The sequence below is a fragment of the Bernardetia aquimarina genome, from assembly GCF_042180575.1.
Taxonomy (GTDB): domain Bacteria; phylum Bacteroidota; class Bacteroidia; order Cytophagales; family Bernardetiaceae; genus Bernardetia.
In genome coordinates this window covers 4,526,529-4,641,871 of sequence record NZ_CP170094.1, presented here as the reverse complement: position 1 = coordinate 4,641,871, position 115,343 = coordinate 4,526,529, and the positions used below count along the sequence as shown (strand labels likewise).

86 protein-coding genes, 2 tRNA genes and 1 other RNA gene (2 of these 89 cut by a window edge) are annotated in these 115,343 nt (G+C 31.8%); 43 read left to right on the top strand and 46 right to left on the bottom strand.

What is annotated here, in order from left to right; genetic code table 11:
* On the top strand, nucleotides 1–2,640 hold the 3' portion of the coding sequence (locus ACE193_RS19810; protein WP_375559943.1) for a SpoIIE family protein phosphatase. Its footprint begins 1,248 nt before the window's first position; 2,640 of the gene's 3,888 nt are visible here — the last part of the coding sequence; its start codon lies off the left edge, out of view; the stop codon is at nucleotides 2,638–2,640.
* 130 nt (nucleotides 2,641–2,770) lie between these two features.
* On the opposite strand, the gene ACE193_RS19805 is transcribed toward ACE193_RS19810, so the two are convergent.
* Nucleotides 2,771–3,307, bottom strand: coding sequence for a YqiA/YcfP family alpha/beta fold hydrolase (locus ACE193_RS19805; RefSeq protein ID WP_375559942.1), 537 nt, complete (start codon nucleotides 3,305–3,307; stop codon nucleotides 2,771–2,773).
* A 208-nt stretch (nucleotides 3,308–3,515) separates the two neighbouring features.
* Between ACE193_RS19805 and ACE193_RS19800 the strand changes: the two genes are divergently transcribed.
* Both ACE193_RS19800 and ACE193_RS19795 read left to right on the top strand, forming a co-directional pair.
* Entirely contained in the window at nucleotides 3,516–4,850 is a 1,335-nt protein-coding gene (locus ACE193_RS19800; RefSeq protein ID WP_375559941.1) for a DUF4350 domain-containing protein, read from the top strand.
* Nucleotides 4,851–4,924: 74 nt separating this feature from the next.
* Nucleotides 4,925–6,010 carry an AAA family ATPase gene (locus ACE193_RS19795; protein WP_375559940.1) on the top strand — a complete coding sequence of 362 codons (1,086 nt, stop codon included), beginning with the start codon at nucleotides 4,925–4,927 and terminating at the stop codon, nucleotides 6,008–6,010.
* Nucleotides 6,011–6,075: 65 nt separating this feature from the next.
* Here ACE193_RS19795 and ACE193_RS19790 read toward each other — a convergent pair whose 3' ends face one another.
* The 7 genes from ACE193_RS19790 to cysS all read right to left on the bottom strand — a co-directional run bounded on the left by ACE193_RS19790 (nucleotide 6,076) and on the right by cysS (nucleotide 11,098).
* Entirely contained in the window at nucleotides 6,076–6,291 is a 216-nt protein-coding gene (locus ACE193_RS19790; RefSeq protein ID WP_375559939.1) for an integrase core domain-containing protein, read from the bottom strand.
* Between the two features lie 48 nt (nucleotides 6,292–6,339).
* Nucleotides 6,340–6,924, bottom strand: coding sequence for an IS630 family transposase (locus ACE193_RS19785; RefSeq protein WP_375558686.1), 585 nt, complete (start codon nucleotides 6,922–6,924; stop codon nucleotides 6,340–6,342).
* A 20-nt stretch (nucleotides 6,925–6,944) separates the two neighbouring features.
* Nucleotides 6,945–7,379 (bottom strand): hypothetical protein, encoded by a 435-nt coding sequence (locus ACE193_RS19780; RefSeq protein WP_375558687.1) that lies wholly within the window; start codon nucleotides 7,377–7,379, stop codon nucleotides 6,945–6,947.
* Nucleotides 7,380–7,420: 41 nt separating this feature from the next.
* Entirely contained in the window at nucleotides 7,421–8,143 is a 723-nt protein-coding gene (locus ACE193_RS19775; protein ID WP_375563372.1) for an IS3 family transposase, read from the bottom strand.
* Entirely contained in the window at nucleotides 8,143–8,526 is a 384-nt protein-coding gene (locus tag ACE193_RS19770) for a helix-turn-helix domain-containing protein (RefSeq protein WP_375559769.1), read from the bottom strand. The genes ACE193_RS19775 and ACE193_RS19770 overlap by 1 nt, the downstream gene beginning before the upstream one ends.
* A 111-nt stretch (nucleotides 8,527–8,637) precedes the next feature.
* Complete coding sequence (locus ACE193_RS19765) at nucleotides 8,638–9,081, bottom strand: helix-turn-helix domain-containing protein (protein ID WP_375558679.1); 444 nt, start codon at nucleotides 9,079–9,081, stop codon at nucleotides 8,638–8,640.
* 505 nt (nucleotides 9,082–9,586) lie between these two features.
* The gene (gene cysS, locus ACE193_RS19760; protein WP_375559938.1) at nucleotides 9,587–11,098 is read right to left on the bottom strand and encodes a cysteine--tRNA ligase; all 1,512 of its coding nucleotides are present in this window, start codon (nucleotides 11,096–11,098) and stop codon (nucleotides 9,587–9,589) included.
* A gap of 284 nt (nucleotides 11,099–11,382) precedes the next feature.
* On the opposite strand from cysS, the gene ACE193_RS19755 reads away from it, so the two are divergent.
* The 3 genes from ACE193_RS19755 to ACE193_RS19745 are packed head-to-tail and all read left to right on the top strand — an operon-like array spanning nucleotide 11,383 to nucleotide 14,116.
* Nucleotides 11,383–12,294, top strand: coding sequence for a carboxypeptidase-like regulatory domain-containing protein (locus tag ACE193_RS19755; protein WP_375559937.1), 912 nt, complete (start codon nucleotides 11,383–11,385; stop codon nucleotides 12,292–12,294).
* Nucleotides 12,295–12,304: 10 nt separating this feature from the next.
* Complete coding sequence (locus ACE193_RS19750) at nucleotides 12,305–13,207, top strand: carboxypeptidase-like regulatory domain-containing protein (protein ID WP_375559936.1); 903 nt, start codon at nucleotides 12,305–12,307, stop codon at nucleotides 13,205–13,207.
* Nucleotides 13,208–13,225: 18 nt separating this feature from the next.
* Nucleotides 13,226–14,116 (top strand): carboxypeptidase-like regulatory domain-containing protein, encoded by an 891-nt coding sequence (locus ACE193_RS19745; RefSeq protein WP_375559935.1) that lies wholly within the window; start codon nucleotides 13,226–13,228, stop codon nucleotides 14,114–14,116.
* Between the two features lie 121 nt (nucleotides 14,117–14,237).
* Here the strand turns inward: ACE193_RS19745 and ACE193_RS19740 are convergent, their stop codons facing one another.
* The 5 genes from ACE193_RS19740 to ACE193_RS19720 all read right to left on the bottom strand — a co-directional run bounded on the left by ACE193_RS19740 (nucleotide 14,238) and on the right by ACE193_RS19720 (nucleotide 26,545).
* Nucleotides 14,238–21,350 carry a BspA family leucine-rich repeat surface protein gene (locus ACE193_RS19740; RefSeq protein WP_375559934.1) on the bottom strand — a complete coding sequence of 2,371 codons (7,113 nt, stop codon included), beginning with the start codon at nucleotides 21,348–21,350 and terminating at the stop codon, nucleotides 14,238–14,240.
* 696 nt (nucleotides 21,351–22,046) lie between these two features.
* Nucleotides 22,047–22,781, bottom strand: a complete 735-nt coding sequence (locus ACE193_RS19735; protein ID WP_375559933.1) for a YebC/PmpR family DNA-binding transcriptional regulator — start codon at nucleotides 22,779–22,781, stop codon at nucleotides 22,047–22,049.
* A 119-nt stretch (nucleotides 22,782–22,900) separates the two neighbouring features.
* Nucleotides 22,901–25,186, bottom strand: coding sequence for an ATP-dependent helicase (locus ACE193_RS19730; RefSeq protein ID WP_375559932.1), 2,286 nt, complete (start codon nucleotides 25,184–25,186; stop codon nucleotides 22,901–22,903).
* 131 nt (nucleotides 25,187–25,317) lie between these two features.
* Nucleotides 25,318–26,268 carry a hypothetical protein gene (locus ACE193_RS19725; RefSeq protein WP_375559931.1) on the bottom strand — a complete coding sequence of 317 codons (951 nt, stop codon included), beginning with the start codon at nucleotides 26,266–26,268 and terminating at the stop codon, nucleotides 25,318–25,320.
* Between the two features lie 97 nt (nucleotides 26,269–26,365).
* Complete coding sequence (locus ACE193_RS19720; protein WP_375559930.1) at nucleotides 26,366–26,545, bottom strand: hypothetical protein; 180 nt, start codon at nucleotides 26,543–26,545, stop codon at nucleotides 26,366–26,368.
* 662 nt (nucleotides 26,546–27,207) lie between these two features.
* On the opposite strand from ACE193_RS19720, the gene ftsZ reads away from it, so the two are divergent.
* The 5 genes from ftsZ (at nucleotide 27,208) to ACE193_RS19695 (ending at nucleotide 31,926) form a co-directional block, all read left to right on the top strand.
* On the top strand, nucleotides 27,208–28,839 hold the full coding sequence (gene ftsZ, locus ACE193_RS19715) for a cell division protein FtsZ (protein WP_375559929.1): 1,632 nt from the start codon (nucleotides 27,208–27,210) through the stop codon (nucleotides 28,837–28,839).
* A gap of 87 nt (nucleotides 28,840–28,926) precedes the next feature.
* Nucleotides 28,927–29,151 (top strand): hypothetical protein, encoded by a 225-nt coding sequence (locus tag ACE193_RS19710; protein WP_375559928.1) that lies wholly within the window; start codon nucleotides 28,927–28,929, stop codon nucleotides 29,149–29,151.
* A 146-nt stretch (nucleotides 29,152–29,297) separates the two neighbouring features.
* Complete coding sequence (locus tag ACE193_RS19705; RefSeq protein ID WP_375559927.1) at nucleotides 29,298–30,344, top strand: threonine aldolase family protein; 1,047 nt, start codon at nucleotides 29,298–29,300, stop codon at nucleotides 30,342–30,344.
* A 61-nt stretch (nucleotides 30,345–30,405) separates the two neighbouring features.
* Nucleotides 30,406–30,825, top strand: coding sequence for a phosphoribosyltransferase family protein (locus ACE193_RS19700; RefSeq protein WP_375559926.1), 420 nt, complete (start codon nucleotides 30,406–30,408; stop codon nucleotides 30,823–30,825).
* Between the two features lie 255 nt (nucleotides 30,826–31,080).
* Entirely contained in the window at nucleotides 31,081–31,926 is an 846-nt protein-coding gene (locus ACE193_RS19695) for a M28 family metallopeptidase (RefSeq protein ID WP_375559925.1), read from the top strand.
* Nucleotides 31,927–32,214: 288 nt separating this feature from the next.
* Here the strand turns inward: ACE193_RS19695 and ACE193_RS19690 are convergent, their stop codons facing one another.
* From ACE193_RS19690 to ACE193_RS19675, 4 genes are all read right to left on the bottom strand, one after another.
* Nucleotides 32,215–32,466: a hypothetical protein gene (locus ACE193_RS19690; RefSeq protein ID WP_375559924.1), complete on the bottom strand. Its 252-nt coding sequence runs from the start codon at nucleotides 32,464–32,466 to the stop codon at nucleotides 32,215–32,217.
* A gap of 57 nt (nucleotides 32,467–32,523) precedes the next feature.
* Entirely contained in the window at nucleotides 32,524–33,123 is a 600-nt protein-coding gene (locus tag ACE193_RS19685) for a Uma2 family endonuclease (protein ID WP_375559923.1), read from the bottom strand.
* Nucleotides 33,124–33,204: 81 nt separating this feature from the next.
* A complete protein-coding gene (locus ACE193_RS19680; protein ID WP_375559922.1) occupies nucleotides 33,205–33,357 on the bottom strand; it encodes a hypothetical protein in 153 nt (50 codons plus the stop codon).
* A 91-nt stretch (nucleotides 33,358–33,448) separates the two neighbouring features.
* The gene (locus tag ACE193_RS19675; protein WP_375559921.1) at nucleotides 33,449–36,808 is read right to left on the bottom strand and encodes a tetratricopeptide repeat protein; all 3,360 of its coding nucleotides are present in this window, start codon (nucleotides 36,806–36,808) and stop codon (nucleotides 33,449–33,451) included.
* A gap of 878 nt (nucleotides 36,809–37,686) precedes the next feature.
* On the opposite strand from ACE193_RS19675, the gene ACE193_RS19670 reads away from it, so the two are divergent.
* The 3 genes from ACE193_RS19670 (at nucleotide 37,687) to ACE193_RS19660 (ending at nucleotide 40,540) form a co-directional block, all read left to right on the top strand.
* On the top strand, nucleotides 37,687–38,532 hold the full coding sequence (locus ACE193_RS19670) for a hypothetical protein (RefSeq protein WP_375559920.1): 846 nt from the start codon (nucleotides 37,687–37,689) through the stop codon (nucleotides 38,530–38,532).
* Nucleotides 38,533–38,612: 80 nt separating this feature from the next.
* Nucleotides 38,613–39,152: a DUF559 domain-containing protein gene (locus ACE193_RS19665; protein ID WP_375559919.1), complete on the top strand. Its 540-nt coding sequence runs from the start codon at nucleotides 38,613–38,615 to the stop codon at nucleotides 39,150–39,152.
* A 305-nt stretch (nucleotides 39,153–39,457) separates the two neighbouring features.
* Nucleotides 39,458–40,540 carry a transposase gene (locus ACE193_RS19660; RefSeq protein ID WP_375558860.1) on the top strand — a complete coding sequence of 361 codons (1,083 nt, stop codon included), beginning with the start codon at nucleotides 39,458–39,460 and terminating at the stop codon, nucleotides 40,538–40,540.
* Here ACE193_RS19660 and ACE193_RS19655 read toward each other — a convergent pair.
* Nucleotides 40,535–41,959: a DUF4435 domain-containing protein gene (locus ACE193_RS19655; protein WP_375559918.1), complete on the bottom strand. Its 1,425-nt coding sequence runs from the start codon at nucleotides 41,957–41,959 to the stop codon at nucleotides 40,535–40,537. The genes ACE193_RS19660 and ACE193_RS19655 overlap by 6 nt on opposite strands.
* A gap of 258 nt (nucleotides 41,960–42,217) precedes the next feature.
* Here ACE193_RS19655 and ACE193_RS19650 point away from each other — a divergent pair, with 258 nt between their 5' ends.
* Both ACE193_RS19650 and ACE193_RS19645 read left to right on the top strand, forming a co-directional pair.
* The gene (locus tag ACE193_RS19650; RefSeq protein ID WP_375559917.1) at nucleotides 42,218–42,391 is read left to right on the top strand and encodes a hypothetical protein; all 174 of its coding nucleotides are present in this window, start codon (nucleotides 42,218–42,220) and stop codon (nucleotides 42,389–42,391) included.
* A gap of 11 nt (nucleotides 42,392–42,402) precedes the next feature.
* Nucleotides 42,403–42,540 carry a hypothetical protein gene (locus tag ACE193_RS19645; RefSeq protein WP_375559916.1) on the top strand — a complete coding sequence of 46 codons (138 nt, stop codon included), beginning with the start codon at nucleotides 42,403–42,405 and terminating at the stop codon, nucleotides 42,538–42,540.
* Between the two features lie 88 nt (nucleotides 42,541–42,628).
* On the opposite strand, the gene ACE193_RS19640 is transcribed toward ACE193_RS19645, so the two are convergent.
* From ACE193_RS19640 to ACE193_RS19625, 4 genes are all read right to left on the bottom strand, one after another.
* The gene (locus ACE193_RS19640) at nucleotides 42,629–43,267 is read right to left on the bottom strand and encodes a transposase (protein ID WP_375559915.1); all 639 of its coding nucleotides are present in this window, start codon (nucleotides 43,265–43,267) and stop codon (nucleotides 42,629–42,631) included.
* A gap of 512 nt (nucleotides 43,268–43,779) precedes the next feature.
* Nucleotides 43,780–51,357: a lamin tail domain-containing protein gene (locus tag ACE193_RS19635; protein WP_375559914.1), complete on the bottom strand. Its 7,578-nt coding sequence runs from the start codon at nucleotides 51,355–51,357 to the stop codon at nucleotides 43,780–43,782.
* Between the two features lie 234 nt (nucleotides 51,358–51,591).
* Entirely contained in the window at nucleotides 51,592–53,382 is a 1,791-nt protein-coding gene (locus ACE193_RS19630; RefSeq protein ID WP_375559913.1) for an ATP-binding protein, read from the bottom strand.
* A gap of 325 nt (nucleotides 53,383–53,707) precedes the next feature.
* Nucleotides 53,708–54,892: an arginase family protein gene (locus ACE193_RS19625; protein WP_375559912.1), complete on the bottom strand. Its 1,185-nt coding sequence runs from the start codon at nucleotides 54,890–54,892 to the stop codon at nucleotides 53,708–53,710.
* Nucleotides 54,893–55,276: 384 nt separating this feature from the next.
* Here ACE193_RS19625 and ACE193_RS19620 point away from each other — a divergent pair.
* The 4 genes from ACE193_RS19620 to ACE193_RS19605 all read left to right on the top strand — a co-directional run bounded on the left by ACE193_RS19620 (nucleotide 55,277) and on the right by ACE193_RS19605 (nucleotide 56,616).
* Nucleotides 55,277–55,348, top strand: a tRNA-Gln gene (locus tag ACE193_RS19620).
* A gap of 108 nt (nucleotides 55,349–55,456) precedes the next feature.
* A tRNA-Gln gene (locus ACE193_RS19615) sits at nucleotides 55,457–55,528 on the top strand.
* 356 nt (nucleotides 55,529–55,884) lie between these two features.
* Complete coding sequence (locus ACE193_RS19610) at nucleotides 55,885–56,172, top strand: hypothetical protein (protein WP_375559911.1); 288 nt, start codon at nucleotides 55,885–55,887, stop codon at nucleotides 56,170–56,172.
* A gap of 156 nt (nucleotides 56,173–56,328) precedes the next feature.
* Nucleotides 56,329–56,616, top strand: coding sequence for a hypothetical protein (locus tag ACE193_RS19605; RefSeq protein ID WP_375559910.1), 288 nt, complete (start codon nucleotides 56,329–56,331; stop codon nucleotides 56,614–56,616).
* 120 nt (nucleotides 56,617–56,736) lie between these two features.
* Here the strand turns inward: ACE193_RS19605 and ACE193_RS19600 are convergent, their stop codons facing one another.
* Together ACE193_RS19600 and ACE193_RS19595 are read right to left on the bottom strand one after the other, a co-directional pair.
* A complete protein-coding gene (locus ACE193_RS19600; RefSeq protein WP_375559909.1) occupies nucleotides 56,737–58,146 on the bottom strand; it encodes an alkaline phosphatase D family protein in 1,410 nt (469 codons plus the stop codon).
* 101 nt (nucleotides 58,147–58,247) lie between these two features.
* On the bottom strand, nucleotides 58,248–59,693 hold the full coding sequence (locus tag ACE193_RS19595) for a PAS domain-containing protein (RefSeq protein WP_375559908.1): 1,446 nt from the start codon (nucleotides 59,691–59,693) through the stop codon (nucleotides 58,248–58,250).
* A 576-nt stretch (nucleotides 59,694–60,269) separates the two neighbouring features.
* Here ACE193_RS19595 and secA point away from each other — a divergent pair.
* Both secA and ACE193_RS19585 read left to right on the top strand, forming a co-directional pair.
* Nucleotides 60,270–63,686 carry a preprotein translocase subunit SecA gene (secA, locus tag ACE193_RS19590; protein ID WP_375559907.1) on the top strand — a complete coding sequence of 1,139 codons (3,417 nt, stop codon included), beginning with the start codon at nucleotides 60,270–60,272 and terminating at the stop codon, nucleotides 63,684–63,686.
* A 211-nt stretch (nucleotides 63,687–63,897) separates the two neighbouring features.
* Entirely contained in the window at nucleotides 63,898–64,410 is a 513-nt protein-coding gene (locus ACE193_RS19585) for a hypothetical protein (protein WP_375559906.1), read from the top strand.
* A 38-nt stretch (nucleotides 64,411–64,448) separates the two neighbouring features.
* Here ACE193_RS19585 and ACE193_RS19580 read toward each other — a convergent pair whose 3' ends face one another.
* The gene (locus tag ACE193_RS19580) at nucleotides 64,449–64,988 is read right to left on the bottom strand and encodes an acyl-CoA thioesterase (protein WP_375559905.1); all 540 of its coding nucleotides are present in this window, start codon (nucleotides 64,986–64,988) and stop codon (nucleotides 64,449–64,451) included.
* A 314-nt stretch (nucleotides 64,989–65,302) separates the two neighbouring features.
* Between ACE193_RS19580 and ACE193_RS19575 the strand changes: the two genes are divergently transcribed.
* From ACE193_RS19575 to ACE193_RS19560, 4 genes are all read left to right on the top strand, one after another.
* On the top strand, nucleotides 65,303–67,147 hold the full coding sequence (locus ACE193_RS19575) for a tetratricopeptide repeat protein (protein WP_375559904.1): 1,845 nt from the start codon (nucleotides 65,303–65,305) through the stop codon (nucleotides 67,145–67,147).
* 12 nt (nucleotides 67,148–67,159) lie between these two features.
* Entirely contained in the window at nucleotides 67,160–67,726 is a 567-nt protein-coding gene (locus tag ACE193_RS19570; protein WP_375559903.1) for a Crp/Fnr family transcriptional regulator, read from the top strand.
* An 81-nt stretch (nucleotides 67,727–67,807) separates the two neighbouring features.
* Nucleotides 67,808–68,260 carry a hypothetical protein gene (locus ACE193_RS19565; protein ID WP_375559902.1) on the top strand — a complete coding sequence of 151 codons (453 nt, stop codon included), beginning with the start codon at nucleotides 67,808–67,810 and terminating at the stop codon, nucleotides 68,258–68,260.
* A gap of 339 nt (nucleotides 68,261–68,599) precedes the next feature.
* Nucleotides 68,600–69,181, top strand: coding sequence for a tRNA-(ms[2]io[6]A)-hydroxylase (locus tag ACE193_RS19560; RefSeq protein WP_375559901.1), 582 nt, complete (start codon nucleotides 68,600–68,602; stop codon nucleotides 69,179–69,181).
* Nucleotides 69,182–69,284: 103 nt separating this feature from the next.
* On the opposite strand, the gene ACE193_RS19555 is transcribed toward ACE193_RS19560, so the two are convergent.
* Entirely contained in the window at nucleotides 69,285–69,737 is a 453-nt protein-coding gene (locus tag ACE193_RS19555) for a DUF2061 domain-containing protein (RefSeq protein WP_375559900.1), read from the bottom strand.
* A gap of 372 nt (nucleotides 69,738–70,109) precedes the next feature.
* Here ACE193_RS19555 and ACE193_RS19550 point away from each other — a divergent pair, with 372 nt between their 5' ends.
* From ACE193_RS19550 to ACE193_RS19535, 4 genes are all read left to right on the top strand, one after another.
* Nucleotides 70,110–70,745, top strand: a complete 636-nt coding sequence (locus ACE193_RS19550) for a rhomboid family intramembrane serine protease (RefSeq protein ID WP_375559899.1) — start codon at nucleotides 70,110–70,112, stop codon at nucleotides 70,743–70,745.
* A gap of 142 nt (nucleotides 70,746–70,887) precedes the next feature.
* Nucleotides 70,888–72,012 (top strand): AI-2E family transporter, encoded by a 1,125-nt coding sequence (locus tag ACE193_RS19545; RefSeq protein WP_375559898.1) that lies wholly within the window; start codon nucleotides 70,888–70,890, stop codon nucleotides 72,010–72,012.
* 848 nt (nucleotides 72,013–72,860) lie between these two features.
* Nucleotides 72,861–74,669: a DEAD/DEAH box helicase gene (locus tag ACE193_RS19540; protein WP_375559897.1), complete on the top strand. Its 1,809-nt coding sequence runs from the start codon at nucleotides 72,861–72,863 to the stop codon at nucleotides 74,667–74,669.
* A 418-nt stretch (nucleotides 74,670–75,087) separates the two neighbouring features.
* Nucleotides 75,088–76,170: a transposase gene (locus ACE193_RS19535; protein WP_375558860.1), complete on the top strand. Its 1,083-nt coding sequence runs from the start codon at nucleotides 75,088–75,090 to the stop codon at nucleotides 76,168–76,170.
* 134 nt (nucleotides 76,171–76,304) lie between these two features.
* On the opposite strand, the gene ACE193_RS19530 is transcribed toward ACE193_RS19535, so the two are convergent.
* The 5 genes from ACE193_RS19530 to rplU form a co-directional block, all read right to left on the bottom strand.
* Nucleotides 76,305–76,775, bottom strand: a complete 471-nt coding sequence (locus ACE193_RS19530) for a hypothetical protein (protein ID WP_375559896.1) — start codon at nucleotides 76,773–76,775, stop codon at nucleotides 76,305–76,307.
* Nucleotides 76,776–76,864: 89 nt separating this feature from the next.
* Entirely contained in the window at nucleotides 76,865–77,716 is an 852-nt protein-coding gene (locus ACE193_RS19525) for a hypothetical protein (RefSeq protein WP_375559895.1), read from the bottom strand.
* Nucleotides 77,717–77,758: 42 nt separating this feature from the next.
* Complete coding sequence (locus ACE193_RS19520; protein WP_375559894.1) at nucleotides 77,759–78,559, bottom strand: M15 family metallopeptidase; 801 nt, start codon at nucleotides 78,557–78,559, stop codon at nucleotides 77,759–77,761.
* Nucleotides 78,560–78,752: 193 nt separating this feature from the next.
* On the bottom strand, nucleotides 78,753–79,025 hold the full coding sequence (gene rpmA, locus ACE193_RS19515; RefSeq protein WP_375559893.1) for a 50S ribosomal protein L27: 273 nt from the start codon (nucleotides 79,023–79,025) through the stop codon (nucleotides 78,753–78,755).
* Between the two features lie 103 nt (nucleotides 79,026–79,128).
* The gene (gene rplU, locus ACE193_RS19510; RefSeq protein WP_375559892.1) at nucleotides 79,129–79,440 is read right to left on the bottom strand and encodes a 50S ribosomal protein L21; all 312 of its coding nucleotides are present in this window, start codon (nucleotides 79,438–79,440) and stop codon (nucleotides 79,129–79,131) included.
* A 426-nt stretch (nucleotides 79,441–79,866) separates the two neighbouring features.
* Here rplU and ACE193_RS19505 point away from each other — a divergent pair, with 426 nt between their 5' ends.
* The gene (locus tag ACE193_RS19505) at nucleotides 79,867–81,198 is read left to right on the top strand and encodes a citrate synthase (protein WP_375559891.1); all 1,332 of its coding nucleotides are present in this window, start codon (nucleotides 79,867–79,869) and stop codon (nucleotides 81,196–81,198) included.
* Nucleotides 81,199–81,554: 356 nt separating this feature from the next.
* Here ACE193_RS19505 and ACE193_RS19500 read toward each other — a convergent pair whose 3' ends face one another.
* Nucleotides 81,555–90,458: a gliding motility-associated C-terminal domain-containing protein gene (locus ACE193_RS19500; protein ID WP_375559890.1), complete on the bottom strand. Its 8,904-nt coding sequence runs from the start codon at nucleotides 90,456–90,458 to the stop codon at nucleotides 81,555–81,557.
* A 21-nt stretch (nucleotides 90,459–90,479) separates the two neighbouring features.
* A complete protein-coding gene (locus tag ACE193_RS19495; protein WP_375559889.1) occupies nucleotides 90,480–90,887 on the bottom strand; it encodes a hypothetical protein in 408 nt (135 codons plus the stop codon).
* A gap of 469 nt (nucleotides 90,888–91,356) precedes the next feature.
* Between ACE193_RS19495 and queG the strand changes: the two genes are divergently transcribed.
* Nucleotides 91,357–92,310: a tRNA epoxyqueuosine(34) reductase QueG gene (queG, locus tag ACE193_RS19490; RefSeq protein ID WP_375559888.1), complete on the top strand. Its 954-nt coding sequence runs from the start codon at nucleotides 91,357–91,359 to the stop codon at nucleotides 92,308–92,310.
* A gap of 156 nt (nucleotides 92,311–92,466) precedes the next feature.
* Here the strand turns inward: queG and ACE193_RS19485 are convergent, their stop codons facing one another.
* Nucleotides 92,467–92,664 carry a hypothetical protein gene (locus ACE193_RS19485; RefSeq protein ID WP_375559887.1) on the bottom strand — a complete coding sequence of 66 codons (198 nt, stop codon included), beginning with the start codon at nucleotides 92,662–92,664 and terminating at the stop codon, nucleotides 92,467–92,469.
* A gap of 437 nt (nucleotides 92,665–93,101) precedes the next feature.
* Between ACE193_RS19485 and ACE193_RS19480 the strand changes: the two genes are divergently transcribed.
* The gene (locus ACE193_RS19480; RefSeq protein ID WP_375559886.1) at nucleotides 93,102–94,580 is read left to right on the top strand and encodes a BatD family protein; all 1,479 of its coding nucleotides are present in this window, start codon (nucleotides 93,102–93,104) and stop codon (nucleotides 94,578–94,580) included.
* A gap of 8 nt (nucleotides 94,581–94,588) precedes the next feature.
* Here the strand turns inward: ACE193_RS19480 and ACE193_RS19475 are convergent, their stop codons facing one another.
* The 4 genes from ACE193_RS19475 to ACE193_RS19460 form a co-directional block, all read right to left on the bottom strand.
* On the bottom strand, nucleotides 94,589–95,002 hold the full coding sequence (locus ACE193_RS19475; RefSeq protein WP_375559885.1) for a hypothetical protein: 414 nt from the start codon (nucleotides 95,000–95,002) through the stop codon (nucleotides 94,589–94,591).
* A 28-nt stretch (nucleotides 95,003–95,030) separates the two neighbouring features.
* Entirely contained in the window at nucleotides 95,031–95,549 is a 519-nt protein-coding gene (gene xrtX, locus ACE193_RS19470; RefSeq protein ID WP_375559884.1) for an exosortase X, read from the bottom strand.
* A gap of 132 nt (nucleotides 95,550–95,681) precedes the next feature.
* Nucleotides 95,682–95,891, bottom strand: coding sequence for a PID-CTERM protein-sorting domain-containing protein (locus ACE193_RS19465; protein WP_375559883.1), 210 nt, complete (start codon nucleotides 95,889–95,891; stop codon nucleotides 95,682–95,684).
* Between the two features lie 106 nt (nucleotides 95,892–95,997).
* Nucleotides 95,998–101,556 (bottom strand): choice-of-anchor D domain-containing protein, encoded by a 5,559-nt coding sequence (locus ACE193_RS19460; protein ID WP_375559882.1) that lies wholly within the window; start codon nucleotides 101,554–101,556, stop codon nucleotides 95,998–96,000.
* A 353-nt stretch (nucleotides 101,557–101,909) separates the two neighbouring features.
* On the opposite strand from ACE193_RS19460, the gene ACE193_RS19455 reads away from it, so the two are divergent.
* Together ACE193_RS19455 and ACE193_RS19450 are read left to right on the top strand one after the other, a co-directional pair.
* Entirely contained in the window at nucleotides 101,910–102,365 is a 456-nt protein-coding gene (locus tag ACE193_RS19455) for a GNAT family N-acetyltransferase (protein WP_375559881.1), read from the top strand.
* 179 nt (nucleotides 102,366–102,544) lie between these two features.
* Complete coding sequence (locus ACE193_RS19450) at nucleotides 102,545–103,720, top strand: amidohydrolase (protein ID WP_375559880.1); 1,176 nt, start codon at nucleotides 102,545–102,547, stop codon at nucleotides 103,718–103,720.
* Nucleotides 103,721–103,753: 33 nt separating this feature from the next.
* On the opposite strand, the gene gatC is transcribed toward ACE193_RS19450, so the two are convergent.
* The 5 genes from gatC to rnpB all read right to left on the bottom strand — a co-directional run bounded on the left by gatC (nucleotide 103,754) and on the right by rnpB (nucleotide 106,616).
* Complete coding sequence (gatC, locus tag ACE193_RS19445) at nucleotides 103,754–104,047, bottom strand: Asp-tRNA(Asn)/Glu-tRNA(Gln) amidotransferase subunit GatC (RefSeq protein WP_375559879.1); 294 nt, start codon at nucleotides 104,045–104,047, stop codon at nucleotides 103,754–103,756.
* Between the two features lie 89 nt (nucleotides 104,048–104,136).
* Nucleotides 104,137–104,679, bottom strand: coding sequence for a hypothetical protein (locus ACE193_RS19440; protein ID WP_375559878.1), 543 nt, complete (start codon nucleotides 104,677–104,679; stop codon nucleotides 104,137–104,139).
* Nucleotides 104,680–104,696: 17 nt separating this feature from the next.
* Complete coding sequence (locus ACE193_RS19435) at nucleotides 104,697–104,861, bottom strand: hypothetical protein (protein ID WP_375559877.1); 165 nt, start codon at nucleotides 104,859–104,861, stop codon at nucleotides 104,697–104,699.
* 117 nt (nucleotides 104,862–104,978) lie between these two features.
* Nucleotides 104,979–105,989, bottom strand: coding sequence for a hypothetical protein (locus ACE193_RS19430; RefSeq protein ID WP_375559876.1), 1,011 nt, complete (start codon nucleotides 105,987–105,989; stop codon nucleotides 104,979–104,981).
* A gap of 134 nt (nucleotides 105,990–106,123) precedes the next feature.
* An RNA gene (gene rnpB, locus ACE193_RS19425) (RNase P RNA component class A) lies at nucleotides 106,124–106,616 on the bottom strand.
* Between the two features lie 318 nt (nucleotides 106,617–106,934).
* On the opposite strand from rnpB, the gene ACE193_RS19420 reads away from it, so the two are divergent.
* Nucleotides 106,935–107,489 carry an STAS/SEC14 domain-containing protein gene (locus tag ACE193_RS19420; RefSeq protein ID WP_375559875.1) on the top strand — a complete coding sequence of 185 codons (555 nt, stop codon included), beginning with the start codon at nucleotides 106,935–106,937 and terminating at the stop codon, nucleotides 107,487–107,489.
* A gap of 83 nt (nucleotides 107,490–107,572) precedes the next feature.
* Here ACE193_RS19420 and ACE193_RS19415 read toward each other — a convergent pair whose 3' ends face one another.
* Nucleotides 107,573–107,770 carry a hypothetical protein gene (locus tag ACE193_RS19415; protein WP_375559874.1) on the bottom strand — a complete coding sequence of 66 codons (198 nt, stop codon included), beginning with the start codon at nucleotides 107,768–107,770 and terminating at the stop codon, nucleotides 107,573–107,575.
* 272 nt (nucleotides 107,771–108,042) lie between these two features.
* Here ACE193_RS19415 and ACE193_RS19410 point away from each other — a divergent pair, with 272 nt between their 5' ends.
* On the top strand, nucleotides 108,043–108,957 hold the full coding sequence (locus tag ACE193_RS19410; protein ID WP_375559873.1) for a hypothetical protein: 915 nt from the start codon (nucleotides 108,043–108,045) through the stop codon (nucleotides 108,955–108,957).
* Nucleotides 108,958–109,181: 224 nt separating this feature from the next.
* Nucleotides 109,182–111,197 carry a DNA topoisomerase (ATP-hydrolyzing) subunit B gene (gene gyrB / locus ACE193_RS19405; protein ID WP_375559872.1) on the top strand — a complete coding sequence of 672 codons (2,016 nt, stop codon included), beginning with the start codon at nucleotides 109,182–109,184 and terminating at the stop codon, nucleotides 111,195–111,197.
* Between the two features lie 168 nt (nucleotides 111,198–111,365).
* Here the strand turns inward: gyrB and ACE193_RS19400 are convergent, their stop codons facing one another.
* Nucleotides 111,366–111,776, bottom strand: coding sequence for a type II toxin-antitoxin system VapC family toxin (locus ACE193_RS19400; protein ID WP_375559871.1), 411 nt, complete (start codon nucleotides 111,774–111,776; stop codon nucleotides 111,366–111,368).
* A gap of 10 nt (nucleotides 111,777–111,786) precedes the next feature.
* Complete coding sequence (locus ACE193_RS19395; protein WP_375559870.1) at nucleotides 111,787–111,996, bottom strand: hypothetical protein; 210 nt, start codon at nucleotides 111,994–111,996, stop codon at nucleotides 111,787–111,789.
* A 172-nt stretch (nucleotides 111,997–112,168) separates the two neighbouring features.
* Here ACE193_RS19395 and ACE193_RS19390 point away from each other — a divergent pair, with 172 nt between their 5' ends.
* From ACE193_RS19390 to ACE193_RS19370, 5 genes are all read left to right on the top strand, one after another.
* Entirely contained in the window at nucleotides 112,169–113,485 is a 1,317-nt protein-coding gene (locus ACE193_RS19390; RefSeq protein ID WP_375559869.1) for a DUF3825 domain-containing protein, read from the top strand.
* Between the two features lie 505 nt (nucleotides 113,486–113,990).
* A complete protein-coding gene (locus ACE193_RS19385; protein ID WP_375559868.1) occupies nucleotides 113,991–114,143 on the top strand; it encodes a hypothetical protein in 153 nt (50 codons plus the stop codon).
* A 150-nt stretch (nucleotides 114,144–114,293) separates the two neighbouring features.
* Nucleotides 114,294–114,479 carry a CsbD family protein gene (locus ACE193_RS19380; RefSeq protein WP_375559867.1) on the top strand — a complete coding sequence of 62 codons (186 nt, stop codon included), beginning with the start codon at nucleotides 114,294–114,296 and terminating at the stop codon, nucleotides 114,477–114,479.
* 136 nt (nucleotides 114,480–114,615) lie between these two features.
* Nucleotides 114,616–114,774, top strand: a complete 159-nt coding sequence (locus ACE193_RS19375) for a lmo0937 family membrane protein (protein ID WP_375559866.1) — start codon at nucleotides 114,616–114,618, stop codon at nucleotides 114,772–114,774.
* A 106-nt stretch (nucleotides 114,775–114,880) separates the two neighbouring features.
* Nucleotides 114,881–115,343, top strand: the 5' end (the start) of a protein-coding gene (locus tag ACE193_RS19370; protein WP_375559865.1) for an HTTM domain-containing protein. The gene runs 947 nt beyond the window's last position; the window shows 463 of its 1,410 coding nt (coding positions 1–463); it begins with the start codon at nucleotides 114,881–114,883; its stop codon lies off the right edge, out of view.

Genomic DNA, 115,343 nt, shown 5'->3' with positions numbered 1-115,343 from the left:
CTTTATAAAATTGAAGATTCAGTAGCCATTTTTTTATCTGAATCTAACTCAGCAAATGTTATTCATCAATTCCATGAAAATAAAATTATTTTAGCAGGCAAAGGAGCAATTTCTGTATTGGAATTGAAGCCTAATAATAAAGCAGGTTTTATAACTACTTTTCCTATAAAAGGATTAGAAATCAGAACTATTATAAAAAATAAAGATAAGTTTTGGTTTGGCAGTATTCAAGATGGTATCTATTACATTCCTTTTTCAAAAGACTCCCTAATCTTTTCTAAATTGACTAAAATAGACACCATCAGGGGATTGCCTGAAATGAATGAAAATCAAGTTTTTTATTACAATAACAAACAAGAATTTATAATAACTACTAGAGATGGAGTGTATAAATGGAATGACCAAAAAGGTAAAGCAGAACCCTATTCTATATTTAGAAATGATAACGAAAAAAAATCTCAAATTTTTCGATTCTTTTCTGTAAAGCCAAATCAAGCTTATGTTTTAGAAATCAATTCTGCACAAATGGCTAGTAGAATAGATCTAGAAAATGGAAAGTTTACCAAAACTACCCAACCTTTTTTAAGACTACCTTCTATGTCTCCACAAGCCTTATTTGTAGATGAGCAAAATACAGTTTGGATGGGAGGAAGTGAAGGTTTGTATCGTTTTTATCCTCAAAAAGCAAAAAACTATGATTATAATCAAATTCCAAAACCAATTATAAGAAAGGTGTTTTTTGGAGAAGATTCGTTATTTTTTGGAGGAAATTATACTGATAAAGAAGATTTATCATTAGACAAACAACCTAAAAATGCTATTCCTATTTTTATTTATGAAAATAATTCTTTGACCTTTCATTTTGCTGCTACTATTTTTCAAGAGGGGGTTCAGTACAGTTATAAATTAGAAGGTTATGATAAAGAATTTTCGAATTGGACAAGTGAAAGCAAAAAACCTTATACCAATTTGTATGAAGGAGATTATAAATTTAAAGTAAAAACAAAAAATATTTATGAAACAGAAAGCGAAATAACAACTTATTCTTTCAAAATTCTTCCTCCTTGGTACAGAACGTGGTGGGCATATTTAATTTATGTTATTTTAGCAGCTTTATTTGTTTGGGGATTAGTTTGGATAAATACACAACGACTCAAAAAGGCAAATCAAAAGTTAGAAGATACAGTAAAAGAGCGTACAGCCGAATTAATGGAAAGCAATGAAGAGATTGTTCAACAAAACTTTCAACTCAACCAACAAAAAGAAGAAATAGAGGCACAAAATGAAAATCAAACACAACTAAATACAAGTCTAAGTATTCAAAAAGCAGAAGTCGAAAAAGCTTACAAAAATGTTCAATTATTATCTGAAATTGGACAAGAAATAACAGCTATTCTAAATTTTGAAGATCTCATACAATCAGTTTATCAAAATGTCAATGCACTTATGCCTGCTGATGGTTTTGGTATCGGAATTTTTGATGAGTCTAAGCATCGCATTGACTTTCAAGGCTTTATAGAAAAAGGAGAAAAGTTACCTTATCATTTTAATTCTTTAAAAGAAAATACCTTTTCTGTTCGCTGTCTTACTAATTTGGAAGAGATTATCATTAATGATTTAGAAATAGAAGAAGCAAATTATGAATATCAAACAGCAGAAGTACAAGAAGGTAATATTCCTTTATCATTTATTTATTTACCTCTTCAGTTAGAAAACAAATCGTTGGGTGTAATTACGGTACAATCATTCAAGAAAAATTCGTACTCAGAGCGTGAACTAACTTTCTTACGTTCTTTGGCTTCTTATGTTTCGATTGCCTTGGACAACTCTTCAGCCTATCAACTTATCAACGAAAAAAATCAAAAAATTACGGATTCCATTCGTTATGCTCAAACCATTCAACAAGCAATTTTGCCAAGTGAGAAAAAAATAGAAAAGCCATTCCGTCTTTCAAATGAGGATTATCAAATTATTTTCAGACCAAAAGATATTGTAAGTGGCGATTTTTATTGGACAAGTCAAACTACAGATTATTTCTTTATTGCTGCTGTCGATTGTACAGGACATGGCGTACCAGGGGCGTTTATGTCTATGATAGGAAGTTCATTATTGACAGAAATTGTAGAAATACAAAAAATCTATGAACCTTCACTTATTTTGGATAAATTCAATGAGCAATTTATAGAAGCATTGCGTCAAGACGAAAATGCAAATAGTGATGGAATGGATGTTTGTTTGTGTAGAATAAATTTTGATAATCAAAAAACAGAAGTAGTTTTTGCTGGAGCAAAACGCCCTTTATTTTACGTAGATTATAATGAAAATCAAGAAAATAAAATAGAACGTTTGCAAGGAACACGGAAATCAGTAGGAGGAAAACAACGCAATCAAAACAATTTTGAACAACACATTTTATCACTCAATAAAAAATCAAGAATTTACCTAAGTACAGATGGGTTACCTGACCAAAACAATCCACAAGGAGATAAATTTGGAACTACACAAGTAGCTGAATTTATTCAAAGAACACTATCTCTTACAATTAAAGAACAAATAACAACATTGGAAAATGAGCTAATTAATCATCAACAAAATGCTGAACAACGAGATGATATTACTTTTATTGGAATAGAAGTATAATAAATTTAGAAGTTAGATTTCAGAAGTTAGAAGTAATACAAGTTTATCAGAAACTAAGTCTGTGTTGAATGATATGTCCAAAATTATTCTATTTTCTAATCTTTAATATCCAATTACTAATTCCCAATATCTAATCCTTCTTTCCTACCTTCTCAAAAAAGTAATTCAATTCTTCATCAAAAATAGAAAACGGAATTTGGTGTGCTAAATCATTTCGAAGGTGAATAGATAAGGGTTCATTTTCATTCATATCGCTCATCAAAATTGGCAATGTATCAAAAGGATTAATAGTATCATCATGCCTTCCCAAAATAACACGCAAATATTCTCTACGTAGATTTTTTTCATTATTTATGGTAATAGGCAAAGCAGGTAACTCTTGAATCGTACTTCTATAAGGCAGTGCAGGATTGAACGCCAAACACGGAATTTGCCAAAACCACGATAAATAATAAGCCGTTAGACCTCCCATACTACTACCAATGACAAGCTCTATTTTTTCATTTTCGTATTCACTTTTATAACGCTCTAATAAAGTCTGAATCGTATAAGGGTCTTTGCGATAATCTATTGATGGAGCTACAAGATTGTTTGTATATTTTTCTAAAATAACTCGTTTTTCATCTGTCAAAAAACTATCTAAACCGTGTAAATAAAGCGTTTTCATTTTATTTGAATAAATTTAAAGAGGTGTACTAAATGATTAGTAGGAAGAAGAATTGATAAAGATTTTTCACAAAGGTAAGTCAATATCGAATTAATTACGTTATTTTTAGTAAATTTAGCTTTGAAATTATAATTAGAGAGATAAAAATAAGATTTTAAATTAGAATATAAACATAGCCTTTCTGTTTAGAAATCAACAAATTAGACTCATGGAAAAAAGAACCTTCACAAATATTATTATCACTTTAGGTGTTTTGGCATTGATTCCTATTGGGTTTTTCTTGTATGCCTACTTACAAAACCAATACATAAACTGGGATGAAGATTATGAGACACAAAGTAAAGAACCCTACAATAATTATATGGTCATTAATTTATTGAAGGGGTATAAAACAGATAAAGAATTTGTGTTTGTAGAAAATTTATTAACTGAAAAACTTGCAGAAGATGAAATAAAAGATAAAAAATCTCCAATGTCTTATGTTTTTTTTGGAAACCAACCTAATTTGTTAGATGATGAAGTAAATTCTTTAATGGAGTTTGTAGAGAAAGGAAATACAGCTTTTTTTATGGCAAAACGTGTTCCTGATACTTTATTTACATTATTGGATTTGGAATATCAAGGTTATGATTATGTGTATGATTCGATTATCTCTACTAATTTTATAAACTCTAATCTTCAAAACCAATCTAATTTTAAATTTAATTATAGAAGAAGAAATGAATCCGTAGGTACTTCGTGGAATTATTTTAATGAGAATGATTTGGTGGAAACAAATAAGTATGAAATACTGGGTTTTTTGAAGAAAGAATCTATTATAGAAGAATACAACAACTATGAAGGTTATACTGACGAAGAAAGTTATGAAGAAGAAAATCAAAATCAGACTAATTTCATTCGTGTAAAACATGGAAAAGGATATTTTTATTTTCATAAAAACCCTGTTCTTTTTACTAATTATTATCTTATTCAAGAAGATGGAAAAAAATATGTAGAAAGAGCTTTATCTTACCTTCCAGAAGGAGATATTTTGTGGGACGAACGCTCTCATGGCTACAAACGAGGCAAGCCAAGAGAATATACAGGGCGAGATATTTCTCCTAGTCCGTTGAGTTATATTCTTGCACAAGAATCCTTTGCATGGGGGTATTATACATTGCTCGTAACTGCCTTTTTGTTTGTCATTTTTAGAGGAAAAAGAATGCAACGTATTATTCCAATTTTGCGAAAAGAAGAAAATACTTCTTTAGAATTTACAAAAACAGTGGGACAACTTTATTATCTACAAAAAGACCATAAACGCCTTTCACAACTCAAAATTCGTCTTTTCTTTGATTATATACGTACTCATTATCACATGAATACACAACATATAGACGAAGACTTTAGAAAAAAACTTTCTGAACGCTCAAGTATTAATAGAGAACTTATAGATTTACTTTTGAGTGATATTCAAAAAGTAAACGGGCAACATGAGGTTTCAGAATGGCTTTTACGAAAAATACATACACAAATTCAAGAATTTTATACTAATTGTAAATAAAATATTCAATTAAAAATTACGAAGTTATTTTCACTTTATTTCTAACTTCTAAAATCTAACTTCTAACTTTATTTATGCAAGATTATTCAGAAAACTCATCCGAAAATCAGTTTGGAAATACAGATTTCCAATCAGCAGAAACAACTCAACAAACAAATGATAACTTTAACCCAGAATCTGGGCAAGAATCTAGTTTTACATCTTCTTCCAACCAACAGTTAGATTTTATTTATCAATCTGTTTCAAAAGTAAAATCTGAAATTCATAAAGTAATTATTGGTCAAGATGAAATGATTGATTTGCTTTTGGTAAGTTTGTTTGCTGATGGACACGTACTTTTAGAAGGTGTTCCAGGAGTTGCCAAAACGATTACAGCCAAATTATTAGCTCGTACTTTGTCGATTGATTTTTCAAGAATTCAGTTTACACCTGATATGATGCCGACTGATATTTTGGGTACAACTATTTATAGTCTTCAAGAAGCCGAATTTAATTTTACACCAGGTCCTATTTTTTCTCAAATCGTTTTAATTGATGAAATAAACCGTGCGCCAGCCAAAACACAGGCAGCACTTTTTGAGGTAATGGAAGAACGCCAAGTAACCATTGATGGAACGACACACAAAATGAAACTTCCATTCTTTGTCATTGCTACTCAAAACCCTATTGAACAAGAAGGAACATACCGTTTGCCTGAGGCGCAGTTAGACCGTTTTTTGTTCCGTATTAGCTTGGATTATCCAACACTAAGTGAAGAAAAACAGATTCTATATAGATTTAAAAATCAACTTCAAAATGATATTTCAGTTGTAAATCCTGTTTTGAAAGGTGAAGATATTTTGGCGTGTCGTAAGATTGTAGAAGAGGTTCATATCAAAGACGAACTCTTAGATTATATTGCCGAAATTACATACCAAACTAGAAATCATGGCTCACTTTATTTAGGAGCTTCTCCTCGTGCATCACTTGCTATTATGCGTGCTTCGAAGGCAATGGCTGTTTTACGTGGTCGTATGTTTGTAACACCTGAGGATATTCAAGAAGTAGCTTATCCAGTTTTAGGGCATCGTATTATGATAACACCAGAGCGAGAAATGGAAGGACTTACAGGCGAAGATTTGGTAAAAGAAATGATACAGAAATTAGATGTGCCTAGGTAAATTTCAAAATTCATATGTCTAGTCCTGAAATAGTGTTACAGGTTTTTAGATAAATTAAATATAGATCAGGCAGTCTTTAGATTGTCTGATTTTTCTTTTTTATACGTTCTTATTCGAATGTTTTCCTCTTGATGTGTTTGTTGTGGTGTTTGCATGTAGAGCGACCAATGAGGTCTTTCTGTATTATAAATTTCCACACTTTGTTTTACCACTTTTTGTAAAAACTTCAAATAAGTTATTTGTGAGTCCAATAAAAACTCTTGTTTTAAGTAGTTGCTCATAACAATTTTGTTATTTTTGATTTTCTCTTATTAATAATGCTATTTTAATTAAGAGGGTGCAAAATTTATAGTATATTCTTTTTCTTTTCCAAACTGAGCTAATATATCTAAAACAGCCTTTTGGAGCGTTTTCACATTTGTCCAAGCTGCTATATCTAACCAATAATGCTTAATATGTTTCCACAACATTTCAATATAATTTAAGTCTGAACAATAAGAAGGAAGGAATTGAATAAATACATTTTTTTCTTTCCACTTTTTTATTGCTTTATCTACTTTATGATTGCTGTGAGAGGTCGCTCTATCTAAAATCAAGAGTATTTTCTGCCCTTTTGCTCGTTTTTCAATAAAATTATTTACACAAGCAATAAACGTATCTGCATCCATAGATTGATAGAATTCATAAAATTCGCTTTCATTATTAGTTCGCATAAATCCTAAGATATTTGCTCCTCTAGCACGGTTGGCAGGTAAAAATACTTTTTTAAGCGTCTCCAAAGTCTTTTCTTGCCAACCATACATACTATTAGGATTTAGATGAAAACTACTCTCATCACTAAACCACACTTCTACCTCTCCCTTTTCTTCTTCTTTTAACCACCAGTCAAGCTCTTTCTTAAAAAAGTCGTGCATCCACTCATCTCGTTGAGATTTTAGCGATTTTTGTATTCGTCTCCAACTCCACTTTTTTTTTTAAGAAAACGTTTTAGAATAGAAGGATTAGTTTCAATTTGATGTTCTTTTTTCAATAAAACAACGGTTCTTTTTAAATTTTGAGGTGTTTGTTTTACAGCTTCTAAAATAATTTCTGCATTTTCAGTAGCTAAACTACTTTGAGAATGAGCCATGTTTTTATCTAAAAGCCCCAAACAGCCCATTGATTCGTACCTATCAAACCAACTTTTTATACTATTTTCACTCACATCAAATTGTGCTGAAAGCTCCTTAATAGTAAACTTATGTTTGGAACTCAAACAAATTGAACTAAATCGTTTACGTTCTCTTGGTAAGAGTTTTACATCACTACTAGATAAATAACGACGAAGTTCCTGTTCTTGAAAAATACTTAGGGGAGCTATAAAACGCATCAGAAATATAAAATTGTGTTTTTTGAAATAAAAAATCAAATCTAACAAAATTGTAGCATATAACTACTTAAAATTCCATTCACACGTTCTGCAACAGCATTTTCGTATGGGTCATAGCATTCTGTCATACTACAACGAACACGGTTTTTAATTAAAATAGTTTGATATTCATCACTACAATATTGAACCCCTCTATCTGAATGATGAATTAGTTCTCGTAAAGGATAGTTTCTGTTTTTCAATGCCATTTTCAAAGCATTTGAACAACCAACTGTTTCTAAACTATTAGAAACATCATAACCCACTATTTTTTTTGAATACGCATCTGTAACCAATGCTAAATACATCGGATTCTCCCTTGTTCCAACATAAGTAATATCACTTACCCAAACTTGCTCTGCTCGTTCAATTTTCAAATTTGCTATCAAATTTCTATGCTTTTTGAAACGATGAAGTGAGTTTGTAGTAACATGATACCTCCGTTTAGGTAAAATAAGAAGATGGTTAGCTTTTAAAATAAAAAATAGTTTATCTCGTCCCACTTTCAAGGCTTTCAAAGGAGCTTCTAAAATATGATAGAGTTTACGAGTACCAACTCTTGGCATTTGCGCTCTAACCTTTTTTACTAAATCAACTACTTTTTGAGCCAACTCTTTACATTTTTTCGTTCGCAATAAAGAGTAATAATACACCCGTCTAGTTATCCCAAGCAATTTACAGGTTTTACTTATACTTGTTGCATGCTGTTCACTAAATGAACTAATTACTTGGGTTTGGAGTTTTTTCGTATCTGAATTTTATATTCCTTTTCTGCTAAATCAATCATCATATCAAACAAAATAGCCTTTTTATCTAAAGTAGATAGCTCTTCTTGTAAAGTAGCATTTTGCTTTTTTAGATGACGAATTTCCTGTTCTTGTTCTATTAAACGTTGTTCTGCTGTTTTCATAGGACGAATTACTTTATAAGAATGATCAAAATTACCATATTTATCAAGCCAATTCACAACTGTTTTTCGGCTCTGAATACCATAATTCCGTTGGGCTTGAGTGACTGTAAAAAGACCTTGTTCAATTTCCTTAACTACTTGAAGTTTGAATTGCATGGTGTAGTCTTTCTGTGTACGTTTAACATATTTACGTTCCATAATAAAATTAGTTGTGTAACACTATATTAGGACGACACACCTGCTAAAAATAAAAGAATGAGAAATTCTAAACTACGTTTTTTTTCTTCATATACAACAGGGTCAGGTTTCTTAACAGTTACTTTTCTGAAGCGTTTCCAACACCATTTTTTTTTTAAGCAACCTTTTTAAAGTCTTGACTGACATAGATTTACCCAATTCCTCTTCCAATTGAGAAACAACTACTTTCAAACTTTGAGGACTGGCTTCAACTAGAGATTCTACTTTATTCATTTCTTCTTCATTATCTATACGAAGAATAGGGCGACGACCTTGTCCTTTACTCGTCTCTAATCCTGCTATGCCCTCTTTTTCATACCGATTAAACCAACGAATAACTAATTGGCGAGTAACTTGATAAAAATCCATTATCTCACTAACCTTTTTTCCTTGATGGCTTAAAAGAATGTAATGACAACGAGTACGGAAAGTTGATGATTTACCTTCTTTCCAACCTTGCTCTAAGGAAGATACTTCCTCTATACTCAAACTAATAAAACGTTTTTTTCCTCTCATAAAACAAAGATAAAAAAAATATTTAATAATTTTGTCTAACTACTTATATAAATAAATTTAATAAAAATATATTTTACTAAAAAACAAAACTTGTTTAATTTTCTAAAAATAGGATTAAAACTCTGTTCAATCAATATAAAATCATCAAAAGCAAATAAAATTCCCATAAAATTTTATTTTTACGAAAATCCTATATTTATAGGTCATCACAATCTGTCTGCCTCCTCAAAAGGTATCTTAGAAATGATTACGACCTGCTAAAGCAGCGAAGCTAATTAAAGATTAAAAATATAATACACTGAATGCCAATGACTTACTACTTCTAAATGAGTACTTTATTTAATTTCTATTCCTTAACAGTTTAAACTTACTCTTTCTATTTTTTTAGATATGTTTTATTTTGATCATTGTTATTTCATAAAAAATGCCTTCAAAATATAAATATTTTAAAGGCATTTTTTAATTAACTATGCTGCTTTTGCAGGTCATAATTTTTAATTGATTTTTACTCCTCATAAGCCCAATCAATCCTGTCTTTCATATCTTTAAAGACAATACCGATTTCTTTTGCTTTGCTTCTCAAATAATCTACTTTTTCGTAGTTTCTAGCTTCTTTTGCTTCTTTATACATTTCTACTAAAGTAGCTATCATTTCTTTGAGCAGTTGCTCGCCTTGTGGCAACTCTTCTTTTATTCCCAAAACCTGTTCTGTAAAATCAATCAATGTACTTTTCAGTTTATCAAAAGATTCCTTAGAGATTTGAGAAAAATCAAGTTGTCCAGCGTGAAGCATATTTATTTTCTTGACAAGATTAAACAAAGCTGCAATAGATTTGGCTGTATTAAAATCATCATTGATTCCTCTAAAAACAGAAGTTATAGATTTTTGAATATCGCTTTCTTGTTTTTCATCAATATTTAATTCAATTTCACTAGGATAGTCTAGACTTTTTGCATTTTTAATTCCATTCATTAGCTTAAAATAGCCTTTTTTGGCTGCCTTCAAAGCATCGTCGGTAATATCCATCGTACTACGGTAATGCGTTTGAAACATAAAAAAGCGAAAAACCATTGGTGAATAGGCTTCTGTCAAAAGCTCTGAATTTCCTGTAAAAAGCTCTTCTGGCATAATTACATTTCCCAAAGATTTTGACATTTTTGTACCGTTCATAGTGAGCATATTCGAATGCAACCAATATTTTACTGGCTCTTTTCCTGTTGTGGCAACAGCTTGTGCAATTTCACATTCATGATGAGGAAACTGCAAATCCATTCCCCCACCGTGAATATCAAACTCATCACCCAAATATTTTGTACTCATTACAGAACATTCCAAATGCCACCCTGGAAATCCTTTTCCCCATTGTGTATCCCATTGCATCAAATGTGAAGGGTCTGCATTTTTCCAAATGGCAAAATCTACATTATTTTTCTTTTCTTCTTGTCCGTCTAATTTTCGTGTTCCTTGTCCTTCTAGTTGCTCTTCGATATTTCTGCCAGAGAGTTTTCCATAATTGTGGGATTCGTTATACTTTACGACATCAAAATAAACAGAACCATTCGACTCATACGCAAATCCATTTTCAAGGATTTGTTTTACCATCTCAATCTGTTCTATCAAATGCCCTGTTGCAGTAGGTTCAATGCTTGGTGGAATATTTCCCAACTCCAACATCACATCATGAAAGCCATTAGTATAACGCTGAACAACTTCCATCGGCTCAACCTGTTCCAAACGAGCTTGTTTAGAGATTTTATCATCGCCTTCATCACTATCACCAGTCAGATGACCTACATCGGTAATATTACGAACATACCTCACTTTGTATCCCAAATAACTCAAATATCTATAAACGACATCGAAAAACGTAAATGTACGACAGTTTCCCAAATGCACATCATTATAAACCGTAGGACCACAAACGTACATGCCGACAAATGGCGCACTAATAGGTTCGAATTTTTCTCGTTTGCGAGTAAGTGTATTATAGAGTAGAAGGTCTTTTTCAGGATTCATTGACAAGATATTAATATAATTAACCGTCGTTGAGGCGTTGCCGTCAACGAGGATTTGAGTTTATTACCTCAACGACGGCTTTATGCCTCGTTGACGGTTCAAAAATAATTTACAATAACAAAGTTACCAAAAAACACCAAGTAGTAACAAAAAAATTCCAGTTGCAGAAATATTTTTGCAGCGTTTTGAGGTTAAAGTTGCGTAATCTAGGAAAACTATTAATAAATCTTAACTTTCAAACCTATAAGGTTTCTGAAAACCTTATAGGTTTAGTACACTAAACTATGAAAAAATCTATACTTTTTATGCTCTTACTTTTCTCAATTTGTTATTCTGTTTTTGGGCAGATTAGTGTAAAGGGTAAAATAGTTGATGCACTAGGAAGACCTATTTTACGTCCAGTAGCTATCAAAAATTCTGATTCTACCTATTCAACTACTACTAATACTGGAAGTTTTGAGATAGAAGTAAAGAGCAAAAATGATTCTCTTATATTTTCTTCTGCTGGTCGTGATTCTCAAAAATTTATTGCAAATAAAATTATAAATGACTCAACAATTACATTAAAATCAAGAAATGTCTGTACATATAGAGGCGTGGGAGTTGTGAGAGTTGTCTATGTCTCACCTTTAAAAATAAACTCTTGGAATGGAATTTTTTATAATCCTTATGGAATTATAATAAGTAAAGGTTTCTACTTGAATAAGGAACAAGAGAATAGAACATATTTTTTATTCCGAGCAGGATATAGTACTAATTTTAAAAATAATGTAGATTTTTATGGTAGTGCAGGAACAGACCTATTAGGACAACATATTTATTATACTTTTCAACAAACAACTATCAATAAAGCAGAAACAGAAAGTAGCATTACTACACACCTGCTAGAAAGTAGTAGTGGAGTTAAATATTTTGGCATTATGTACGGAATAGGTTATCAACAATTTCAAAGAAAAGGTATAGAAAATAACTTGAAAAAAAACTGGGGGGCAAATATAGGAATTGCAAAATCTATAAAATATGTAGGTACTCTTTACTTTAAATCTCTCTATTGGCAAGACTACTGGGCGTGGGATATTCGTCTGAATAAGAAATTTCGTTATAAAAGACGATTAAGATTTAACACGGATATAAACTATCGCCAAACCACACAAAATTTTAAAGAAGTCAATCTAACTTTAGGATATATTTTTTAACCAAAAACTTATGAAAAAATCTATACTTTTTATGCTCTTTCTTTTGTCAATTTCTTATTCTGTTTTTGGGCAGATTACTGTGAGTGGGAGAGTAATTGATAATTATGGAGAACCTGTGATAGGAATAATAATTAAAGTAAAAGATACTTTACAAGGAACAGTAACAGATATTGATGGAAAATTTATAATTGAAGTTAAAGACGAAAATACTATTTTAATTTTTGAACGTCATAATATGACCCCATTAGAGTTGAAGGCTTCTGTAATACTTGCAATAAAGGGCGAAGTTTTTTTATTTTCTGACATGGATTGCATACTTACAACAAAAACCATTGCTGTTTATGAAGGATCTTTAGATATAAATTATTGGAGTGGAATTTTTTATAATCCTTATGGAATTATGATAAGCAAAGGTTTCTACTCAAAGAAAGAACAGGAGAATAGAAAATACTTTTTATTAGGAGCTGGATATAGTACCAACTTTAAAAGTAATTCCGATTTTTATGGAGGATTTGGAACAGATGCAATAGGGCGATATATGTATTATATTTTTCAACAAACTACTTTCAATAAATCAGAAACAGAAAATAGAATAACTACTCACTTTATAGGAAGTAGTAGTAATTTGAAATTTATAAAAACTTCTCTTTCTTATGGAATAGGTCATCAAATATTTTCTAAAACAGGAATAGAAAACAACAAAACAGATAACTATGGGATTCGCTTAGGTTTATCAAAAAGAATAAAATACATAGGGGCAATTTCTGCAAAATCATTCTACTGGCAAGACTACTGGGCGTGGGAAGCAAATATAACTAAAGACTTCAAAAGAAAAATTCATACTTCCATTTCCTATCGCCAAACCACACAAGATTTTAAAGAAATTAATCTGACTTTAGGTTATATATTTTAACCAAAACCTCAAAAATTTATGAAAAAATCTATATTTTTTATACTCTTACTTTTCTCAATTTCTTATTCTGTTTTTGGGCAGATTAGTGTGAAAGGAAAAGTTGTTGATGAAAATGGAGAATCTCTGCCTAATGCTACTATTCAAATAAAAGGAACAGAAAGAAGCACACAAACTGATATTAGTGGAAATTTTGAAATAGAAGTAAAAAGCCACAATGATATTTTGATTTTTAGCTTTGTGGGTTTTACACCAAAAGAAATAAAAGTTTTTGAAGTACCCTCAGAAATTATATTAGAAACAGGAGAACTTCAAATTGTATATTGTGGTAATGTAAATATGCACCATACACCTTTAAAAATCAATTATTGGAGTGGTCTTTTTTATAATCCGTATGGAATTACAATTAGTAAAGGGTGGCATTATTTACCTATTCTAAACTCTACTTATTTGAGTGCAGGATATAGTACAAACTTTCAACACAATCAAGATTTTTATGGACGAGTAGGAACAGAAATATTTAAAAGAAATATTTACTATAAATTTCAGCAAACTACTTTTGAAGAATCAGGGAGTAAACACAATATAACAACCCACCTTATAGAAAGTAGCAGTAATATAAAAATTGCAAGACTAGTATATGGATTAGGCTATCAAAAATTTACCAAAGTTGGGCTAGAAAACGGTAAAAAAGAAAACTACGGAGTTCAATTAGGACTTTCAAAATATCTCCGTTTTGCAAAAACAAGTATCTCAGCAAAATCCTTCTACTGGCAAGACTACTGGGCGTGGGAAGCAAATCTGAATAAGTCAATTTATTACAGAAAACTAAGACTAAATACAGCTATTTCCTATCGCCAAACCACACACCATTTTAAAGAAATTAATCTGACTTTAGGATATATATTTTAACTGAACCAAGCTTATTTCAGTTAAGTTTGCAAATTAAAAGTCCTACCTGTTTTAATTAAAAAAATCTCTACCAAAAAAATGAATTTCTGATAGAGATTTTCTTTAAATTATTGCAGAATTATTATTCAATAATAACTTGTCTTGAATAAACTTTATTGTTATGATTGAAGTGAATCAAATACATTCCTTTTGATAGGTTGTGGCTATTTTTTACATCAATTACAAATTCTTGATTTCCTTTTTCAAAAACTTGTGTATGTATTTTTCTACCAATTCCATCAAAAATAGTTACTTCTGTATTTTCTAGTAAAACAGTTTCGAACTGTACTTTGAAAATTCCATTATTTGGATTTGGATAGATTTTGAAAGAAGCTGTTTTTGTCTCTTCTTCTCCTGTAACCAAATTAAGAGGGAAATAAACAATATCAGTTTGATAGCTACAACCATTTTGATTAGTAACAATAGCATAATAATTACCTTCTTGTGCTGGACTAATTTGAGTTTCTGAACCTAGATTTGTAGCTAGTTCTCCTTCAAAATACCACTCTATATTTGTGATTTGATTTTGACCTATTTGAGTTTCTAAATAAAGACTTCTTTGTTCTTCATTTAATCTCAAATCAGTAGGAATGATTTCGAAGGTATTGATTTGAAAGGTTTCAGAAACAGTTGTACACGAGTTTTCTATATCAGAAATTGCTTCAACAGTATAAATACCTGCTGCATCTGCTGTAATAGAACTTCCTGTTTCATTTATTTCATTTCCGTTTCTTAACCATTTATAAATAACTCCATTTTCTCTATTTTGGACAGAAAAAGTTACTTCTGCATCTGCACAAACAGAATCTTGATTAGCTGTCAAAACAGGTATTTGTGGTCTTGTCGCAACTGCTACATTTATTGATGTACTTACTTGACAATCACCTTTAGCCACCAAAAGTGTATAAATTCCTGATTGAGAAACAGCTACATTTTGTTCTTCTCCTACGAGATTTCCATTCAAAGACCATTTGTAAGTGGCATCTTGTCCTGCAGAAACAGCATTCAAAGTTCCATTCTCACAGAAAGTAATTGAATTTTGAGTAGTAGTATTTTCTTCTATCTGTGCTGTTATTACTTGATTGAGCAAAACTTGTACAGGTTCAGAAATCGATTCACAAACTATTTTATTGATATGTACCTCATAGCTTCCTTCACTGGTAGCTGTAAATGTTTGTCCTCTTCCTACTTCGTTTCCATCTAAAAACCAAGTATAAGAGTTTGCATTTGCTATGTACTCAGCTTGTAAAACTAAAGAATTGGTACAGCTATATTGCATACTTCCTCTTAAAATAACTGCATCAAAAGTAGGTTGAACACGTACAGTTATTTTTCTGCGTTCGCCTTCTTTTCCACTTTCTGCACCTATTGCACTAATATAAAAATCAGTTTGAGTATTTACAGAAGGTAGGTTGAATGTTGTATTATTGCTTGCAGCAACTGGACTTCCTCCGTTTTCTTCTGAATATACTCTGTATGTACTTCCTGTTCCATTTTCTGCTGATGAAAGTGTTACAGAAGCTATTCCTTCTCCACAAACATCAGTTACTAAAGCAACACTAGGAGGATTTGGAGCAGTCCAAAATTCAAATACAGAAGGTTCTGAACCTACGCCATTAATGATAGCAACAAGTTCGTATCTATACAATGTATTTGCAGCAAGGTTTGCATCAGAATAATTAATAATTGAATTTGAAAATGTGCGAATAAGAACGCCATTTCTGTACAAACAGAATGTAGAAATAGTGTTATAAGTAGTCCAAGATAAATCTACACGATTAACATTATATGTATTTGGAGTTCCTGTAAAAGCTAAATCTGGATTTGGATCTACAGATCCTCCACCTGTGCTTCCTCCTGTACCTGTTCCTCCTCCTGATGGTGGTGGTGGCGTTGTACTTACTTTTGTTGCTTGAATAGCAAAATCATAACTAGCTTCATCACAATCATTATTATTTACTGTAATATTTGCAGAAGATAATCCTAAAGATGCCGATGAAAACGTAACATCAAATGTAGAAGTAGAACCTGCCAAAACAGTTGTAGGAATAGTAGAAACAACAAAATCTGTATTATCACTTGTGATTGAAGAAATAAGCAAAGGCTGTGTTCCTGTGTTTTCAATGGTATAAGTTACTGTTCTGTCAGTTGTTACATCTCCAAAATCGGTATTATTATTTGTGCTAGGAGCTGTGCTTCCATCTGTAATAGAAACTGAATTTCCTGTTACATTTATTTCTACTGGAGCAGTAATCGTAACTGTTTGAATAGCTGTGACAGTATTTCCATTTCCATCGTCTGCTGTCCAAGTTACATTTGTCAGACCAACAGGGAAAACAGTTGGAGCATCGTTTGTAAATGTTGGTATTCCACAATTATCTGTTCCTGTTGCAGTTCCTAGTGTTAGATTTGAAGCTGTACAAACTCCTATATCTGTATTTGCTGTAATGTTTGTAGGTGCTATAATTGTTGGAGCTTCTGTATCTATGATGATTACATTTTGATTGACAGTGGCAATATTTCCATTTCCATCATCAAATGTCCAAGTTACAACTGTTGTTCCTTGTGTTATAATTGGAAATACTTGTCCCGTTGTTCCTGTAAGTGTTCCTGCACAATTATCAGTTGTGGTTGGAGGTGTTAGAGAAACAATTTCGCATTGTGCTGTTTCATCGGTTAGTATTGGAATAACAGGATTTATATTATCTACTGTTCCTGTTCCTTGAATAGCAAATATATAAGGGTTTTCATCAGCATCATCGTTAGATATTTCAATAGTAGCTGCTCTAGTTCCAGTTGCAGAAGGGTTGAAAGTAACTATAAATGTTTCACTACCACTTGTAGCAACTGTTGTAGGAATTGAACTAACTACAAAATCTGCTGCATTTGTTCCTGTAACAGTAATATCAGTAATACTCAATAATCCTGCACCACTATTTTGAACTGTAAATATTTTGGTAATTTCATTTGTTCCACATTCTGTTACACTTCCAAAATCTGTATCAGCAGTTGTGCTTGTAGAAGTTGTTCCACTTGTAATATCTACCCCATTTCCTTGTACATTTATTTCTGGACATGTTCCTCCTTGCGTATCTCCAGATATTGTCCAATTATAAGTATTTATAAGTATATCACGAGCATCTGCACCTGCACAATAGGTAAGGTCATATGCTCCTAAATCAACTCCCAAATTTACGTTTTGAGTTGCCCAACCTATGAGAGTTGCATCGTAATTTGCTATAGTTAAATTTCCATTTAAAAACATCCAACTCATATTGGTTACATTTTCTATATTCCAGTTTCCAATATCTTGATTGAAAGCATAAGCATGAAAAAACATATAACTCATGTTAGTTACATTTTGCGTATTCCAGTTTCCAATATCTTGATTGAAAGCATAATTTTCAAAAAACATACCACTCATATCTGTCACATTTTCTGTATTCCAATTTCCAATATCTTGATTAAAATTACTAGGATAGAAGGGTAAAAATTCAAACATATAACTCATGTTAGTTACGTTTTGTGTATTCCAGTTTCCTATAGGTTGATTGAAAGCAGGGGTATATTGAAACATTTGACTCATATTCGTGACATTTTCTGTGTTCCAATTTCCAATAGGTTGATTAAATCTAACGGCATTACGAAACATACTACTCATATCTGTCACATTTTCTGTATTCCAATTTCCAATAGGTTGATTAAAATTACCTGCAGACTCAAATATATTATTCATCAACATAACTGTTTGAGTATTCCAATTGCCAATATTACCGTTAAAAACATTACAATTAGCAAACATAAATGACATATCTGTTACTGCACTAAGATTTGGAACATCAGTAGCATTATAATTAAGACTAGAACAACCATAAAAAGCACTATTCATACTCGCCCAAACTTGTGTTCCCCATTCTTCAATAGTTTTGAGTTTATCTATATTTGGAAAATTATTATTCATATAAAAATGAGGGAAATCTCCACTAATAGCAATTTCATACGTACTATTATTTTCTAACCCTGTAATGGTATAATTTCCTGTTTGTGCTGTTGCAGAACCATCTCCTACTCCTGCATTGGTAAGATTTGTCCAAGTAACTGTATAATTATAACCTGTTCCATTGGTAGGAATAGTGATTGTTCCATCAGTGGTTATCCATGTGGTACGGAAAGCTTGTTCAACACCTGTACCTTGCACTACAAATGTATAAGGGGAATTAGTTACATCGCTATTTTCAATAGAAATAGTTGCTGTTTGTATTCCTACTGTATTTGCTGTATAAGTAACAGTAAAAGTAGCACTACTAAGTGGAGCTATTGAGGTAACTGTAAAATTACTGACTGCAAAGTCAGCAGAACCACTAATAGAAATAATTGGTGTTCCTGTTAAACCCAAAACTCCACAACCATTATTTTTGATTGTAAAAGATTTTGTAATTAAACTATTAATAGATATAATTCCAAAATCTGTATTGTTTGCCGTTTGAACAGTTGTAGAACCGTTTTGTATTTCTGTGTTGTTTGATGTGATACTTATACTACTTCCTGTTATGGCTTCTTTCATATAAACAGCACCAGAAGCGATTCCGTTTGTTCCATTACTTGTTGCACCTACAATATAATCTGTATCAAGAGCAACAGAATAACCAAAATGAATAGGGGAAAGAGGGTTTGTATTTTCTGCTTCTAATCTATTATCTAATTGCCAAGTTGAGCCATTAAAACTATAATCATATACAATTCCAAAATTACCCACACTTGTAGGTTGATGATTTGCACCTACTAAAATACGATTATTTGACATTGTTACTGCAAAACCATAATGCCCTCCTCCATCAGGTGAGGTAAGTTTTTGTTCTTCTTGCCAAGTAGAGGTTGCATCATCACGTTTGATAACATATACTGAATTTGAAATTGATGCAGCACTTACTCCAACAACAGCTCTATCGTTAGAAATAGATATATCTTTACCAAATCCAGATACATTAGGTGCATCAGAAGAAATTACTTTTGATTCTCTTATCCAATTCGTACCATTCCTTTTAAAGAAATAAACAGCACCAGTCGGAGTTTCAAACATATCAGTAATAGCAAGATAATCTCCATCAATATCTAAATGAATACCAAAACTATTACTTGTTGTGGTATTATCTCCCATCAAAGTTGCATTATTATTCCAAAGTATTCCATCGTATTCTAAAACATAAGAAACTCCAACATTTGTAGAAGTATTTCCACCAATAAGAAGCATGTTACTTGAAATAGCTGCTGTTTTGAAATCTCCTGAAAAACCAAAATCGGCTGCCATAAATCGGTTTAGGAAAGTCCAAACTGTTCCACTTCTCTGATAAATATAAATAGCAGATTCGGAAGGCGAACTCACTACTGCAAAATTATCTGTTATATCTACTTTTGTTCCGAAGTTGTTCCAAGTGGTTGGATTAAGAGTAGTAAAGACAGCATTTTGTATCCAACTACCATTTACTTTTTGATAAATATAAGCCTCTCCTGCTTGTGCAGAGGGAGTAACGATTCCGTAAGGAACAGGCTTTCCAATAATAGCATATTCTCCAAAAATGGCTACATCTTGTCCAAAATGGTCATCTAAGTTTACATTCGAACCTATAAAAGCTGTTTGTTGGGTAGGCTGTATTAATTCTCCTCTTACCATAAAAGTATAAATAGAATTAGTTACATCACTACTTTCAATAGAAATTATAGCATTTTGAGTTCCTATTTGATTTGGTGTATAAGTAACTGTAAATGTTTCACTACTAAAAGGAGCGATAGAAGTAACTGTAAAATTACCAACTGCAAAATCTGAAGAGCCACTGATAGTAATGAGTGGACTCCCAGTCAAATCTAAATTTGCACTCCCATTATTTGTAATAGTAAATGATTTAGTAATTAGAATTGGACTACAAGCATCTGCACTTCCAAAGTCTGTATTGTTTGCTACGTTCGTAGTCGTAGTTCCATTTGCTATGTCTGTACTATTTCCTTGTAGGTTTATTTGTGGAGTACATAATAAATTATCTCCTGTAATAATCCAGTTATTAGGTGCTGATGTAAGTGTATTTCGTGCTGTTTCAGCGTTACAGTAATTTAGTCCAGCAGCTCCTAATTTTATTTCTGTATTCACGTTTTGAGCTGCCCAGCTTGTAAGAGTTGCGTCGTAGTTTGCTGTACTTAGAGCCGTTTGATTCAGCATAGCACCCATTCCGTCAAGAAAATCTACCTGCGTAACTCCTGTTATATCCCAACTAGCAAGGCTTTGATTAAATGCAAGAGCCATTTCAAAAGTACTAAACATACTAGTTACATTTGAGGTATTCCAATTATCAAGTGATTGATTAAAAGCTCTTGCACCACTAAACATCCATCTCATATCAATTACACTTGAGGTATTCCAATTATTAAGAGGTTGGTTAAATACAAAAGCATGATCAAACATAGATGAAGTAAATATAACATTTGCAGTATTCCAGTTTCCAATAGGTTGATTGAAAGCATAAGCAGCACTAAACATGGAACTCATATCTGTTACACTTTCTGTATTCCAATTTCCGATAGGTTGATTGAATACAAAAGCGTGGTCAAACATACGATGCATAATTTGCACATTTGAAGTATTCCAGTTATTCATTGTTTGATTACCGTCAAACGCATTGCAACTAGCAAACATAGCTGACATATTTGTAACGACTGATAAATTAGGAACATCGGTCGCATTATAAGTAAGCTCAGAACAGCCTACAAATGCTGCTTCCATTGAAGTCCAAGCAATATCTCCCCATTGCTCAATAGTTTTGAGTTTTATCCTTTCTGTTATTACACTATTACCCATATAAAAATGAGGAAAATCTCCACTAATAGCCACTTCATACGTGCTATTATTCTCTAAGCCTGTAATGGTATAGTTTCCTGTTTGACTTGATGCAGAACCATCTCCAACTCCTGTATTAGTTAAATTTGTCCAAGTAACTGTATAATTATAACCTGTTCCATTGGTAGGGATAGTGATTGTTCCGTCTGTGGTTATCCATGTAGTACGGAAAGGATTAATTGGAAAAGGTGGTTGGCTATAAGTCATATTGATACCCAAGCCAATGAAAAGAAAGGTAAGAATAAGAAAAGAAGTTAAACTTCTTGTAACTTTTTCATTACTTAAAAATAAATATCGTAAGTTATTCATAAAATATATGAGAATGATAAGAACAATAAAATGAAAAAAAGAAATATTTTCCATGAGATAAAAGCTGACATCCTATTAACAACTGAAAATAAACTTTTATTTAAGAATACAAAGGTATGACTTTCAAATTTATAACACAAAATACTTACATGTACAAATTAAGTTTAGTCTAAAAAGTATACCATTATTCAATATATACAACATTCATAAAAATATATTATTAATATAATTAATTTTTGTTGTTTATTGGTGTACATAGTATTTTAGTATGAAAACTATTTTCAAAGTTTCTTTCGAAAATTTGTTTAGTATTCTACATAATACAATTATCAAGTAATACAAGAAACTTGATTAATTAAAAGAATAAGAAATGACAAATATATAGTGAGCCATTCAATAACTTGAAATAATCAACATCACGAAGATAAGTGTATGTAGCCATACTTAAAAGTTGCTTTTAGTATTTGTATAACTATTCACAAAAACCGTTATTGATAAAAAAGTATTTGTCTTATTTACTTATAACTGTTGTTCTCTACCCTAGAGTAAATACACCTATATCAATATTTATTTCTTTGCTCTTATCAGATTTATTATTGTAAACTGATTAAAAAAACCTCTCTAAAATGTTATATTTCAAAGAGGTTGTATTATATTTATTTTTTGTATAGTCTTTTTCTGTGATTTACGTCCTATTTATTCCAAATTATGATATACTTCTTGAACGTCATCTTCTTCTTCTAATCTGTCGATGAGCTTCATTACTTCTTCCTCTTGCTCGTCATCTAGCTTTTGTGTTGTTTTTGGAATGCGCTGAATATTTGATTTTTTTGGTTCAATTCCTTTTTCATCTAAGAATTTTTGCATCTGCCCAAAATCTTCAAATTTTGTATGAATGACAATGATTTCTTGTTCTACCCCTTCTTCTACTTCGATAGTTTCTGTTGAGATGTCTTCTGCACCAGCATCGATAAAATCAAGTTCTAGCTCGTCCATATCTACTTTGTCAGCTTCTAGTTCGAAAACTCCTGTTCTGTCAAACATAAATTCTAATGAACCTGTTTTTCCTAAAGCTCCTCCACAACGATTGAAGTGCATTCTTACCATAGCAACTGTTCTGTTTGAGTTGTTGGTAGCACATTCTACCACTACAGGAATTCCGTGCATAGCATATCCTTCATATACAATTTCTTCAAAATCGCCATCTTCTTTTGAAGAAGCTCTTTTAATAGCAGCTTCTACTCTATCTTTTGGCATATTGAAGCCTTTTGCATTTTGCATTGCCGTTCTGAGGCGTGGATTCGTGTCTGGGTCTGCTCCTCCCTCTTTTACTGCAATGGCAATTTCTCTTCCTACTTTTGTAAAGTTACGAGCCATTGCGCCCCAACGTGCAAATTTGGCTTTCTTACGATATTCAAATGCTCTTCCCATTTCTATATTGATTTATAAAATTCTGTTTTGTTCTAAATTGACTAATATTCCACAAAATTAAAAAAAATAGTTGAAGGCTGCTTATTTCTTAGAAATCTTTGTTGTAGAAAAAATATAAATTATTCCTCAACCACCCTCAACTTAGCAAAACTCAAAATAAGTGTTTTATCGCCTTCTGTATCAAAACCAATAATGGCACGTTTTCCACTTGTCGAAGAGTCAATTTTTTTGACTGTTCCAAAACCAAATTTTGGATGTTCTACTCGGATTCCTTCTACAATATCTTCTGATTTGCTAGAGACAAAAGGAGAATTATTATTTACAGACTTTAAAGGTTTGAGTTTACTTCCCGTTTTGGTAGTTTCTGTGTCTTTATTATTGTCTTGAACTGCACGATGACGCATAAAATTGGTCATGTGATTCGGATTATTTTTTTGGATAGAACGAGAACGAGCATTGAATAATTCTTGGTCAATCTCAAATAGAAAACGAGAAGGTTCGCACGAGTTGAAACTCCCATAACGATAACGCTGCAAGGCATACGAAAGCGTCAGACGTTCTTTTGCACGAGTAACGGCAACATAAAACAAACGGCGTTCCTCCTCCAAATCTTGCTGCGATGCAATCATTCTTGATGAAGGAAAAAGTTCTTCCTCCATTCCAACCAAATAAACATATTCAAACTCTAGTCCTTTGGCTGCGTGAATGGTCATCATCGTAACGGCATCTTCGTCTTCACTAGCTTGGTCGACAGAAGATAAAAGTGCAACTTCTTGTAAAAATAATGAAAGCGAAGTATCTGGTTCTTCTGTTGTGGCTTCACTTATTTTATTCTGTACAAATTCTTGTGTTGCATTCAAAAGTTCTTGAATATTCTCATATCTTGCTCTTCCTTCTAGGCTTTCATCATCAAAAAGTGCTTTTACAATTCCTGAATGTTGAGCTATATATTTTGCTGCTGTAAAAGCATCATTTTCGGAAGCAATTAATTGAAAGGCTTTTGCTAATTCTCCAAACTTTTCTACACTTGTTCCTGCTCTTCCTTTTAGATAGGCTGATGCGTGGCGAGTTACTTTCGAAATTGGAACATTATTTTCTCTTGAAGCCAAAAATACTTTCAAAACGGTTGTATTTCCGATTCCTCTTTTTGGGTTATTGATTGACCTTCTCAATGCTTCTTCGTCCTCTGGATTGACTGCCAAACGGAAATAAGCTAATAAATCTTTAATTTCTTTTCGTTGATAAAATGAAAGTCCACCAATGATTCTGTATTTTATATTTAGCCTTCGAAGAGCTTCCTCCATTGACCTAGATTGTGCATTGGTACGATATAAAATGGCAAAATCGTTTAATCTAGCATTTTTTTGCGCTCTTGTTTCAAAAACATTTCCTGCTATTATTCGTCCTTCTTCTTGGTCTGATGTAGCTCTAATTAATTCTATTTTTTCTCCTGCAATATTTTCTGTCCAAACGTTTTTAGGAATCTGATTTTTATTGTTTTTAATAATTTTGTTGGCAGCTTCGACAATCGTTTGGGTAGAACGATAATTTTGTTCTAATTTAATAATTTCTAAATCGGGATAATCTCTTTCAAAATTCAGAATATTACGAATATCTGCACCACGAAAGGCATAAATACTTTGTGCATCATCTCCCACGACACAAATATTGAGATTTACGGCAGCTAATTTTTTGATAATTTTGTATTGAGCAATATTTGTATCTTGAAACTCATCAATCAAAATATACTTAAAACGATGCTGATATTTGTGTAGAATATCTTTATGGTCACGAAAAAGCACAAACGTTTGATACAATAAATCATCAAAATCCATTGCATTGGCTTGAAAACAACGAGCTGCGTAGGTTTGATAAATCTTTCCAAAATGTGGACGTTTTGCCATGGCATCTTCCGACAAAAATTCTGCATTCTGATTGTATTCTTGTGGAGAAATAAGCGAGTTTTTCAAACTACTAATTCGATTATAAATTCCTGCTGCTGCATAAATTTTGTCATCTACTCCCATTTCTTTGACGATATTTTTTATCAAAGATTTCGAATCATCGGTATCGTAAATACTAAAACCTGAACGGTAGCCCAATCTATCGCCATCAAAACGCAAAATACGAGCAAACATAGAGTGAAAAGTTCCCATCCATAAATCTCTGCCTGTACTTCCTGCCAAATCTTCAATACGACCACGCATTTCTTTGGCTGCTTTGTTGGTAAAAGTAAGAGCCAAGATTTGCCAAGGAGAAGTTCCATTTTCTAATAAATTAGCTATTCTATACGTCAAGACACGAGTTTTTCCCGAACCTGCTCCTGCAATCAATAGACAAGCCCCTTCCGTTTTGAGTACGCCTAATTGCTGTTTTTCGTTTAAGTCTTTTATGAAATCTATCATTTTCTATATGTTTTTTTTAACCGTCGTTGAGGCTTCGCCGTCAAACGAGGTTTTATTTTTTCGTTTCTATTCTACTAAGCAAAGTTACTGAAAAATTAGCAAGGGAAATAATTATGAAAGAGAACTGGTTTTTAGTTTATCCAAACATTTGCAGATGAACCAATATCACTTTCTAAACTATTTTTGATTGAATGGTTATCTTGTGTTACAATGAAGTTTATTACTGTCGTAGGAGAATTTGAATGGATTGTTTTTATAGCTTTTTTCAAAATATCTACCTCATCACTATCATATTTCTCTTTTTTCAACTTGATAGAATTTCCATTTTTTGTAGTTATAGTTATATCATCTAAGTCATCTGAATAACGAGATAAGTAACGAAAACTAATTTTACTAATATTTTTATAATCTGTAAAATAATTTACCTTTTCACTATCAAAATAAATAGATAGAGATGATTTGTCAAAAAACAAAAATGGTTGTTCTTTTAGTTGATTACCTATTTTATTTTGTTTAGGTTTTAATAATGGATAAATAACTGAAAGTAAAAAACGTATAAATAATACCACAAGTACAACTAAAAAAATGACTCCCTCTTCATTTTTACTAAAGCTTCCTATTGTTATTAGTGCAAAGAAAATCAAAAGTACAAGTAAAGTAACTGTGGTAAGCAAAATAGAGTTCTTTTCTAAATTTAAAACTTTTCTTGTTTTAGTGATAAAACCAATACTTTCAGGCAGACGAATAAACGTTGATTCTCCTTGCCATAAATTATCTAAATTTCTTTGAAGAAACTTTTTCTTTTTTGAAGCAGAACCTGCTAATATAAAATACAAGTTGTTTCTATTGGCTCTATACTTTAAAGCAAAATCTTTGTTTCTAGGAAATTTAGAAAGTGTTTTGTCAGATTCACAATGCTGTTTTCCAATATATTCCCAACTAGACTTAAAAAAAGCGGATTTACATTCTGCACAAAAAACCACTTCATTTCCTTCAACAATCAAATCTCCTGTAATTGGGTCTTTGCGTTCTTCTTTTAGAAAATGAATGTGTTTTTGATTGGATATTTTGTGAATGTGCATGCTTTACCTAACTATTTTCTTTAGATTGTTTTTCACTTTCAAGAGGTTTTTCAAATTCTATTCTATCATAAATTCTACGAAGTGGAATAGAAAGCGTTTAAGTTTCAGAAATTTCTAACTCAAGTGCATTTTCCAAACTAGACAAAAAACGAATATCCCAAAGTGAAGTCGGACTTTTCCTAGAATAAATATCAATTTGTATTTTGTTTTGTTCTATCAAAACATAATGACGAAGAGAAGGGGTTTGTGTGTTAAGAACGAAATTGCATTTCCACACAATAAAATTGGCTCTTCCAACTTTTTAGCAATTTTAATTTGATATGCACTAGAGGTCTGAGCAAGTTAAAATAAACATTCGCAGTTCGGAAAGGCTTATGTTTGTTTAAGTCAGACCTTCAGTACAGACTTAAACAAAATACAAAATATTCTTTTTTGTGTGTAAAATGTCGGAAGAACCATAAAATTTTGAGTTATTTTAATTTTGCAAAAATTCTAATAATTCAAAGTTGTACGCATTATATCCCTGTAAAAAGACTGAAATATGATACAATATTAAAATTAAATACCTTAAATCTTAGATTTTTTAATTATTTTTTGCATATTTGAAATAATTTAGCTTAACTTATCGTAGCTTAATCAAACTATTTTTGTTTCTTTGTACTTGAATAACATATCATTAGACAAAGTAAAGCCAAAAAGTTAAATAAGCCATAAAAAATACCAGATATAAAAGCAAAAACAACAAACTAAAATAGATTTTTGGTAGTTGAAAAAAATAATTAACTTAAAGACTATAAATCTGCTAAAATTACATTATATTGTAAGCTACATTCAGTACTACACATTTTTAGAGTAAAATAATTTTAGTATAATTAAAAATATAAATTATAAAAATAAGAGTAAAATCTTGAAACGAGCATTCAAAATAATCATTCAATGATGTCAGACGTTACAAATTATAATTTCGGAACAGAGCCTTCAATCATCAAAGTAATTGGTGTTGGTGGTGGTGGTGGCAACGCTGTTGCACACATGTATTTGCATGGAATAAAAGGAGTAGATTTTTATATCTGTAATACAGATATACAAGCTCTTGACTTGAGTCCTGTTCCCAATAAAGTACAAATAGGAAAAACACTTACACAAGGATTAGGTGCAGGAGCAAACCCTGAACGTGGTAGAAGTGCTGCCATTGAAAGTAAAGAAGAAATAAAGAAAATATTAGGCGAAAATACCAAAATGCTTTTTATTACTGCTGGAATGGGTGGTGGTACAGGTACAGGTGCAGCCCCAGTAATTGCAGAAATTGCTCAAGAATTAGGAGTTTTGACTGTCGGAATCGTAACTGCTCCATTTAGTTTTGAAGGAAGACCTAAAAGAGTACGAGCGCAAGAAGGTGTAAATGCACTTCGTGAGCATTGTGATACAGTTTTGGTAATCTTAAACGACCGTTTGAGAGATGTCTATGGAAAGGCTTCTATGCGTGAGGCTTTTCGTCAAGCAGATAATGTCCTTTTAAAAGGAGCAAAATCTATTGCTGAAATTATTACTGTTTCTGGTACAATCAACGTCGATTTTGAAGATGTTCGTACAGTTATGCAAGGTGCAGGAGCAGCCGTTATGGGTTCATCTACTGCTGAAGGCGAAAACAGAGCAAGACGTGCAGCCGAAGGAGCAATTTCTTCTCCTCTTCTTAATAATACCAATATTTTTGGAGCAAAATATATCTTGCTTTCTATTGTTATTGGAAATGAAGAAGAATTCCAAATGGATGAGCTTGAAGAAGTTACAGATTATGTACAAGAGCAAGCTGGAGATGATGCAGAGATTATCTTTGGTCAAGCTACCGACGAAACACTTGGAGATAGTATTAGTGTTACTATTATTGCAACTGGTTTTGAGCATTCAGAAGATTTGCCACCAGAAAGACCAGAACGCAAAGTATATGACCTTACAAGTAATAAAAGAATCAAAAATAGAATCGAAGTAAAAGACTACGAGAAAAAAGATTTTTTTGAAGAAAAACAAGAAACAACTCAACACAACAGAGTAGAACCACAAGTTGAAAAGCAACAACCTGTGGAAGAAACAAAACCTGTTTATACAGAACCTAAAAAGAATGAAAAAATAATCTTTAGTTTAGAAGATGATTATTTTAATGAAGACGATTCAAAAAAAAAAATAACTAACCAAGCACCACAAAATACGCCTGCTGTAAGTAGTTATGGCTTTATGAATCAGAATTCTCAAAACACTCACAATCAACAAAATACAAGTTCTGTGGAGAGCAATGGAAATTATTCTTCTCAAAATCAAAATACAGTTACTCAAAATCAAGTCGCAGAAAAAAGAGTCGAACAGCAAAAACCAATTTCTGTTCCTACAAAAAGTCTTTCAGATTTGAGTGATGAAGAATTACAAGAACGTAGAGATGTTCCTGCTTATCTTCGTAGAAATATAAAATTAAAAGAAATGCCTCATTCGTCAGAGTCTTCAAGTTCTCGTTATAAAGTAGATGAAGATAATGAGCTTTTGGGAGGAAATCGTTTTTTACATGATAATGTAGATTAACTCTTAATTTTGAATCTAAAATGTAAAACGCCTTTTTTAAATGAGGCGTTTTTTTATGAACAAAACTAAGTACAATAATAAAAACTCTTGTATGAAATATTTAGTATTGAAAAAAATATCGCAATTATAGAAAAAGAAGAAAAAATAACCTACCCATCTATTATTATTCATAGTACAGATATAAAAGGTTTGGTTCTTTTCCACGAAGAACATGAAAACCTTTTGACAATAAAAGATGCCACAAAAGCTGTTTCAAAAAGCAAAACTCAAAACATCTTAGAACTATCTTTATTTTCAGATGAATATAATTAAATTAGCCAAACCATTAAATGAATTCACAAAGAAAGATTATATAAAAATTTTGGAATATATAGTAAGTTTGAAAAGTGAAATTAAGTTGTATGTAGAAAAAAAGCTGTTTTTTACTACAAAAATCAATTAAATAGTCAAAAAGAAACATGAATAACAAAAATATAGACCTTCGCAGCGATACTTTTACACTTCCTTCTCAAGCTATGAAAGAAGCTATAATGAATGCAAAAGTAGGCGATGATGTTTGGGACGAAGACCCAACCGTGAAAGAATTAGAAGCAAAAACAGCCGATTTATTTGGACATGAAGCTGCTCTTTTTTGTCCTTCAGGAACAATGACAAATCAGATAGCTTTAAAAATACTAACACAACCACAAGATGATATTATTTGTGATATTCGTTCGCATATTTATCAGTATGAAGGAGGGGGAATTGCTTATAATTCGTTTTGTTCAGTTAGGCTTTTACAAGGCGAAAAAGGAATTCTGACTCCCAAAATGATTGAAGAGGTTATTTTGCCTGATGATATTCATTTTCCTCGTTCAAGAGTTGTTGCATTAGAAAATACCGTCAATAAAGCAGGAGGAAGTTCATACCAAATGGACGAAATAAAAGCTATTTCAGAGCTTTGTAAGAAAAATGGTTTGAAACTCCACTTAGATGGAGCAAGAGTTTTTAATGCTTTGGTATATCGTAATCAATCAGCCAAAGAATTAGGACAGTATTTTGATACTATTTCGGTTTGTCTTTCGAAGGGATTGGGTGCTCCTGTGGGTTCTGTTTTGGTGGCAAATAAAAAACTTATTCATCAAGCAAAACGAGTACGAAAAGTTTTGGGAGGAGGAATGCGTCAGTCTGGTTTTTTGGCAGCAGCAGGAGTTTATGCCCTTGACAACAACATAGAAAAATTAAAAGAAGACAATCAGAATGCTGGAAAAATTACTGAACCTTTAAAGCAAAATAAGCTAGTAGAAGAAGTTATTTTTGAAGGAACAAATATTGTGTTGTTTCGAATTGAATCAAATTATTCGTCCGAAAAATTCAAAAATGAATTAGCTAAAAAAGGTGTTCTAGTTTCTAATTTTGGAAAAGAATGGCTAAGAATTGTTACACACTTGGATATTTCTAAAGAAATGATTGAAAGGGTTTGTAATGAAATTTTGGAGATTAAAAGAGAAGGAGTTTCAGTTTAGTTGAGATTTTCGATAGCATATAAATCAACTTATTTTTCTAACTACAAAAACCTAAACAAAAATGCCAAACTTTCAAGACAGAACAGATGCAAGTCAAAAATTAGCTCACAAACTCATCGACTATCAAAAAAATAGTGACACTATTATTATTGGTGTTGTAAGAGGAGGTTTAGTAGTAGCTAGTGAGGTAGCCAAATTTTTAGAGTTGCCATTAGATTTTATTGTTGTTAGAAAAATTGGTTGTCCAAATAATAGAGAATTGGGCGCAGGAGCAATAACACAAATGGGAGAAATAGTATTTAAGGAAGCAATTTTGAAAAAACAAGGATTAGTTGCAGATGATTTTAAAGAAATTATAGAGGAAGAGTTGGCTGAACTGCAAAGACGAAAAGATACCTTTAGAGAATATCAAAAAGAGCAAAGTATCAAAGGAAAAACGTATACTACTAGACATTTTCAAATAAATAGGTCAGCCTCGTAGGGCAGACCGTCTATATAAAACTAAAAATAAGTAAAATTGACTACTGGGTAGGAAAAGACGTGTCTTTTCCCTACAATTCTCAAAATATCAAATGATAGACGAAAACGAGTAGGTGCAAAAATTGTCAAAGAACCTATTATTTTAAAGAAATGCAATTAATAGGCATATAGAGATGAGTTAGAATTAATAATTTAAACCTTCTGTCAGAGTATTCTATAGATTCTGCTGTGGACAATAATCAAAATCAAATAAAAAATGAACCTCCTAAAAATTGTTCAAAACCTAGAAAATAAAACTGATGAAGAACGTTTTGATTTTATCATCCATTTTTTGGAAAAACACCAAATAAAGTATCAAATTCATCACTATAAAACAGGCAAAAATATAATTATCAGAATAACCCACAATACAGAAACAAATAAACCTTTTATCGGAATAAGCTCGCATTTTGATGTTGTTCCTAATTCTGGTGGTGCAAATGATAATGCTACTTCAATAGCTGTTTGTTTGGATATTTTGATTAGAATAAAGGAAGAAGTAAAACTAAACCCTTCTTTTTTAGAGAACCTAGCTTCTGATATAACTGTTTTTATTTTTGATGAAGAAGAGAAAAATCTTCTAGGTTCAAGAGCTTACATAATGGAATTTGGAAGACAAGAAATACGAAAAGAAAAACTAATCGGACTTATAAATCTTGAAATGTTGGGACAGGGAGATAAACTTGCACTTTGGAATTTGGAAGAGAATTTTGAGGCTGGGAAACTGCTACAAACACTAGAAAAAACAGCAAAAGAAAAAGGTGTTTTTACAAAGCGTTTTGATAAAATTGTTACAAATTCGGCTGACCATGTGAGTTTCAGACATGCAAAACTTCAAGATGCGTTTACAATTACGTGTATTTCCCAAAAAGATATAGAGATTTCTTATCAGTATTACGAAGCACAAGAAAATGGAGAGAGTTTTTTTAGGTTATCAGAAATTATAAATCAAGCTCCTATTTTTCAGCATTATCACAAACCAAGTGATTTGAGTAAACATTTGAATGAAGAAAGTATGAAAAGAGTGTCCAATTTGATTTGGGAAACATTACTCAAAATATAGCTTCTTTTTTTGAATTAGAGAGCTTTGAAAAACGAGAAATTAATTTAGGATAATTCAAAAGAAGTAAAATTTACATGAATAATTATCAAAGAATGAAAAAACTTAGGGCAAACGCACGAAATTTTATTTTTTAAGAATTGGTTCAAGCGAGGACGCTTAAATCAGTTTTTGTCTAATTCAAGCGTCCTCGCTTGAATTTTAAAACTAAAAAAATAGGTCAAAAAGAGTATAAAATTACACATTTTATTTTCGTGCGTTTGCCCTGAAAAAAACTAGATAAATCTAATTTTAATAATAAATGATTTTACGATACGTTTCTGATGTTATTTTATAATTTTCATCTGTTTTTACATTATTTTTGTCAATAGTACTAGAATGAGTTTTTTCTTGAGTATGAGGATTTATGTCATATGAAGTAGAAGTTAAGAGTTGCACTTTTCCTTTTAAATTAAAATCTGCCAAAGTATAACGAGGCAGTAAAGGATTTTTGAATGATGAAATCAAAAAAATAAGCAGAATTAATAAAAGACACTTTTTCATACAAATATGTTTTTGATTAGATATTTTATGGATGTGCATTATTTTTTTTGCAATGATTTATTTATCATATTCTATTCTATCATAAATTCTGCTAAGTGGAATAGTAAGCGTTTCGGTTTTAGAAAGTTCTAACTCAAGTATATTTTCTAAGCTAGATAAAAAACGAATATCCCAAAGTGATGTATGACTTTTCCTAGAATAAATATCGATTTGTATTTTGTCTTGTTCTATCAAAACATAATGACGAAGAGAAGGGATTTGTGTATAAGCACGAAATTTATCACCTCTGTCATAGCCTTCTGTAGATTTTGATAAAACTTCTATAATGACAACAGGGTTTTTAAAAGCATCTTTTAGGTTTTCAGATTCTTCTGGCTTTCCACAAAAAACCATTGCATCAGGATAAACATAAGTATTCTTGTTTTCTAGCCATAATTTTGTGTCATTATTTTTTATTTGGCAAGACTTATCTAGTAATGCTAAATGAATTCTAGCCGAAATATTCATTGTAATTGTATTATGATTATCTGTTCCTCCTGCCATAGCATAGACATAGCCATCGTGATATTCATATTTTTGATGGTTTTCTTGTTCTAATTTTAGATATTCTTCTAATGTTAGTTTTTCATTTAATGGATAATTTACTTGTGGTTGCATGATTTTTTGATTTACGTTTTTGTTGTTTTTACAAGTTAATCAATTCTACTAAAATTAAAGAATAGAGATAAATAAAACTGTTTATACATTTCCAAACTTCAAAAAAGCAGATTTACAAGTTTTACAAAAAACTACTTCATCTCCTTCTACAATCAAATCTCCAGTAATTGGGTCTTTACGTTCTTCTTTTAGAAAATGAATGTGTTTTTGATTGGATATTTTGTGGGTGTGCATGTTTTAAATTTTAATGTATATACCAAATAAAATCCATCTTTTCACAAAAGTAAAAAGATGGATTTTAAGTAAATCAATTATGAAAGGCTGATTATTTTACTTCCATTAATTGGTCGCCTCTATATATTTCTGTACGGATAAGTTTTCCATCTTTATCATAGATTTTGGCTTCCCCATGTTTCTCATCATTAACATACGTATATTCTTCAGCTAATTTACCATTTGGATGGTATCGTTTCAGAGAACCTTCTAATCTTCCAAACTTATATTGTTTTTCTTCCATTGTGTTTCCGTCTGGATAATATTGTTTCCATTCGCCTGAATTGATTCCATTTTCGAATTCTACTTCCCAAAAAGCTTGTCCATTTTGGTAATAATGTGTACGTTTTCCATTAAGAACACCTGATTTATAGGTTTCTCTGACAGAAGGCTTTCCATTTTTAAAGTTAGCTTCCAATTCTATATTTTCGCCACTTTTTACTTTTACAGATGTAAGAGGAGTTCCTTCTGATTCAAAAGAAATAATCTCATCATGTTTGTTGTAATTGCGTTCATAAAGTAGCTCTCCTGCATAATTGTACCAACGTAATTTGTAGGCTTCATTGTCTTGGTAATCAGAATAGGCTTTATAGTATTGTTCTGTTTCTTTTTTGCCATTAGGAAAATAATTTATGAACAATCCATCTTTTTTCCCTCTGACGTATGTACCAACAAAACTAAGTTTTCCATTTGGGAAATACCATTTCCATTCTCCGTGCTGTTCTCCATATTCATAAGTTCCCTCTACACGAAGTTTTCCATCAGGATAATATCCAATTGCTTTTCCATCTCTTTCCCCTCCTTTAAATGGAATTATGATTTCTTCTTGTCCATTTCCATAGAAAAATGTTTGTTTGCCAACAGATTCTCCACATTCGTTGAATGTTTGTAATCTAATTTGTTGGTTAGGATATTTCAATAAAAATGTATCTTTTTTACTCACATTTAAAGGTTTGTGAAATATTTGTTTTCCTTCATTATCATAAGAAGTAACAAATTTATTAACACCTCCATAAGTATAAGTAAGGTAGTCTAATTCTCCATCTGGGGCATAATTATTTTTATATCCAAAAGGTGTTCCTCCAAAATAGAAAATACTAGATTCTTTTTTTCCTGTTGGTGAATAATCAACCCATTCTCCTTCAAGCTCTCCATTTATGTACCAGCCTGTTTGAGAAACTTGTCCATTTTTATAAAACTCATTATAAAGTCCGTCTATTTCATCGTCTTTATAAGAATACTCTTTTATCTTTTGACCCAACAAGTTATAGACTGTTTTTGTGCCTACATCCATTCCATTTTTGTAAGAATACTCTACACTTTTTGCTCCTGTATGATGATATTCTACCCAGTCTCCATTTACTTTACCTTCTTTGAAAGCTCCTTCTCTAAATAAATTACCATCTATATAATAGTACTTCACTTTTTGTTCTTTTTTCGAATCTAAGTCTTTGTAAGTAGCTATGCTATTTCCTTTTTCATCAAAAAACTCTAAACTTAGTGCTGTATCATAGCTTTCACTTCCTTTGCTTTTTGTAAGAATAAAAATAGCTTGAGGCTTGCCGTCTTCATAATTAGTTTGTTTGAAAAGTTGATTTTTTCCTTCTGTGATGTACTCAGTCTTTTCAGTTTGTACTCCTTGACGGTCGTAGCTTTGCCAAATACCTGTAGGCTCTCCGTCCTTAAAAGTACGTGTTTGTTTTACTTGTCCATTAATAAAATAGCTAGTCGAATTGCCTTCTGGCTTGCCTTCTTTGAAATTACTCTCTTCTTCTAGCTTTCCATTATCAAAATAGCTCAAAAACTTTCCATCTCTTTCTCCTGCTTTAAAGTTTGTGATATAACTTTTAGCTCCAGTAAGAAAATAAGAAATTGTTTCTCCTTCTAGGTCGCCATTTTCGAAGTTTTCAGTTTGTTTTAATTCTCCTGAAGGATAATAACTTTTAGCTACTCCTTCTTTTTTTTCATCCTTAAAACTGACTTCGTAACTAAGTTGTCCACAAGCATAATAACTTTTGAGCAAGCCATTTAAGACATCTTTCTTATACATTCTTTCTTCTGATGGCTGCTCTCCATCTTGATAATAAAAAACTACTTTTCCATCGACCACTCCATCTTTAAAATACTGAATGCTGGCTAGTTTTCCATTTTTACGATAAAACTTCCAATTTCCTTCACGTTTATTGTTTTTATCAAACATACCAATAGACCTAACTTGTCCATTCTCATAATAATAACGCCACATTCCATAAGGAAAATCTGAATTACCATTTTTTGCATTTCCTACTACCACGACAACACCACCGTCATACCAAACAGTATATTCTTTTCCTTTGTCTTCTGAATATTCAGATTCTGGAAAAGATATTTGGTCTAGGCGTTCGGATACCAAAAGTGTTGCTGCATTGGTTATAAACTCATCTCTCTTCTTTTTCTTTTTAGTTATATATTTTACTGCTTTAGGCACGTTTGCAGTAGCTGCACCAAAGTAAGATAGAATAACTAATTGGTCAGCAGCTATAAATTTTTGGAATAACTTTCCATAATAATTCATATAAAAATCATCCGTATTAGGTTGATAATTAAATTTTTCAAAAATTACTTGCCATTGTTTTAAGATAGCTCCATTTATTTTGACTTTTGCTTTATACTTTCTATCTAATGCAATTTTTGATTCTATGATGGCATCCAATTCAGAAAATAATGTGTTATCTAATACAGGTTGAAGTTCTTCTCCTTCATTTACCACAGAAGTTCCATTAGAGATACTTTCCAATACAGCTAAATATCCTTGTGCTTTTTCACTACCAATCTGACTGACCAAAAGAGCCGTAGTATATGCCATAATTGCACGAGTTTCATAGCCTTGCATAATGGCTAGATTACCCAAAAGACCGTGAGCAGAGGCATAAGTAGGCGACAAACGAACAGCTTTTTCACATGCATCAATCGCTTCATTTGTTTTTCCTTTCTTTGAATAGGTAACAGCTATATTATAGAAAGTACTTGTTGAAAAAGGATTTCGCTCTATGATTCCTTGGTAGAGTTCGATTGCTTTGTCGTACTGGTCTAGTTCATCATAACAACTTGCAAGTATATTTTCTAAATAATTTTGATTATCTCCATCATCTAAAAGCATGGCTTGTTCAACAGCTTCAATCGCTTCCTCATACTTCTTGTCGTACATCAGTGAGAGAGCTTTCTCTGAGAGAACGGTTACATAATTGGTATCACTTGGATTTATAGATTCGTATATTTCAACAGCTTTTGTATAATCTCCTTTATCATGAGCTATAATAGCTTTTGCCATTACTTTTTTTGAATCTTTAGGGGCTTTTGCATTCTGAGCAAAGCAGTAGGAAGGAATAAGTAATGTAAGTAATACTAATCCTTTGATAAAATTGAAATTCATTTTTCTTAATTAATAGATGTATATGGAACAATAAGTTTCTTTATAGAATACTATATTACTATTAAGGTAACTTAATAAATCACAAAATTAAGATAATATTTCGTAGTAGAACAATAAGATAATAAAATACCCAAATTAAATGCACTATTATAGGAGTATTTTTTCAAAAAGTTGCTCTGCATAGCTTGTCTTGGGTGCATAACAAATTGTCGCATAAACAGGGTTTTAACCCTGTTTATGCGACAATTTGTTATGCACCCCTTGTCTTCCACGTATTTACTTTTATTAAAGTTACTAAACCTACCCAAATTAGCTAGATTTTCTATCCATTTACAGTTGAAACTTACCTTTACTTTGTATTCTACCATTTGATTAGCACCTGCCGACCAATTTTGTGAATATCTCATCAGCCTTTTCTACTCAAACCCAGTTCACTAGTAACAGCACTAAATACTCATTTTACTATTCTGACAAACTTTTTCATCTACATTAATTTGTTGATAAATATAAGTACTTGGACAAAATTAAGTATAAGTAATGACTGATTAGCGAGTGATCTTTATGATTACTATGATAATTACAAGATAATGCAAAATTATATAATAGAATAACAAATTAAATTTGAAATTGCATTTATCTTCATTTTATCTTAAAAATCATATAAATCATTTACCAATAAGTTACGGTATTTTTAGTTATATTTAATTCTACTCATTTACTTAAACCTTATAATGCAAGCTAAAACTAATCCATAAAACGGCTATATAAAAAAAGCACATACACTTAAAAGTTAAGAGTGAGAGGTAAGAACGAAAATCAACTCTTTTTTATTAATTTTATAGTATGTTTAGGGTTTATTTAGAGATTATGATTAAATTATGAAATCAACTACTTTTAGAAATTTAGTTTTGGGGTTTTATGCCTCTGTGGGGTGTTTGTTATTTTATATTGTTCACTTTACAGTAAAGCAACAAATCAAGAATTTAGATATGTATTTTATAGATGCAAATTTTTCTCAACACGAAATACTATCATTTTTTATTCTACTTCCTTTTTTTATGATGATTTTGATAGGTCTTTTTTATAGAAAGATAATGATAATAAATGCTGTTTATTTTACAGGTATATTTTCTCTCTGTTTGATTTTCAAAGACAATTTACTTAGTGGAGATTCTATTGTGAGCCTTACTCTTTTTTTTACTATCTCTGTTTTTCTTCTTTCTTTTAGTCAGCATTCTAGCTTTTCTGAACCGAATTTATTGACACAAAATAATGAGACGATTTTAGATAAATTTGAAGAAAATAATCAAAATCAAATAGAACAGAAACCTTATTTTTTACGCATTCATAGAATTTTTTCATTTGCTTTTATAAGCATAGGAATAGGAGTTATTTCTCTTTCTACACAAACAGGAGGGCATATTTCAGTTAGTGAAGGTCTAGGGCTTACTTTTTTAGGTTTTGTACTGCTTGGAGTTGCTGGTCTTTTATGGAAATTTCCTAAAGTAATGAGTTGGATTGTAGCTTTAGTTTGTTTGTGTTGTTTTATTTTTGGTGAAATACTTTTTTTTGAGGTAAATGTAAGTACAAATGCAGATACTGATAATGACTTAAATTGGGTGAAAATAACTTTTATAGTATTATTCGGATTCAGTTTTCTATTTCTAGCTCTGATAGCCGTTTCAAAAACAGCACGAGAAGAATGGAAAATGAAATCCGAATAATCAACACTATTTAGAAGAAACACAACTGAACCTAAAAGAAAAAATGTTATTTTGAAGTTGATATATCAAACTTAATAAACATGCATAAAAATTTAGAAAATAATGTTTTAGTAGCCTTAATGAACAACAAAAAAGATTTTCTGATTGCTCAAGAAAAGGGTTGGTATAGGATTCCTGTTAAATCTGCGCCCAAAAATATACGTGATACTACGATTGTAAAGTATTTGGCTTTTTACCAAACCAAAGTATTTGGAGCAGAAAAATATACTATAAAGTGGTATGCCGAAATAAAAAATATAAAAAGAGTTTTGAGAAAAGAACTTTTTGAAGACGAACCACAAAATAGTAAATCAAACAAAGAATATTATAAAATAGAATTTGATGGCGACCAGTATCACACAAAAGTAAATGATGTCAAATACGACAAAATCCGAAATAATGAAATTAGTAGCTTAGGCTGGAATATTCTACGTTTTACTACATACCAAATAGAATCAGAATTGGAACAATCCATTTCTCTAGTAAAAGATACTATCAATAAACTAGGAGGAGTTGTTTATACAGAAAATCCCCAAAGAACTAAGCATTTTCCTAAAGATGATGGTGGGCTTTTTGGGTAGAAAGCGTAATTTTTCACTAAAAAACTTTGTAAGTAGTTTTCGGTAATCCGAAATAACTCTGACAATAGTTGAGAAATATAAGTTATGGAAGTTTTGGTAAGTATTTTTCTAAAGCATTAGTTATTTCTTGCTTTTTATTCCCTTGCAAAAGCCTTATAATTAAATTGGTATAATCATTTTTCAACGAAAAAAACTTATCTATTTCTTTTGATATTCCTTTGTTATTATAAAATTGGTTCTTTATGATTTTAGTTGCAAATGTTTAAATTAGCATTTATTTTCTCTTTATTACAAATATCATTTTTATGGATAGTGTAATTGTTTTTGATGAATTATTACATATTGTCGCTCCTTTTCATATTCGTCAAATTGATAAAGATGAATTAGCCAAAAAGGTTCATGTTTATGTTGAAGTTTGTTCTACTTACCGTCCTTCTGCTTTTGAAGACTGGCGTATTCATAGCTATAAAGATAGAGAGTGGGAGCATTTAAATATTTTTGAATATCGCTGTTTTATTCATTGTAAACTACCTATTTATCAAAACAAAATTACTAAAGAAACTTCTCAACTTAAAGTAGATTTTTCTAGAGAGTTTTCTCGTTTTACTCTACTTTATGAGCAAAAAGTAATGGATTTACTAAAAATATATCATTGTTTTCAAAAAGTAGCTAAACAACTAGGTATTTATACACAGCGAGTGGAACACATTTATCACTATTATACGCAAGACTTAAATGAAAATCCACCTCTAGGAGCAGTTAGAAAAATAGGAGCAGATGAAACTTCTACTAAAAAAGGACATGATTATATCACTTCTTTTATAGATATGGAAACTTCAAAAATAATTGCAATAGAAGATGGGAAATCAGGGGCTACTTTTGAGCAATTAGCTCTACACCATCCTAATCCTAATACAGTAAAGGAGATTTCTATTGATATGTCTCCTGCTTTCATTAGTGCAGCCAATGAATATTTTCCAAATGCAGCTCTTACTTTTGATAAATGGCATGTAATTAAGTTATTATACAAACACTTAGAAAAGTTAAAGAAAACACCAATTTATGATAGTCTAGTACTTAGTATGGAAAAACTTGAAAGTTTTTACGAGAACAAATCAATAGAAGAAGCCAAAGCACAATTACTGTTTATGGCTGATTTTGCAGAAGAAATAAAACCCAAAAATCCATTCACAAAGACAATATATCGTCATTTTGAAGGTATTATAAATTACTTTTCTTCTAAACTAACAAATGGTATTTTAGAGGGAATTAATTCAACTATACAGGTAATTAAAAGAGTAGCTAGAGGATTTAGATACACTCATAATTTCAAGAAAATGATACGATTTATTTTTAGTGATAAAGTGTATTTGCAACCGAATTCATAAAGAACCATAAAATTTTAATGCTTTTGTATAATCCCTGTTTTCTATAATATTACTATATAATGTTTGGTTTTTTTTATAGATTTCATCTAATTCATTTGAAAGGTTTCTTGTAACTTTATCAAATTCATTCTTCATATTTTCCTTACCTTGAATTTTTTGGTTTGACAAGGTATTTAAACGATAACCAATTTCTGATGCAGTACGCTTTGATACTTGTTCTTCTAAGTTACCTTCTAACTTTTTAATTACGAAATCTGTAATTTGTTCTAAGACTTCATTTTTATCTTTTCCTTGATTATCTGCAATTATTTCAATTAGTTCGATGATACAAAAAAGATTTTCTATTTCTGCTAAATCAAGAGTATATATTCCATTGTTTTTTAAGCTTTCCACTTCATCGTCAGAACGATAATCTCTATCTACTATTCCAAATACTTTGTTAAAATGTAGTGATGGGTTGTCCTTAAAAGTTTTTGTTGCTTCTATTACTTTATCACAACCATCTCTAGCAATGACAGTATAATCTGTGTATATAGCTTCATAAATTTTAAGATCTAAACTTTTATTTTTAACTCCTTCTACGAATAAAATAGGCTTACGATTTCCTAATAATTTTAGAGTTAATTCCTCTGGGATATTATCAGTTTGATTTAAAAACTCCCAATCCCATATTTGAATATTATTTGTTGAATTCTTATTGTAACTTTTGACCCATATTTTTTGAGAGTTATTTCTAGAAAGAGCGAAATCTAAATCATGAGTTATATATATAAATAAACAATTAGGTTTTTTAGCTTCTATTTGATTCCATAAATAAGCAAGTATGGATTTATTTATGTGAATTTCTGGCTCATCAATTATTAAAATAGAATTATCAGGAACAAGTAAACATTGACCAATCAAATAGAGCATTACTTTTTCTCCATCACTCATTTCATTTATGTTATATGCTATACCTGTGTTAGTTTCAACTTTGACTTTTAAATCCTTTAACGATATTTTTCTATTTGGTATTAGTTGTTTCCAAATGTCTTCTAACATATCTATATTAGACTCTGTAATTTCTACTTTATTGTTACTACTCCGACTAGCATCAACATACAATTGATTGTGACTAGATTGTTCTGCAAATAATAATTGGATAACCATTTCAGAAGCATTTTGCATAGAAGAAACCCCTCCTTGTTGCAGTCTTTGTTTTAAAACTTTCTCACCTCCATCAAATGAACTTAATATGCTACTTGAAGGAACATCTAAATGTTTTCTAGCTGCTATCCTATAAACATTTTTGTTTATTTGTTCAATACAATTACCAAAGCGACTTTTTCCAGAGCCATTTGCCCCAATTATTACAATATCTGAATTAATAGAATATATTTCGTTTTTAGACGATCCATTTTTTGGCAAAGAAATATCCATATTTATGTTTATTTTGAATGTTATGAAAATATTTAAAACCTACTAGCCACCACAACTCTCATCTTCAAATACTGCACATCACCATTGAGATTGTGTTTTTCTAAAAGCAGCGTATTTTCATTAAATTCATAATTTTTCATTAAATTAGCTACAAATATATTCCAAACCAAATAATACTAATATGTTGATAGAACAGTGAAAAAGTAGAATTACAGCTTTATTGGATAAGATAAAATATTAGCTTATTTTGAAGATTTATTGAATAAAATCGTAAAAGAAAGTGTCATTTTACGTTATGCAAAACCTTTAAAAGATAAGATAAATCTTTCTTCACTTATTCAATCTCAAAATTACAAAACTGAAAATGTTTTGGCTTTGCATGGCGTTTTAGATGACGATGAGCCTTTTGAAGAATTATTGAAAGAACTTTAAAATCAAAAAATATGAAAAAAGAAGGTTCAAAAATCGTTTTTAGAAAACGATTAGAACAGTACAAAAATATAAATATGTTCCCTGAAAAATTAGCAAAAGTAAAAGAAATAATCGCTAAACACGGACTTCCTAAAATTGAAAAAGAATAATCAATTTAATGTATGTCAGACTTCCTAGTCTGACGAATAGGAATTTCATTAGTTCAACAGACTAGGAAGTCTGTTATACAGAATAATATCACATAAATTCATTGTAGTCTTCCTTTATGTAACTCCACTTCCAATCTTTTCTGTCTTCTACTAATCCTGCTTTTACAGGATTGTCTAGTATATAATCAACTATTCTATTCCAAGAATTTTTATGTCTAACCCAATGGTCGTAGCTTTCTGCTTGCCATAACGTACCTGTTCGTTTTAGTTTATAATTGATTTCACTACCACTAAAGCTTTTTATAGAGTGCATTATTTTTGACAAAGTGATAGGTTTATCTAATTTATCTTTTTCAAATAATCTAAACATCACATGAACGTGATTTGACATAATGCAGTAGCTAATAAGTTCTAATCTACTATCATCAAAATAATGTAGTGAATTTTTTACAATTTCTGCTATTTCAGGTTTTTTCAAATACTGCTCTCCATATCCTTTATTCAAACATTCATCATATTTTGCAAATTGCTTTTTATGCAAATCACTAAGCATAGAAGGGGTAAAATTTGGCTCTTTTTTTAATTGATTTACTTGCATTATAAATTCTTCAGCCATTTTTTCTAACATAGCTTGTGGAATTGCATCAGCCAAACAGTAGGTAACAAAAAAAGTTGCTCTTAGTGGTGTCCAATGAGGCAAATTGCGTCTATAAAATTCTTTTATCATGAATGTAATTTAGTATGTCAGACTTCCCAGTCTGACGTATAGTTTTTTAATTCAATAGACTAGGAAGCCTGTTATACAATTTAGTATGTTAGACTTCCCAGTCTGACGTATAGTTTTTTTAATTCAATAGACTAGGAAGTCTATTATACAATTTGGTATGTTAGACTTCCTAGTCTGATGTATAGTTTTTTTAATTCAACAGACTAGGAAGTCTGTTATACAATTTAGTATGTTAGACTTCCCAGTCTGACGTATAGTTTTTTTAATTCAATAGACTAGGAAGTCTGTTATACAATTTAGTATGTCAGACTTCCCAGTCTGACGTATAGTTTTTTTAATTCAATAGACTAGGAAGCCTGTTATACAATTTAGTATGTTAGACTTCCCAGTCTGACGTATAGTTTTTTTAATTCAATAGACTAGGAAGTCTGTTATACAATTTGGTATGTTAGACTTCCTAGTCTGATGTATAGGTATTTTCTAATTCAACAGACTAGGAAGCCTGTTATACTTTAAAACCTACTAGCCACCACCACACGCATCTTCAAATACTGCACATCGCCATTGAGATTATACTTTTCTACTAACAAAATATAATGTCCGATACGTACTTTTCTACCGTCGTCGGCTGTTCCGTCCCAACGAATAAAGGTGTTTTCTAAGGCTACCGACTGGTTTTGAACCAAATCACGAACTTTCCTTCCTTGCGTATCATAAATTTTGATAGTGATAAGGTCGCCTATGTCGGCACAGTCTAAATAGATTTGTGTGAAATCTTCAAAACCGTCGTTGTCTGGCGAAAAAACTTGTGGTTCTGCTCTCAAACATTCATCAGAACTTGGTGTAGAGTTCGATTTGCTTTGTGAGTTTTTGTAGGCAGGTGTTCCAAAACCTACACTTTGCGCTGCCGAATGCCAATTATTTGCGTCTTGTGTTGGTGCGTCTGTGCTGATTCGTTCCAAAGAAACGCCTTCATCATCTTTCAAAAGTCCTAAATGAAAATCTTCATCGTAAGCAAAACGGTCTAGCTCGGTATTCTGATTATCAAATAAAATTACTGTTCCTTCTGTATCGGAATAAGTTGGTAATTTTGCCTCAAAAAATCCTTCTTCGTTTCCATTTGGATATTGAATCAAAAGCTGTTCGTTTGAAGTAGAAATAGCAATGTATTCAAACGGTTTTAAAATCAAAACTTCTTCTGAAATGGTTTCTTGCGTTCGGATTGTTCCGTCAGTATTTAGATTGGCTAAACTGAAATTTTGTAGGTTGATGTACTTATCCGAATTATTGAAAAGTTCGACAAAATCCGTTCCGTCAGTAGGTGGATTAAACAAAATTTCATTCAAAATAATATCTCCAATTTCGGCAGCTTCAGGCAAAATAACTTGTGCTGTTGTGTTTTGAGCAATTAAATTTCCTGCACAGTCTGTAATCGCTTCTACTTCTAAGGTATAAACCGTTTTGAGTTCTAAAGGACTTGAAAGCGTAAGTGTCAAGATTTTACGAGTTGCATCTAGGTTTTTATCTGTGATGGTAATGTTGCTATTTTGAATCAAAATTCTTGACTGAACGGCTTGTAAACTATCCAATTTTTCATCAAAAACAATGCGTATCGTTGTTTCATTTACGGCTTCTGCTCTGATTATTTTTGGCGCAACATTATCGCCACTTGTTCCATTTACAGAATTAACTTGCGCTGGCGTTCCTCCCAAATTCGAAGTTGAAGAAGTCCAATTTTCACGTTCCAAACAAAAACTAGACATATCAATCATTTCTAACGAATAACCTCCGTCTTTTTTGTCATTATCCGAATGCCACGCATCATCGTAAGTAATTTCAAAAAGTAATTTTCCTTCATTATTTCTCAAAATCAAAGGTTCGCCACCATTATCTAGCGTTCTAAAACTGCTCATTCCAATCGTTTTTCCAAATCTTGCAAAAGCTGTTACCGAACTTGTCGGACACAAAATAATTCTTTCATTTGGCAATAATTGAAAAATAGGAAGCGCAGAAGTTCCTGTTGCATCAGTCAAAGTAACGCCATTTATACTCAAAATTTGGTCTGTATTATTGGTCAGTTCTAAAAACTCACTTTCTGGAAGACCAACAACTGGCGCAGGGTCAGCCATTATTTCAGTAATCAAAAGTTCTCCAAATTGTGGATTTGTGCCTTGTCCAAACGGTAAACGAAGATTTGAAACTGCATTTCCAGAACAATCCGTAATTCCATTTACCAAAATTTCATACAAAGTAGCCGTTTGAAGTGCATTTTGTAGATTGATTTGAATGGATTTTGAAGTGATAAATTCTATACTTTCAATCTGAATAGAAGGCGAAATAACATAATTTGAAACCGTAACAGCCGAAAGTGAATCTACTTTTTCATCAAAAACTAAAATCAAAGTCTGACTATTCACAACCTGTAAATTGGTAACTTGTGGACTTTGCGTATCTGGATTTACTCCAAAAACAGAATTTTGTGCGCTTGGTGTTCCTCCTCGTGGGTCATCCGAAGAAGTCCAATTATTTGCTTCTGCACACGGATTATTTGTATCAACCATTTCTAAGGAATACCCACCATCTGCTTTTTGATTATCCTCGTGCCAATTATTTTCATAATTTATTTCAAAAACTAACTGCCCATTTGTGTTTTTCAAAATCAACGGCTCGCCTTCATTTCCTAAACTTGGAAAGCTCGTTACACCCAAAACAGAAATTCCTTGATTTCTAAATTCTGTTGCTGCTGTTGTACTCGTTAAAGTCAAATATTCATTGGGTTGTAATATTTTTGAAGGCAAAGAAATTGTATTTGTAGCATCTGTCAAAGTCATTTTTGATAAATCCAAACGCTTATCCGAATTATTAAAAACCTCAATGTATTCACGATTTGGAAGTCCAACGGCTGGGTCTGGGTCTGACATTATTTCTGTTATCAAAACTTCAAAACGCAAAGGCATTGCACCAATTCCTAACTCAAAAACTTGACTTTCTGAAAGCGTATTTCCTGCACAATCTTCTATATTGCTTATCGATAAAATTATGACTTGATTTGGTTCTAAATTTGGTAAAAATTCAATTTCTAGTTGGTTATTTTCTTGCCAAATTATGTTTTCAATACTTGCATTTTGTAGCGTATAATTTGAAGGGTTTACAATAGATGCGCTATCCATTTTTTCAGAATAAAGAACTGAAATTCTATTTATTCCGATTAAAGAAACATTCGTAATTGTAGGGTTTTCGTTATCTGGATTTGGTGCAGCAACAGAGTTTTCTTGGCTTGGCGTTCCTCCTCTTGGGTCGTCACTACCTTTCCAATTTTGGGCTTCTCCACACAAATTATCAGTATCAATCATTTCAAGCGAATAACCTCCATTTGATTTATTAGAATCTCTGTACCAAGAAGTTGAATAATTTACTTCGTGTAAAAGTATTCCGTCTGTATTTCGAAGTTGTAAAAGTTCTCCTCCATTATTCAAACTTACCATTGAAGGAACGCCCAAAACTTCTATATTTTGAACTAAAAAAGAATCTACTTTTGAAGTCGTCGTTAAAGTCAAATAACTATTTGGAGCAATCGCAACTTCTGGCAAACGAACGCTATTTGTAGCATCAAAAAGCCTAACTGTTCCCAAATTCAGAAAGTCATTTGTCTTGTTATAAATTTCTAAATATTCAGCATCTGGCAAACCTACTTGAGGGTCTTCATCTGCCATTATTTCAGTAATTAAAAGTTCTCCATAAATAGGCATTCTTCCAATTCCGATAGTTTTTGTAGTTGAAATAATTATGTTTCCTGCACAATCTTTTACATTCTGAACAGTCAAAGAATAACTATTTGCAGGATTAAGAGGAGTAGAAGTAAATAATCTAACTTCTTTATTTGTAGATAAACTATCTGAATGCGAAATGGTAGCAATTCCAATTCCTGTGACTGAGTAATTTGAAGCGTTACGAGCAGAAGCAGCATCTAATTTTTCCGAAAAAGTAAGTAAAAGTTCTGTCGAAGTTGCCGTATTATTTATTATTCTGACACTCAACAAAATAGGTTTTTCAGTATCAGGATTAGATGCAAAAACAGAATTTTGAGTTGCTGGAGTTCCTCCTCGTGGGTCGTTTGAAGCTATCCAGTTGCTTTCTTCTCCACAAAAATTAGTTGGGTCAATCATTTCTAAAGAATAACCTCCGTTTGCTTTTGCAGCGTCCCCATACCAAGAAGTTTTAAAATCTACGCTATGAATTTCTGCATTTGTAGAATCTCTCAAAACTAATTTTTCGCCTGTATTATTCAGCGATGGAAAAGAAGTAACTCCCAAAACATTCTGAATACCACCCGAAACAGTCGTCAAACTATCTACTTTTGAAGTAGCTGTCAAAACTAAATATTTATTTGGTGCAAGAAGATAAGAAGGTAAATCAATCGTGTTTGTCGCATCAGACAGTTTTACAGTTCCTAAGTTTAAAGGTGAACTTGTGGTATTAAAAATCTCAATATATTCGGCCTTTGGTAGTCCAACTTGTGGATCTTCATCAGCCATTATTTCGGTTATCAAAAGCTCAAAACGATTCGGCATCCTTCCAATTCCAAAAGTGGCTGTATTTCTTCCAGTAGTGATATTATTTCCTGCACAGTCTTCCAAACCTTGAACTGTCAAAGTATAAATTGCCGTTGATTGAATGGCAGAAGAGAAAAACAGAATTACTTTTGTATCATTTTGATAAACAATTCTTAAAATAGAAAGCCCATTATCAACAGAATAAAAAGACGTATTTACTAAGTCTAAACTATCTAAAGATTCAGAAAAATTGACTTCTAAACTATCTGTATTTCCGTTTCTTCCTAATAAAATTGTTGTAATACTTGGTGGAATGGTGTCATTTACTGTTCCGATAACTGAATTTTCGGCTGCTGGGCTTCCTCCTCGTGGGGCATTTGAAGCCTTCCAATTTGCAGGACTTTCACAATCCGAATTTATATCAACTCTTTCTAATGTATAACCTCCGTCGTCTTTTTGTGGGTCTTGATACCACGAAGACGAATAAGTAAGTTTTGTAATTTCTACATCATCAGCACCTACTAAACGCAGCGTTTCGCCAGTATTTGAAAGCGAAGGAAAAGACGTAACGGCAAGCGTATTTCCAAACTGTGAAAGACTATCAAAAGCCGAATTTCCACACAAAATCAAATATTCTCCTGCTGGTAAACTATAACTTCCAAGTGTTGCAAAATTGGAAAAACCTGTTCCGTCGTATAGTTTTGTTCCCTGTAATTGCTGTGTAGTATTCGAAGAGTTATAAATTTCAATAAACTCATAAGCAGGAAGTCCGACTTGTGGGTCTTCATCAATCATCAATTCTGTAATTACTAATGAATTTGGAGCAGGAGGAGTAGGTAAAGAAAATGAAACCGTTTGAGAAGTAAGTGTATTTCCCAACAAATCTTGAATAGAGTTTACAGTTAAAGAATAAGTTGTAGAAGGCTGAAAATCAGAATTAAATTCTAGTTCAACTTTTGTAGGAGAAGTTAGGTTTGCATCAATCGGCTGTCCAAAGCCTGTAAGGTTGTAATGATTTAATGCTTCTGCTGTCAGTTCTGTAATTGCTTCTGAGAAAGTCAATTCAATTTCATTATTATCCAAAACGACAACACTCAAAACGCTTGGTGGCTGTGTATCTCTACGAAAAATGTGTTCAGAAACTGGCGCAATTTCTTCATTTTGTAGATTAAAAAATCCTGCTGTAAGTGTATAATCAGTATTTGGAACGAAAACAGAAGAAAAAGATAAACGCACTTTTGTAGGTTCTCCACTTACACCTTGAGCTGAAACAGGATTGCCAATCGAATTATTGACAGAATATTTTGCTACATTTTGAGCATCGGCAGCCGTTGGTTCGTAATCAAAAGTAACTTCTACAACGGTAGGCGAAAGAACTAAAACAGTTGTAATTCTTGGACGATACGTAAAATTTTGAGTTGCTGAAACGATTGCATTTGTAGCCAAATCTTGAACATTTTGGACAGAAAGTGTGTAGTTCGTATTTTCATTTAGATTGTTTCCAAAAGTCAAAGTAACAGTATTTCCACCACTCAAAACGGCACTTGTTGGATTTCCAATTGCATTGTTTACGGTATAATTTGCTGTATTTTGTGCTGTTGCTGTTTGTATATTTTCTGAAAAAATGACTTGAATTTCTGTTTTTGAAAGAACATTTATTTTAGAAATAGAAGGAGCTAGAGTATTAAAATTAAAGGTTTGGAGAGCCGAAGTATTTCCTTGTAAATCTCTAACATTTTGAACAGATAAAGTAAGGTTTGAAATATCATTTAAAGAACTTCCAAAAGTTAATCTTACTCGCTTTGTATCAAAAGGTAATAAAATGGCAGAAGTAGGATTTCCAATTCCATTATTGAGAGAATAATTTGCTGTATTTTGGCTTGATGAACTCTCTACCATTTCTGAAAAAGTAAGTTCAATTTGATTATTAGGCAATAAAAGGGCAGAAACAACCGAAGGCGCAAGAGGGTCAAAAGAAAAATCTCTTGTACGGGTTGTCATTCCATTATTTTGTAAATCTTTTACATTTCGGATGCGAAGTTCATAGATTTGTTGAGGAATAAACGAAGCAGCAAAATTAATTAAAACTGTACTTGAAGTTTCTAAAACTATACTTGTAGGATTTCCAATCGTTCCCAAAACTTCATAATTCCCTAAAATTCCAGCCGAAATTGGGTCTATTGGTTCATCAAAAATTACTCGTAATTGATTTGCAGAAAGAGCTTGTACACAACCTAAGAAACAAACATCTGGACGGTCGGTGTCGTAATTGAAAGTTAGCGTTTGAGTAACTGGCATTACGTTTCCTGCTAGGTCTGCAATATTCGAAATGTCTAAAGAAGAAATCGTATTATCATCAAATTCATCTAAAAAAGTAAGATAAACACGCTTTAAATCTGTATTATCACGCACAGCAGACAAAACCGTATTTCCTGCAAGAGCATAATTTGCACTATTTTGAACTGTTGCTATGGTTACTTCTTCTGTAAAATCTAATTGTAAAGTCGTCGGACTAAGTACGGTCAGTGTTTGTCCTAAAGGAGCAGCATTATCAGCAAAAACAAAAGGTGTAGAAGAAGGAACGATTACATTTGAAAAACGGTCTTCGACAGTTTGAACATTCAAGGAGTAAGAAGTTCCGACAACAAAATTATTTACAAAAGTAAGTCTAAAGTTTTGTGCTTGGTTGGGTTCGGTTGTTATTTGTGTTGGATTGCCAAAACCTGCAACCGTAAAATCTGTATTTTGAAGTGAAGTTGTATTCAAAGGTTCATCAAAAGTAACTTGGATTTGATTTGGCGCAGCACCAAAAACGCCTGTTACAGTCGGAGGTGTATTATCTATATAAGGAGCGATAGTTACGTTATCAAAAATGAAATTATCTCTTCTTGTATTGGCAGAATAATTATACAAAACACCAAAGTGATTTGCTGCAAAAGTAGCCGTTTCGGTGGCTTCTCCCTGCAAAATGCCATTTACAAAAACTAACCAAGAACCTCCAGAACCTGTGTCAGTAATATAAATCACACGAACGGAAACATTGACTGGGCTAGAAATAGGTGTCGTTGTTCCATTTTGAAGTGGAATAATCGTTTCGGTAGTTCCTGTTTTTCTTTGCAGCGTAACCACATCTTGAATTTCGATAAAATATCCATTCAAAGAATTTGATAAATCGTTTTGGTCAGAAAGTAAAAATACCTTTGCTTTGTTGGTGTTATTTGGTGGATCTGGACTTGTGAAAGTGAGTTGTACATCAAAATTCCATTCGTAATTTGTAGTCGTTAAATCTAATGTAATGGGAGTCGATAAATAGGCAAAACGAGTTCCCGAACCTCCACTAGGCAAATCAGTCTGAAGGCGATTGCTTCCATTTACGACAAAACCAGTAGCAGTATTGACAGAATTTGCACCAGTCCAAGTAGGGTTGTTGGTAAAGTCTCCATCTGAAAAATCATCAGTCAGTTGAGAAAAAGCAGGAAGTAAAAAAGTAAAATAAAGAGAAAAACTGAATAAAAGGGAAAGTAGAAACTGTTTCATTTTCTTATAAAATTGAGAGTGTTTTTTGTTTTCTCTAAATTACAAGATTTTTTTAGATTTTGTGTTGCTTTCGGAAGTAATTTGTTTTATGACTTTTAGTAAACTGACAACTACGGATTTTCTTCTTTGATTTGCTTCATAAATTCATCAATTTGGTGTTGGTTGATATTTTCTTTGGTTGATTTAACAATTTTTACACCTAGTTAATTTTTGTATGCCAAAATTCTGCATTTTTTAGTTTACATAAGGTAAATCAAATATAAAGCTTGTTCCTTTTCCTTCTTCACTTTCCACTCTTATTTTACCTCCATTTGCCTCTACAAAATCTCTACACATAATAAGCCCTAACCCTGTTCCTGCTTCATTATTTGTTCCTTGTGTGGTAAAATGTTCATCTTTTTTGAAGAGTTTATTTAGGTTTTCTTTGTTCATTCCGATTCCTGTATCAGTTACAGAAACAATAACAGAATCATTTTTTGTCTCTGATGAAATAGTAACTTTTCCTTCATTTTGTGTAAACTTTAAGGCATTACCTACTAAGTTTCTCAAAATTACATCTATTTGATTAGGGTCAGCAAAAACTTTTGTTTTTTCATTGATATTGTTTGCAATTTCTATTTCTTTGCTTTCTGCTAAAGATTTAAAGAATTTTTGTTGGTCTTGGGCAATTTTAGTCAAACTAACTTTTTCTGGTACAGGTCTGATTCCTTGCATTTGCGCCTTTGACCATTCCAAAACATTATTGAGTGTTTCTAAATGATGGTCGACTGAAATCTTGACTTCTGTTGCAAGCGTACCTACTTCTTCTAAACTCAATGCGCCATACTTAATAAGAGTCAAATAACCATTGACAGAAGTAAAGGGCGTTCTGAGGTCGTGTGAAATAATAGAAAATAATTTATCCTTCACTCCATTACTTGCCTTCAATTTATCTCTTTGTTTTTCTAAAATTGACTTTTGAGTTTCTAATTGCTCCTGTTGTTCTTCTAATAAAACAGCCTGTTCTTGTAATTGATTGCGCTGTGCTGCCAAACTTTTGTTTTTTTCTCGTGTTCGGATGTAAAAATAAAATAAAAGTCCACTAACTATCAAAATAAAAAATGCAACTAAAATAGCTGTTCTTGTAATTGCTTTTTGTTCTTGAATTCTACTTTCATTTTCTATACGTTCTACATTTGCTTTTTCTTTGAGAAGTTGAATAGCAAGTTCTTGCTTTGTATGTTTTTCTGTCAAATCACCTAAGCTATCTTTTTGACTTTCAACAATTTCTATTTTTTTTTGTAACTCTAAACCTTGATTCATCAACTCTAAATCTAATTTTTGTTTTTGAAGAGCTAATACTTCTGCCTTTAGTTTTTCTTTATCAAGGTCTGTTTCTACTTTTTCTATTTTTCGTTTTTGTAGAAGCTCATTAAAACTTTTATAGAGATTAAAATAATATGTTTTTTGTTCGTCATTTCCTGATTTTTGATAGGTTTCGGCAAGCATTCCATAACAACTTCTCATCTGTGCTATATCATTCATTTCTTGTGCTATTTCTAAAGCCTCTTTCAAAAACTTAGCAGATTCATCGTATCTTTTTAGATTATTTAGAACCACAGAAATATTGATAAGAGAGGAAATAATAGTTACATTTTCGGACTTTTTACGTCTTCCTGCTAGTGTTTTTTGAAAGAAATAAAGTGAAGAATCATATTTTGCCAAATCAGCATAAATCATAGCCAAATTGCTGTAAATACCATACATTCCACTTTGATTATCTACTTTTTCATTGAATTTCAAAGATTGATGAAAATAATTAATGGCAGGACGTAAATCCTTTGCTTCCCATGTTACAAGTGCAGCTTTATTCAAATAATCACTTGCTCCCCTATAATCACCTTCATTTTCCTTTTCTTTAGACATAGAAAGGTATTTTTCAACACTTATTTTTTTTCCATCAGTTGTATATTCATCTTGTGCAAAGGAATAATTAGAAAAAAAAAGGAAAGAAAAAAAAACTAGAAAGTGTAAATAATTTCTCATTAAGTAGATGTAAAAGGGAGTACTAAAGCAGGATTAAAGAATAAATTTTTGTATCGGATTTATTGGTAAAATTATGCTATTTTTCCATATTCTTTAATACACAAAACACAATTTTTCTATTCTCAAACAACTTCAAAATCAAATAGCTAATTATCAAGAAACTAACCATCTACTAAAGATAAGAGTTTACTTACAAAAACACAAAATTGCTTAGTTTTACTTCAGACTAAAGGCACTATTACAGGAATGTTTTTCAAAAATTTGCTCTGCATAGCTTGTATGCCAAGTAGTTATTTATAAATTGTATCCCCCAATAAATTATGGTTTAAAACAAACGATTGTACATTTTTATCCAACGTTCTGGCATTTCTCCTCTATTAGCTTGTTGATAATCATTATAACTACACGGAATAATAGAAGGACGTTGATATGGATTTTCATCTAATTCATTATCAGAATGAGTATCAAAATGAGGCGCAGGGACTTCTAACCACCATTTATCAGTCAGTTTACTTTTATAGAAAACCATCATAAAGTCAGTTCTTCCACCCATTGCAACAAGATATTTAATATAAAAAGGACTTCCAAAATCATATTCAGCTTGGCGATTATAAAATCCTTCTACAAAATACCAAATCATTGTCGAAATAATGCTTGCCGTATGTCCATATATGTCCAAATCGGGATTATATTCATAAAAACCAATCGAAGTCATTTGTACATTATTCCCTGCATACCAACAAATGCGTGTTGCTTCTTCTGCCGAAAGTCCAAAAGGTTGGGCAAGTTTATTTGCTGCTGCATCGGCTGCACGAATGGCACTCAAATCAAAACTAAGTAAATCTGATGTTCTTACAAGTGGTTCTATTTCTTTAGGTTTATCTCTAATTTTGCCCACTCCAACAATATCAAAATTGAGCTTTTGATATAATTTTATAAAATCTAATGGAATCAAATATTCTTGACTTGCCAAATGTGTAATAGTAAATAAATAATTAGGCTGTAATTTCAAGATTTTATCCATAAAACTATCTGCCAACGATTTACTATTTGTATCCAAATCAATCTTAGCATCGACACACAAAAGCGAAAGCATTTTATCTAAAGGTTTGTAGGCTTCATATTGTGCCAAAGTCAAATCATGACTTCCTCCAATAATAATAGGCAACACATTTTTTTGCAAAAGTCTATAACAAACCTCACTCAAACGTTCTTTAGTATCATTTTCTGTATCACCTAAACGCAAATTCCCCAAATCTACTATATTGTATTTATGCGCTCTACCTTTTTGCAAACGATATAATTTTTGACGAACAGCATCAGCAGCATTGAGCATAGATTTATTTTCTGAGCCGTTTTTATCATCGACTCCAATAATTGCAATTTCGGCATTTTGCCACGAAAAATCTGCCGAAAAATCACCAGTCAAAATTTCAAACCATGTATTTTTATGGTTTTGTCCATCAAAATTGGATAAGGATGGTTTATCAAAAAATAGTTCTAAGTTCATAGATTAAGGCATAAAATAATGGAGTTTTTAAATTTTAAAGTCGATTGAATAGCTTAATGACATCTAATTTGAGTATTTTTCTAAGTTTTAGTAGTATTAAAGCATTGTCGATTCAGATTAAATAACAATATAGAAAAAAGTTTGGTTTATTTGTATAGGTTAGTTTTCCCAAAATACCAATAATGATATTATTTAATTTGAGTTTGGATAAGCAAATGGAGTAATTTAGAACAAAATATTCGTCTTGACTAAACTTTTTTTTCAAAAAAAATAGTTTTATGTTTGGATTTTAAAATAAAAATAGTACTTTTGTAACCGATTTGAAACAGAAAGGTGTTAAGAAATTACTTTTAGACACTTTATCAAATCATTTGAATTATTGCTTGCCCTGTAGTTTAATTGGCAGAACACCGGTTTTTGGTACCGATAGTTGAGGTTCGAGTCCTTGCGGGGCAACTTTTATTTTTTTCTATTTTTTTAAAAAAATAGTTGTTTTAGAATTTAGTTTATGATACTTTTGTATTCGCTTAATTTATAAGCTAATTTGTGCTTTAGTTATTTGCTTGCCCTGTAGTTTAATTGGCAGAACACCGGTTTTTGGTACCGATAGTTGAGGTTCGAGTCCTTGCGGGGCAACTTTTATATTCTTCATATAAGAAGAAAGAAAAACATAAACCTTTATTTCATTTACTTGAAATGAAGGTTTTTTTATGTAAATTTATTTTTAGTTTGATTATTATACTAAAAAGTAGCAATTTATGATTATCTGTATTTTATCATACAATCATAAAGAGTAATTATTAATTTTAGTAAGAATAAACCATTCTATCAACTTGAATAAAATTCTAAAAAAAGGAATTATTTTTGAATTATTTTGAAATAAAATAAGTTGAGTAGTTGAATTTGAAAGAGTTATCTAATGAAAAACAATTTTTAAAAAACACTACTCTTAAACAAAACCTTCAAAAATTGATTTATATAAAAAGACCGTTATGACGAATCACACTACATATAAGACAAATAATTACCTAAATGGTAGATTTAGCTTTAGTTTTACAGGCTTTATTTCTCTTGGTGTAGTCGCTTTTTTGTTGTTACAATCTTTATTCACTACTCTGTTTTCAATAAAAACGCTTCAAATTCAATTTTATAATCTTCAAGGGAAAGGCATACAAAACCAAAATCAACTACATACTCAGCAGGATGCTGTTTTATTTGTAGAAGATTCTACTCGTTTTGATAATGTTCTGTTTCCGAGAGATTTTAAAACTTATATATGATATTTTGTAGCCTTGAGAGCAAACTTTATAGAGTTAGCTGTTGAGGTTTTTTATTTGCCAATTTTTTGAAAATTTAATTGTATAGAATTTTTATCAAAAAAGGCAGTATCAGTAGTTAAATTATTATTTTCAAAACCCATTTATCCCACATTTATTATGAGCAAACTAAATAAACTTCCAGTATTCAAAGAAACGGTATATTTAATATTAGACGGAGAAACTTCGCATAAAGAAGAAGCAGAATTTATGAAATTTATAGCCACTTCGACATGGCACCGAGAATACTTTGAAAACGAAAAACAACTGCATACGCTCATCAAAAAAAGCATCGAAAGACAACCTGCACCATTCAACCTACAAGAACTCATACAAGGCAAACTCCACGAAGAAATGGCAGCCAACAAAGGCACAGAAAGCGAAAAAGAAAAAATTCGAAATAAATAGAATTATAAAAAATACAACAGACAAATTAAAAACATCAAAAAACTCTTGATTCAAAATTATATAAAATTAGAATCAAGAGTTTTTTTATTTGTAAAAATAGAATTAAAATCCTGTTTGTAGTTATTTCTCTACTCTTTTCAACTCATCTTCTTTAATTGTAAGTGAATACAAATCTTTTCCGTCTTTATCTTTATAGGTAATTGTCAGAACTCGTTCTTTGCGTTTTCCTTCAATTTCAATAACTGCGTAATTGTGTTTTCCTACAATAAAAGAATCTTTTATAGCTGTTGGATTTTCATCGGTTTTTGGTGTAGATGAACCTGCTGTAAGTGAAGAGGACGTAAAGTCATACAAAGGATAATCATTTTCACGTTCCATTTTAGTAATTACGCTATGATGACGGTCGCCTGTAAGAAAGATTACCCCCGAAATATTTTGTTTTTTAATGGCATCTAGTACTTTTTGACGCTCTTCTTTATAGGTTGCATAATTTTCAAAAATAGCACTTTCATTCAAAATTTGTCCACCAGCTACTACAAACTTAAAAGGAGCTTTACTAGATACTAAGGATTCGATAAGCCATTGAACCTGTGCTTCTCCAAAATAATTTTTATTCTCAGCTTCATAATCTTGTGCTTGTCTGAAAGTACGATTGTCTAACATAAAAAATTGAGCATCTCCCCATACAAAAGTACTCACAACATTATTTGCTCCTTCTATAATGCTTGTATTCAGACTGTGCCAAAAAAGCTGAAAAACCTCAGCAGTAATATCTTTATTCCAAAATGTATAATCAGAATCATTTGGACCAAAATCGTGGTCATCCCAAGTAGCATAATTATGAACATTAGCTAAAAGAGGCTGCATTTCTGGAAGCGAACGAGTATGTGTATAACGGTGCAAAATACCCGAACGACTACCAAAATCTGGTTCACGCAAATAGGTATTATCTCCTCCCCAAACCATAAAATCAACATTTTCCTTATAAAGAGAAGTAAAAATTTCATATTCACTTCCGTAGCCTTTCCCCAGTCTGTCGTCTTTAGGTTCGTTTACATAGACACAAGAACCAAAAGCAAATTTTATTTTTGGAGGGTCAGTTCTATATTGCCAAAGTAGTTGAGTTTGGCATTTCAAATCATATTCAAAAGGAATTTCTTTATTATCTATAAATACTTTGTATTCGTATTTTGTCGAATGTTCAAGGTTTCTCAAAACTGGTTTTGCAACAAAAGCAGTCAGAGAATTAGTTTGAATAGGTTCTGTAAATTGAAAAGGAGCATCTGAAATAGATTTTTCTGTTGCTATTTCTAATTTTGGACGGTATGCAATTTGTACTTTTGCTGATTTTTTAGTTTGTATCCAAAGCCCTATTTCACTCATTTCGGAATAACCAACCATCGGACCTGATTGTACTAATTCGGCTTTTAGATTTGCTTGAGCAAAAGACGATGTGGAAAATAATAGAAACAGGAAAGTATAAACTAAAGAAAAAAGTCTTTTTTGAGGTGTTTTTTTACAAAAATTCATTAGATAAGGGATTTGTTGTATCAAATAATTATTTTTTTTTGTAAAAATACATATCTTTTTAAAAATAGAGTATGAATTTATTATTACTTCACTTTATTTGTTTAATATTCCTCATTTGTAACAGCGACTATTTTACAGATAATTTTATCAAGCAAATCTACTTCGTGTTGTAGATAACTTAGATAGAGTAATATATTTTCTTGATTGTTTTCTATTTTTATCAAATTCATCAATCCCAAAATTGTAGCAACAGGTCTTCTCACTTCGTGGGATTGTTGCCAAGCAATTTCTTTCAAACGTTCGTTTTGCTTTTGTATCCTAATTTCTTTTTGTTTTTGATCTGTAATATCTGTTACTGCCAATACAAAGCTTTCTGTATTATTATTTTCATCTTTGATAGGAGATATTTTGGTCAAAAATATTTGCCCTTTATAATCTACTTCATACGAAACAGTAAACCCTCTCCAAATTTTGGGAATAACTTCTTGTAACTTACGGTATAATTTAGGATTAAGCATATCACTTGCATGTTTACCAAAAAAAATAGTTGGGTCGATATTATATGTTTTGTAGCCTTGCCCTCCAGTATATAAGACTTTCATATTTTTATCTATTAAAGAAATAGAACCATCAGGAAAGTTTTGTGCAAGAATATCTAAGTCGTGTTGTAATTTTTTTGCCTTCTTTGTAATATTCTTATATTGAGTGATGTCTTCTAAACTATGTGCTATACCAATAATAGTCGAGTTTTTATCGTAAACAGGAAGCATCCTAAATTTCCACCAATTTTTACCTTCACTTTTTTCTGTCTCAATAGTTTCTCCAGCTAATACTTTTTTATACAACTGCTTAAATTCTGACTGATATATAGGTAGTATAAAATCTAGTAATAAATCTCCTTTTTTTGGTTCTTTTCCAAAAATTGCCTTACATATATCTTTTGTAATTTGATTAGTATGAATGATTCTCAAATCTTTATCAATGAAACTTTTTGAATAATTGCTACTCTCATAGAGAGCTTCCATCATATCAAGTGTATGTTCTTGTGTTTGTATTGCTTTTTTAGCTAATAAATGATGTTCAAGCTGCTCAATTACCAAATTTGCTAAAGATTTAAAGATTTCTTTCTCTTTATCACTAAGCACACGAGGTTTTTTATCCATAATACAGAGTGTACCCACATTATATTTACCTTCAACTTTTAGAGGAACAGAAGCGTAAAAACGTAGTTCAAGTTCTTTACAAATTGAGAAAGTACTAGAGGTCATAGAGTGTTTGGTAATATCTTGTATTTCTAAAATATCATCTAGAAGAATAACTGCCCCACAAAACCCTTGTGCTTTTGGTATTTCTGTTATATCTAATCCTTCTACTGATTTAAACCATACCCTATCTTCATCAACCAAAGATATGAGAGATATAGGGACATTAAATATTTGAGCAGTAAGTTTAGTAATTCTGTCAAAAGCACTGTCAGAGGGTGTATCTACTATTTGATATTTTTTCAAAATATTCAAACGTTCTTTCTCAGAATAGGCATCGAACATAAGAATAATAATATTTTAAAATGTTCTATTTTTATACGTATTGAGATTCAACGGATAGAATCAATGTTTTGTTTTGTGTTTTTCCACGATTTAGTATTTATGTTTGTTCTGTATAAGCTCTCAATCTATAAAAACACCCTTATATAAATAGTTTTACTATTGTTTCCCTAAGCGAACCAACCTTTATAGATACTTAAAATTCATTGGTATCAATTCCGACCTACCAAAACTGTGAAGTTAATCACAAAAAAACATAACTTATTGATTACAAACACTTTACTAATCAAATACAGTCTTTTGATTAATTTCTAATCATTAGTCGTTATACTCTCTTCAAAATTGCAAATTCCCTTTCAGATTCGTAACTTTGTATGTTATTACAAATCAATAGACTCTGCCATTTTGTCGGTTTTGATACCATTGATTATGCTTTTTCATTCATTTTAAATAAATTTTGAGCAAAAAAACGTCTTTGCTTAATTTTTGACTTAAAGATAAAAGCAACTATAAAACCTTCAAAATCAAAAAAATAAAAGGTAGCTATTTAAGCAATCAATACGAACTATATAAAATATTATGTTTAATTCAATCACAAGCGTGGTCGCTAAAGTATTCGGTACAAAATCGGAACGAGATCGCAAGAAACTTATACCTTACGTAGAACAAGTAAATTTAGAATACAAACAACTTCACGGCTTGACAGATGATCAGTTGAGAGAAAAAACTCGTGATGTAAGAGATGAAATAAATCAACATGTTGCTCAAATAGATACAAATATTGCAGATTTTAAAAAGCAAATTGCCGAAGACCCAGAAATGGACATCAATGCAAAAGAAAAAATATTTGTACAGATAGATAAATTAGAAAAAGATAGAAACGTAAAACTAGATGAAGTATTAGATAAAGTATTGCCTGTCGTTTTTGCCATCGTAAAAGATACAGCAAGACGTTTGACAGAAAACAAAAAACTTACGGTAAAAGCAACTGACCACGACCGTAGAATTATTCAAAAAAGACAACAAGAAGGACGTTACCACAACGAAATTGAAATTGTAGGTGAAGGAGATAACGCAACAGTAACATGGCACAACAAATGGACAGCCATGGGACAAGAAATTGAGTGGAATATGATTCATTACGACGTTCAGATTATGGGTGGTGTAGTGCTTTATGAAGGTAAAATTTCAGAAATGGCAACTGGAGAAGGTAAAACATTAGTGGCTACTCTTCCTGCTTTCTTACGTGCTTTGTCAGGAAAAGGTGTTCATGTAATTACGGTAAATGACTACCTTGCAAAACGAGATTCAGAATGGGTTGCTCCTATTTTTGAATTTCATGAAATGATGGTTGATTGTATCGATAAGCATCAGCCAAATACAGAAGCAAGACGAAAAGCCTATGCTGCTGATATTACTTATGGAACAAACAACGAATTTGGTTTTGATTATTTGCGTGATAATATGGCTCGTGAAACCGAAGAACTTGTTCAGCGTGGTCATTATTTTGCCATGATTGATGAGGTAGATTCTGTTTTGATTGATGATGCTCGTACACCACTTATTATTTCTGGTCCTGTACAGGATGCAGGAGCGCAAGAATATGATATTTTCAAGCCTCGTATTGAAAAATTAGTAGCACTTCAACGCAAATTATCACAAGATTTCTTACAAGAAGCCAAACAAAAAATAAAAGCTGGAAACGAAAAAGAAGCAGGCTTGCCACTTTTTAGAGCTTTTAGAGGGCTTCCAGAATACAAACCTTTGATTAAGTTTTTGAGTGAGCCAGGAATGAAGGCGTTACTTCAAAAAACGGAAAACGAATATTTAGCAGACAATGCCCGTCGCATGCCTGAGGCTGACGAACCTTTGTACTTCTTTATAGAGAAAAAACAAAATAAGGTTCAGCTTACAGAAAAAGGAACAGCAGCCATTACTAAAGATGGAGAAGATCCTCGCTTCTTTATTCTTCCTGATGTAGCAACACAAATTGCTCGTATAGATAATGACAAAGATTTAGAAGACAAACAAAAGTTAGAAACAAAGGAAAAACTTCTGACAGACTACTCTATCAAAACATCACGTATTCATACTGTAACTCAGCTTTTGAAAGCCTATACGCTTTTCGAAAAAGATACTGATTATGTAGTGATGGAAGATAAAGTAAAAATTGTAGATGAAAAAACAGGACGTATTATGGATGGTCGTCGTTATTCTGACGGTCTGCACCAAGCCTTAGAAGCCAAAGAAAGCGTAGAAATTGAAGATGCAACCCAAACGTATGCAACCGTTACTCTTCAAAATTATTTCCGTATGTACTATCGTCTTTCTGGTATGACAGGTACAGCCGAAACAGAAGCAACAGAGTTTTGGGAAATTTACAAACTTGATGTTGTGATTGTTCCTACTAATCGTCCGATTCAGAGAGATGACAGACAAGACAAAATTTTCCGTTCAGTTCGTGAAAAATACAATGCTGTAGCTGACGAAATTCAACATTCTGTACAAGAAGGAAGACCTGTTTTGGTTGGTACAACTACAGTAGAAAATTCAGAGATTTTGAGTAGAATGTTACAAATGCGTAAAATTCCACACGAAGTATTAAATGCAAAACAACACCAAAAAGAATCTGAAATTGTAGCAAAAGCAGGAGTTTCGGGAAGTGTTACGATTGCAACCAACATGGCAGGACGTGGAACAGATATTAAACTTTCTCCTGAATCTAAAAAAGCAGGTGGACTTGCAATTATCGGAACAGAGCGTCATGATTCTCGTCGTGTTGATAGACAGTTGCGTGGTCGTGCTGGTCGTCAAGGTGATGTGGGTATTTCACAATTCTTTGTTTCTTTGGAAGACCCATTGATGCGTATGTTTGGTTCTGACAGAATTGCTAAGATTATGGATAGATTGGGATTAGAAGAAGGCGAAGTAATTCAGCATTCTATGATTACAAAATCTATCGAAAATGCACAACGTAAAGTAGAAGAAAACCACTTTGGTTCTCGTAAAAACCTTCTTGAATACGATGATGTAATGAATCAGCAGAGAGAAGTTATTTATAAACGTCGTCGTAATGCACTTTTTGGAGAGCGTTTGGAATTGGATATTATGCTTATTTTTGCAAAGGTATCTGACCAATTAGTACAGATTTATAAAGGAGATTTTGAGTCTTTCCATTTAGAAGTATTTTCTCTTTTAGGAATCCAGACAGAAATTACAAAATCTGAGTTCCAATCACTTGGCGACCAAACTATTTCTCAACGTCTTTATGAAGAAGCCTACAACGCTTATCGTCAGAAAAATAAAGATATTGCTGCAAAGGTAGTTCCTACTTTAGAAAATATTCATGCAGAACGTGGAGGGAGCGCAAGAGAAATAATCATTCCTATCACTGACCAGCGTAGAATGGTTCAGATGCCTGTCAATATTGAAGAAACGATTGAAAAAAGAGGAGCAAATCTTGTTGCAACTTTAGAACAAACAATGGTACTTTCTATTATTGATAATCTTTGGAAAGAACATTTAAGAAACATGGACGATTTGAGACAACAAGTTCAGATGGCTCGTTTCGAACAAAAAGACCCATTGGTTATCTATAAAATGGAAGCATTTCAATTATTTAGATCGCTTTTAGATGAGATTAATCAAGAAATTACCTCGTTCCTTTCTCGTGCAAGACTTCATGAGCCTGATCCAGAAGAATTACAAGCTCTTCAAAATGCTCAACGTCGTCAGTTAGAACAGCGAATGCGTAGAGAGCAAGAAGCTAAACAACAAATGGAAGTAAATCGTGCTGAGGAAGTCGACACAACAAGCGACAATCAAAGAGCGCACGGAACTCAGCAAAATATTGCTCCAACTGCTCCAAGAACAGTTTCACAAGAACCTGGAAGAAATGACGTTGTTACGGTTCGTTATAAAAATGGACAAGTAAAACAAGCAAAATATAAAAGTGTAATGAGTGATGTACGCAATGGAGAATGTGTAGTAATCTAAAACAGACTTTTTATTAATTTACAAAAAAGCAACTTCATTTATTTGAAGTTGCCTTTTTTGATTATTTGAAGATAGTTCACTTTATTAACTGACACTTATGAACGGTTTTAGCCCTCAACAAAGTTAAAGTGTCTGACAGGTTTTATTTTTTCGAAAAGTAAAAGCGTATGAGTATGCCAAATATGATACGACAGAACATACAAAAGAGAAAATGGTAACTATTCATTATACAGACATTACTTCTGATAAAGATGATAACACTGTTATAGATACTTTTTACAGAACATATACACTAAATGCACACATACTTTTTGAATCTATGATGTTGCCACAAACAGGGAATCAATTAAATGCTCGTGGAGTAGGTTTATGGAATGGAACATTAAATGTAGAGGAATGTATCAGTACTAAAACAGAAGGAAAAAGCAACAAATTTCTTGATATTTCTGAAAATGATACTACTTTAAACATTACTTGGCAAATAATAGATAATTGTTGTTTTTCTTTTTTGGGAGATTTTGAAATGGTTAATGATTCTACTCTAAATTGTATTTATCATTCGTATGGAAAAACTCATTGTGCTTGCGATTGTGAAAATAAGATAACTTACCAACTAAATAAGGTAAAAGGTTATGAAGAAGATTACAAAAAACTAAAATATATTTCACTAAATGGAACATTATTATCAAAGTTTCCAAAAAATAAAAAAAGCCTATCCAATTAAAACTGAATAGACTTCTAATTCAAAATTATTTCAAAAAACTATTCTCCTTCAGGGTTTATCTTAAAAAATAGAGATTTCAGTTCTGTTGCTTCTTCTGGTTTCATTCTTCCTGCCAAAACCAAACGCAACTGACGACGACGCAAAGCACCATCAAAAAGCATAATTTCTTTTTCTGTTTCAGGTTCTAGCTCAGGAACATTAATAGGGTTTCCCATTTGATCAACAGCTACAAAAGTCAAAAAGGCTTTATAGGCTAATTTTCGTCCAGAACCTTCCAAAATATTCTCTCCATACGCTTCTACATAAACTTCCATAGAAGAATTGAAAGCACGACTTACATGAGATTGCAATGTAACCACACCACCCAAAGGAACAGAAGCCTCAAATGAAACATTATCAACAGAAGCCGTAACAACGACACGATTACAATGTTTTTGAGCTGAAATAGCTGCTGCAACATCCATCAAATGCATAAGCCTTCCACCCATTAAGTTATTGAGAGGATTAGTATCATTTGGCAAAACCATTTCGGTCATCGTAACATACGATTCACTCGCTTTTTTTGACTTAGGGGGCATAAAATTTTAATTATTAATGGTAAATTATAAATGTATGAGCTACATTTAATCTTATTCTACTACAAAAGTAAGCAACAATAGTTGTTATGAGGCGTTAAAAAAAATAAATTCTTAAATAACAAATCATTTATTTAAAAAATAAGTCGTGTTTTTGTGTAAATTTATAAAATGAGGTTGTTTAAGAATAAGTTTTGTACGTATTTTTTGTTGGTGTCGCTACGCTAAAACACCAACAAAGGCAGTGGTGTATTATGTAGTGTACACTTTAGTATGTAAAAATGTATTTATAGACCTTGAATCTTTAAGATAAAAAAATGAATAAACTATCTATGAAAAAATATAACTCTATCAAACTATTTCTATCTGTATTATTAATTACTTTTTTCTCTTTCTCTCTAACTGTTTTTGCTCAAAATACACAAGATTTGGCGTTGGCAGATGAATATTATGAACAAGGAGAGTATGAAAAAGCTGTTCAATATTATGAAAAAATAGCGAAGAAAAATCCATCAGCTTCTTATATCTATACTAATTATTTGGATGCTATGTTGCGTTTGGAACAGCTAAAAGATGCCGAAAAATACATTGAAAAGTGTTTGAAAGATAGACCTTTAGACCCAAAAATGAATATTGACTATGCTAAACTTCTGTTACAAAAAAGAGAAGATAAAAAAGCAGATAAGCATTTTAATGATTATATAACTTCGATTAAATCAAATTCTCATTTGGCTCGTGTGGCTGCCCGTGTCTTGGCACATGAAGGATTTTATGAATACGCCGAAAAAATGTATTTACAAGCACAAAAAAATACACAAGAAAACTATGACATGGACTTGGGGTTACTTTATTTAGCCATGGGAAAACCAAAAAAAATGGTTGAGCAGTTCTTGATTTTGCTAGAAAAACAGCCAAATGATGCACCTTATGTTCAGCATCTGTTACAATCTCGTCTTTCAGAAGATGAAGAATGGGATATGGTAGAACCAATGTTGTACGAAGCTATACAAAAACATCCAAGCGATGAGGTTTTTAGTGAAATGTTGGTTTGGTATTTTCTTCAAAGAAAGAATTTTATGATGGCTTTTACACAAGCAAAAGCATTGGATAGAAGAAATAAATCAGAAGGTGTAAAAATTATGGAAATCGGAATGTTGGCTTATAATAATGAAGAATGGAAAAGTGCTACGACTATTTTTGAACATTTGACAGACAATTATAAAGGCAGATTAATTTATTCTCAAGCCAAACATTTTTTGATGGCTTCGAAAGAAGAATACATCAAACATCAATTTCCTATTGATAAAGAACAAATAAAATCACTTGTCAATGATTACGAACAAACACTTACAGAAATAGGCTGGAATCCAAGTACAGCAAAATCAGCTCGTAATATGGCTCTTTTGCAGGCTTTTTATCTCAATCAGAAAGATATTGCCATAAATACACTCAACAAAATCACAGAAATTAGAGGTGTTCCTCATCAGCTTCTAAGTCAAGTAAAATTAGATTTGGGAGATATTTATGTATTAAAAAATGAACCTTGGGAAGCTACTTTATTATATTCGCAAGTGGAAAAAACAGAAAAAGAAACGCCCTTAGGCTATTCTGCCAAACTCAAAAATGCTAAACTTTCCTACTTTAATGGAGATTTTAAATTAGCAAAAGCACATTTGGATATTCTCAAACTTGCCACTTCAAGAGAAATTGCCAATGATGCAATGGATTTGTCTATTTTGATTCAAGATAATACAGGCTTGGATTCTTCTGAAACAGCAATGAAAGAATATGCAGCTATTGATTTATTGATTTTTCAACAACAATATGAAGATGCTTTGAGAGAGTACAAAAAAATGCGTTCTCATTTTGAAGACCATTCTCTGACAGATGAAATTTACTGGAAAGAAGCCACTATCTTACAAAAAATGGGTCGTTTTGAAGAAGCAGCCGAAAAGCTAAAACTGGTTTTAAAACTCAATCCAACAGATATTTTTGGTGATGATGCAAATTTTCTTTTAGGAAAAATCTATGAAGAAAATCTAAAAGACCAAGAAAAAGCAGAAGAATATTACAAAAGACAACTTATAGATTATGCAGGAAGTGTTTATGTAGTAGAAGCTAGAAAACGCATCCGAAGACTAAGGGGAGAAATTGTAAATTAGAAAGAACATAAAATGATTGAGATAAAAAAATATTTTCAAAAGCAGGTAGATATTTCTGAAAAAGATTGGACTATTTTTTCTTCAAAATTAATAAAAAGAGAATTTCCAAAAAAAACGAACTTACTCAAAGTTGGACAAACTGAAAAATTTCTTTCTTTTATAGAAACTGGAATTATTCGTTTTTATATTCCAAAAGAAACAGAAGACTTTACATTTGGATTTGCATTCGAAGCTAATTTTATAAGTGCTTATGATTCTTTTATAACTCAAGAGCCTTCTAGTTATGAGTTAGAAACACTTTCAAATACAATTCTTTGGAGTTTGACGTATCAAGATTTACAACAAATTTATAGTCAAACTCAAATTGGAAACGAAATTGGAAGGCTGGCAAGTGAAGAATTATTTTTGAAAAAATCTAAACGAGAATTGTCTTTATTGAATCAGAGTGCAGAACAACGTTATCTAAATCTATTTACCGAACAACCTCATTTATTACAATTTATTCCTCTAAAATACATAGCTTCTTATATCGGAATTACGCCACAAGCCCTCAGCCGAATTCGTAAACGCATTTCTTAACTTAGGTTCATTGTCTTAGCTATCTTAGATAGTGATATTTGTCAAAACTTAAACATTTATCATAATCTAAATACTATTTCTATGAAACCATTGGTTGTTCTGCTTGTCGTTTTTGTGCTTTCAATTTTTGTTTTACGATTTTTTAATCAAAAATATGATGTTATTTTAGCAGCACGAATAGCAATGTGCGCCATGTTGTGTTTTACTGCAATCGGACACTTTGCTTTTACAAAAGGAATGACAATGATGCTCCCATCAATAATTCCATTCAAAACAGAATTAGTCTATTTTACAGGAATATTGGAAATTATTTTAGGCATTGGATTATTAATTCCTAACTGGAAAATATATTCAGCATGGATTCTTATTGTCTTTTTTGTAATTTTACTTCCTGCAAATATTTATGCAGCCATAAAACAGGTTGATTTACAAAAAGCTACTTTTGATGGCTATGGACTATCTTATTTATGGTTCAGAATTCCATTACAGTTATTATTTATTGCTTGGACATATCTGAGTTCTATAAAATTTTAACTATTCTATGCTTTTTATGAAAATATCTTGATAATCTCAAAACGTAATTCGTAATTTTGGTTCTTTGATAAAATAAATCTTTTCAAAGTTTATATACTTTGTGTGTTCAACTCCTCAGAGTTGAACGAAACGCTTCCTCAGAAGCGTGATTTATATAAACCTAATGCTTCTGAGGAAGCAAAACATTCAGTTCTGAGAACGACGTAGTCCTCAGCGTAGCTAAACTGAATGCACAATAAAATAGGTTGAAATTTATTAAACAGTGTAATAGTTTTTAGCAAAAAAAACAAAAAAATTGTCAGAGAACTGTAATTTTTAATCCGTAATCCGTAATTGAACATGTTACACCTTCAACTCCCAACTGACCCACGCTGGACAGAATTAGCACAAGAAAGTATCGAAGCTATCTTGACAGACCACGCTTATTGCGAACAAAAAGCAGCTTCATCTTGTATTTCTTTGATTGTAACCTATAATCATTTGCCAAAACTTGTCGATACACTTGCACCAATCGTGGCTGAAGAATGGACACATTTTGAGATGGTATTGGAACAGCTTCGAAAACGTAATTTGACTTTTGGAGGAAAAAGAAAAGATGAATATGCTCTTAAATTACGCAACTTTATGGTAAAAGGAGGAAGTGAAGAAATGCGTCTTTTGGATAACCTTTTGGTAAATGCACTTATTGAAGCACGAAGTTGTGAGCGTTTCAAAATGCTTTCAAATACAATAGAAGACGAAGAATTAAAGAAGTTTTATCGTGAACTAATGGTTTCGGAAGCTCGTCATTATACAGTTTTTATTGGTTTGGCTAAAGAATACTTACCAAAAGAAAAAGTAGATAAACGCTGGCAAGAATTTTTGAATTATGAATCTGAAATTATGAAAAGTTTGGAACTTCGTGGAGATAGAATGCACTAATCTGGAATAGTAACTAATAAAGCAAAAAACCTATTCAGTCGTAATAAATGAATAGGTTTTTCGTATTTAAGGATATAACAACTTTTGAAATCTGATTTTATTTCTACTGACAATTTATACATTCTTCAACTGTTGTGGTATGAGGAGTACGGTCAATTTTTCCCCACACAATACGCTCCCAAGCACGCTCATGAAAATAATAAAGTGATAATTTGGTAATTACTTCGAAGGCTGCAATCTGTGAAGCTGCAAAAGGAGTTCCTGTAAAAAAGAACGCAATCATAAAAGTATCTATTGTTCCGAAGATTCTCCAACTAATACCTTTTAAAAAACTTTTGCCGTGAGAAATAAAACGATTATCACTTGCACTAATTCGATTCCAAGCTCTTTCGTGTAAAAAATAAAGAATCGTTTTTGTAAAAACCTCTCCCAAACCTATCTTTAGCGCATCTCCAAAATGACCTGTAATAAGCCAAGACAGTAAAATAGTATCTATGGTAGCAAATACTCGCCAACTAATTCCTTTTACAATGCTTCTATATATAGTTTCTTTCACAATTTTACGTTTTTTTAATGAATGTTTGTTGAGTAGTTGTTGAATAAATTTACTCAAATTTTTCTTATCTTTTTAATAACTTACTAAATTAAAGCTATCTTGTAACAGAATTGTTTTAATTAAAAAATCCTATAAATAAGTCTTAAAGGATAATAGTAAAGCTATCAATACATTTACTTAACGTGTTCTTTCTAAGAGTGTTTCGTTTATACATTGTTTTATTTTATTTAATTCTATGTCAAGAAATTGAATTTTATAAATTCCCTTAAAAATCATTTAAAATCATTCTTTTTTTAGCTAAATCAGTGTTTTTTTCGTTAGTTTATTTACTTAGCCCCTTTTATTTAGCATTCACTTCAAAATTTATATATAATGGTATTTTCAGTTTCTTTAGCTATTTTAGTTATCACAATTATTATCAGTGTTTTAGGATTTAATAACCCAGAGTTACAAGCTAAGTTATTACATAATCCTTTTTTGGCTAATAAAAATAAACAGTATTATCGTCTTCTTTCATCAGGTTTTATTCATAATGGTTTGTCACATTTGGGTTTTAATATGCTTACTTTTTTCTTTTTTGGAGGTGTTGTAGAACAAGTTTATGTGAAAAATTATGGAGATATTTTGGGTTCAGCTATCTTTTTAGGAGTTTATTTAGTAGCAATTATTATTTCTGATTTGCCTTCTTTTTTCAAATACAAAGATATGCCTGCATATAGTTCTTTGGGTGCTTCTGGAGGAGTTTCAGCGATTGTTTTTGCTTCTATTTTGTTTCAACCTACTGAAAGAATATTTTTATTATTAATTCCGATTCCAATTCCTGCTTTTATTTTAGGAGCTTTATATGTGATTTATTCGTATTATCAAAGCAAAAACTCATCTGATAATATTAATCATTCGGCTCACTTATACGGTGCTATTACTGGTTTTGTGGTTAGTGCAACACTTATTCCGAGTGCTATCCCTAATTTTTTCGAACAATTATCTCATTATCGTTTGCCTTTTTAGAATAGAAATTCTTGTTTTATAATTTATTTCATCAACATAAAAAGCAAAATTTAGTTATCTGATTAGACTTTGCTTTTTTTGAGTAAATTCTTATTTTTATGTTACCTTTTTAGGAATATCATTTTTTAACCTTTATTTTTTTATGGACAATAATCTACAATTTACTAAACTTCCATTTTCGGTAAAGACAGCATTTTATATTATTGCTTTCTTGGTACTTTTTGTTTTTGCCATTGTAGAAGCTAAAGGTCTTTTAATTCCTTTTACATATTCGGTCTTGATTTCTTTTATTCTGTATCCAATGTGTCGCTTTTTTGAGAGAAAGGGAGTGCCTCGTATTTTTAGTATTTTACTTTGCTTTTTTATTGTTGTGGCAGGTTTGTTTGGTTTATTTTATTTCTTTTCTACTCAAGTGGTCAGTATTGTAAGTGAATTTGAGAATTTTAGAGAAAAGTTATTAAATTTAGTTCATCAAGGCATTGAGCAATACAATAAAGTTGTTCCCAATGCAAAACTAGATGACGAGAGTCTTCTCAATCAATCTAAAAAATGGCTCTCTAGTTCTGGTAGTTCTCTTCTTTCGGGTACACTCAACCAAACGAGTAATTTTTTCTCAGGATTAATACTTATTCCTATTTATGTTTTCTTGTTGTTATTATATCGTACAGGCATTCAAAAAGTAGCATTGCGTTTTGTGCATCAAGATTATCGTCTTGCATTCAGACATTTATTACAAGATGTACAACAGGTAGGACAAAAATATATTGGAGGATTGATTACTATTATTTTTATTATTGGTCTGTTGGATAGTGTTGCTCTTTGGATTATTGGTCTTGATTCTCCTTTCTTTTTTGGTTTTTTGGCTGCTTGTTTGGCAATTATTCCTTATATCGGAACAGGAATTGGTGCGCTTTTGCCTGCCTTGTATGCACTAATGAATCATAGTCCAACAACAGCTTTGTATGTATTGATTGCTTTTTGGGCAGTTCAGTTTTTGGAAGGAAATTTTCTTACTCCCAAAATTATTGGTGGAGAGGTAAGTCTGAATCCTTTAGCTGCTATTTTATCTTTGATTGCAGGTGGTTTTGTTTGGGGATTATCTGGAATGGTTTTGTTTATTCCTTTAGCTGCAATTATGAAAATTGTTTGTCAGAATTATAAAGAACTAGAACCTATTGCTGGATTGATGGGCGATGAGATTACGCAAGGAAATGAAACTGTAAGTAATGAACCTAAGACTCCTTTTTGGAAAAAATTGTTTAGATAATTTTATTCTTACAAACCAGTTATACTCATACGCTTTTGGTTTTCGAATAAAGTAAACCTGTCGTACACTTTAACTTTGAAGGTGTACTGATAGGAGACAGTTTCGAAATCTAATTACGGAGGAGTATAAAAACACTCTACAAAATATTTCTGCAATAAATTAGGTTTATAAAAAAACAATTCTTACCTTTGCAACTCGTTAAAGAAAGCCATAGGAAAAAGCCTAAGCTACTGCGTTTGTTTGAGTTTTAAATAATGAGAATTATAAATTTTATACTATAAGTTTATTAATACTATCATTAAAATCAAAACTTAAATATTGAAATATAGAAAACTTTGATTTAAAAGTACGTTTGAGAATTGTGAATTATTAATGGTAAATTATTAATTTGTAGTTTGAAAAAATACGTACCTCTTTTCTGTTCACTACATACGAAGCCTTTGTTGAGTTAGCTTGCGTTGTGAAATTTAGTTGTATTATCATAAAATGATTAAACTAAATTTCAAATCACAAAACAAACCGTTCAACGCCTCCCACAAAAGCTTCTCACTTAGCACAAGCCTCAAAGTCATCTAGGTTTCGTCTTTTTGCTCTTATCAACACTTGATACACTACCGTATTTGTTTACTAAAAATAGAATCTTAAAATAAATTTTGATAAAATAAAATTCTGCATACATACCATTGTAGCTTTTATTTATTGTCTTTTGTTTTCTAATTTTTTATCTAATTAGTTTTGCAAATCATTTTGATTATCTAAATTGATACACACTCTGACCGTCTGCTTATTAGTTTTTCTGAGTTGCTTTCTAAAATTATTTTATACCCTATAATTTATATATTTTCTATATGGAAAATTTGAAAGAAACAACAAAGACAACTGAATCAACTGAAGTAACATTGAAGTTTTCAGACATGAATCTGTCTGATGAAGTAAAACGTGCCGTTGAAACAATGGGATTTGAATCTCCATCACCAATTCAAGCAGAAGCAATTCCTCATTTATTAGAAGGAAAAGATGTAATCGGACAAGCACAAACAGGAACAGGAAAAACGGCTGCATTTGGTATTCCTCTTATTGAAAGAATCATCAAAGCAAACGAAAACAGCGAATTTGACAGAAACTCAAGATTACCAAAAGGCATCATTTTGTGTCCTACTCGTGAACTTGCTGTTCAGGTAGCAGGAGAATTAGAAAAATTAGCAAAATACCGTAAAGATATTTTTGTAACAGCTATTTATGGTGGCGAATCTATCGAAAAACAAATTCGTAACCTTAAAAGAGGCGTTCAAATTGTAGTAGGAACACCAGGAAGAACGATTGACCATATCAAAAGAGGAACTTTAAAGCTAGAAGAAATTACAAATATAATTTTGGATGAAGCTGATGAGATGCTTAATATGGGCTTTAAAGAAGATATTGAATTGATTTTGGAGCAAATCACAACAGAACACCAAACCGTTCTTTTCTCAGCTACAATGCCAAAACCAATTCTTCAAATTGCTAAAAAATACCAAAACAATCCAGAAATTGTAAAAGTAATAAGCAAGGAACTTACAAGTGATAATATCGAACAATCATTCTTACCAATCAATCCAAATTATAAAACTGATGTTTTAGTTCGTTTGTTGGCTTATAATGGCTGGGAATCAATGCTTATTTTCTGTAATACAAAACAAAGAACTGATGAAGTAGCCGAAACGCTTATTCAAAAAGGATATGCAGCAGAAGCATTGCACGGAGATTTGGCACAACACCAACGTAATTTGGTAATGAATAAATTCCGTCATGGTCGTGTTCAGATTTTGGTAGCGACAGATGTTGCAGCCCGTGGAATTGATGTTGATAATGTAGAAGCTGTTATTAATTATGATGTGCCTTTAGACCCAGAATATTATGTTCACCGTATTGGTCGTACAGGTCGTGCTGGTAATAAAGGTGTTTCGATTACATTTATTTCTGGTCGTAGAGAAGTATATCGTTTGAATGATATTGAGCGTTATTCTAAGTCTAAAATTTCTCAAGGAACAATTCCTACTCAACAAGAAGTGTTGGCTAAGAAACAATTACGTTTCATGGAAAACCTAAAAGCAACTATCAATGATGAGAAAAAAGCTGAAGAGTTAGAAAGCTATACAGCTCTTATTGAAATGTTGGAAATAGAAGGAATTACTCCAAAACAAGTAGCTGCTGCTGTTTTGAGCCTTCAATTATCAAACAAACCAACTGATCGTCTTACAGAAGCTGAAATCTGGGATACTAGAGATAGAAGAAGAGATGGACGTGGTGGACGTGATAGAGGAGGAAGAAATGACCGTAGAGGTGGACGTAATGATAGAGGAAGTCGTAACTCTTCTCGTCGTGATGATAGAGGTGGAAGAGACAGAGGAAGCCGTCCTTCTTACAAAGACCGTGGCGACCGTGGTACTATGATTCGTTTGCGTATTGATTTAGGAGCAACTGAAAATGTACGTAAAGGTGATATTTTGGGAGCTATTGCAGGAGAAACAGGAATGCGTGGCGACAAAATTGGTGCTATTCGTGTAAATGAAAAAGAATCTTTTGTAGAAGTACCACAATCTGATGTTGATAATGTAATCAGAGTAATGAACAAATCTAAAATAAAAGGTAAAAAAGTTGAGTTTGAAAAAGCATAAACTTTAGTTTTAAAGTCGTTGGTAAGGACATCATAGCCGTAAGGCTATTGAGAAATTTTGTTCTCTACTCCGTTAGGAGTTTCATATTGGTAGATAAAAACAGAAAAATTAAAAATCATTTACTCCGTAGGAGTTGTATATTGGTCGCATTTTATATTAAAAATCTTGAAATCCTACCAATATGTAGTTCCTAACGGAACAGAATACACTCTTTCTTTCTTATTTTTACTACCAATATAAAGTTCCTACGGAACAGAAAGACAAATAAATTTGTAACCTTACGGCTATGGTGAGGACACTGACAATGGCTAGACCTTTATAATATATTAAAAATCCATTTTTCTAATGGTTCTTTATGATTTTAGTTGCAAATGTTTAAATTAGCATTTATTTTCTCTTTATTACAAATATCATTTTTATGGATAGTGTAATTGTTTTTGATGAATTATTACATATTGTCGCTCCTTTTCATATTCGTCAAATTGATAAAGATGAATTAGCCAAAAAGGTTCATGTTTATGTTGAAGTTTGTTCTACTTACCGTCCTTCTGCTTTTGAAGACTGGCGTATTCATAGCTATAAAGATAGAGAGTGGGAGCATTTAAATATTTTTGAATATCGCTGTTTTATTCATTGTAAACTACCTATTTATCAAAACAAAATTACTAAAGAAACTTCTCAACTTAAAGTAGATTTTTCTAGAGAGTTTTCTCGTTTTACTCTACTTTATGAGCAAAAAGTAATGGATTTACTAAAAATATATCATTGTTTTCAAAAAGTAGCTAAACAACTAGGTATTTATACACAGCGAGTGGAACACATTTATCACTATTATACGCAAGACTTAAATGAAAATCCACCTCTAGGAGCAGTTAGAAAAATAGGAGCAGATGAAACTTCTACTAAAAAAGGACATGATTATATCACTTCTTTTATAGATATGGAAACTTCAAAAATAATTGCAATAGAAGATGGGAAATCAGGGGCTACTTTTGAGCAATTAGCTCTACACCATCCTAATCCTAATACAGTAAAGGAGATTTCTATTGATATGTCTCCTGCTTTCATTAGTGCAGCCAATGAATATTTTCCAAATGCAGCTCTTACTTTTGATAAATGGCATGTAATTAAGTTATTATACAAACACTTAGAAAAGTTAAAGAAAACACCAATTTATGATAGTCTAGTACTTAGTATGGAAAAACTTGAAAGTTTTTACGAGAACAAATCAATAGAAGAAGCCAAAGCACAATTACTGTTTATGGCTGATTTTGCAGAAGAAATAAAACCCAAAAATCCATTCACAAAGACAATATATCGTCATTTTGAAGGTATTATAAATTACTTTTCTTCTAAACTAACAAATGGTATTTTAGAGGGAATTAATTCAACTATACAGGTAATTAAAAGAGTAGCTAGAGGATTTAGATACACTCATAATTTCAAGAAAATGATACGATTTATTTTTAGTGATAAAGTGTATTTGCAACCGAATTCATAAAGAACCTTTCTAATTTAGTTTAGAGAAGTGGATTTTTTGTTTTATTAAATGTAAAGCAAAAAAATAAGTGACACAAAAAAATGTATCACTTACTTAAAGTTTTTTTCAAATAGAATAGACTTTCTTTTGGCTACTTATTCAGCTTGAATACTTTTCATAATTTCGATAGCTGCATCAGCATTATTATGAACAATCGTAACAATAAAATTAAGTTCGCCATTTGGGTCTAACATACAAGCAAAAAAAGTAGGTACTCCTTCAATTTCACCTTCTGCATACAAACCAGAAAAGCCATTGAACTCAATCTCATCAGCATCTTCTACATCCATTCCAGATGCAGCAGCCATTTCGATAAGAGCTTCTTTCAAGTTGTCTTCTGTAAGACTTGCATCATTAATTGGATAGATTCCAAAAAGATGAATTTGAGCTTTATCAGATTTTCCTTCAAATTTTTCATCTGTATTTGCAGTTTCAGAAAAACCAGCAGGAACAGTGAATGAAAGACCATAACTTTCCCAACTATAATCAGTTTGCGCTTGTGCAGTACCAAAAATAAATAAAGAAAGTACAAAAAATACAGCCGTAGAAAAAACGTTTTTTGACATAAATTTAGTAAAATTAAAAGGTTAAAGCACCTTACTTTTCTAGTCAAATTATATGCTAATTTTTTGTAAAATAGAGTTATGCACATTATTTATTTTTTAGCGTTCATTTTCCATTCTTCTCGTGCTGTTTTTGAAATAAGTATTAAAGCAATAAACAGAGGTATAAAAGCTAAACCTATAATAGAAGTTGATTCTAACCAACTTATTATACGATAATTTGTATAGTCTTCATTCAATAGGTCAGTACATACAAAAAGCTCTATTACTATAAAAGCTACTATTAAAGTTAAAGCTATAATCCAACTGGCGACTTTAGGAAATTTCCACAGAACAACAGCAAATATGAGAATGACAAAACCAAAAAGCAAAAATATTAAACTTATATCTTTGTAATGATTAAGATTTGCATTAATAGAAGAAATAATAGCTGTTATGGTTATAATCATAAAAGCCAATGAAAAAACTCTATGAATGCGTAAAAAATAGGATTCACTTTCTTTAGTTTTTGCACCAATTTCAAATTCATCTAAGATAGTATTATTATCTTTTTTTAAGAAAGAGAACTCAGAAAAATGAGGGTGTATTCCAAGGCAAATTAAAGTAAATAAAATAACAAAAATACCTGTTATACTTAAAATAATATCCATATTAGAATGAAAAGGATCAAGTAACACATAGACAAAAGCAGCAAACACATAATAAATTATACATAATATCCATGTTTTTCTATAAAATAAGCAGGATACTACACTTATAAAAAAAGGTAAAGTGACTAAAAAGACATATTTATTGTTATTTATTATCAAATCTTCTGCTACTATCTTGCTTTGATTCCAAGTATTCCAGAGAGTTATAAAACTTCTCTCATTGAGAAGTAACAAGAAAAATCCCACACAAAAGTAAAACCCCAAAACTAAATTTCTAAAAGTAATTGATTTCATAGTTTACTTAAATTTAAAATATGATTTTTAGTAAGAATTCTTCTACTGTTCACAAGGCAAAGGCGTATCCGAAACAGGGTATTTTATTTTAAAATTATAATGCCACCATTCATTTGAGATAGATGAAAAGCCTACACTTGCCATAATCGTTTTGAGTAATTGTCTGTTTTTTAAGATTTCCTCTTTTGTGTCACTAGAAAAATCTGTAAAAGTATGATGGGCTTCTTTTCCAAAAAAATCATAACCTGTTCCCATATTTAATTCATTTCCATCTGCATCAACCAATGTCATATCAACGGCACATCCTTTATTATGATTTGAGCCTTTTCTTGGATTAGCAACATAATTTTTATTTGTTGTTGTATTCCACAAAATCCATTGAACAGACAGAGGACGATAACCATCATAGATTTTGATTCTATATCCTTTTTCTTTAAATTTTTGGTGTGCTTCAAAAAGTGCTTCTGCTGCTACTTTTCTCAAAAGAGCTTTCGCACAAGGATAAACTTTTTGCTTCATAAAATTATCTTCAGTAGCGTACCTAATATCTAAAACTAAACTAGAGTCATATTTGATAAGTTCGACCATTGCAGAATCTTCTAGTTTCTCAAAATAGGCTTTTTTCTCTGCTTCTTGTTTTGCTTGTAATTGCTTTTGAAGTTCTATTTGTTTCAAAGAATCTTTTATAAATTCTGTTTTTTCATCTTCTACTTTTTTGATAGAATCTTGAACTAATTTTTCAGCTTGTTCACTAGCTTCTAATTTTTTAGAATCTTGATTAGAACAACTAGACAGCCAAAAAGTAAATAAAACAGATAGAATAAAATAAGAGATATTTTTCATTTTATTTGTGAAGTAATTTTGAATAAGTTTTTTTTGATTGATAATGGAAAATTACAAAAAATAATAGTAAATATAATTCAAAAAGGCATTATCAATCGATTGCACAAAAAAACCTATACCATTTCTAGTATAGGTTTTTTTATTTCATTTTTTGAGAATTTAGTAAAACTCAATCAAAAAAAGAAAGAATAATTTATGCTTCGGCAGTTTCTGTTTTAGGAACTACTGAAACGAAAGAACGTTTTTTGTATCCTTTATTAAACTGTACTTCTCCATCAATAAGAGCAAAAATAGTATGGTCTTTACCAATTCCTACATTATTTCCTGGGTGGAATTTTGTTCCACGCTGACGGATGATGATGCTACCTGGTTTGGCAATTTGCCCTCCCCAAATTTTTACACCAAGACGTTTACTTTCCGAATCACGTCCATTTCGTGAACTACCGACACCTTTCTTGTGAGCCATATCTGTATTGTTTTAAAGTTTTGGATTTTATTTTTTCTTAAAAGCCTATTCTAATAAAAGCTAATTAGACAAAATAAAAAAAATGTGAATAAATAAATTAAAACTAAATTAGAATGTCTTTAATCAAGACTTTAGTGAATTGCTGACGGTGTCCGTTTTTTGTTTTATAGCCTTTACGACGTTTTTTCTTAAAAACGATTACTTTGTCGCCTTTTACTTGAGCAAGAACTTCTCCACTCACTGAAGCCCCAGAGATTTGAGGCTCGCCAATACTAACAGTGCCGTTATCTTCCACCAAAAGAACTTTGTCAAAAGTTACTTCATCACCTTCATTACCTTGAAGACGGTGTGTATAGATAAAACGATCTTTTTCAACCTTGAACTGTTGTCCGGCTATTTCTACGATTGCGTACATGAGATAAACTTTGTTTAAATTACAAATAGAGTGCAAACCTAAGTCTTTTTATTGACAATTCCAAAGATAACAAGGTAAATATCACAATAAAAAACAAAATTTGTATTGAACAAATACCTATCTTATTTTAGCATAAAAATAAAACAATTAGCCCTCAAAAAACCTTTTTAAATAAAACTTGTTTGAATAAACTATCCTCTTTTACAATTTAACTTTAATTCTCTAATTAGTTTATTATTTTTAGCTACAAAGGCAATTCAAACTTGTTTTTGTGCCTTTTTTTTGGTTAAATTGTGAACTTATTCAAAAAACTGTAAAAACAACTTATTTTATCTTACTTAAAAAAATATTTTGTACGACAAACAAACTTAAATTAAGTAAGAATATTTTTAGAACACAACTTTCAGAACAAACCCTATATTACGCATGTCACAGAACGGAAAGACAATTAAGCTCAACTACGAAGGAAAAGAATTTGAATTACCTCTTATTGAAGGAACAGAAGGAGAAGTAGGTATAGATATTGGTACATTGAGATCTGCAACAGGACTCGTTACGCTTGACCCAGGTTATAAAAATACAGGCTCAACGACAAGTGCAATTACGTTTTTAGATGGTGAGAAAGGTATTTTGCGTTATCGTGGTTATAATATTGAAGAATTAGCAGAAAAAGCAAGTTTCTTAGAAGTGGCTTATCTTATCATTTTTGGAGAACTTCCAGATCAAGCTTCACTCACAAAATTCCAAAATGATGTAACTAATCATACGCTTATTCATGAAGATATGCGTAAAATATTTGATGGCTTCCCAACGACTTCGCATCCGATGGTTGTTTTGTCTTCACTTATTTCGGTTTTGAGTACTTTCTATCCTGAATCAATGAAATCGAATCGTTCGCAGGAAGAAGTATATATGTCTATCGTTCGTTTGATTGCTAAAGTTCCAACTATTGCTGCTTGGTCTTACAAAAACGAGATGGGACACCCAGTAAATTACCCAGATAATAGCTTAAATTATGGCGCACGTTTCTTAAAAATGATGTTTGCTTTACCTACACAAGAGTACGAAATTGACCCTGTAATGGTAAGCGCATTGAACAAGATTTTGATTCTTCATGCAGATCACGAGCAGAACTGTTCTACTTCAACAATTCGTATTGTAGGTTCTTCATTAGCTAATATTTATGCTTCTGTTGCTTCTGCTACCAATGCTTTGAGTGGACCTTTGCATGGTGGAGCAAATCAACAAGTAATCGAAATGTTGGAAGCTATTCATAGTAGTGGTGCAACGATTGAAGATTTTATGGACAAAGTTAAAAATCGTGAAATGCGTTTGATGGGATTCGGACACCGTGTTTATAAGAATTTTGACCCAAGAGCTAAAATCTTGAAAAAAGCATGTGATGAGATTTTGGGTAAAATGGGAATTGAAGATCCATTATTAGAAATAGCTAAGAAATTAGAAAAAATTGCATTGGAAGATGAGTTCTTTATTGAAAGAAAATTATATCCAAATGTAGATTTTTATTCTGGAATTATTTATCGTGCCATGAATTTACCTACTGATATGTTTACAGTAATGTTTGCCATGGGACGTTTGCCAGGTTGGATTGCTCAATGGAAAGAAATGTTGGAAATGAAACACCCTATCGGTCGCCCTCGTCAGATTTATGTTGGTGAAAATGAAAGAAGTTTTGTACCTATGTCTGACCGTAAAAAGGTAGATCACGCTGATATTATTCAAGAAGATTTTGTTTAATCTCTAATATAATTTCAAACAGAACATAGTCATTCTGATAATCCATTTTTCTAAAATAAATTTAGAAAAATGGATTTTTTTTATTTCTCTATTTTGCTATAATATTGAAGTTGTTTAAGAATGAGTTTTGTGTGTACTTTTATTGGTGTCACTACGCTAAAACACCAATAAAGGCTGGGTTATCCAACGTACTAACAAATGAGATTACACCAACTCATTTGCAGAGCAGTTATAAAAAGAATGTTTTCAGTTCACGTTATTTTTATGTAACAACATAATTTTGAACAACAAAAAGCCTATTCAATCATTACGAATGAATAGGCTTTTAATTTTTATACGTTATTTATGAATAATCATTATCTAACAATCATAAACGAACCTGTTTTTTGAATTTGCTTCGTAGAACCACTAAATGGATCTGTATAACGAATAATCCAAATATAAGCTCCTGTTGGAACATTTTTGCCTTTGTGTGTTCCATCCCAAAAATCTTGAGGTTCTAAATCTTCCATATCTTCTGCACGAACTTCATAAATTACCTCACTCCAACGATTGAAGATTTGCATTTCGAAATTTTTGATGTGCTTACCAAATATCTCAAAATTATCATTCAAGTTATCATTATTTGGTGTAAAGGCTTCAGGAATGAAAATACGTGGCTGACAAAGTTCGGCTACAAAAGTGCTATCATTGGTTTCACATTCTGTATCATAACGAGCAATGACACGCAAACGATAATTTCCACCAGCATCAATTTCTAAAGAATCTCTATTTCCTAGATATTGTCCTGTCGAATCTGTCCAAACATATAAATAAGTTGTTGTAGAATCTTTATTCAAGAGTTTAGAACGTAAGATATGCGTTTCTCCTCTCTCAAAACGGTCTTCTACACCAAGCTCAAAACAAAGTGTTGTGTCAGAAACTAACTCTAATACTGGTTTTTCTTTGACTTGTACTTCAGTCGTTCTTGTAAAGAAACAATCATCGATATTTACCTCTACTGTATATGTTCCAGATTCTCCAACAGTAATAAACGATGTTGTATCACCAGTTTCTGTCCAGAAATAACTTACACGAGTATTAGCAGCCGAATCAGCAAAATTTAGAGTATCTCCAATCATTACTGTTTCATTTTCACAGACTTGTAAAAGCTCTGGTAACTCAAATGTTGGTGTTACATAAACATGAACTGTATCTACATTCTGACAACCATTCGAATCTGTACCCATCACAATATAATTAGTCGGAACTTTCGGACTAACTGTAATTGTATCAAAAGCAGTTGGGTCATTCAACCAAACATAACTTTCACCACCAGAAGGGTAAAGCGTAATTGAATCATCAGCACAAATACTGACTGTATCAACTGTGTGTGCTTTAATGGTTGGTAATGGATTTACATAAATAATAGCTGTATCTCCTGTATTTTGACATTCATTCAAATATCCACCTGTTACAATAAAGGTATGATAACCAACTGTGTCTAGTTTTACAGTAATCTGACTTATGCTATCCAATGCAGTAGTATCTCCTACTTTTCTCCAAAGATATGAAGTTGCGCCTCTTGCATTCAACGTAACAGAATCTCCAAGACAAACCTCAGTTCGGTAAGTAGAATCAATCGTAATAGCAGAAGAACGATTAAACTTAACCAATACTCTATCCGTAGAATCACAACCTGTAAGCGAATCATAAACTGTCAAGACAATATGGAAAGGCTCATACGAAATAGGTTGAATTTCATTGAATGAAATACTCAAAATAGAATCATTCGAAAGAACTAAATTATTTTCTTCGTGTGTCCAAATATATCTTGTCAAAGCAGGATTATCAGGTAAGAAAGCATTTATTTCTAATTGCTCATTTTCACACAAACGAATTTCATCTTCCTCTATATTTGCAACTGCTTTTCTATTGACACGAATTCGTATTGTATCACTAATTGCTCCACACGGAGTAGAAGAATCAAAATAGGCTTTAAGTACATATACAAATTCGCCTACTGAATCAGGTGTTACAGTTACGTTTGTAGTTGTTGCAAAAGAAGCTGTTTCAGGCAGTCTTATCCATTCAAATTGATTTCCAAAACTTTCTCCTCCTTGTAACACAACACTTTCTCCGATACAAATAACTGAATCAGAAGCTGTTATTCTAGCGATTGGTTTTCTTCTAAAACGAACATTTACAGTATCAGTAGAAAAACACTCACCATCCGGGTCTGTTACTTTTACTTCAAAACGTTGAGAAGTAAAACTCTCTGTTGTATTATAAGTAATATTAATTTTTGAATTTGTCGTAATCACTTGATTTCCTTCTAACCAACTCCAACGATAGGTATAATCATCGTCGTGGATTGGGTCAAAGGCATCTAACACCAAAGAATCTCCTTGACAAAGTGTTGTTGTATCACCTGTTCCTGTGTTTGGAAGAGTAAGAGAAATAGCAGGACGAACAAATACTTCTACTGATTTGGTTACAGAACAGTTTGCTATGGTGCTTGTGTCTGTTACAGTTACAGTATAAATACCACTTACATCAACGATAGCTCTTCGGTTAGAATCACTTAAGGTAACAATTCCGTTTCCTTGCCAATCGATAATCATATTTCGAAGATTTGTTGCTTCTATTCGCAATGTATCTTGTTCTCCACAAGCATAATTATCATGTCCTAAGATTTGGAAATCAGGGTCGGCTGTGAAGTTTACACGAATAGTATCTCTAGCTTCACATCCTCTTGGGTCTATGGCAGTTACTCGGTAAATACCCTCTTCTGTTGCATCATAAACAGAATCTGTTCCTATGATAGTTGCATTATCATTTTCTCTGTACCATTCATACGTAGTTCCATTTTGATGAGAAATATCAGAACCAACTAAACGATATGGCAAACTTGAAGGATTACAAACAAATACATCAGGACCTAAATCTACATCAAGTGTATCATAATTAGTAACAGAAACAATATTACTAGAATCACTACAACCAGTAGCAAGATTAGTAACAATTACAAAATACGTTCCTTGCATAGAAACATATAATGAGTCATTTCCATTTCCTACCGTAACAATATCGCCATCATCTTTTATTCTTCTCCAATCATAAATAAATGACCCATCTAAAGTAGCTACCAAAGGTGTAATATCATCAACACATTTAATTCTATCTACTCCCAAATCAACAACTGGTAGAGGATGAACAATAAAAGTAATGGTATCACTATTTGCAGCACAACCATTGGCAGTAGCAAAACCTTTTGCATAGATTTCATACGTACCTGCGTCAAGTGTATTTGCTTGAATAGTATAAGGATTAGATGTAGAAACAGGCAAACCATTAATATAATATTGATGATTTAATCCTCCTACTACTTCAAAAGTAGCAGGTTCATCAATACAAAAAGCTGTATCATACTCTACCCACTGTACTACTGGAGGATGCACCGTCGTAACAACTGCTTCATCTGTTGTAACTGTTCCACTACAATATCTATCTGTGATAGAAAGAGCTTGATAAGTATTTGTATTGGTATTAATTGTAAATGTTTGAGGACTTGCACTTCCAATAGCTCCTACAATTTCAGTTTCTACTCGTGAAACATTGAATGTATCTGTTACTTGGTAAGTAAGCGTTGCTGGGAAGTTTCCTGTAATGGTAAAAGTTACATCGGTAGGTTCGTTTGCACAAACTGTCGCTGTTCCTGCTACTGTTGCTGTTGGTTCAGGATAAATAATTACAGTAGCTGTATCTTCTAATGTTTGTGTACAACGTCTGCCAAAACCTTCTATTCGTGTAGCTTGAATGCCATAAATAAAAGTACTTTGTCCTGTGCTAAGTGTTGTTGTTTCAGTTACATCAAAAGTGATTGTAGATAAATCGACTGTTGGAGTTTGAATTTCGCTAGCAACAGGAGTTCCATTTCTTGTTAATTGATATTCAACATCCTGTTCTGTATTCGTTACTGAAATACTAGAAGTTCCTGTTACACAATGAGTCACTGGAGAAGCAGAAACTACTAAAGTAGCCTCATCAATTTCAGGCTCTGCATAAAAACTTACTTCTATTGAGCTTTGAGCTGGACAAGTAGCTCTCGTATCTGTAACCACAACAGTATAAATAGCCGTATTTGTATCTCCTCCTTGAGTAGCAAAATTATCTACATTTTGAGTTTTATTTGTTCCTAATGTAGTTTGTAAAGGATTTGCAGTTGTACCTCTATACCATTGATAAGCATAAAAAGGAGAAGCAGGAGCAGTAACTGTCTGTGCGCCTTCACTTGTACAAAAGCCAAGTTCTGTTACTACATTTCCAGCAAAACTGATATTTGTATCTGGAGAAGGGAAAAATTCTATCGTAATTTCATCAGTTCTACTACAAAGATTAGGATTATCATTACTAATAACCTCTAATATATAAGTAGCTGAACTAGAGAAGTTTGAAACTGGTGTAACAAATGTACTTGTATTACCTACAACACCTACACCTACTTGTGTCCAAACATAAGAAACAGAACCAAAATCAGCATGGGAAGGTAAAGCTCCTTCTAAAGTACGTGCGCCTTCTGAATCACAAAAAGCTAAGTCATTAGGGGCTGGACTTCCAGCAAACTGAATTTCAGCAACTGGATTAGCTGGGAAGTTTACTGTAATTGTTGTCGTACTTTGACAAACTGTTGGATTACTCTCATCCCTAACAATTAATTCATAATCAATAGAAGCAGCAATATTTGTAGGATTAGAAACACTTATTTGAGGAGTATTTCCTAATGGAACTCCATTTGTAATATCTGTCCATTCATAAGTTGCTGTTCCTAGACCTGCATGACTTGGATGAACACCATCTAAAGTTTGTGCGCCATCATCAAAACAGAAATCTAAACTTCCTCCATTTGGAACGGCTATTCCGTCGTGAGAAATTTCTGCAACTGGATTTTCAATAAACTGAATCGTTATTTGTGCTGTTCGTTCACACGAAGAAGTCAAATCATCACTTACCAAAAGTTCATACGTAGTAGTTTGTCCAAAATTATCCACATCAAGTGCAGCATTTGTTCCCACAACTGTATTGGTAGTTAAATCTGTCCATTGATAAGTAACTGTCGGAACATCAGCAAGATTTGGAATTGTTCCATCGATAGTCTGAACTCCATCAGAATCACAGAATTGTAAGGTATTTCCTGTTTCAATATTTCCATTAAACGTAATTTCTGCTTTTGGGTTTGGATAGAAATCAACTGTCATTGTTGCTATTTGCTCACAAAAAACAGGGTTTGATTCATCCCTAACAATTAATTCATAATCAATAGAGGCAGCAATATTTGTAGGGTTAGAAATACTTATTTGAGGAGTATTTCCTAATGGAATACCATTTGTAACATCATTCCATTTATAAGTAACTGTTCCTAGACCTGCATGACTTGGATGAACACCATCTAAAATTTGTGCGCCATCATCAAAACAGAAATCTAAACTTCCTCCATTTGGAATGGCTGTTCCGTCGTGAGAAATTTCTGCAACTGGATTTTCAATAAACTGAATCGTTATTTGTGCTGTTCGTTCACACGAAGAAGTCAAATCATCACTTACCAAAAGTTCATACGTAGTAGTTTGTCCAAAATTATCCACATCAAGTGCAGCATTTGTTCCCACAACTGTATTGGTAGTTAAATCTGTCCATTGATAAGTAACTGTCGGAACATCAGCAAGATTTGGAATTGTTCCATCGATAGTCTGAACTCCATCAGAATCACAGAATTGTAAGGTATTTCCTGTTTCAATATTTCCATTAAACGTAATTTCTGCTTTTGGGTTTGGATAGAAATCAACTGTCATTGTTGCTATTTGCTCACAAAAAACAGGGTTTGATTCATCCCTAACAATTAATTCATAATCAATAGAGGCAGCAATATTTGTAGGGTTAGAAATACTTATTTGAGGAGTATTTCCTAATGGAATACCATTTGTAACATCATTCCATTTATAAGTAACTGTTCCTAGACCTGCATGACTTGGATGAACACCATCTAAAATTTGTGCGCCATCATCAAAACAGAAATCTAAACTTCCTCCATTTGGAATGGCTGTTCCGTCGTGAGAAATTTCTGCAACTGGATTTTCAATAAACTGAATCGTTATTTGTGCTGTTCGTTCACACGAAGAAGTCAAATCATCACTTACCAAAAGTTCATACGTAGTAGTTTGTCCAAAATTATCCACATCAAGTGCAGCATTTGTTCCCACAACTGTATTGGTAGTTAAATCTGTCCATTGATAAGTAACTGTCGGAACATCAGCAAGATTTGGAATTGCTCCATCAATGGTCTGAACTCCATCAGAATCACAGAATTGTAAGGTATTTCCTGTTTCAATATTTCCATTAAACGTAATTTCTGCTTCTGGGTTTGGATAGAAATCAACTGTCATTGTTGCAGTTCGTTCACAAAAAACACTATTTGATTCATCTCTGACAATCAACTCATAATCAATAGAAGAAAATGTATTGGTAGGGTTTGAAATATCAATTTGAGGAGTATTTCCTAATGGAATTCCATTTGTAATATCATTCCATTCATAAGTAATTGTCGTGATTCCTGCATGGCTTGGATCTACCCCATCTAAAGTCTGAGTTCCTTCATCAAAACAGAAATCTAAACTTCCTCCATTTGGAACGGCTGTTCCGTCATGAGAAATTGTTGCAACTGGATTTTGAATAAACTTAACTGTTACTGTAGCTAGGTTTTCACACAAAGGAGTTGTTCCTCCATCTGTTACTAAAAGTTCATAATCAGTTGTTGCGTTAAAATTAGCAACACTAAGCGTTGCATTTGTTCCTACAACTGTATTTGTTCCTAAATCTGTCCATTGATAGGTAATATTTGGAAAACTAGCATGGTCAGGCATAATTCCACTTAATATTTGTACACCTAATGTATCACAAAAATCTAAAGTAGTTCCTGTTACATCATTTCCACCAAAATTAACTTGAGCAACTGGATTTGGCGTAAACGTAACTAAGATGGTATCTAATGTCACACAATTTGTTGTATTTGTAGCTTCATTATTAGTTACTTCTAAAATGTATTCATACGTAGTTGCTGCCAAACCCACAGAATTTTCAGTAGTTACTAATGTATTTGTGGATGCACTAAGGATTTGAACTCCATCCCTATACCACTTGAAAGTAGGATTAGTAAAATCTATTGGGTTACGAGGTGTAAGTGTCAGAGGAGCTTCACTATCACAAAGTGTTGTATCTGCTCCAAGACTAAACTTAGGATTTGGATTTACATTTACTCTAGTTGTAGTTGTATTTACAAAATTCTCACAGAAGAAATCTTGTATTTTAGTTACTCTATAAATTCCTGCTGTATCCGTGAAAAATGTGTAAGTATTTGAGTTTATGTTATTTATAGTTGTTATCTGTGGCTGCCCATCCCTACGATAAGTAATTGTGAAAGGCTGTGTTCCAGTCATTGTAACAGTAAGCTCCACACTATCACCAACACAAAGGTTTGCTCCTCCACTAAACTCAGCTGTTGGAAGTGGATGTACAATAACTTCTGGTTCTATATCTAAGAATACTTCACAAGGAGCATCTGCTAATATATTTTTTACTTCTATAAAATATTTCGTAGTTGTATTTATATTAGGAGTAAAAAACGTAATAGGATTACCACTAACACTAAATTTTGGTACGCCAATATTTGCCCCTGGTACACCTGCATTATTTTGACGAAGTTGGTATCTGTATTTTGCTCCTATTTCTGGATTTACTATTTTGACTCTTCCTTGTCCAAAGTTACAAACAGAATCTACTTCAATGGTAAGATTTGTAATTGGCAGAGGTTCGTAAATAATTTTTACGCTATCTGTAAAAACACATATAGAACTAGGGATTCTTATTTCTAATTTATAGAATACCTCAAAAGGAGTTTGGGGAGTGGGAAGTGTTTCAGAAGCTGTATAGGTGGGACTTGTAGCTAATGGAATTGGTGTGTAACTTATTCCATCATCTATACTTCGTAGCCATTGATAGGTTGCATTGGCTGGCTGAGAAATGTCAGAACCATCTAAATCAATAGTAGCATCTTCACAGATTACTTCTTCATCATTTCCTAAATCTACATCAATATCACTCAATACAGTAAGTTGTGCCTGCTCAGTCAAAGTAACTGTACAGGTAGGAGCATTTGTATATCTAGCACGAACTTGTATTATCGAAACTCCTGATGCAAGTCCTGTAAGAGGAAGTTGAATTGTATTTCCATTACCTGCTACCAAGCCACCAAAAGGAGTTCCATCTTGAAGAATCTGATAACTAATATTTGGCTGTGAGTTAACGACTCTAACAAAAGCATTTCCAGTAGAACAAAGTGTACTATCATTTGGAAAAACGGTAAGGTTTGTAGCTGGAGTAGGTTTGATAATAACTTCTATCTCATCTTCATTTTCATTACAACCATTTGCACCCGCAGAAACACTTGTTACAACTACTTTATATACATGAGGAGTAAAAGAAGGTGTATGAGCTTGTACTGTAAAAGTAGCAGTTGTAGAGGCAGCTCCTTGAGAAGCTCCATCTATAAACCACTCATAGCGAGTATCTGCATCATGAGAAGGACGAGTTGCATCAAGTGTAGGAAGTGGATCTGTTTCACAAAGGTCTATGTCTGCTCCTAGATTTACTTCACAGTCATCATTGATAATAGCACAATCTGTTGTACCTGTTCCTGTACCTCCTGGTAAATTTTGTATTGTTAAATCAGCAGGCTGATTACTATAGTTTGTAACTATCATGATATATACTTCACCTGTAGTAGCACCTATTATTTCTGGTAGTTCATTACTTGTAGCGGAGTAACTACAGTCATGAGGATTTAAATTTCCTTGAAAAATCTCATCACAAGCTTCTGTAGGGGTAGTACCAGGAGGAAAAGGTCCCCAAATAGCATAATCTATATCTTCAGAAGGAGTAGAAAAAAGTTGAAGTTGAATATCTCCTCCATTATCTATTTGAAAATAAAACCAAGCTGGGCTAGGAACATCTGCAAGACAACCGTATTCAGGGCCATCAGGTGCTTGTACTCCACCACCAGAAGGAGCTCCAGGAGTAAAACCTGCAGGATAAGTTACTCCCGAAGCTGTACAAAAAGGAGTGGAGTTGGAACATTCAGTGCCTTGTCCATACAAGGAATTACAAGAAGATGTGGTATAAAAGAATGCTGTCATTAAAGCAGCACAAATTAGGTATAAATACTTTTTCATTATATTAAATTAGTTAGCTGGTTATTTTTTGGTAAAGTCTATAAAAGTTCCAAATTGTTCTCTTTGAGTAGATACTTTGTTTTTGAGATAATTTGCCCAATCTTGTGTTGTCCAATTTTGTTTTTCAGCATTAGGAATAAGTGTAATAATTACTTTTTGAGTAATGATATTTGTTTCAAACTGAACACTAGGGTCATTAAAAAATCCGAAAAAACGATTGGCTTGTTCTATCGTAGCAAGGTGTAACTCCAAAATATCAGCTTCGAATACTTTTGCATCTTGTGGAGCATCTCCATCAAGCCTAACATAAAGTTCGTTTGTAATATAAGCCTTTGGAAGTTGAGTATTTTGAGCTAGTACAAAACTAGAGGACACAAAAAAAGCAACCATACAAAAAAATAGGCTGCAAAAGAGGAAAATATTTTTCATTGTTTTATATAAATTGTTAGTAGCAGATATGATTTGAATATGTAAATAAAAATTTTGTTATTGATTTTTGTGTAAATTCAGTTAATTTAATGTAGAATTAAAAATCAAAAAAACAAATTTCTTAATCTTTCGTTAAAATAAGATTGCGCTAAATTTACGTATAATAGTATTCTTTCGCAAAATTCAATCCTATATGAATCATTGTTGAAAGTCAGTTTTAACCAAATAAGATTCTAAAGTATTGCAAATTTACAAAAAATGATATAATTAATCTAATTATCTACTTTTGTTAAAAATTCTTACAAATGACACTCAAATAAACTTGCTATTAAATTAGCATAACTAATTTATTGCTATTTTGGTATGCGTTCCTACCTTTGTTTTATAATAACAAGATAATTTTGTATTTATTTTACACTTGCTTTTTTACCTAATTTCCTTCTCAATTTAATACTTTTCTTTTTTACTAATGAATTCTATATTATTACATCAAAAAACAGAACGTTTCAAGAATCTAGCGTTCGAAACAGGTTTTTTACATTGTGGAATAAGTAAAGCTGCATTTTTAGAAAAAGAAGTCAAAGATTTAGAAAAATGGCTCACACAAGGCAAAAATGGGCAAATGCAATGGATTGAAAACTATTTTGATATTCGTCTTGACCCTCGTCTTTTGGTGGATAATGCAAAATCAGTTCTTACATTTGCTTATAATTATTACCCTCCAGTATTATTAGAACGAGAAAATAACTATAAAATTTCAAAATATGCTTATGGAAGAGATTATCATAAAGTCATCAAAAAGAAATTAAAACATCTTATCAATCACTTAAAGGAAGAATTTGGTGATTTTAATGGGCGTGCTTTTGTAGATTCTGCACCGATTATGGAAAAAGTTTGGGCAAAAAAAAGTGGAATTACGTGGCAAGGAAAACACACCAATGCAATTAATCCTAAAACAGGAAGTTTCTTTTTTTTGGCTACTTTAGTTTTGGATATTGAATTGGAATATGATTATCCTACAAAAGACCGTTGTGGAAACTGTACACTGTGTTTGGATGCTTGTCCGACTGATGCGCTTTCAATAGAAAATCCGTATCAAATTGATGGAAGTAAATGTATTTCTTATTTTACGATAGAATTGAAGGACAAAATTCCGTCAGACATGCAGGGAAAATTCGAAGATTGGATTTTTGGTTGTGATATTTGTCAAGATGTTTGCCCTTGGAACAAACGAAAATCAGCACAAATTCCTCATATTGAAAACGATTTTTTACCTTCTGAGTTATTACAACAAATGACAAAAAAAGACTGGGAGGAACTAACCCACGAGCTTTTTGATGAGCTATTTGTAGGAAGTGCAGTCAAAAGAACTAAATTTGAGGGATTAAAACGAAATATAGATTTTATAAAACTCAAAAAGTAACTACTTTAGCTTCATTAATTTAAAATTACCAAGTTATTTTATACTACACAAATCAAAAAAAATAACTTTTCCTTATTTTTGAATAAGAAAAAGTTATTACGATTTATTATATATTTGCTAAAGGAGTTATTAAAAAATAAATGAGCAACTTGAACATTAAGCGACTACTCTTGAACTGGCAAAACATCGTTGTAAAATATCAGAATATAGTTGTCCGAATTGAGAAATAGCCCAGTTACGAAGTTCAAAAACCTCATTTGAAGTAAGAAGAGCTATTGTTTTGCGTAATTCTTTTTCAAAAAGTGTTTTAGAAAAACTAACTTTCTGAATAATCATTTTTTGATACTCTAACATAAGCGAAAAAAATTAATAGTGAGTGTTTATTATTTGTGTGTATAGTTTATCAAAAATTACGTTGTTTTTAAGTAAAAAATTTAGCAAAAAATTGACTAAGTCATTCTGACTTATTAAATAGTCTAAAAATTTATTAACTTGATCATAATTGATAATTATTGTGATTACTAGCTATTAAACACAAAAGAAATAGTTTCGGTTTGATAGAATAGTGATAATTCAAGTTAAAAATTGAATAAATTGTGTTAAAACAATATATTCTATCCCGTAAAATTTGATATGTACCAAAAATACATTTTTTTTACCTAAAAAACAAATCTAAATTTGGATTAGTTAGTATTTTTGGAGGGTTTGTAGTTAAATAATCTCTAGCTATAATCTATTAAAAATAATCAGATTAAAAAATTAATATCAATAAAATGATTAATAAAAAAAATATGAACCAATTGATTTTCAGCAGATTATCCTTTAAGCTATTTTGGCTTTTGTTTTTTATTGTGAGTGTTGCAGTTCCTAAAACGGCTCTTTGTCAAGAAATAACTGTTCAAGTCGGAACAACAACCATAGGCTTAAACGAAGATTTTGAAGTTACGGTTACAGTAAAAGATGGCGAATTGAAAAAATACTCCGAATTTCCTACAATAAATGGAATGGATAAGGCTGAAATATACACATCACAATCAATAAATTTTGTAAATGGACAAGTTTCCAAAACGCAGGCTGTTACACAACGTTACCGAGCTTCTAGGCAAGGTACTTACTTTTTACGTCCTTTTGATATGACTGTAAATGGTGAGAAAGTACGCCATGCAGGCGCAAGTATTGATGTAAAAGGACGTTCTACCACTACCAATCCATTTGATAGTTTTTGGGGTAAAACCGAAAATACAGAATATATTTCGGTAAAAGATGATGCTTTTTTTGCTATTACTACCAACAAACAAAACCCTTATGTAGGTGAAGGCTTCACAATTACGATGTCTTTTTATGTTGCTGTTTCGAATCAAGCTACTCTTAATTTTTATGAGTTAGGAGAACAAAAAGCAGATATATTAAAACAAATCAGACCTAAAAATACGTTGGAAGAAAATTTTAATATCATTCAGCCTGTTCCTGAAATGATAAAAATAAATGGAAAAGACTATCGCCAATATAAAGTGTATCAAGGCGTTTTTTATTCATTGAGTCCTCAAAAAATATCTATTCCTATTATTCCTTTCAAAATGGTAAAATACGATGTCGCTGTCAATTCGCAAAGTATTTTTAATCAAATGAAAGAAAATATAAAGACTTATTATAGTGAACCTATCTCTATTACTATCAAAGATTTACCTCCTCATCCACTCAAAGACCAAGTACCAGTAGGAAATTATATTTTGAAAGAACAAATTGTAAGCAACAATCTTAAAACAGGGCAAAGTGTAGAATATCAATTTCGTATCGAAGGAGAGGGAAATCTATCAGTAATTGAAAAGCCAAAACTTCCAAAAACAGGAAATTTTGATTTTTATGAACCTACTATTTCTGAAATGTTAAGACGAAATAATAATACCGTTTATGGCACAAAAGACTTTAATTATTATATTATCCCTAACGAACCAGGGCTGTATCCCATGAAAGATTATTTTAGTTATATATTTTTCAATACTAAAAAAGAAGAGTATGATACACTTGCTTCAAAAATCACGTTGAGCGTAACAGGAGAAAGTAGAAAAAATGCTTCTATTGGAAATGCTGATTTAGGTTCTTTTTATGATAGAATCAATGAAGAAAGTAATAATTTGAGAAGTAGAAATGAAATAACATGGGAAAAATATGGAATCAATGGAATTGCTGTGCTGCTGGCTTTAGTTTTGGGATTGAGTATTTTGGTAGGAAAAAAAATACGACAAAGAGATGTAGATAGAGAAGAATAAATACAAGGTTATTGGTTTTCTAGTTTCTTTGAGATATGAAACAGCATTATAAATAAAAGAGGAACAAGAGGTGAAAAATAAAAACGAAGAAGGTTTTCAGAGAGATTAAATAAAAATGTTGTTTCAAAGAATTTATAAATCAAAGTCAGTAACACAACAATTACATAAATCAAACTGTGAATCATTACTGTTTTTTTTAGAGTAGAAATAGACGAGAATGAAAGCCAAATAATAATTGCATTCAGAAAAATAAATAATAAGCTCACTATTCCTGTATCCAAAATGGTAATAAAAGGAATAGTGGGAAAAGAGTTAGAAATAAAATCTGTTAGTTTTATACGATTCATTCCTAAGAAAAACCATATCACAAAAACTATAATTATTCCAAAAATTCGTAATAATTGAAGGGAGTTTTTTTTCAAAATAACTGTATTATTTATTGCTATAAAATTAGTTTTGATTTTGCTTTAGGCTTGGAATCATAAATTTATTTACCCAAATCATCCAAATCCAAAATGTGACACCATATACTATAAAAGTAAATAAATAATGATGGTTGAAATCTACACTTTCAGGATAGTATTTTACATTCAGAGTAAGGGCAGCAATACGAATTACATTTAATAGAAAAATCACAATAATACCTAAAGGAATAAACACAAGTTTGGGCTTAAATGATACAGGTGTAGCCAAAATAAAAGAAGCAAAGAGAGCAAAAAGAGCAAGTCCATTACAAGGCGCACCTACCGAAACACAACTTATAGAATCAAGAGAAACCGTATGAGGAAGAACTTGATAAGAAGCCTCAAACCCAAACCAAGTCAATAACTCTGTACTGCTTTTTCCTACCCATTCTATCAAAATTCTATCAATAGGCGTATTTTGAGCTAGATAAAGCTCATACAACAAATACCAACTTCCATAAATAACTATAAATAAAATTACAAAACGAATAACTGGATTCTTCATACTATTTTCTGAGTGAATAATTTTTGGAGTAAAAATACACAAAATAAAATAGCCATTTAATGTCTCTTGTTATACTTTTTTGTAATTATGAGAGTAATTAAACAGCTATTTTGATTAGAAATTGACAGAAAATTACTTCATTTCATCTTCCTGCTCTTGTCCATCCTTATTTCTAAAATCATAGACTTTTTTAGCTCCATAAGCTGCTCCTGCTGCTAAAAGTAGAGAAAGACCTCCGTCTATGGGTACACCTATGGCATTTGAGGTAGGAAAAGGAGGTTGTGATAAAGCGATGCCTACTATAAAAAATAAAGAAAGTGTTAGAATTATTTTTTGATACATGATTTATATTATAAGTTTAATTTTTTGAGAAAGTCGTTACCAAAAGTATAATTTGATAACGACTATTTTTGAATTTTATGCAAAATATAAAAGTAATAATTTAAAATTATTCTTTTACAATACGAACATTCGTTGTATTCTTTGAGTCTGAAATTTGTAATAAATACAAACCAGAAGCCTCTTTTTCTAGATTGATTGTTCCTTCTAAGAATGCACCTTGTTTGTCTTGTGTTCTTTCCAAAATCAATTTACCTGTTGCATCAAAAAGACGAATCGTATGTACTCCTTCTCTATCATTTTTCAAACTGTATGAAAACTGATTTGGAGTTGGATTAGGATAGGCTACAACATAATCTTTTTGTGTAAAATTCTTATCTGTTTTGAATAAAATTACAAAACGCTTAACTTCTTTGCTTGCTTGAGCTACAAATTCATATTCTGGATTTGCTTTCAAATCGTGCAACGTTTCTGTCAAAGAATCATACAAATAAACATTACTTAGTGAATGGAAATACTTGATTTCACGAACGACAATTTTGTGCTTACCACTCTTGACAATATTCATGGCTAAAGGTAAAATCATATCTTCATTAAATTCTTTCAATCCATTGATAGAAAAATAAGTATTTTGTCCATTTTCTTCTATTCCTTCATTATAAGAGTATAAAGTTGGCGTACTTCCATTTATTTTATGAATCTTCAAAGCATCAAATTTTCCATCGAATTTTTGAGTAGCTCCTGATTCAAAATAAATAGCTGTTTCATCCAATTTTCCATTTTGTTCAATAGCCAGTTTGATTAAACCTTCTTTTAAGCCTTGTTCACCTGTTTCGCCATTTGTTTTGTAAAAACGACTGTCTGTATAAGTAGTTGGACGAACTGCATTCGTTATGTTTAAATTTCCTGCTGCTATCGCCTGAACAAAAAATCCTTGGAAAGGTGCAATATCTGCTTTTCCACCATTAACAGATGCTCCATTAATGAAAGTAGCATACGTAGCTCCATACTGGCTTGTCGGAATGTCGATATAAACAGCATCATTAACTAACGCATTATTTCCAGCTAAACCAATCAAAGTAGTCCAATTTATTGGAGAGGGATATGGATTACCAATCAAATTAAAACCCTCATTAGCATAACTCAAACCTTGATGTGTAATAGGAATAGAAATATTGCCATTATTAAGTGTTCCATTCAAATCAACTGTAACTCCTGTCGCAATATTTGCTTCATAGCCTTTTCCAACCCCAAGATTGACAGTCGTTGGAACTTTATAACCAATCGTAAAAGCATTGAAAATACCTGACGGACTTGGTGTTCCTGCACTTGTTTCGTCATATTCATAAAAAGTAGGGAAAGGATTTGTATATGTTGGTTCAGTTGCTGTATTATAAGCCGTATTCAAAACCAAATTCATATCATCGCCAAATTGTGAAATAGCTGCATCAGAGAAAGGTGAAGAAAACATGTGATATCCTTGAGCATCATAGCCACTCGCTAAATCAGAAACAGAAGGTAAATAACGCTCTGCAATGACATTACCATTTACCGTATTTGTGCCATTGTTGATAATCATTGCTGTGCCTGTGGCAGAAGAAAGTAAAGCAAAATCTGTAGTTGATCCTGTAACTTCTACTTCTGCAGTCACTTCCATATACAACATTTCAACAATACTCATATCGCCTGTAATGGTCAGTTTATTTCCATCTTCCACTAAAATCTGATTAATATTTACGTTTTTATAATCTGTAAAATCAGAAGTAAAGCTAAGAGTTTTATCCACTACTACATTTTCAGGATAGTTTCTATTACTTGTTGGTTTGATAACATCATTTGCTATCGCTGCATCAACAGCTTGTTGAATAGTTGGGTAGAAAATACCTGTACGAACCAAAAGAACATCACCAGAAGAAGTATTTGCTCCCTCTACTACAAAATCATAAGCTGTTTCATCACAATCATTGTTATTTATTGTAATCGTTGCTGTATTTGTTCCTGTTGAAACGGCTGTAAAAGTAACATCAAAAGTAGCACTTCCACCTGCTGGAACAGAAGTAGGAATAGAACCTACTGTAAAGTCAGTCATATTACTTGATGTAATTGAAGAAACATCTAAATCTTCTGTGCCTGTATTTTCGATAGTATAAGTTACTGTTTTAGCAATGGCTGTATTTCCAAAATCAGTTTCGTCTGTTACATCTGGGGTAACATCTCCATCAACAATAGAAACTGAATTTCCTTGTACATTGATTTCTCGTGTAGAGTTTACAGTCACTATTTGCGTAGCTGTTTGTGTATTTCCATTTCCATCATCTGCTGTCCAAGTTACTGTTGTATTTCCGATAGGAAAAGTAGCAGGTGCATCATTTGTAAAAGTAGGTGTTCCACAATTATCTGTTCCTGTTGATGTTCCTAAAGCAACTCCAGAAGCTGTACAAAGTCCTGCATCTGTGTTTATAGTTACGTTTGTTGGTGCTGTGATAGTTGGATCAGTTGTATCATTAATAATTACATCTTGGTCGGCTGTAATAGAATTTCCATTTCCATCATCAAATGTCCAAGTTACTACTGTTGTGCCTTGTGCTGTGATGGGAAAAGTTGTTGGTGTAGTTCCTGTGATTGTTCCTGCACAATTATCTGTTGTGGTTGGAGCAGTTGGCGTAGAACTACATTCTTCATTGATATCGGCTAAAACTGGAATTACTGGGTCGGTAGTATCATCAATAATTACATTTTGGTCGGCTGTAACAGAATTTCCATTTCCATCATCAAATGTCCAAGTTACTACTGTTGTGCCTTGTGCTGTGATGGGAAATGTTGTCCCTGTCGTTCCTGTGATTGTTCCTCCACAATTATCTGTTGTGGTTGGAGCAGTTGGCGTAGAACTACATTCTTCATTGATATCGGCTAAAACTGGAATTACTGGGTCGGTAGTATCATCAATAATGACATTTTGATCGGCTGTTACAGAGTTTCCATTTCCATCATCAAATGTCCAAGTTACTACTGTTGTGCCTTGTGCTGTGATGGGAAAAGTTGTTGGTGTAGTTCCTGTGATTGTTCCTGCACAATTATCTGTTGTGGTTGGAGCAGTTGGCGTAGAACTACATTCTTCATTGATATCGGCTAAAACTGGAATTACTGGGTCGGTAGTATCATCAATAATTACATTTTGGTCGGCTGTAACAGAATTTCCATTTCCATCATCAAATGTCCAAGTTACTACTGTTGTGCCTTGTGTTGTGATGGGAAAAGTTGTTGGTGTAGTTCCTGTGATTGTTCCTGCACAATTATCTGTTGTGGTTGAAGCAGTTGGTGTAGAACTACATTCTTCATTGATATCAGCTAACACTGGAATTATTGGATCAATATTATCTGCTGTACCATTTCCATTAATAGCAAATGTATAAGGGTTTTCATCTGAATCGTCATTAGTTACTGTAACTAAAGCTACTCTATTTCCTATTGCAGAAGGATTGAAAGTAACTGTAAAAGTTTGTGTTCCTGTTGTAGCTGCTACTGTTGCAGGGAAAGCAGGAAGCCCACTTAAAGTAAAATCAGCAGCATCTGCACCTGTAATAGTAATATTACTTACTGTTAAGGCTGTTCCACCTGTATTTTGAATAGCGTATGTCTTAGCAAGATTGTTCGTTCCACATTCAGCTACATCTCCAAAATCTGTATCATTGGTTAGACTTGTAGTTCCTGCACCACTTACAATATTATTTCCATTGCCTTGAAGATTAATTTCTGGAGAAGCTGTTCCTGTTCCTCTCATAGAAAAGTTATAAACACCTTCATCACAATCATTATTATTTATTGTGATTGTAGCATTTCTTATCCCAACTGCAGCAGGTGTAAAAATAACATCAAAGGTTGTTGTTCCAGCAGCAGCTATTGAGGTAGGAAGTGTGATACCACTCAATACAAAATCAGCAGCATTTGCTCCTGTTATAGCAATAGAAGTAATATCTAAAGCTAATGAACCTGTATTTTCAATAGTATATGTTACCGTTCTATTAGTAGCAACATTGCCAAAATCTGTATCATCTGCCAAAACAGGAGTAACATCTCCATCAGCAATATCTGTACTATTTCCTTGAATGTTAATTTCAGGATTTCCTCCAATTCCTTGTACTACAAAATTATAGATTGCCTCATCACAATCATTTGTGTTTACAACAATAGTTGCATTATTATCTCCACACGGAATAGGTGTAAAAGTTACATCAAATGTTGCTGTACCTCCAGCAGTAACACTTGTAGGAATATTACTTACGGTATATTCAGCAGTATTACTTGACAAAATAGAAGAAATACTTAAAACTGCACCTCCTGTGTTACGAATTGTATAAGTAATGGTTCTAGTAACTGGCACTAATCCAAAATCTGTATTATTACTTACTAATATATCAGGGATTCCTGCTCCATCCAAAATATCATTCCCATTACCTTGTACATTAATTTCGGCTGAAGTAGGAGGGCAAGTTTCAAAAGCTCCTAAATCTACTGTTGTAGCTCTTACACGAGGACTATTTCCTGCATCTAAAGTAATATCTGTAGGAATAACTGCGTTATTTCCAATATTAATCATTGGAGAAGTCGTTTGTAAATTTAGATTACCAATGGCTGCATTTACAAAAAGTGGATCTTGATTAAATAGATTATTTCCATTATTTGTAGTTCCAGCAGGAAATGCTGCTTCTTCAACTAAAGTATAAGAAGCAGTTACAGCTCCTCCACTTGCATTAAACCAAGATTTTCTAGTGCCAGCATTTTCCCAAAAAATACTATTTGTAACTGTAGCTCTAGCTCCACCACCAGCAACACCTTCATTGTATATTCCACCACCTTGATTAGTTGCTCTATTTTGAGAAAAACTACAATTGGTAACTGTTGTGTTTGCTCGTCCACCACAACAAGCATCATTGTATATTGCTCCACCTTTAGCAGCTTGATTTTGAGTAAAACTACAATTAATTATCGTTGCATTTGCATTACCTCCACAACATCCAAAATTAGTCATTGCTCCTCCTTCGCTACCTATATTTCTTGTAAAAATACAGTTTGCGACAGTAGGTTGTGAAACACCTCCAGTACTACCATTATTATACCATCCCCCAGCTCTTATACCATAATCAAACGAAGCACTACCATCATTTGCATTACCTCCTTTTATGGTAAATCCATCTAAACGTGTGGCATTAGAAACATTTCTGGTATATATTAAGTGAACAGAATTATCAGCATAATTTCCATAAACAAGTGTAGGGAATGTGCCTGTTACATTATCATCTCCATTCAAATCACCACTTAGGATAGTTTCATTAGCAACAAAATCACGAGCATCAAGAAGAACTTGATTGATTCTAGTTTCTTTACCAGAAAATCCTCCATATATTTCTACTCCACTAGGGATTTGAAAGGTGGCATTGCGATTTGTTCCATTAGTAGGCTTATATGTTCCTTTAGCAACATATATTTGTGTACCTGCAGTAGCTCCACTTATAGCAGATTGTAAACTTGTATAAGCATCTGCCCACGAAGTACCGTTATTAGCTCCAGTAGCAGAAGCATCTACATACCTTTGTGCGTGAGCTTGTGTGTAAAAAAGTATTCCTATAAATAAAAGGAGATACTTAAAAATTTTGTGTTGATGTTTCATTGAAAGTTAAAATTTAGTGAATTGTTATAAAGCAGCACTTGCAATTAATTAACAATGAAAGTACGGATAATAATAGAAATAGGACTAAAACGAGGTGTTGATTTTTTGTTGATTAATCTACAAAAGACTACTCAAAGAGAAGAATTCTTTAAATAATGATATAAAAAATAATTTTTTTGCAACTAATTTAACTTGTAAAATTGAAAAATCAAGTTTTTTATGGAATTATATCAAGTCTATTTTATAGACACAAAACTAAATAAGTCTTCTACTCTTATCTTCAAATTACTTGAAAAAAAGCTCATTTTTACCTACCTTTATATTTTTTGATTATCTAACTAAAACATCAGTTCATGTCTATTTCAATAAAAAAACTTATTCCTTCTTCTACTTTTGATACTTCATTAGTTGAAACAATAAATGAATTTCTCTTCAAACACTTAGAACAATACGGCGATCCAAAAGCTGACATCAGAAAAGCTATGGATTATTCGCTCTCAAAAGAAACTGGAAAAGGAGGATATATTTTTTATGCAGTTGAAAATGAAGAAGGTAAAGAAAAAATTGTTGGTGCAACTGTCATCAATGAAACAGGAATGAAAGATTATATCCCAGAAAATATCTTGGTTTATATTGCTGTTGATGGTTCACAGCGTGGAAAAGGAATTGGTAAGAAAATAATGCAAGAAGCAATGAGCAGTGTGAATGGTTCGGTTGCTCTTCATGTAGAACCTGATAATCCAGCCAAAAAGCTCTATGAAAAATTAGGGTTTACGAATAAGTATTTAGAAATGAGATGGAAAAAATAAAGTCAGAAATTAGATTTTAGAAGTCAGAAGTAAATACAGAATTAGAAACTCAAATACTGCATTTTCATTCTCTTGGTTTTCCTTTTCATTCTCTGTGTTTAAAAAGCATTTGTATTTAAAATTGTATTTTTAATTCTCTGTGTTCTCCATAACTCTGTGTTTAATAAAATGTATTCTTAATGTTATCTATTCGTCAAAATCTTCATAAAATAGCTGAACTTTCTAATCAAGAATACAAAACTGCTGAGTTTGTAAATGATTTTTTACACAAAAATAATCCTACTTTTATTCATACAAATATAGGAAATACAGGGATTATAGCTATTTGGGAATGTAAAAATTTTGATGCAACTAAACACAAAACGATTGCTTTTCGTGCCGAACTTGATGCGTTGCCTATTCCAGAACCAAATGATTTTGAATATAAATCAGTTCACAATGGAGTTTCGCATAAATGTGGACACGATGGACACATGACAATTTTGCTTGGCGTTGCTCAGTATTTGAAAGATAATTTTGATAAAATCTCTCAAGAAAATAATAAACGAATAATCTTACTTTTTCAACCTGCCGAAGAAACAGGAGAAGGAGCTTTGCAGATGCTTCAAGATGAGCAACTGCAAAAACTTAATCTTAAAATTGATTACTTTTTTGCGCTTCATAATATTCCTTCTTACAAAAAAAATCTGATTGTTTGTAGAGAAAATACCTTTGCAGCAGCTTCTACTGGAATAATTGTAGAATTTGAAGGTTTGACTTCTCACGCTGCCGAGCCTCAAAACGGAAAAAATCCTGCTTTAGCTTTAAGCGAACTAACTACCTTTCTGTATTTTTTATCAGAAAAAGTTATAGAACAAAAAGAAAATAAAGATTTTGTATTGGTAACAGTTGTAGATGCCATTTTGGGAGAAACTTCAAGAAAATCATTTGATGATATTGCTTTTGGTGTTTCTCCTGCAAAAGCTCGGGTTTGTGCTACTCTGCGAAGTTATTTAGATGAAGATTTAGCATTACTATCTAAGAAAACAGAACTAAAAGCACAAGAATTAGCCAAAAAATATGATTTAAGACTAAAAATCAGTTATTCAGAGAAATTTGCAGCTACCACCAATACACCAAAAAGTGTAGAACTAATTAGAAAATCAGCCCAAAAACTAGGTTTGGATTATCAAAATAAAGAAAAACCATTTAACTGGTCGGAAGATTTTGGACAATTTACCAATCGTTTTGAGGGGGCAATGTTTGGTTTGGGTTCGGGTACAAACACACCAGAACTTCATCATTCTAATTATGATTTTCCTGATGAAATTACACAAACTGGAATCAATATGTTTATAGAACTTCTAAACCTATAAGGTTTTCAAAAACCTTATAGGTTTGAACACACATTATTCTATGACTTTCGGTGTTCTGAAATAATCAGAATCTTTCTTAGGCGCATTTCTCAAGGCTTTATCGTGTGGAAGAACATTTGCTATCTCATCATTTCTTAGGACATTTATTTCTTCTGAAATATGTGTAAGTGGTAATGTTTTTTCAGTATCAATTTCGTTAAGCTGTTCTACCCAACCCAAAATTTCATTCAAATCATCAGCCATTGCTGTTTTGTCTTCCTCTGAAAACTCCAAACGAGAAAGATGAGAAATATCTTCAATGAGTTTTTTATCTACGGTTACTTTCATTTTTTTCTAGTGATTAGTCTTTTAAATAGCATTAATTCTAATTAGTAAAACAAAATTACAATTTTTTTTTATAGTACTTTGCCATACGACTAGACATTTTTAATAATCGTTGATATTTTTCTATTTCTTATCTGCCAAATAATTGCCAAAATAAGCCCTAAAACACCTCCTAAATAACTGAAATTGTGCATAGAACCGACCATAATAAAACTGTTAAAATCGACAACCGAATCTGGGATTCTCCAATTTGGTAAATTTTCTCTTGTGACACTTCCCCATTTAATATATCCATATAAAAGTCCTGTTAACCCAATAAAAAGAGCTATAACAAGATTTATAAAAATAGCCTGCATGCTCACTAAAAACATTCGTTTTGATGTCTTGTGAACAAAACCAACTGCACCAATTACTATTCCCAAAATAAGTCCAAACCACCAAGTTGCCATAAAACCTACAATAGAAGCTCCAAATCTATCCCAAAAATAATCTGCTATTCCAAACTGAATAAACTTGAATTCTGTATAATACTCCTCGGAAATAGAGTAAGTAATTTGGTCGTGTAAAACTCCATACATTCCAGCGATAAGTGGACTTAGAATGACAATTAATAAGAAAATAAGTGTTTTTTTCAAAGTTATATTTTTAAATGTTAATTTTGAAGACGAGAAATTAATTTAGGATAATTCAAAAGAACTAACACAAAAATTATAAAAAATGAAAAAAGTTGTACTGTTTTTCTCCAGTTAGTATCCATTTTATTATAAGAATCAGAATGTTCTACCGAATTGCTCCAAGCAGCAAAAGCATCTACCATAACAAGCTGACCAAAAATATATTTCTTTTCTTGATTGTAAGTATAAGTTGCTCCAAAAGTTTCTATACAGTTTCTAAGTTCGTGATAAAGTGTCCAATCGTTGTTTTTTGCAGCAGCTCACTGTCCAACTATTGAAGCTGCTCCTCCAATTCCCAAGACAATCAAACCCGAATCTATATCGCCATCTCCTTCTGTATTTTTTGGATATTCTCTCACTCCATTTAGTCCAAAATGTTCTTCTACAAATAATGCTTTATAGATTTTATATTGAGATTTGGCAAAAACTGAATCTATTTTCGGTAAAAAATTGAGTGTAAGACTTTGAGAAGAACCACGAGCTGTTTCATCTGTAAATCCTTGACTTTCTTCACACGCATGAGGAATTAATCCTGTTGTAGAGTCCAAACGAGTCTTTACTTTTTCAACCCATGCTTTGGTAACTTTATCATATTCTTCAATTTTAGTCTCATGTTCAATTCCATATTCTTGTGATTTTTCTTTCTCAAAAACTTCCTTATAAAGATTTAGGGAAGCCATACAAACCACCATATCAGCAGCCCAAGTTTGTTTACGATAGCTTTCCAAATAAGGAGAAACCGATTTTTGAGTAGCCAAAGAAATCTGGCTACACTTATCCTTGAATAAATTAAGTTGAGTAGAATCAGAAATAATTCCTTTTTTAGCTTCTAAAAGTAATTTCTTTCCTAAAACATAATTACTCCAACCACTATAAAAAGCACCATATTCTAAAGTCAAAGAATTATTAAAAATACGTTTGGCTTCTTTTGAGTAAATTTCTTTTACTGTCCAATTGATTTCCTGTATTCCTTCTTTATAAAGTTCTGAATTTGGCTTTACTTCTTCTAAAAAATTAATCCAGCTAAGTGCATAAAGTGAATTGATAAACATAAAGCCTTCTGGAAAAATATCTTGCATTTGTTTTCCTGCTTGTTTATTGTGTAATTCATTTTTCAAAAATTGAAGTTGATGATATAAATCTTCATTATAAATCCCTTTTTCATTTTCTATAAAAGTTGGATTGTAATAAAGAGAATAATTGAAGAATAGAATGAAGAAAACAAGAACAAAAGATAAAACCTTAAAAGTGATTTTGAAGAACTTTTTCATAAACATAAAGTATAACGGACTTTCCAGTCTGTTTAAGCATATTTTTCAACAGACTAGGAAGTCTATTATAAATAAAAAGCCTTCATTTCAAATCTTTCAATCTAAAATAAAGGCTTCATAATTTTAAAATAAGTTGTAAAAATAGGTCTATAAGCCGAGTCCTGTCCAGTTTAATTTTTTCATTCTAATTAAAAATTAAAGCAAAAAAGCAAACCTGTCCTATCATTTATCTACGCTGCCTTTCGCAAAACAGCTTTAACGACCTACCCGTCTGCTCCAGCGAGCAACTTTTTTGTATTTATTCTCATAATTAAATAAGAATAAAAACATTTGCAGACTTATTTGGTCTTTCAGTACATGGGGTTTATTCGCCCAAAAAAGTTACCTTTTCTGTCGGTGCGCTCTTACCACACCTTTTCACCCTTTCCTAATTAGTAAACTAAAAAGGTGGTTATTTTCTGTAACACTTTCCGTCTATACTTACAACTTGTTTTGACTTGGTATAGCCTTCCCGTTAGGAAGCATGTTGCTCTGTACTGCTCGGACTTTCCTCTTTCGTTTCTCTATTCTAAAAACTTTTAAAAGTTCATAAATAAGAAATATGAAAGCGATAAGATGACCTATTAAGTTAAAATTATTCAAAATAATCTATAAATAGTCTATATTTTAAACAAATTTTTCACTACATTTGTTCAATAATGTACTATCGTTTAGCAAATATCAAAATATTTTATCAATTTTATGGTATTATTTTTTGATAATAGCCAAAATATAAGTCAAAAGAAGAATAAAAAAATTTGTAAAGCAAGTTTTAGTAGAATTTAGATACAAATTTCTCTTCCCCTTTAGTAGTAAACTGTGTCTGTTTTTATTCTAAATAGTTCATACAAATAACTAATTGCTGACTTTTATTTTATTTGATGTTTTCCCCTTAATAATTTAAAAATGATTCACTCTTTTAAGACTATACACAAAGAAGAATACGCCTCAAAAAAACAAGTGTTTGATGATGCTCATGCTGCTTATAGAAAGAATTTAGAAACAAAAAATGTTCAAATACCTCTTGAAAATACTGTTCTTTTCGAAGTTCCTTTTGCCAGAATTAATTACATTCCCAAAGACAAAACCAATAAAGAAGCTATTAGAGTTGGTATTTTATCTTTAGAATGGAGAGGTGATATTACTGATGAGCAGTATAAAGAAGTAATGAACAAGTTACTTGAATTCAGTTACCTTTACGAAACGTCAGGATTGTTGATTGATGCTATGGAGTTAGGATATGTAAGTATGTTTGCTCGTGCTTGGCTCATGTTAGATTGGATGCCTCGTATGCAACAACGAGAAGTTGAATCAGCTAAATTAGCCATTTTACGTACAAATGCACCTATGCACAAAGTAGGAATTGATTATGTAGTTAGTTATTTACAACAGATGATGCCGTATGAATGTAGGTTTTATGTAAGCAAAGAAAATGCGATTAACTGGATTTTTAGAAAATAATTATATCCATCAATTATATCATTTTAGATTCTTTTTAATACACGTTTTTTGTGCAAATTTACACAAAGAGCGTGTTTTATTTTTTACATCAAATGTACAGGCAGATAATAAATATTACTTTCTTTATTAGCAGAAGGTAATTTATTTTCAGAAGGAGTTTTTTTCACAGTTTTTTCTTTGGAAGGTCTCTTTTTATCTTTTTTTGTCGTAGAAGTAAAGTTAGTTTTTTTCGAAACTAAAGACAATAAAGAAGAAAAGATATTAATTTTGAGTGTGTACATGATGATAGTAGTAAGTAGTGCTAATAATTTACTTGTTGATTAAGTTTGAGTAAATAAGAAGATTAATTTTTCTTATTTTAATACTGCAAAGTTAAGTCCACGAGCTTATATAAAAAGTTGAATATCAGTACTTTTATCACTTTGGCAAGTCTTGAGGCTGTATTTCTTTAAATTAAAGATAAGCGTGTTTTTTATGAATTTGCTGTAATTTTTACGTACTTATTAGTTGGCATTTTGTATAAAACTCAAAATCATTAGATATTTATGATTAAATGATAAAACTCAAATATCCTCGTCAGCGTATTTTTATCGCTTTTCTGGTTTACACCTTACTCTCCTTTGCTGTGGCTACACTTAGTTTTTGGCTTTTTAGGCGTGTAGAATCAATTAATCTTTTAGCCGATGATGTTCATGCATTGCATAATCGTATTCATAATTTATCCAAACTAAGAAGTGATTTCTTATTAAACGAACCTGTAAATGAAGATTTTTATAAAACAGGAAACAGTCGTTTTTTGAAAGAATACGTAATTAGCCAAGCTCAAATACTTGCTACTATTGATTCTATCAAAAATTCTTCTCAAGCAAAAAAATGGAAAATGATCCAAAATTTGGATTCATTACAGCTTGAAGTCAAATCTAGTACAGATATGATGAAAGAACTCGCTCGTAAAATAAGATTGAGAGGATATAAAAATTATGGCTTAGAGGGTGTTATGAGAGAATATATAAGACAGTTAGAAACGCAACCTAATATAAATAAAGTATTAGTATTACAGTTACGAAGACATGAAAAAGACTTCATAAATAGATTAGACAGTGTTTCAATTAATAAATGGAAGGAAAATTTTGAAAAATTGATTGAAGATATTGTAAATAATAAAAAACAAAAGGTAGAAGAGAAATATAAATATTTACCTCTATTGCGTGCATATAAAGATGCTTTTGAGCATTTTGTAGAAGTAGATTATGATATTGGCTATCGACAAGAAAATGGTTATACTGCCAAAACCAATCTAAAAGACCAAGATATTCTAAGACATATCGATACATTGGATACTTATACCCAAGAAAAAAAAGATTCTATCTTGATTCAACTTCGCTTTATTACTGTTGTTTTGGTTACAGCTTCTGTGATTGCTTCAATGCTGCTTAGTCTAGCCTTTCCTTATATTATGAAAATATAAAAATATCATTTTTTACCTCAGAAAACATCCCCAAATACACCCCATAAGAACACCTATTATAATTGCAATAGATGCGTTTTTTTCGTATATTTGTATAATCATTTTTGGAATGAATTATGTCTTTTATAAACTGTAAAAATTAATTTATAAGAGATAACAAATAGTGTAAAATCAAAGCACTAAACCAAAAATATAACGCATTAAATAATTAGCAATACTAAAAAATGGCAGAAAATAATAAAGAAGAAAATCCAATAGTAGAAACAGATATCGAAAATGTAGTTTCTCCTAATTTAAGAGGTAACTACGAGGCAGATAATATTCAAGTTCTTGAAGGATTAGAAGCCGTCCGTAAACGACCAGCCATGTATATTGGAGATGTAGGTGTTAAAGGTTTGCATCACTTGATTTGGGAAGTTGTGGATAACTCTATCGATGAGGCTCTTGCTGGGCATTGTGATACGATACAAGTAACCATAAACGAAGGAAATACAATCACAGTTAAAGATAATGGTCGTGGTATTCCAACAGATATTCATACAAAAGAAAATCGTTCTGCTTTAGAAGTCGTCATGACAGTTCTTCATGCAGGAGGGAAATTTGATAAAGATACGTATAAAGTTTCTGGTGGTCTTCACGGTGTAGGTGTTTCGTGTGTAAATGCCTTATCGGATGATTTGAGAGTAGAAGTACACAGAAATGGAAAAATTTATGAACAAGAATATTCGTGTGGTGCGCCTCAATATTCAGTTCGTGAAATAGGAACTACTGATATTTCGGGAACGCAAGTTACTTTTCATCCAGATGCAAGTATTTTTACGCATTCTGTTTTTAAATATGAAATGGTTGCGAATCGTCTTCGTGAACTTTCTTACCTCAATGCAGGTGTAAAAATTACTCTTTCAGATGTTAGAGAAGAATTTGGAGAAAAAGACGAACAAGGAAATTTTGTTACTGAAACATTTTTATCAGAAGGTGGACTACGTGAGTTTGTAGAATATTTAGATAAAAGTCGTACAGCTATTATTCCAAATGCAATCTATGTAGAAGGCGACAAAAATGATGTTCCCGTACAGGTAGCTATTCTTTATAATACTTCTTATGCTGAAAATGTATTCTCTTATGTAAATAATATAAATACAATAGAAGGAGGAACACATATTACAGGTTTTTATCGTGCCTTGACCAGAACTTTGAAAAGTTATGCTGATAAAAATGGCTTGACAGACAAAAAAGTTGAACTCTCAGGAGGTGATTTTAGAGAAGGAATGACTGCTGTTATTTCAGTAAAAGTAATGGAGCCTCAATTTGAAGGACAAACCAAAACCAAACTAGGAAACTCTGAAGTTTCGGGTGCAGTAGAAACTTGTGTAGCCGATGCACTGTATAGTTATTTAGAAGAAAATCCGAAAGAAGCCAAAATTATCATTCAAAAGGTTACTTTAGCTGCACAAGCTAGAATGGCTGCACGAAAAGCTCGTGAAATGGTACAACGAAAAACGGCTCTTAGTGGAACAGGACTACCTGGTAAATTAGCCGATTGTTCGGAAAAAGACCCTCAAAAGTGTGAAATTTACCTCGTAGAGGGTGATTCTGCTGGTGGCTCTGCCAAACAAGGAAGAGATAGACAATCACAAGCCATCTTGCCATTGCGTGGTAAAATCTTGAACGTAGAAAAAGCACAAGAACACCGTATTTATGATAATGAAGAAATAAAAAATATCATTACAGCTTTAGGTATTCGTTTTGGAGAAAATGAAAACGGCGAAAAATATTTAAATCTTGACAAACTTCGCTATCACAAAATTGTAATCATGACCGATGCAGACGTTGATGGAAGCCATATCAGAACACTAATTTTGACTCTTTTCTTCCGTTATATGAAAGATTTAGTTGAAAAAGGCTATGTTTATATTGCTCAACCTCCTTTATACCTCGTCAAGAAAGGAAAACAACAAGTGTATTGTTGGGACGAACCTCAGCGTGAACAAGCAATGAGAGAACTCGGTGGAGGAAGCCTAAACGGAGTAGGCGTACAACGTTACAAAGGTTTGGGAGAAATGAACCCAGAACAACTTTGGGAAACAACTATGAATCCTGAAACAAGAAGTATGAAGCGTGTAGATGTAGAATCTGCTGCTGCTGCTGACCAACTTTTCTCTATGCTTATGGGCGATGAAGTTGCGCCACGTAGAGAGTTTATTGAGAAAAATGCTCGTTATGCTCGTGTTGATACTTGATAAAATGAGTAATAGATAAAAATAAAAGCCATAGAGATTATCTAAATCTTTATGGCTTTTTTGCACTTTAAAAATATAGCCAGAAGCTGAATAACATATTACTCATTTCTTCTTCTAAATGTGAAAGTTAGTTTTTTGATTTTACTTTTATTAGACAGAAACTTATTTTTATAGATTATCGATTAAAATAACTTCTAATTCTGTTACACTTTTTAGTTTATCATCATTAGTTAAGAATTTTTCGCAGTTTTCCTCCAAGGCAACTGCCATTTGTAATGCGTCCATTCCTTTCAAAAAACTATATTTTGCTCTTAATTTATAAGCTCTAACAGATATTTGTTCATTTATAGAAATGACAGATATGTCCATTGAATCTAAAAAATCTCTAAATTTTAAAATAGTTTCTTGTTTGCCTTGTCTTTCTGGCATTACGCCAAACTCCATAACTGTAATTACGCTAGTTACTAATTTTTCTTGATTCAAAATTACTTCTATGAAATAGTTTTTAACCTTTTCTACAAAAATTGGATTAGCTTCTATTAGGTAGATAAAAGGAGCAGTATCAATAAATATTCTCATAATTTTGGCTTTATCTATCTTCTTCTCTCAAAGAATTTACATATTCTTGTGCATCTAAATTCCATATTCCTTTTCCAGTTCCGATAAAGTTATCCAAAGCAAGTGTGATTCTTTTTTTGCGTTCGACGCTTTCAAAAACTTCTTTTAGTATCAGTTCTAATTCGTCAGTATTTAGCTTTCGAATTTGTTCGATGATAGATTGTACGGTTGATGTATTCATAATTTATGACTTTTGAAAATTATAACTTAACTTATAAACTCTCTAACGCAAAAATGACTTGAAAAGATTGAAATTGCAAATCTTATATTTTATACTAAAGATTCCCTTGAAGGCTTTTTACTTTTGAGGGAATTTTTTATATTAGATTTTATTAAAAAAAAAATTAAAATCTATGTCAAAAACTAAAGCTGTTGTAAAGTACTTCAATCCTCAACATAATCATGGAAAAGCATACACAGATGATGGTAAAGAAGTATATATTCATGTTGATAAAATTTCAGATGAAGCAAAAATTCTTATTGAAAAAGAAGAGGTAGAGTTTGATATAGTTGAAGGTGAAAGAAGAGGTAAAATAGAATATTCTGCAAATAATGTAAAACGTATTACTCCTAGATATACAGGTGTAATCGTGGATTTTGCTGATGGTATAGGAAGAGTTCGTTGTAAAGAAGATAGGGAATATTATGATATTCACTATAGAGAGTTCATAGATACTAGAGGTAATACAATTTATGAGAATACGATGGTAAAAATGATAGAGGGAGATGATATTGAATTTGATAAGACTAAACATAGGGGTAACAATGCTGCTGGTAGAATTTATTATGACTCAAGATTACCTCTATATAAGTTCGCTCAAATTCCTAATATGGATCGGAAGTTTTCAGACTTAGCTTTGTTATCTCCTGAACCATGGAATTATTTAAATAGTGACCCTGAGAATAAGTTTTTACCTGTTTTAAAAAATTATATTTTATATACTTTTGCTCGTTTAAAAAAGGAAGAGGCAAAGTATGATATTATGAGAATATCATATTCAACTACTGAATATATCTGGAAGGGTAAAAAACGAGATATACAATGTGCTTGTTTTAACACAGGTCTTGCTAATCAAAGACAAGAAGGTATTTATGCTTTTTTTGTTGAAAATTTAAATCGTAAATCTGTTTTAGAGCCTAAATGGGTATTGTCTAAATTTTGTAAAAGTAGTGATCGTGATATGAGTGTTTTTAAAGAAAAACCAGAAAGTCCAGACTATTTTAGAGAAATTACAGATATTTCTGAGATAATATATAACCCGTCATTAGATCATGAATTAAACTACGAACATATTCTCAAAGATAGAAATAAAAGGTTTCAAGACTTAGCTAACATGTCTGATTATATGCTACAAAGTCTTTTGGAACAGGGATTGAAAACTGCAAGAGAGAGAGTAAGACGTAATTATAAAGCTGCTGTTCCTCAATACTATAATGGCAAAATTCAATTACTTTTACCTTTATCACTAAAACAACCAGACAAAACAGAATTAGCATTAGTAGTAGAGAGAGAAGGGGAAAGATATTTTAGTTCAACAGTACTAGAATTAGAATGGGCATATAGTAATGCGAGATTAATAGCAAAACCTGATAGAGAATGGTTAGATCCAGTAGCAGAAATTGATGAGAATGAGTTAGAAAATATAAAGATCACTGAAGCTGAAATGTAACCCAACCTGCCCAGCTCTAGCTTACCTCAAGCCAAGTAAGGACTATATATCCAGTTTCCAGCCGTGACTTTTGCATTTATAAAAACTAGCTTTTCTATCAAAACGCTCTTAGCCTTACAAAAGTAATTCTAAGGCTATTTTTTTTGTATCTTACAATGAACCAAAATTATTTTGTATTTTGTGTAACCTTTCTTCATCAATTAGAGTTGTATAAATAGACAGACACTTTAAGTAGTTTCGCTAAGTAATTAAATTTACAAAGCCATTTTTTCTGACAAGGGAACAATCATTTTTTTAAATTTTCCTTCTCAAACTATATTCCACTAAATAAAGTGTTTTAAAAATCACAAAAAGTATTTAACAAAAACATCTTTATTCAAGCAAATTAGTAAAACTAAGATTTTCTAATTGCCACTTTTTCACCTCGTCTTATATTTATTTGATATAGACATAAATTTTTTCAGCTATGAATTTTAAAGCAATAATCAGCATTTTCCTTATCCTTATGGGCATTATCGGATTAGTAATAGGTGTATTCGGTATTTTCGGACAAAACCTTTCTGATCAAAACCCTTGGATTTTTGCTATACTTGGTCTTATATTTTTTATCTCAGGAATGGGACTTTTCAAAACTACAAGTGGTAAAGTAGAAGGTTAAATATGCTACAAGAAAGTTTTTTTGAATTTTTTCAAACAAACATCTTTTAAAAATGTTATTATATTGAGTATTTATTAGATATTTAGTGTAAAAAAGCCTAATAAATGCTATTATTTATTTTTTAATCTTAATTTTTTAAATTTTATTATTATGGACAAGCTAGAATATAAAGGAACTTGGAACGAAGTAAAAGGTCGTTTAAAACAATCGTATGGCTCACTTACCGACAATGATTTGACGTATCAAGAAGGGAAAGAAGACGAGATACTTGGTAACCTTCAACAAAAGCTAGGTAAAACTAGAGATGAGGTAGTCGACATGATTAAGTCTATCTAGTCAAAGAACGTTTTTAAATTAAAAGGGAATTTATATTTATTTTCCCTTTTAATTATTTTTTAAATAAAAAAATCAATCTTAATAGAAGATAATCACATCTTCCACTTTTTAATCTTAACTTTTTAATCTTTTTATTATGGGTAATTTATTATATATCGTCGCTGTTGTTCTTGTTATTTTATGGGCTGTAAGTTTCTTTAGTGGAGCTTATACAGGTGGAATCATTCATGTACTTTTAGTTATTGCTATTGTTGCCGTTTTACTTCGTGTTATTCGTGGTGGCAAAATTATATAGAACCTAATTCATTAGGAAATCAATAAAACACTATATAAACCCTCTTTATTTAATTATAATGAGGGTTTAATTTTGTCTAAAAAAAAGTGGATTGTATCTTTGACAGATGAAATTATACACAAATCTAAAAGCATCATTAAACAAGCCTATTGATATCGCACCTTTGATTTATGCAAGAATCATTTTGGGATTATTGATGACTATCGAACTCTGTGGAGGAGCTTTATCGCCTTATGTCAAAACTCTTTTGACAGGAGATTTGCATTTTTCGTATTCCTTCGCTCCTTTTATCAAACCTTGGTCAGAACCACTGCTAATGTACACTCATTTTGGAGTAAATTTTATTTTGGGTTTGATGGTGGTGGTTGGTTTTAAGTATCGTTTTGCTTGTATTGCTATGTTTTTTTCGGCTACTTCTATTTTTTTAATGGAAAAAACACTGTATATCAATCACGTTTATTTGTATTGTATTCTGTTTTTAGTCTTTGCTTTTCTTCCTGCAAACCGAGCTTTTTCAGTAGATGCTCATCAAAACCCAACTATAAAATCTTCTGAAATTCCTGCTTGGA

Bases quoted from the DNA above. Each gene is read 5' to 3' on its own strand.
- ACE193_RS19785 (WP_375558686.1), bottom strand. From the start codon at position 6,924: ATGCACGACTTTTTTAAGAAAGAGCTTGACTGGTGGTTAAAAGAAGAA.
- ACE193_RS19660 (WP_375558860.1), top strand. From the start codon at position 39,458: ATGGATAGTGTAATTGTTTTTGATGAATTATTACATATTGTCGCTCCT.
- ACE193_RS19730 (WP_375559932.1), bottom strand. From the start codon at position 25,186: ATGATAGATTTCATAAAAGACTTAAACGAAAAACAGCAATTAGGCGTA.
- ACE193_RS19675 (WP_375559921.1), bottom strand. From the start codon at position 36,808: ATGAATTTCAATTTTATCAAAGGATTAGTATTACTTACATTACTTATT.
- ACE193_RS19505 (WP_375559891.1), top strand. From the start codon at position 79,867: ATGTCACAGAACGGAAAGACAATTAAGCTCAACTACGAAGGAAAAGAA.
- ACE193_RS19685 (WP_375559923.1), bottom strand. From the start codon at position 33,123: ATGCAACCACAAGTAAATTATCCATTAAATGAAAAACTAACATTAGAA.
- ACE193_RS19540 (WP_375559897.1), top strand. From the start codon at position 72,861: ATGGAAAATTTGAAAGAAACAACAAAGACAACTGAATCAACTGAAGTA.
- ACE193_RS19580 (WP_375559905.1), bottom strand. From the start codon at position 64,988: ATGCCCCCTAAGTCAAAAAAAGCGAGTGAATCGTATGTTACGATGACC.
- ACE193_RS19740 (WP_375559934.1), bottom strand. From the start codon at position 21,350: ATGAATAACTTACGATATTTATTTTTAAGTAATGAAAAAGTTACAAGA.
- ACE193_RS19495 (WP_375559889.1), bottom strand. From the start codon at position 90,887: ATGAAAAATATTTTCCTCTTTTGCAGCCTATTTTTTTGTATGGTTGCT.
- gatC (WP_375559879.1), bottom strand. From the start codon at position 104,047: ATGAAAGTAACCGTAGATAAAAAACTCATTGAAGATATTTCTCATCTT.
- gyrB (WP_375559872.1), top strand. From the start codon at position 109,182: ATGGCAGAAAATAATAAAGAAGAAAATCCAATAGTAGAAACAGATATC.
- ACE193_RS19640 (WP_375559915.1), bottom strand. From the start codon at position 43,267: ATGATAAAAGAATTTTATAGACGCAATTTGCCTCATTGGACACCACTA.
- ACE193_RS19420 (WP_375559875.1), top strand. From the start codon at position 106,935: ATGATTCACTCTTTTAAGACTATACACAAAGAAGAATACGCCTCAAAA.
- ACE193_RS19780 (WP_375558687.1), bottom strand. From the start codon at position 7,379: ATGCGTTTTATAGCTCCCCTAAGTATTTTTCAAGAACAGGAACTTCGT.
- rplU (WP_375559892.1), bottom strand. From the start codon at position 79,440: ATGTACGCAATCGTAGAAATAGCCGGACAACAGTTCAAGGTTGAAAAA.
- ACE193_RS19790 (WP_375559939.1), bottom strand. From the start codon at position 6,291: ATGAGCAACTACTTAAAACAAGAGTTTTTATTGGACTCACAAATAACT.
- ACE193_RS19690 (WP_375559924.1), bottom strand. From the start codon at position 32,466: ATGAAAAAGTGTCTTTTATTAATTCTGCTTATTTTTTTGATTTCATCA.
- ACE193_RS19550 (WP_375559899.1), top strand. From the start codon at position 70,110: ATGGTATTTTCAGTTTCTTTAGCTATTTTAGTTATCACAATTATTATC.
- ACE193_RS19745 (WP_375559935.1), top strand. From the start codon at position 13,226: ATGAAAAAATCTATATTTTTTATACTCTTACTTTTCTCAATTTCTTAT.
- ACE193_RS19400 (WP_375559871.1), bottom strand. From the start codon at position 111,776: ATGAGAATATTTATTGATACTGCTCCTTTTATCTACCTAATAGAAGCT.
- ACE193_RS19455 (WP_375559881.1), top strand. From the start codon at position 101,910: ATGTCTATTTCAATAAAAAAACTTATTCCTTCTTCTACTTTTGATACT.
- ACE193_RS19375 (WP_375559866.1), top strand. From the start codon at position 114,616: ATGGGTAATTTATTATATATCGTCGCTGTTGTTCTTGTTATTTTATGG.
- ftsZ (WP_375559929.1), top strand. From the start codon at position 27,208: ATGTCAGACGTTACAAATTATAATTTCGGAACAGAGCCTTCAATCATC.
- ACE193_RS19700 (WP_375559926.1), top strand. From the start codon at position 30,406: ATGCCAAACTTTCAAGACAGAACAGATGCAAGTCAAAAATTAGCTCAC.
- ACE193_RS19530 (WP_375559896.1), bottom strand. From the start codon at position 76,775: ATGTCAAAAAACGTTTTTTCTACGGCTGTATTTTTTGTACTTTCTTTA.
- ACE193_RS19395 (WP_375559870.1), bottom strand. From the start codon at position 111,996: ATGAATACATCAACCGTACAATCTATCATCGAACAAATTCGAAAGCTA.
- ACE193_RS19575 (WP_375559904.1), top strand. From the start codon at position 65,303: ATGAATAAACTATCTATGAAAAAATATAACTCTATCAAACTATTTCTA.
- ACE193_RS19695 (WP_375559925.1), top strand. From the start codon at position 31,081: ATGAACCTCCTAAAAATTGTTCAAAACCTAGAAAATAAAACTGATGAA.
- ACE193_RS19680 (WP_375559922.1), bottom strand. From the start codon at position 33,357: ATGCACACCCACAAAATATCCAATCAAAAACACATTCATTTTCTAAAA.
- ACE193_RS19630 (WP_375559913.1), bottom strand. From the start codon at position 53,382: ATGAGAAATTATTTACACTTTCTAGTTTTTTTTTCTTTCCTTTTTTTT.
- secA (WP_375559907.1), top strand. From the start codon at position 60,270: ATGTTTAATTCAATCACAAGCGTGGTCGCTAAAGTATTCGGTACAAAA.
- queG (WP_375559888.1), top strand. From the start codon at position 91,357: ATGAATTCTATATTATTACATCAAAAAACAGAACGTTTCAAGAATCTA.
- ACE193_RS19465 (WP_375559883.1), bottom strand. From the start codon at position 95,891: ATGTATCAAAAAATAATTCTAACACTTTCTTTATTTTTTATAGTAGGC.
- ACE193_RS19610 (WP_375559911.1), top strand. From the start codon at position 55,885: ATGACGAATCACACTACATATAAGACAAATAATTACCTAAATGGTAGA.
- ACE193_RS19570 (WP_375559903.1), top strand. From the start codon at position 67,160: ATGATTGAGATAAAAAAATATTTTCAAAAGCAGGTAGATATTTCTGAA.
- ACE193_RS19585 (WP_375559906.1), top strand. From the start codon at position 63,898: ATGGTAACTATTCATTATACAGACATTACTTCTGATAAAGATGATAAC.
- cysS (WP_375559938.1), bottom strand. From the start codon at position 11,098: ATGAATCCTGAAAAAGACCTTCTACTCTATAATACACTTACTCGCAAA.
- ACE193_RS19665 (WP_375559919.1), top strand. From the start codon at position 38,613: ATGCATAAAAATTTAGAAAATAATGTTTTAGTAGCCTTAATGAACAAC.
- ACE193_RS19520 (WP_375559894.1), bottom strand. From the start codon at position 78,559: ATGAAAAATATCTCTTATTTTATTCTATCTGTTTTATTTACTTTTTGG.
- ACE193_RS19705 (WP_375559927.1), top strand. From the start codon at position 29,298: ATGAATAACAAAAATATAGACCTTCGCAGCGATACTTTTACACTTCCT.
- ACE193_RS19410 (WP_375559873.1), top strand. From the start codon at position 108,043: ATGATAAAACTCAAATATCCTCGTCAGCGTATTTTTATCGCTTTTCTG.
- ACE193_RS19645 (WP_375559916.1), top strand. From the start codon at position 42,403: ATGAAAAAAGAAGGTTCAAAAATCGTTTTTAGAAAACGATTAGAACAG.
- ACE193_RS19460 (WP_375559882.1), bottom strand. From the start codon at position 101,556: ATGAAACATCAACACAAAATTTTTAAGTATCTCCTTTTATTTATAGGA.
- ACE193_RS19500 (WP_375559890.1), bottom strand. From the start codon at position 90,458: ATGAAAAAGTATTTATACCTAATTTGTGCTGCTTTAATGACAGCATTC.
- ACE193_RS19625 (WP_375559912.1), bottom strand. From the start codon at position 54,892: ATGAACTTAGAACTATTTTTTGATAAACCATCCTTATCCAATTTTGAT.
- ACE193_RS19480 (WP_375559886.1), top strand. From the start codon at position 93,102: ATGAACCAATTGATTTTCAGCAGATTATCCTTTAAGCTATTTTGGCTT.
- ACE193_RS19805 (WP_375559942.1), bottom strand. From the start codon at position 3,307: ATGAAAACGCTTTATTTACACGGTTTAGATAGTTTTTTGACAGATGAA.
- ACE193_RS19415 (WP_375559874.1), bottom strand. From the start codon at position 107,770: ATGTACACACTCAAAATTAATATCTTTTCTTCTTTATTGTCTTTAGTT.
- ACE193_RS19435 (WP_375559877.1), bottom strand. From the start codon at position 104,861: ATGGTAGATGCTTTTGCTGCTTGGAGCAATTCGGTAGAACATTCTGAT.
- ACE193_RS19485 (WP_375559887.1), bottom strand. From the start codon at position 92,664: ATGTTAGAGTATCAAAAAATGATTATTCAGAAAGTTAGTTTTTCTAAA.
- ACE193_RS19430 (WP_375559876.1), bottom strand. From the start codon at position 105,989: ATGAAAAAGTTCTTCAAAATCACTTTTAAGGTTTTATCTTTTGTTCTT.
- rpmA (WP_375559893.1), bottom strand. From the start codon at position 79,025: ATGGCTCACAAGAAAGGTGTCGGTAGTTCACGAAATGGACGTGATTCG.
- ACE193_RS19655 (WP_375559918.1), bottom strand. From the start codon at position 41,959: ATGGATATTTCTTTGCCAAAAAATGGATCGTCTAAAAACGAAATATAT.
- ACE193_RS19535 (WP_375558860.1), top strand. From the start codon at position 75,088: ATGGATAGTGTAATTGTTTTTGATGAATTATTACATATTGTCGCTCCT.
- ACE193_RS19560 (WP_375559901.1), top strand. From the start codon at position 68,600: ATGTTACACCTTCAACTCCCAACTGACCCACGCTGGACAGAATTAGCA.
- ACE193_RS19765 (WP_375558679.1), bottom strand. From the start codon at position 9,081: ATGAGAGGAAAAAAACGTTTTATTAGTTTGAGTATAGAGGAAGTATCT.
- ACE193_RS19770 (WP_375559769.1), bottom strand. From the start codon at position 8,526: ATGGAACGTAAATATGTTAAACGTACACAGAAAGACTACACCATGCAA.
- ACE193_RS19525 (WP_375559895.1), bottom strand. From the start codon at position 77,716: ATGAAATCAATTACTTTTAGAAATTTAGTTTTGGGGTTTTACTTTTGT.
- ACE193_RS19605 (WP_375559910.1), top strand. From the start codon at position 56,329: ATGAGCAAACTAAATAAACTTCCAGTATTCAAAGAAACGGTATATTTA.
- ACE193_RS19670 (WP_375559920.1), top strand. From the start codon at position 37,687: ATGAAATCAACTACTTTTAGAAATTTAGTTTTGGGGTTTTATGCCTCT.
- ACE193_RS19385 (WP_375559868.1), top strand. From the start codon at position 113,991: ATGGGCATTATCGGATTAGTAATAGGTGTATTCGGTATTTTCGGACAA.
- ACE193_RS19380 (WP_375559867.1), top strand. From the start codon at position 114,294: ATGGACAAGCTAGAATATAAAGGAACTTGGAACGAAGTAAAAGGTCGT.
- ACE193_RS19635 (WP_375559914.1), bottom strand. From the start codon at position 51,357: ATGAAACAGTTTCTACTTTCCCTTTTATTCAGTTTTTCTCTTTATTTT.
- ACE193_RS19545 (WP_375559898.1), top strand. From the start codon at position 70,888: ATGGACAATAATCTACAATTTACTAAACTTCCATTTTCGGTAAAGACA.
- ACE193_RS19795 (WP_375559940.1), top strand. From the start codon at position 4,925: ATGCAAGATTATTCAGAAAACTCATCCGAAAATCAGTTTGGAAATACA.
- ACE193_RS19750 (WP_375559936.1), top strand. From the start codon at position 12,305: ATGAAAAAATCTATACTTTTTATGCTCTTTCTTTTGTCAATTTCTTAT.
- xrtX (WP_375559884.1), bottom strand. From the start codon at position 95,549: ATGAAGAATCCAGTTATTCGTTTTGTAATTTTATTTATAGTTATTTAT.
- ACE193_RS19725 (WP_375559931.1), bottom strand. From the start codon at position 26,268: ATGCACATTCACAAAATATCCAATCAAAAACACATTCATTTTCTAAAA.
- ACE193_RS19595 (WP_375559908.1), bottom strand. From the start codon at position 59,693: ATGTTCGATGCCTATTCTGAGAAAGAACGTTTGAATATTTTGAAAAAA.
- ACE193_RS19390 (WP_375559869.1), top strand. From the start codon at position 112,169: ATGTCAAAAACTAAAGCTGTTGTAAAGTACTTCAATCCTCAACATAAT.
- ACE193_RS19600 (WP_375559909.1), bottom strand. From the start codon at position 58,146: ATGAATTTTTGTAAAAAAACACCTCAAAAAAGACTTTTTTCTTTAGTT.
- ACE193_RS19735 (WP_375559933.1), bottom strand. From the start codon at position 22,781: ATGGGAAGAGCATTTGAATATCGTAAGAAAGCCAAATTTGCACGTTGG.
- ACE193_RS19565 (WP_375559902.1), top strand. From the start codon at position 67,808: ATGAAACCATTGGTTGTTCTGCTTGTCGTTTTTGTGCTTTCAATTTTT.
- ACE193_RS19755 (WP_375559937.1), top strand. From the start codon at position 11,383: ATGAAAAAATCTATACTTTTTATGCTCTTACTTTTCTCAATTTGTTAT.
- ACE193_RS19450 (WP_375559880.1), top strand. From the start codon at position 102,545: ATGTTATCTATTCGTCAAAATCTTCATAAAATAGCTGAACTTTCTAAT.
- ACE193_RS19800 (WP_375559941.1), top strand. From the start codon at position 3,516: ATGGAAAAAAGAACCTTCACAAATATTATTATCACTTTAGGTGTTTTG.